Consider the following 115,343-nt stretch of genomic DNA (forward strand, 5'->3'; position numbering starts at 1 on the left):
AATTTGCTTAATTAAGTGTTCTATCTTGAGGCGAGAAAATAGGGTCGATAACCAAGCAAAATTTGCGGGCCACTGTCTAAGGTATAGGGTCTAAATGAGAAATTTTTAACGCCGTTAGCGCCATATTTGCTCCGTCAAATTGAACAGGTATTAAGTGAAATTGGTATATATCGTCTACACTAAAACCAAACTAGCCTGACGTGTTTGCTGTTATGCTCAATATCGATGAAAAAACATTAGCGGAGCTGCGCTCCGGGTTTAACCTGCCCGCCAAGCCTGAAATTCTGGAACACATACAGAACGAACTCAACAGTGATGAGCCCGAGCTTAATCGCGTTGCCAATATTATTTCGCAGGACGTCGCCACGTCTGCCGCCGTCTTAAAAGTCATTAACTCACCGGCCTATGGGATGTCCAGAACCGTGTCGGACATTAAACAGGCGGTGATGTTTCTGGGGCTCAATAGTATCACTCAGATAGTGACAGGCTATTTGCTTAAGGAAGCATTTGATCAAAGCTTGTGCTGTATTTCGTTGGAGCGGTTTTGGGACAATGCCATTGATATCTCTCAAATAGCTATGCTGATCGGAAAGCGAGTGCGCGCCAATGTGCCGGTTGAAAACTTGCAGCTGCTCGGTTTGTTTCATGATGCGGGTATACCCGCCATGGCGATGCGCTACGACAACTACAAAGAAGTGATGACCCGCGCCATTCAACGTCCTGAATACACACTGGCATGTTACGAGGAGCAGCTATATCCGACTAACCACGCGGTGGTCGGGTACTATCTGGCCAGCTCCTGGAATATTCCCAAGCCCATGTGTCAGATCATACTGCGTCACCACGACCCGCTGTATCTGGACGAAGCGCATGACGAGAGTGAGCAACAGGCGTTTGCTATTCTCAAGTTGGCCGAAAATCTGGCTTTTGAGGGCAAGTACTTTCGAAATTGTGCAGACTGGCATGCTTTTAAGGATAAAATAATGATTGTTTTGAATATTCACGATGACGAATATGTGGATATCAAAGAGGATATTGAAGAGTTTCTGATTTCCGGTAACTAATTATTCTGGTTTTAACAAAAAAAGGCGCCGTAAGGCGCCTTTTCTGTAAATCTACCTATACAATTACAGGCCAGCAGCAGCTTTAAGCGCTTCTGCTTTGTCCGTTGCTTCCCACGGGAAATCGTTACGACCAAAGTGACCGTATGCCGCAGTAGGCTGATAGATAGGACGTTCAAGATCAAGCATAGTGATCAGGCCGTAAGGACGCAGGTCGAAGTGCTCACGGATCAAGTCAATCAGACGCGCTTCTTCCAGTTTACCGGTGCCGAAGGTTTCAACACTGATAGACGTCGGTTCAGCAACACCAATCGCGTAAGATACCTGGATCTCACATTTGTCAGCCAGACCTGCAGCGACGATGTTCTTAGCAACATAACGCGCAGCATAAGCCGCTGAACGGTCAACTTTTGATGGATCTTTACCAGAGAATGCACCACCACCGTGACGTGCCATACCACCGTAGGTATCTACGATGATTTTACGACCTGTCAGACCACAGTCACCCATTGGACCACCGATAACGAAACGACCAGTTGGGTTGATGAAGAATTTAGTGGCTTCAGTAATAAGCTCAGCAGGTAGTACCGGCTTGATGATGGTTTCCATCACAGCTTCAACCAGGTCATCCTGAGAAACAGAGTCACAGTGCTGAGTTGACAGAACAACGGCATCGATACCAACCGCTTTGCCATTCTCATATGCAAAAGTTACCTGAGATTTTGCATCCGGACGTAACCAAGGCAAAGTACCGTCTTTACGTACTTGTGCCTGACGTTGAACCAGACGGTGTGAATAAGTAATTGGTGCAGGCATTAACACGTCAGTTTCGTTACAGGCGTAACCAAACATCAGACCCTGGTCACCCGCACCTTGTTCTTCAGGACGAGTACGGTCAACACCCTGATTGATATCAGGAGACTGCTTACCTATGGTGTTCAGGATTGCACACGAGTCAGCGTCAAAGCCCATGTCTGAATGGGTGTAGCCGATTTCACGTACGGTTTTACGCGTTAATTCTTCGATATCAACCCATGCGCTGGTGGTGATTTCACCGCCGACCATGACCATACCGGTTTTTACGTAAGTTTCACACGCAACACGTGCTTTTGGATCTTGCTCAAGGATAGCATCTAGTACCGCATCAGAGATCTGATCGGCGATTTTATCCGGATGACCCTCAGAAACAGATTCAGAAGTAAATAAATGTTTTGCCATTGTATTTATGCTCACAAATATTGCGCTTCACAAACTACAGGAATAGCGCGAAAAAAACAGAACGGTATAGTATCGAAAACACACCCGGCTGCATAGCTTTTTTACGCCTAGACGTCCAAATTTCAACCTTTGCGAAAAACGCAGTAAAAAAGTCCCCAACGACACCAAGATTTCATTGATTTTTAATTGCAGTGGTTACCCTAATAGGTAAGAATGGGGACCAATTTTCTAATCGAGTTACCTGCATTTCGGCGTGTCATGCATTGAATTGCCACCAACTAAGGCAAACGTGACCGCGTCGCCACACGGGTATATTAGGTACAGATTTGCCACTCAAATGACAAAAAAAGTAGGAGACTTCATGCCATCTCGCAAAGAACTTGCAAATGCCATACGCGTTCTGTCCATGGACGCAGTTCAAAAGGCCAAATCCGGTCACCCGGGTGCCCCTATGGGTATGGCCGATATCGCAGAGGTATTGTGGCGCGATTATTTAAAGCATAACCCAAATAATCCAGATTGGGCCGATCGTGACCGCTTTGTACTATCTAATGGTCATGGTTCCATGCTCATTTATTCTCTGTTGCATTTGTCTGGCTATGATCTGTCTATTGATGAACTGAAAAACTTCCGCCAAATGCACTCTAAAACACCTGGTCACCCAGAATATGGCTATGCACCGGGTATCGAAACAACCACAGGTCCACTGGGGCAGGGGATCACCAATGCCGTAGGCATGGCGATTGCCGAAAAAGCACTGGCAGCACAGTTTAACCGTGACGAGTACGACATTGTTAACCACTACACCTATGCGTTCCTGGGCGATGGCTGTTTGATGGAAGGTATTTCTCACGAAGCCTGTTCACTGGCTGGCACACTGGGCCTGGGCAAGCTGATCGCGTTTTGGGATGACAACGGCATTTCTATCGACGGTGAAGTTGAAGGCTGGTTCAGTGACGACACACCTAAGCGTTTTGAAGCCTATGGCTGGCACGTGATTGCAGATGTGGATGGCCATGACAGCGAGGCTATCAAAGCGGCTATCGAAGCGGCTCGCGCAGAATCAGACAAGCCAACGCTTATTTGTTGTAAAACGGTAATTGGTTACGGCTCACCAAATAAGTCGGGCAGCCACGATTGTCACGGTGCACCACTGGGTGATGATGAGATCAAAGCAGCACGCGAATTCCTGGGCTGGGAGCATGGCGCGTTTGAAATCCCTGAGTCTGTTTACGCAAAATGGGATGCCTCTGCACATGGTCAGCAAATTCAGAGCGAATGGCTGGTTAAATTTACTGAGTACCAGATGCATTACCCTGAGCTGGCAGCAGAATTTGAGCGTCGTACTAAAGGCGAGCTGCCTGCTGACTGGGCGCAAAAAAGCGCTGAGTACATTGCCCAGCTACAGGCCAACCCGGCTAACCCGGCAACCCGTAAAGCGTCACAAAATGCACTGAATGCATTCGGTCCTCTGTTACCAGAATTCATGGGTGGCTCTGCGGACTTGGCGGGTTCTAACCTGACACTGTGGGATGGTTCTAAAGGCCTGACAGCAGATGATGCCTCAGGCAACTACATCTTCTACGGTGTACGTGAGTTTGGTATGTCGGCCATTATGAATGGTATTGCTTTGCATAAAGGCTTTATTCCTTACGGCGCAACCTTCCTGATGTTTATGGAATACGCTCGTAACGCAGTACGTATGGCAGCACTGATGAAGCAGCCTAGCATCTTTGTTTACACCCACGATTCAATTGGTCTGGGTGAAGATGGCCCAACGCACCAGCCGGTAGAGCAGCTGGCAAGTATGCGTATGACCCCAAATCTGGTTAACTGGCGCCCGTGCGACCAGGTTGAATCAGCGGTTGCGTGGCAGCAGGCTATTGAGCGTAAAGACGGCCCTACGTCACTGGTATTTACCCGTCAGGGACTTGAGCAACAGGCGCGCAGCGACGAGCAGCTAGCAGCCATTAAGCAAGGTGGTTACGTACTGAGCTGTGACGGTGAGCCGGAGCTTATCCTGATTGCAACCGGTTCAGAAGTGCAACTGGCAGTGGAAGCTGCGGCGCAGCTGCGTGACAGCGGCAAGCGCGTGCGTGTTGTGTCTATGCCATCTACCGATGTCTTCGATGCACAATCTGCTGAGTACAAAGAGTCAGTATTACCAGCTGCGGTAACACGTCGTGTTGCAATTGAAGCAGGTATCGAAGACTACTGGTACAAGTACGTTGGCCTGAATGGCGCGGTTGTTGGCATGAGCACCTTTGGTGAGTCAGCGCCTGCTGCTGAGCTGTTCAAGCACTTCGGCTTTACGGTTGAGAATGTGGTCGCCAAGGCGAGCGCTCTGTTCAACTAAGCTAGAACACGAGTATTGAAAAAGCCGTTCAGGGAAGCCTGAACGGCTTTTTTGTGTCCTGGATAAAAGCGGTTTAAAAAGTACGGTGACTGTTTACCCAGCCACTCCAACCGGGAGTTACCCAGAATACAATACAGAAGCATCTATATAGAAACATTGTGTTAATATAGGTACAATTAAAATTACTAACCAGACTCACCTTTAGTCACATGCACCAAAAGCAGTGGTAGCTTGCTATATATATGGCATCACGGCTGCGGCGCGTTTTGGACTAGAGCTGCTGGTGGTATTTTAAGCAATTAAATACTGCAACAGAGTTATTTAGGCTCTGACTCACCATTAGGTTTTTATATTTTTATAAGGATAATTTAGTGAAGATCATAAAACAACTATCAACTTGTACGCTCTTTTTCTCATGTTTCGCGCTGGGAAGCGTCTCTTTTGAAGCACCTAGAGTCTCAAGATATCAACTTGTTGAACAAATTAGTACCGGAACTGGTGCGACTTATGTGACCTTTAAAAAAGCAACTTTAACCGGTTGTGCTGAAGACAAAGGTGGGTATTTACAACCGACTTGGGCAGAGGCCATGGGCGGTGAGCCAAAGCACCATGAAGGGGATCGAATGCTGTCGCTTTTGCTCACAGCGAAGGCCACTAACAGTGAAGTATTCGAGGTTGTGTACCATGTAAATAAAAATGGTACAGGCCGAAATAAATGTGCTATTTCAAGCATCACAATAAAGTAAAATCGTAACTGTTCGATTGGGCAAGCTGGCAAGAATCCAGGGTAAATCCGCTTAGCATGATAGTACTTTTGGTTAGAAAAATTAGGGTCACCTCACTTTTATCCTGATTGTGCTAGCCCCCATGGAGGTAGGTGCCTTCGTGGGTGGCAAAGACGTACTGAAATGGCTGGGTCTTTTGGGGGCACCTACCCAAACCGGGCGAATGAATTTTTGTTAGCTGGAAACGAAACCCTGGTTATGAAGGACTATCGGGAACGAGCTCAATATGACACTTGTTGTTAAAGAGCAAAAGCTCGTTACAAAAAATATGGATGAGTGTATTTAAAAAAACCAGGTGTTAATAAGACCGAAGGTTTAGAAAGGGTAACTTATCAATTTAAATCAGGGTATAAGTTATCTTTGCTCGCACCCATCGAAGTCACAGATGCTATTATAAATGATTCTATTTATAAAAAATCAGTTTCTTGGAGTTCGTGGTGAAGTTCGTAATTAGGTTGAGCCACACTCTGGTGGGAATGGTAAATACGACTAGGGTAAATTAAGAGTATAGATAATGAAGCACTTGGAAAATATTATGTATCTGGCATTAATAGATTTCATGAGCTTCTTTTTTCTTGCTTTAGCTAGGTGGCCGATAACTGATTTTTTTAATGGTATTTTTCATGTGCTAGGGGCTGCTGTTTTTTGGTTTGCTTTTAATCTACTCGTTTTTGGCACTTATATCTTTAAGTATGGGTTAGCTTTTTGGCTATTTAGGCTCAAGGTAAACCGCATTATCACATCTACCTTTTTGATGCTTATGATGGTTTTCTTATTTGACTCTTTTAGTGGCCAAGTTATGTTATTTGACTTTATTGACGGTGCTTATAGTGACCAAAGATATCAGCTCCCCTTTCAAATAGCGGGGTTTATTTCTGTTTATTTTGTCATGAGGCGGATCGAGTTACAGCATACTAAGTCATAAAAGTTCTAAGACCTATATGAACGTTCCGGCTATGTTCAGCCGATTAAGTCTGCGGGGTGGCGAATTTTCGCTAACGTACTCTCTGTATTACGAAATTTGGCAAGTCACTCTTATGGGGTCCTCGGTACTCGAACGCATGCATTGAAAAAGCCGTTCAGGGAAGCCTGAACGGCTTTTTTGTGTCCTTAAAAAATGCCTCTTAATACTTCTTCCGGCGTAAACTGTACGGTAAGGGCGGCGTTAAGTGCCAGCTCGCTTTTATCCCGGTTATACCAGTCTGCATGCAGGTAGGTGCCTTCTAGGGTGACAAAAACGTATTGAAATGGCTGATATTCTGTACTCAGGCTTAGTCCGTAATTGCTGCTGGTTTGTTCATATAAGGTACCGGTGAGGCAGGTTGGCTGGCAGCGACTGTGATGGTGTTCCGGGTTATAGCTAATATCCAGGTTACCATGTTGGTAAAACAGGCTGCCATATACCAGCCACTGTGGTGTTAGTCGGTATCCGCTGATCCAGGCAATATCGTACAGGGCCAGGCTCTGTGCGTACTGGTTGCCCCGACCGTCGTTGCCTTCGCCATTCGCTGATGCATGATATGCCACCGTGATAGCATGGGAGACGTTACCTGGCCTTGCATTTTCGCGCGAGTCTCCTGACAGCTGATACTTAAGGCCATAGCCAAGGGTGGGCGCTTGCGGGCTGACCTCGAAATTGAATTCAAATCCATGGCTTAGTGAAATATCTGCCCCCAGGTACAAGTCTTCTTCGTCGTGGATTGGTGCACTGGTATCCTTGGGAATGACGTTGGTTTTGTTGGTGCCCAGCTTGTAGTTGATGACCAGCGGTGTATCCGCGACTTCCGGCGCATCAAAGCGCGCCAGGTGGGAGTGCACCGCTGGAGGGGTGGAACAGGCACTCAGCAATAGGGTGGTAATGAGCGCCAACGGTGTTGTTTTTTTCATTCTTTTTTACTCCATTAAAAGCGGCGTTAGTGTGCAGGATTGTCCCTTAAAATACAACTTTATAGGCAGCGTTGAGCACACTGGCAGGAGCGCCTTCTCTATGAGAAAAGAATTGTTCATCTTAAGCATCAAAATTGATCGTTTGCTATGAGTTAGCTTTTTACATACAAATAGCGTCATACCGGTTGCAAAACCATGATAAGAAGTGGCCTGGCGTACTAAGCTTAAAAGCATAACAGGCCGGGTCATACTAAGGACTAAAATGTTGTCTACGCTATTTGTTGTTGATCAAAATGCAGATATCTTGCCACTGAATGACAATGTGGTGACTTTCGAAACCTACCTGCAAGAGTATCCCAAACTCGGTGAATCTAAGCTCAGAGTCATTAACCTGTGTGACTGCCGTCGATACCTCAGCCAGGGCTACTATTGCTCCTTGCTGGCAGAGGCGCGTAATCATCAGGCGCTGCCGAGTGTTAAAGTGATCAATGAGCTGGGTGATGAGGGCTGCACTGTGTATTTGTCTCAGGCCTGGTGCACGCAGCAGGGTATTGCGGTGTCAGAGTCCTTGTCATTGCTGATCTGCATGGGTGAAACACAACAGACGGAATATACCAAGCTGGCTGCGCACTTGTTTGCGCAGTTTCAGGCGCCGTTACTCACTGTGCATGTTCAGCCTCAGGGCAACGGGTTACAGGTGCAGGTATTGCGCAGCGATTTCTCAGCAATTGAACAGGACGAACTGGCATTTTGTACGCAGGTGCTCAGCCGGGTCCATGCAATGCAGTGGAAAAAGCGCAAAAGCAGCAAAAAGCATCGCTGGGATCTGGCTATGCTGGTTGATCATCAGGAACAGTTGCCGCCGAGTAACAAAAACGCTGTGAGTCGGTTTGTGAAAGCCGGGGCCAAGCTGGGTATTAAAGTCCATCTGGTTGAGGCGGCTGAGCTGTATAACTTAAGCCAGTTTGACGGCTTGTTTATCCGTGAGACCACAGCCATTGACCATCATACTTATCGCCTAGCCCAGGAAGCAGAGCAAAAAGACTTAGTGGTGATTGACGACCCCAGCTCTATTTTACGCTGCTGCAATAAAGTATTTTTGCACGATGCGTTTAACTATAAAAAAGTGCCTTCACTGGAAACCCGCTTTGTCAGCCAGTGCTCGGAAGCGGTAATAGACGAGTTGGTTGAACAGTTATCACTGCCTATGGTGTTAAAAATGCCGGAAAGTGCGTTTTCTAAGGGCGTGTACAAGGTAAAAACCAAAGAAGAGCTGCAATTTCGGTTGAATCTCTTATTGGGCGAGTCGGCCATTGTGCTGGCCCAGGCGTATTTGTACACCGATTATGACTGGCGCATTGGGGTACTGAACGGACGCGCCATTTACGCGTGCCGCTATCATATGGCACGTAATCACTGGCAGATCTATAACCACAGCTCAAAACGTAACTTTTCGGGTGGGTTTGATACGTTACCGACCTTTGAAGTCCCTAAGGCTGTGCTGGGCGCCGCACTGAAAGCGGCGGCCGTGGTAGGTAATGGCTTGTATGGCATCGACATTAAAGAGCATGAAGGCAAGGCCTATGTGCTGGAAGTGAACGATAACCCCAGCATTGATCAGGGTGTCGAAGACAAGTACCTGGGCGATGAGTTGTATATGCAGATCATGTCTGAATTTTTGCGCCGTCTTGAAGCGAGAGGTAAAAAGTAATGTTGCAGGCCTGTATGGTGGTTGAAAAAGCCCAGCCAGCGGATTTAGCCGAACTGGTTGAGCTGGAAGCACGCTGCTTTAACAGCGACAGGCTTAGTCGCCGCCAGTTTAAGCATCATATCGGGTTTGAGCACAGTCTGTTGCTGACGGCCCGGCTGGCAGGTGAGCTGGTGGGCTATGGGCTGCTGTGGTTGCATCAGGGAACACGACTGGCACGTTTGTACTCACTGGCGGTATCGCAGGAGCACCAGGGCAAGGGCATTGCCAGGCAGCTAATGGCTGAACTTGAGTCCCAGGCGGCCCAATTGGGTTGGCTGTATATGCGGCTGGAAGTGGCCAGGCGCAACACGGCAGCGATCGCCCTGTACAAGAAACTGGGTTACAGGGTGTTTGGCGAATATCATAACTACTACGAAGATCACGATGATGCACTGAGAATGCAAAAGTGCATTCGCAAGCGCACTGAACAGGTGACTTTGCAGGTTGCGCCCTGGTATCAACAGACGACAGAGTTCACCTGCGGGCCGGCGTCTTTGATGATGGCGATGGCCAGCATAGATCCGGGTTGCATGGGCGATCAAAGCCTGGAGCTGGAGATCTGGCGTGAAGCTACGACCATTTTTATGACCTCGGGGCATGGGGGGTGTCACCCCTTTGGCCTGGCACTGGCCGCAGAAAGGCGCGGCTTTGCCACAGAAGTGGTGGTCAACACGGCCCAGCCTTTGTTTATTGATGGGGTGCGCAACGAGCAGAAAAAACAGGTGATGACGCTGGTACACGAGCAGTTTAAGCAAGAGTGCGAATATCGGGATATCCCAATTCAGTGCACCAGCCTTAAACTTGAACAGGTAGAGCAGTGGTTGTCTGAGGGCAGTTCGGTGTTGGCCTTGATCAGTACATACCGGTTAAACGGCAAAAAGGCACCACACTGGGTGTTAATCACCGGCATTGATGCTCTGTGCTTATATGTCAATGATCCGGATGTGGAAGAGGATCAGGAAGCAATCGATTGCCAGCAGGTGCCGATTGCCCGCGAGGACTTTGAAAAAATGGCCACCTTTGGCGCGAGCAAACTGAGTGCCCTGGTGGTGGTGCATGAGTCTTTCTGACCAGATACAGCGTAATGAAAAGGGCCGCTTATTGAGCGGCCCTTTTACATTCAGTATCGACTGAGATCAGACTCGGAACTGATCAACCGACTGCCTTAGCTCTTCGGCCAGCTTGGCCACTTCAGAGCTTGAGATAGACGTCTGGTTTGCGCCCTCAGCCGTTTGTTCGGCGATGGTCACGATGGACTCCAGGCGTTCACTGATCTCCTGAGAAACCTGCTGCTGCTCGTTGGCGGCATTGGCAATTTCCTCACTGACGTCGTGTGCACGCGACACCGCATCTGTGATTGAGTTGAGCGCTTCATTCGCAACATCACTTTGGTGAACACATGATTCAGCCTGCTGCTGGCCTTTCGACATCGCGCTGACGGCTTCTTCGGCGCCGCTTTGCAGCGACTCGATCATGGCCTGGATCTCCTGAGTTGACTCTTGCGTCTTGCTGGCAAGCGAGCGAACTTCATCAGCAACCACCGCAAAGCCACGGCCTTGCTCACCAGCACGGGCCGCCTCAATGGCTGCGTTCAGTGCCAGCAGGTTAGTTTGCTCTGCAATGCCGCGAATAACATCCAGGATCCCGCCAATGGCTGAGCTGTCCTGATGCAGTTTGTTGATCACCTGAGACACAGCCTCCACCTCGTGAGCCAGTTGCTCAATGGTGTGCTTGTTGTCCTGAGAAATGCCTTTGACTCGCTCGGCTTCTTTATCGGCGTTTTTGATCTCTTGCAATGCCTGGTGCGCACTGTTGCTAACGCCATGCGCTGTGCTGCTCATTTCTGTGGTAGCCGTCGCTGCTTGTTCAACCTGAGACTGCTGGCTCTTAATCGCCTGGCTCGACTCTATAGTGATGGCCGAAGTCTCTTCAGAGGCTGCTGCCAGCTGAGTGGAGCGTGACACGATACCTGTAATGAGTTCACGCAGGCTGGCGATGAGGCTATTACAGCTGCGTGCCAGTTCGCCAAATTCATCTTTTGCCGAGTCATCCAGGGTTTGCGTCATGTCGCCGCGCGCTACGATATTTAGTACCCGGTTTACTTCAGCCAGAGGTTTAGTAATGCGGCTGACGGTCAAATACGCAATCACAATGGCTAACAGGGCTGCCATGATCATGCCGACCCAGGTCCACATATTAGCTGAGGTTACATCTGCTCGTACTTCGTCCTGAATATCAAACGCCAGTTGCTTAGATTGCGCAACCAGCTCGCCAAGTTGTTTGAGTGCCGCATTGGTGGTGGTCTCCGCAGCGTCCAGCTCGGTGCGGGTTTTTTGTCTTGCCGCGATCAGCTGACCGACATTGCCGGCAATACCATCTGCGCCTTTTAATTGGGTAAGCAGGTCGTCATAATATTGCTGCAAGTCGTCTGCCAGGGTGCTGTCGAGCTGCGTGACCGTGGTTGTCATTAGCGCCATATTGCGTTCCAGCTCTTCGAGCACATAGGCCTGTTCTTTTGTGACAATATCCAGCGTATTACGCTCTTTGATGGTCATCATATCTGTGCTGGTGGTCACCGCAGAGCTGAACAGGTTTTCCAGCTTGGTGGCGGCCTGATAAGCGCGGCCATCCGTGTCCTGCAAGCCATCTAAGTCGAGAATATCGAGCACCACAGTGGTGGCATCTTCGGCCGCCATTTCGGTATCTTCAAGTTGCTGTTTAAGGGTTTTTACCAGCATCAGTTCGCGGGCTTTGTTGCTGAGCAAGTCCTGCACTGAAGTAGAAAATTGCTTAAAGCTGGCCTCGACCTGGCGTTTACTTTGTGCCAGCCCGGGGTCCTGGTCAACCACAGCACCTAACTCAGAAAAGGTTTTATTAAACGCTTGCTGGCGTTCGTTAAATTTAGCCTTGAGTGAATTAAGTTCATCAGGTGACTGGGTAAAGTAACTGCCCTGAGCCAGTTTACTCATTTGAGTAAATTCAATCTGTAAGGCAGCACTGCTGTCCAGAGCGGGCAATGAGAGCGAATTAACCAGTCTTGTGGAATTATCAATATTGGCGATCCTCAGCAGCGAGTTTCCTCCGATCATCAACAGGAGCAGAGTGATTATAATAAAACCACCCCAGATACGTTGGCTTACAGTCAAATTCATACGGGTACCATCAAATTAAAGCTGAATGAATGCTTATCGGATTTATTGCGCGATAGTTAAGTATTTTATAGCAGATGTGAATTCAAAATTCAGTAAAATCGGCCGAGAAACAGTTAATTGCTCGAAATTTGCTCGTTTGAGTCTAAATCAAGCAGGGTCATGGGTCCGCCCCATACACAACCTGTATCTAAAGCAGTGACATTGGGTATATTGGTGATGCCCTGCAAAGCAGCCCAGTGCCCAAAAAGGTAACGGTTTGGGTCGTCCTGAAAGCGCGGGTGGGTAAACCAGGGTCGCAATTCGCCTGCATCATCCAGCGTGCCCTTATTGTCAAAATCCAGATGCCATTGAGGCGTCAGAAAGCGCATTCGGGTAAACACATTGACGATGGTGTTGAAGCGGCTTTGCTCATCTTCGTCGAGCAGCAATCGGGGCTCTTTGCCATACATGGCACTCAAAAACGGCTTGGCTTCTTCGCCCATATATTTTTGCTGGGCCCAGCGGCCCAAGGTCAGCGCTTGGTCAATCTGCCAGTGCGGGTGAATGCCAGCATGAGAAATAAAGGTGTGATATTTTTCAAGATATACGCACAGTGGCTGAGCGCGTAAAAAGCGCAGGTAATCTGGCAGTTTACTGTGTTGATACAGGGCGTCGAGTTTATCTTTGGGATTGGGAGTTTTGCCTTGCAACACGTTGCAGATCAGGTGCAAATCGTGATTACCCAGTGTAATGGTGACGCAGTCCTGATGGCGAAACACAAACTCAAGGCAGCCGAGCGAATCGGGACCCCGGGCAACAATATCGCCAACCAGATAAAGGTGATCTCGGGCTGGGTTAAAAGCAACTTCCTGCAATAGCTGCTTTAACGGGGCAAAGCAGCCTTGCAGATCGCCCACCACATAATTGGCCATTAGTGCAGGATATCCGGACGACTCAGTCTGAATACCTGAATGGGGGCGCGAAACTCAGTGCCAAACTCGTTGCGCATTACGTAGTAGCCTTCCATGGTACCGACAGGCGTATCTAATACGGCACCGCTGGTGTACTGGTAACTTTCACCCGGGCGAATAGTCGGTTGTTCGCCCACTACGCCGTCGCCTTCAACCTCGGTTTCTTTGCCGTTGGCGTCGGTGATAAGCCAATAACGGCTTTCCAGTTTGGCATTGCACAAGCTGTGATTTTTAATGGTAATGGTGTAGGCAAAGACGTATTTGTCTTTGTCTGGCTGAGATTGACCTTCAACATAGAAGGTCTCTACAGATACTTTGATCGGTGAGCCGATCTCACTCTTTGTTGTCATAGATCCAGTTTGCTATCTCAATAAATTGCGAAAGGGAAATATTCTCGGCACGTAAACTCGGGTCAATTCCGAGGTCGCTCAACTGCTCAGCTGTCATCAGGTTCGACAAACTGTTGCGCAGTGTCTTACGTCTTTGATTGAAGGCTTCAAGACACACGGTATTGAGTACTTTGGTGCTCTTTGCACTACGTTGTTGTGCATCTTTGGGGATCAGTCTGACCACCGCTGAATCAACTTTTGGCGCTGGCTTAAAGCACGTTGGTGGTACCTGGATCACTGGAATGGCGTGACAGTAGTATTGTGTCATCACACTCAACCGCCCATATGCCTTAGTGCCTGGCCCTGCGACCATGCGATTGACCACTTCTTTTTGCAGCATGAAATGCATGTGCTCGACCTGATCTGCAAATTCAAACAAATGAAACAGCAGTGGGGTAGAAACGTTATAAGGCAGGTTACCAAAAATCTTCAGCTTTGCGTCGCCTTTAAGCAGCGAAGAAAAATCAAACTTCATGGCATCGCCCTGATGCACCGTCAGTTTAGGCCCTAAAAAGGGGTGGTGGATCAGGCGCTCGGCCAGGTCACGGTCCAGTTCTACAACAGTTAGCCGGTCACTGAGTTCTACCACGGGCTCTGTGATGGCACCTAAACCTGGGCCAATCTCTACCAGGTTGTCTGTGGGCTTAGGATCGATGGCCGTGACAATCTTATCGATGATATTGCTGTCGTTAAGGAAGTTTTGGCCGAAGCGTTTACGGGCTCGGTGGCCCAAGTGTACTTTATCTGTCATGAACTCTGTGTTTTCTCGGTGGCGAGCTTAATTGCTTCGCGGATCGCTAATTCGAAACTACCGACTTCGGCGTTGCCACTGGCGGCGAGATCAAGTGCCGTGCCATGGTCAACAGAAGTGCGGATAAAGGGCAATCCGAGGGTAATATTAACCGAATTGCCAAATCCTTTGTATTTTAACACAGGTAAGCCCTGATCGTGATACATTGCCAATACGGCATCGGTATTTTCCAGATATTTTGCCTGAAACAGGGTATCTGCGGGCAGTGGCCCGACAAAATGCATACCCTGTGCATTGAGCTCGGCTAACACCGGCTCTATGGTGTCGATTTCTTCATTGCCCAGATGGCCACCTTCGCCCGCATGGGGGTTCAGGCCACATACCAGCACATTGGGCTGTTCAATACCAAACTTGGTTTGCAAGTCCTGGTAAAGAATATGCGCAACCTTAGTCAGGCGCTCATGGGTAATGGCTTTTGACACATAAGCCAGCGGAATATGCGTGGTGACAAGCGCCACGCGCAGCCCTTCGGTGGCCAGCATCATCACCACATCGGGCGTGTTGGACTGTTGAGCAAAATACTCCGTATGACCACTGAACGAAATACCGGCGCGGTTGATAATGCCTTTGTGAACAGGCCCGGTCACCACCGCATCAAATGTACCGTCCATATTCTTTTCTGAGGCAATACGTAAAGTATCCAGTACATACTGGCCATTGCGCTCGTCCAGCTCTCCGGCGATAACGTCACAGCCTCTGTCTACCTGGAGGTAATAAATGCTGCCTGGTGGCGCAGCCTCAGCAGGCGCTGAGGGGTCGAACGGGATGAGCTCAATTTTCGTATCAAGCTCCCTGGCACGCTGTAGCATGATGTCTTTATCAACAACGGCGACCAACTGTGCTGGCCAGTCGTGTTGCGCCAGCTTGATGACCAAATCAGGCCCTATCCCTGCCGGTTCTCCGGGGGTGATTGCGATTCTTAAACTCATCTTAGTTCTTCTATTAGTCGATTACTTCTACGTGTGCTTGCTCGCGTATTTCACGCATCCACTTAAAGCTCTCTTCCTTAAATTTACGGCGAAACAGAAGTTGGTGGGCACGGTTTGCTTTTGCTTGTTCTGTTTTATCAGCAACGCGTTTATCGAGCAACTGCACGATGTGCCAGCCAAAAGTACTTCTGAACGGCTCACTGATCTCATTTTGCTCGAGCGACATTAACGTATCGCGAAACGCAGGCACATAGGTGGTTGGATCTGTCCAGTCGTACTCACCGCCTTTAAGCGCCGAGCCGGGATCTTCCGAGTGCTCTTTAGCCAATTCTGCAAAGTCGGCTTTACCGGCACGCAGGTCTTCTACAAAGCCCGCTAACATATCCCGCGCTTTCTCTTCACTGAGGATGATAGACGGTTTGATCAGAATATGGCGAGAGCGCATTTCAACTCGCTCGACAACCTGACGACCACGAATATCCTGCACTTTTAGAATGTGGAAACCGGCACCTGAGCGCAATGGACCTATAATATCGTCCTTCTTTTTGCCTTTGACGGCCTCAGCAAACAAAGTAGGCATTTCATTGATACTCATCCAGCCAAGCTGACCACCGTCCAGCGCTTTTGCACCACTGGAAGAGGCGATAGCGATACGCTTAAACTCTTTGCCTTCATTGAGGAACTCAATGACTTTTTCCGCACGCTCACGGGCATTCTGAACATCTTCCGGGTTCGCTTTACTTTCTACTTTGACCAGGATGTGGCCGATGTCATATTCTTCTGACTGGCCTGTTTGTTGTTCTAAAATTTGTTGTAAGTTAGCAATTTCCTGCGGGCTGATATAGATACGGCGATCAACAGCGCCGCGTTGCACCTGAGATATCATGATCTCAGTACGAATTTCTTCCCGATAAGCCTGGAAACTCTCACCTGAGGCTTCAATAGACTGACGTAAGTCAGCAATGGTGCCGCCCTGATCTTTAGCCATGTTGGCCAGTGTCTGATCAAGCTGCGCGTCGGAAATTTCCATGCCCATCCGTGCAGCCAGCTGCTCCATTAGCACCTGATCAACGAGCTTTTCGATGGCCTGAATACGCAGTACTTTGTCTGACGGCAGCTCAGTGTTTTGTTGCTCCGCTTGCTTTTTAACGCGGTTCAGGATCTTATCCACTTCACTTTTGAGTACCACACCGTCGTTAACCGTTGCGACTACTTTATCCAGCTGGACACGCTCAGCCCAAACGGGGTGTGCCAGCGTCATACTTAAAATTGGAACTAATAACAGCTTTTTTAAATTCATAAGAGTCTTTGTTGTTAATTATTTAAAAAGAACGGTCTGCGGTAACCAAAGATACCCGAACGTAGTAACTGGCTAGCATCATATCTTGATTTGCTGCCTAACCCTTTTAACACAAAATTGATACCAAAGCTTGTGTCAAAAATGGCGTCATCACGTGAGATCGTTTGGTTGAGATCCGTTTGTATTTGACGTTTACCAGTTATGCGTACTGCCCAACAGCACGATTCGTACTGCAAACCGGCAAACACTTCAACGCTGCGGCTTGCCGTCAGGTCGCGATGATAGCTGGCAACCAGCTGCCAGTTTTCATCTATGGGTAAACTACTGAACAGACCGATTTGATCAATTTCGTATCCTGAGACATCACTGGCGTAGTGATGGTTCAATTGAACGAGTTTTTTATTGCTGCCCCGGTAGTCGAGCGTCATATGGGACTGGATCAGCTCTTTCTCATCGGCATCATACTGCAAACCGGCAGAGAAGTACCAGCGGCGATGCCAGTGCAGCATACTTTCGGCTGCAAACAGGGCGTTGTAATTTTTACTACCAAACTCTTGGGTGGTCTGGTCGAGCGGGTTACTTTCCAGAGATTGCGCTGTGGGCTTGGCGGAGTCACTTAAATATAGGATCTGTCCCATGCTGAAGTTAAAGCGCTCGATATTACTGTTGTCGAACAAACGGGTGGTTGCACCCAAAGTGAATTGGTTAGCCTGTGCAATAAAGTCGACGCCCGAGAAACGCTGCTCGCGAAACAGGCCAAAAAAGTCATCCTGCATTTTAATGGTGTCATACAAGGCAATACCAGATTGGTCCTTTTTCGGGGTGTATAAGTATTGGATCTGTGGCTCCAATGTTTGCGTGCCTTGCTCTAAAATAAAATTGGTCGGGCGTTCGAGATTTAGCTGACCGTGTAAACGTAATTTAGGGAGCGTGCGCGACACAGATTTTTTATACTGGGATTGCGCGAATGCCTCGTCTCCGTCCTGCTCATAATAGGTATGCATCAGGCTCAGGTTGGAAGCAAAAGACCAGGCATGGGCATTGTGATCATAAGACACACTGGGCTCAAAGTGCACTCGGGTTGCGTCTGTCACCGTTAGCTCATCATTGGTAAAGCGACTTATCTGTCCTGTCAGCCCCCAGTTAAAGCCTTGGTAATTATGGGTAACATGGTTAACGGTCAGCTGAGGCAAAACGGCATAGGATTCCGTGTGGTTACCCAGGACTTCAAAGTTCTGTACTTTCAAATCAACAGCCCAGTCGTCGCCAAGGTAACTGAGTTGTCCGGTACGATAAAGCTGGGTGTCTGTTTCATTGGCGTACTGGGAGTCCAGATCTGAGATATAGGCGTCGTCACTGACATTGGTGACATCGACGCTGGCACGCCAGTTTTCATCAAAATAGCTGTTTTGTGTCCAGTTGACCAGGTAGCGCTCATCCAGCTGTTTGGCTGAGTCGTCTTGTTCTAAAAACTCAATGGCAAGCTGACCTTGATGTTGTTGGGTCAGATAACGGAACTCAGAAATCAGCTGAGTGCCTTTTTTAGACATATAGCGTGGTGTGATGGTCGCGTCATAGTTGGGAGCCAGGTTTAAGTAGTAAGGCACCGCAATCCCTAAACCACGGCGGCTGGAACTGCTGATAGTCGGCGTCAGTACACCCGATTTACGGCGATCATCAATGGGGAATGTAAAATAGGGCACATAAACAACGGGCGTATCGAGTATTCTCAGGACCGTGTTGTGGGTTTCTCCCCAGCCACTATCCCGGTTCATAACGATATTGCTGGCCTCTATTGACCAAAATGGGGTTTCCCCCGGACAGGTGGTAAAGCTGGAGTTGAGCAGGTCTACCTGGTTGCTGGTCGCATGTAACTTTTCTGCGCTGCCATGGCCGTTTTGCTGAGTCAGCCAGTAATCGGCACCCAGCAGGCTGAACTCGTAATCTTTAAGATTGGCAAACATGCCGGTGCTGTTGACCAAAGTATAGGCATCCTGAAACACCAGCGGACCGGTGGCATTGAGCAACCCCTGTTGTTTGTCAATCAGCGCAGCCTCGGCTGACAAGCTCATCACACTGGAACTGATCACCACATTTCCGCTGAATTCTGCGCTGTCAACGCCTTGTAATTCTACGTTATCAGACTGAATGTCGATGGCGCCTTTGGGCAAGTCAGCGATGGGTTGCCAGTTTTTAGGCTGAAAGTAGTCTTTACACTGAAGGCCATCAATGTTCGAATTAGCAAAAGTCGCTGTACTGATTAGGGGAAGCACGAAAAGGCCCCAAGCTTTGCTCATTTATCAACCTTGTTTGCCGAAATTCATTTTCAAGCCAGACATAATAAATGAAAAGCGTGTTAATTACAGTAGTTAAGAATAGGAAATAGTAAGAAAAATGACCCCAAGCTTGTCACCTGAGGTTGCGTCCCGAGCAAAGGCCAGAGCGGCCTTTTTACACAACCATTTTCATGCTGATCCACAGCAGGTCACGGCCCTTGACGGAGACGCGAGTTTTCGTCGCTACTTTCGCATTGCACACCGCGAAAACACCTTTATTTTGCTCGATGTCGCCCCTGAGGCAGGTAGCGTCAGTGCCTTTGTTGAGCTGAACAAAGTATTCAGTGCAGGTCAGGTCAGGGTCCCCCAGATCCTTGCTGCGGATTGTGCGCTGGGATTTGTATTACTGGAAGACCTTGGTACGCAGCACCTGGCCGACAGACTCAGTGCACAGCACCTGGCACAGGAAGACTATGAGTCCCTGATTAACATGCTGCCTGACATTGCCCGAATACCCGCCAGCCCCGACATGAAGCCCTATGATGCGGCTTTCATTGAGATGGAACTGGATATCTTTGGTGAGTGGTTACTTACTCATTGGTTAGGGTTTGAAATAACTGAGCATTGGCAGCAGCAATGGGCTAACCTGAAGCAGGCTCTGGTGGCAAATATGCAGACACAAATGCAGGTCACAATGCACCGGGATTTCCACAGTCGCAATATTATGTGGCACAACCAGCAGTGGGTAGTTATTGATTATCAGGATGCAGTGCAGGGGCCGGTCACCTACGACGTTGTTTCGTTACTTAAAGACTGTTATCACAGGCTGCCTGAAGTGCAATTTAGCCACCTGCAGCGCTACAGTTTCGAGGTCCTAAATGAGGCCGGACTATTGGGCTTATGTGATTACGATGAGTACCAACAGCAGCTGGCTTTGACTGGATTACAGCGCCACCTTAAGGCCGCGGGGATCTTCGCGCGCTTATATTTGCGTGATGGAAAACCGGGTTACTTAAAGAACATTTTGCCAACTTTGCAATACATTCAGGACACTGCAGAGTGTTTTGATGCATTTCAATGGCTTGCAACCAGTTTACAATCCGAGATAATACCCTTAGTGAAGGCTAAACTGGAACAGCAACAATGAAAGCGATGATCTTGGCCGCGGGTCGGGGCAAGCGTATGATGCCACTGACAGCCACCATGCCAAAGCCCATGCTGGAGGTGGCAGAAAAACCCCTGCTGGCATACCACGTGAGCCGGCTGGCGGATGCTGGCGTGACGGATATTGTTATTAACCTGGCCTGGCAGGGAGACAAGATACGTGACTATTTTGCCGACGGCAGTGCGTTTGGGGTGTCCATCCAGTATAGCGATGAGCCCGAAGGGGGGCTGGAAACCGCGGGCGGCATAGTCAGGGCATTGCCATTGTTATGTGACGAAGGCGACACCTTCATCGTGATCAATGGTGACATTTTTACCGATTATGCAGTCCATGATCTGTGCCGCTTGCATCTGCTTCCCGGTGAGGCACATCTGGTACTCGTGGAAAACCCGCCACATAATCCGCACGGAGATTTTCCGCTGGCCCATCAGAGCAATAACGAACAGGCTTATACTTTTGCCGGTATTGGTTTGTATCACAAAGACTTCTTTAATCAGGTCAGTGAGCAGTTTGTGGCGCTGGGGCCGATGCTTAAAGCGGGGCTGGCCCAGGGCTGTGTGTCGACAGAACTCTTTTTAGGGCAATGGCAGGATATTGGTACGCCTGAGCGTTTAGCTCAGATCAACAAGACAATGGAGCAGGCAGATGTGGGGTAAGTTGCTGGGCACCGCCTTTGGCTTTTTGTTTGGCAAATGGCTGGGGGCAATTCTTGGGTTTTATCTGGGTCACTTGTTCGACAAAAGCCTGAAACAGGATTTTGATAAGGTTGGTGGGTTTCAGGGCTTTTTGAATGGCGATGGCCTTAGCGAGCGTCAGGCTCTGTTTTTCTCCAGCTGCTTTTCCGTGATGGGACATATTGCTAAGTCCAATGGCCGAGTGAGTGAAGTGCATATCCGCGCAGCAACGGCGTTTATGGATGAGATGGCACTGGCAGGAGACGACCGGCGCGAAGCGCAACATGCATTCAGAGCAGGTAAAGAGGCTGATTTTTCGATTAAGGAGGCGGTACGTGAAGTCAGAGAGGCGTTTGCCAGGCGCTACGATCTGCTGCAACTGTTCCTTGAAATTCAAATTCAGATGGCCTTCTCCGATGGCCACGTTTCCGAGCAGGAGCAAGCCTTACTGCGCGAAGTGAGCAAGCATCTGGGCATTTCTCAGGCCCAGTTTGGCTTTTTACTTAAGCGCTACCAGGCGGAGTTTCGTTTTCGTCAGCAGCGTGCTCAGTGGCAGTCGCAGCAATCTCAGCAGCGCCACAATCAGCAAAGACAGCAACGCAGCTCTGCGTGTGAGCCCGAGCACAACGCGATATCACGCAGCGAGGCACTGGCCGTACTGGGATTAAGCGATGGAGCATCCGACAAGGACATCAAACGTGCCTATCGTAAGCTGATGTCACAGCACCACCCGGACAAGTTGGTTTCTCAGGGCCTGCCCGAGCATATGATGGAAATTGCCAAACGAAAAAGTCAAAGCATTCAATCTGCCTATGAACTCTTAAAGCAAAAACGACCAAGCTAAGTGTACTGTTGAGCGAACTAAGCCAAAGCAGTATTTCTAGTCAGCCCCTGGGAGCGTCTCAAGCAAAAAGATAAAACCCTGTGCATCATCAAAGGCGTCTTAAAAACCCCGTTAACTCTTTACGCAGCCGCTGATGCTGCATCGGTTGGTGTTGCTGACCGAAGAGTTCTCTTTGGCGATAATCGAGTTTACTGTTGCGCCTGGCCCAGCGTCGGCGCTCGTCTATGGTATCCAGTACCAGAGGGCTGTCGAAGGTGTAGAAGACATCCAGCAGCGCCGGGGTCACCAGCGATAAGCTGGCGGGCAGATGGCTGTTACGCTGTGCATTAGCCAGCTGAGCACTGACAGTAACCAGTGCATCGACACGCACGTTGGGTAAAGTGGCCAGGTACTCGGCAAACAGGCCGGCACTGTTACCAAATGCCACAATGGCAATGTGCTCGTTCTGACGTAAGGCCAGTGTTTTATACAGAGCCTCAAAGCGCGCGACCAGCGCGGCTTTGTAATTGTCCAGCGCCAGTTCACTCAGCACCGGGATGGCGGTACTTTTTACCTCGTTTGGTGCCTCTTCGATTATGCCCGTTGCAATATCGCCACTGTCAATCAGGTCGGGCATCGGCAGGGTATAGGTGTCGTAACCATCATCTGTCAGCGTTTGGTGTAAGTAACTCAGGCCATTGTTGTAGAGCTGACTTTGTTCAAGTCCGGGGAGTAATACTATGATACCGCGCTTGGGGGCCGCCATATACTCAGAGAATAACACGGCTATCTCTTGCTCTTCATCTTTGATAGTCAGTAGCTTTTCGCTGCTCAGCCAGTAGCGCAAGTCGCTGTCAAATTGTGATGATTTACTCGGCGGCGGCTGATGCTCTGCGGTATTGGCTTCGCCTGTGACAGCCAGACTGAACAATAAGCTGAAGATCAGAAGTAACCGGGAGTTTGTAAACATATTGCGCGCACCTTACCTTTCTTTGCCCTGTTATCGGCAATTTCCCGCAAAGCTTGAGCCCATTGTGAGCGCTGCTATGTGCAGCGTCACAAAATTTCGGTAAACTCGTGCCGAAAAAAATCGATGGAGAGTGCTTTGAGCAATAAAACTGACAGCAAACGTGATTTTATCTGGTTGTTTTTTAAAGGGGCTGGTATGGGCGCCGCCGATGTTGTTCCGGGTGTTTCCGGTGGTACGATTGCCTTTATTACCGGCATTTATGCCCGCCTGCTCGGGGCAATCAAAAGTGTCAACCTGGATGCCATCAAAACCCTTAAAACGGACGGGTTTAAGGCGGCGTGGCGACATATAGACGGCACCTTCTTGTTGGTTTTGTTTAGTGGCTTGCTCACCAGTGCTGCATCTCTGGCTAAGCTCATCACCTATTTGCTTGAGCATCACCAGTTGTATGTCTGGTCTTTCTTTTTTGGTCTGATCATCGCCTCGTTTGTTCATGTTGGTAAGCAGGTGACTCGCTGGCATATGCCGACTGTCGCTGCGTGCCTGGCAGGGGCGGCTATCGCCTATACCATTACTTCTTTGGCGCCTGCCGAAGCTGTACCGCAAACCTGGTACTATTTTGCCGCCGGCGCAATCGCAATTTGTGCCATGATCCTGCCCGGCATTTCTGGCAGTTTTATCCTGTTACTGCTGGGTATGTACGGGCATGTATTGAGTGCGGTCAATGAGATGCAAATCATGCTAATTGCTTTGTTTCTGGGCGGGTGTGTTGTCGGCCTGATGGCGTTTTCGCGGTTGTTGTCGTGGCTGCTGAGTCGCTTTGAGCAGGTCACGTTTGCATTGCTGTGTGGCTTTTTGCTCGGCTCGTTGAACTTGCTGTGGCCCTGGAAGCAGGTATTAACCAGCTATACCAATTCTAAGGGGATCGAAAAGCCCCTGATGCAGGCGAACGTACTGCCAGCAGAGTTTGCCCGGTTAACCTCTCAGGACCCTCAGGTTTTGGCTTGTGTGTCTCTGGCGGTAGCGGGGCTGGCACTGATCCTGCTGATCGAATGGATAAGTGGGAAAGACGCGTAATCGCGCCAACCTAGTGGTCAACTGATAAAATTTCATGCTCTTTTCATACGGGCGTGTGACACTGTTCACACGCCCGTTTTTGTTGGCTATCAGAGGCGTGCACGACTGGGTGTGAGAGGGGTTTAGACTTGTGTCGAATGCAGATAAGACAAAAAATATGCTATCAAATAGCCGCGCTCAAATTAACCAAGTTTTAATTCTGTTTCGGATCTGATAACTCATGAAAAACTCGCTTTACGCTCTGCTCGCCATACTCTGTGTGCTCTGGCACCCGGTGGCCTTATCGGCTGCTGCAAATCATGTTGCAACCCCCATAGATCTCACCTCGGCCACCCTTGGCTGGATCTGTATCGCCATCTTTGTATTGGCCTATATTCTGGTCATGCTGGAAGAAAAGCTGCATATGCGTAAATCTAAGCCAGTGCTGGTGGCGGCAGGTTTGATCTGGATGTTGATCGGTGGCTATTACGTCATGAATGAGATCCCTGAGCTGACCGAGCATGCTTTTCGCCATAATCTGCTTGAGTTTTCGGAGTTGATGCTGTTTTTGCTGGTCGCGATGACCTATATCAATGCCATGGAGGAGCGCCGTTTGTTCGATGCGCTGCGGGTGTGGATGGTGCGTCGTGGCTTTAACTTTCGTACCTTGTTCTGGCTCAGCGGGCTGCTGGCCTTTGTGATTTCACCGATTGCCGATAACCTGACCACCGCTTTGCTGATGTGTGCGGTTGCGATGAAGGTGGGGCAGGGTGATAAGCAGTTTATTAACCTCAGCTGCATTAATATCGTTGTGGCTGCCAATGCCGGTGGCGCATTTAGCCCCTTTGGCGATATCACCACGCTGATGGTGTGGCAGGCCGGTATCGTTCATTTTGCTGAATTCTTTTCGTTGTTTTTCCCGGCGCTGGCGAATTACCTGGTGCCAGCTTTGATCATGAGCCTGTTTGTCAAGAATAAGAAGCCAGCGGCAAGTGATGAACAAATTGAGCTAAAACGCGGCGCAAGGCGCATTATGGTGCTCTTTTTGGTCACCATTGCCACGGCGGTTTCCTGCCATAGCCTGCTACATCTGCCTCCTGTGCTGGGGATGATGATGGGCCTGGGCTACCTGCAATTCTTTGGCTACTTCTTGCGTACCACCTTGCCCAATTCTCTGGATAAAAAGCGTGCTGCGGCGCAGCAGGCAGGCGATCAGGAGCGTTTACAGGCGCTTGGTAACGTGGTGCCCTTTGATGTTTTTGCCAAAGTGTCGCGGGCCGAGTGGGATACCTTGTTATTTTTCTACGGCATTGTTATGTGTGTGGGCGGGTTAGGGTTTTTGGGTTATCTGAGCCTGATGTCTGAAGTGCTTTATGGCGGCTGGTCCGCAACCGCCGCTAACGTGTTCCTGGGGGTGGTATCCGCCGTGGTGGATAATATTCCGGTGATGTTTGCGGTGCTCTCAATGCAACCCGAGATGTCACATGGTCAGTGGTTACTGATCACTTTGACCGCTGGTGTGGGCGGCAGCTTACTGTCCATCGGCTCAGCAGCGGGGGTGGCGTTAATGGGTCAGGCCAGAGGCTATTATACATTCTTTGGCCACCTCAAATGGACGCCGGTCATTGCATTGGGCTATGCCGCCAGCATCCTGGTTCACTTGTGGTTAAACGCCGAGCTATTCACTGTGTTTGATTAGATACTCGGTGAGCACGTCTTCGTGTGCCGCCACCCAGCGGCCATTGACCGGCTTGCCATCATTGATAGCCCCGCTCAGGGGCACAGCTTGTAAGGTGCTGCCCTGTTTACCAATCATAATTCTGTCCTGGTTGCGGCTGACAGCATTTACCGCCTCCAGCCCTAACTCTGTGGCCAGCAGGCGATCTTCCGGCGCAGGGCTGCCTCCGCGCTGAATATGCCCCAGTACACACACGGCACTGTCAATGCCAGCTTGTTCGGCCAGTTGTGCTTTAAGTGCCTGAGGTCCACCCGGCCAGAGGTTTTCAGCAAGCACAATCACAAAGCTGTCGTGGTTATGTTGCTGCTGCACCTGGATCTGTGAGATCAGTCGTGCCAGCTGAGGCGCGGTATCGGCGGGATCACAGTTTTCAAATGACAGGATGGCCTCCGCGCCCGTTGCCAGCCCAACGTTAAAGGCAATATGACCACTGTGCCGCCCCATGACCTCGACAATAAACACCCGCTCGAAGGCGTTGGCGGTATCACGTATTTTATCTATCGCATGGGTGGCGGTCGTCACCGCAGTGGCAAAGCCAATGGTGTTGTCGCTCCCCGCCAGGTCATTATCAATCGTGCCGGGCAGACCGATGATCTGACCCTCCCAGTGCGCCTTGAGCGCCTCCAGGCCTCTGAATGAGCCGTCCCCGCCAATCACGATAAGGGCATCAATCTGGTGTTTTCTGAGCGTGTTAGCAGCTTGCTTAGGGCCCTTTGGCAAGCACATAGCCGGGCAGCGGGCACTTTTTAAAATCGTACCGCCAAATTGCAGGATGTTACCGACATCAGCATGTGTCAGCGCTTGCCATTCATCGTTGAGCAGGCCGTTGTAGCCATGGAAAAAGCCGATGCACTCATACTGATGGTGCTGGCAGCTGTGTACTATCGCGCGGATGGCGGCGTTCATGCCGGGGGCATCGCCCCCGCTGGTGAGTAGTGCAATTTTGGTCATTCAGAACCCTGTACTGTGGCTGAGCTATACACTGGGTAATGTACAGCACGGAACAGCCACAGCACAAGACGAGCGGTTTTACTTCTGAGTCAGCGACCAGATAGCAATACTGCCCGAAATTTCATTGCCAACAATCAACAAAGGTGTGCCGGTGGGGCTTTCCTCGGCACTGACAAAGGTCATGCCTTCTGGTGCCAGATCACCTGAAATATCCGCGCCTTCCTCAAGACCCCGGTTGATGAGGTAAGTCGTGAAGGTGACATTAAATGGATTGGTGACATCATAGACCAGGATGCTGCCCATGCGCTCAAGCCCGACAAAGGCATAAGTGCGCTCACCAATCTGTCCCAGTGTCAGCGCTTCTGGCTCTGCACCTTTGGCGTCTGAGCGGGTGTCTCCTTCGTTGGTATCTTCATCGTTATTGAACTGTGCGCCATGCAGCGCCGAGGTGATCCGCACCACTTCATCGCCGGAGTCGAATACCCGGGCACCATTTTGATCCCAGATAGAGAACGAGCGTGCGCCATAGGTGTAGAGTTTTTCGTATTGACCATCATTGTCCTGATCGCCCATCACTGTAGTGACTTTTAGGCGACCCAGGTCGTCGTTGTCATTGTTGATATATGAAAAGTTATCCGCCAGGGTAAGGTCTTTGGCTCGGATCTCGTCGGTATAGGCCAGACAGCCATCATCCTCGTCGTAATCCAGCCCGCCATTGGCCGTACACTCGGCTTCATCGGCTGCGGGGAAGAAATACTCGCGCCCGTCGCCCTCGTTAGCCGTGACAATAAAGTTGGCACCCTGCCACTGGTAGGTGGCAATAGAATCCGGCTGGTACATGCCGTATAACCCCGGGTAGCGACGCAGGTTAATGCCGTCATCTTTGTCGGACGCATCCAGCGTCCATTTACCCCAGTCTTTATAACCCAGGCCTTTTATTGTTAGTGAGTTATCACTTAAATCAACAATGGCCAGGGCGTTGTTTTCTTGCAGTGACACATAGGCATAGCGGTTGTCTTTGCTGACCGTGACGTATTCAGGCTCAAGGTCCATCGCAACGCTGGTATTGATTGCCTGTCCTTTGATGGTGCGCCCGGTTGGGTTAGCGAAGACCACACCTTGCGCCTGTAACTGGGCTTGCTGTTCATTAAAGGCTTCGAAGCCTAACAATGTGGCCTGACTGGCAACCTGTCCGTTGTTGATGTCGATAATCGCGATACTGCCTTGTGGATCAACACTGTAATCACCTGCCGGTTCACCTTCATTGGCGACCAGGATTTTGCTGCCGTCCTGGTTAAAAGTGACCATATCAGGCAGGTATCCGACTTCGACGGATTTCAGTAGCTGAGGCGTTTGTTCGGCAATATTGTAGACCAATACAAACCCGGTTTCGCCGGTCGCACGTGCCATCGCAACGGCAAGCATATCGCCATGAATGGCCAGGCTGTTTGCATCGGCTGCCACCACTTCACTGACTGCAATGGTTTGGGTGACCGTTAAATTGGTGTTTGTGACCACTCCCTGGTTGTCTTTGCTGAGTTTATCCGCATCGATCTGCGCAGCGGCAATGATGGCAATTTGCGGTGTGTCGCCTGAGCTATCAAGCGCAAAGATACGTTGACTGGCTCCATGGTAAGCGACGATTTCGGCAGCCCCTTCCGGACTTGCCACGTTCAACACGGCCCGGCCAACGAGTTGTGCCGACAAGTCGCCACTCATGCGTGCGCCATTTTCTCCCTGCGGGCCTTGTATACCCGGCTCACCCTGTGCGCCAGCGTCTCCCTTATCGCCTTTATCGCCGGGTTGTCCTGCCTGGCCGGTTTCACCTTGCAGGCCTTGCTCGCCTTGTTTACCTGTTTGTCCGTCGTCGCCATCCAGGGCACAGCCACTGAGTAAGCCCAATAGCGTTAGTGAGATCAGTGTTTTTTTCATTGTCTTTATTCTGCGTTGTGGAAATCACTGTCATTAAAACAGGGATAATTGACATCAGAATGACAAAGGCGGTTTAAAGAAAAGGAGAGAGAAAATGGCCCTCGCACCGGGTGCGAGGGAAACCAATAATGACGGCCACTCTAAGATTGAGTAAGACGGTCAAGCTCTGCGCGTTGCGCGCTGGGTAAGTTATCAACCACTATCTGATAGGAGTCATCTATCATGCGTTTGATCTCTTCTTCCGGGATGCTGCCATCTAGTACGATGGTGTTCCAAAGTCGTTTATTCATGTGATAACCCGGCACAATTGCAGCGTACTTGTCACGTAACAATAGCGCTTCATCCGGATCACATTTTAGGTTAAGCCACCACACTGGCTCACCATTCTCACCCATTTGACCCTCTTTCCCTTCATATAAGGTAGCAAACATCTTGTGCTGTACCTTGTAAACGTCCACGTCCTGTGCAAACGGTTTTGTGATAAAGGTCCCAGGCTTAGCCTGTAAATACTCATGTACGAATTTCTGATCCATAGCCCGTGTCCTTGAAATAACAAATTAAATTAACAAAACATGGGGCTGATTTTAGCAGCTTTTGTGAGATTTCTGTAATTGGGAATAAGTAAAAACTATCAGTCAGTTAAGACCAAATAGGAATATACCTGAATAACCTTATCTAAGCTGCGCAACAATATCAGTATATTTCACTCAGACGAGAAAAATACGTCTTAAACCGCACAGAGGTTAACCAGTCCATTTATCTTTACAGTTCCAATTTCAAATCTGCTCAAGGAGGAGTTTACTCCCACTCTTTGACTGCTAACCACACCATGACCAAATGACAAATGCCCACTTCATTAAACATTCATCCGACTGTGGGTATGTTCCACATACGGTGAAAGTGCAATCAAATTGGCACGCATAAGCTTACAATCCCGTTCGGCTTATCCTAAGTGTAGGAAAATCAAACCGGATCGCCAGCAAAAGTAGCGGGTGTTCGGATCTGCCCAAGATCCAATGCACTATTTTGCTTCGCTTATATCAGCGTCAAAACAAATAATGCTTATTTAAAATAATAAGTTAGCGATTATTTGTTCACTCAGGAGAGCGTTCTTCCAGCTGCCTGAATGAGAAACCAAGCGTTTCTGGGGACGTATTAAATTAAATAATGCAATATTTTGCAACAATTTAAGTGTTTTTGCGTGCTTTTTAGACTTATTGTACACTATGCGAGAAAAAAATTACCCATTTACTTAACGTGTCTCAGTGCATGGCTTAACGGGTACATCTAAAACGAGATTACGGAGGCTGAGTGCTGGTATTGTACGTTGTATTAATGTGCCTGGGTGGGCTGCTGATGCTCAATGAATTACGCTGTACCGGGGTTACAAGGCGTTCCTGGGTGCTTTTAGCTGCGTTAGCTGGGCCTATGGTATGGATCTTGTTTCGGGCGCACTATCGGCTGGCCTGGCTCAGGCGAGTCGGACAAAGTTATTCAGTGCTGCGCGCCTGAATGAGGAAGGATAATCGTTTGGTGCTTGTTAATTAACCAACTGCAAAGCGGGCTTTTCGCTGTGCTGAGAGCGGAGAAACTGTTCAAACTCCTGGGCTGAAAGTGGTTTGGCGTAGTAGTAACCCTGGATCGTCTGACAGTTCAGGCGCTGTAATTGATGCAGCTGCTCTTCATGCTCAACCCCCTCCGCCACCACGTGAAGGCCCAGGTTATGTGCAATCGTGACTATCGAGTCTACCATGTTACAGCCGCGCTCTGTGTTCATATCATCCACAAATGCTTTGTCTACTTTGAGGGTATTCAGCGGAAACTGCTTGAGATAGGCGAGCGAGGAGTAGCCGGTGCCAAAATCATCCATGGCCAGGTGGATCCCGCGTGAGCTTAAAGAGCGCATAATTGAAATTGCTTCTTGTGGATCATCCATAACCGTCCCTTCCGTAATTTCCAGCTCGAGAAAATAAGAAGGAAGTTGATTCTTTTGCAAGATCAGGTCTATCCGCGCGGTGAGGTCGGGCAAACTAAACTGTCTGGCTGACAGGTTTACCGCAACCCGGCCGTTGAACAGGCCCTGATCTATCCAGCGTTTGACATCTTTACACGCTTTATCGAGTACTACTTCACCTATTTCGACAATCTGACCGGTTTCCTCTGCAATGGGAATAAACAGCCCCGGACTGATCACGCCTTTTTTGGGGGTAATGAAACGCACCAGCGCTTCCATGCCAACCAGAGCACCTGTGGCAATGTCCATTTTGGGTTGGTAATACACCACAAAGTGGTCTTCTTTTAATCCAAAGCGCATGAGGTTTTCAATTTGCAGGCGTTTAACTGCTTGCTCATTCATAGAGTCATTGAAAAACAGGTAGTGGTTACCTTTTTGTTTGGCATGATACATGGCGGTATCGGCATTTTTGAGCAAGATCTCTGGTGTACTGCCATCTTCCGGGAATAACACTATGCCTACCGAGGAGGTGATCACCAGCTCATGATTGGCCATTTTAAACGGGGTCGCGATAACGGCCAGAAACTGTTTAGCGGCCTTGGTAATGGTATGAATGTCATTGGTGCCCGACATCACCAGGGCGAACTCGTCGCCCCCCAGGCGGTAAAAGGTATCCTGCTGGCGACACAATTTATTAAGTCGCATGGCCAGTTTTGCCAGCAAGCTGTCACCCAGCTGGTGGCCAAGGGAGTCGTTAATTTTTTTAAAGTTATCTAAGTCAAAAACCAGCAACGCGTGATCGCGCTTCTGGTCAACCAGCTTTTTCAAGTTTGTGAAGAACAGGTTGCGGTTTGGCAGGCCCGTGGTGCGGTCACGGTTCGACAAGTTATGGAGTTGCGATTCGGCTTTTTTGCGTTCGGTCAGATCAGAAAAGACCACAACATAATTGGTGATGTGGCCGTGATTGTTCTTAATCTCGTCAATGGAGATCTCGATTGGCAGCATAGTGCCTGTCTGATCGTATAGCTTCAGCTCTTCTTGCCAGTGTTCGCTCTTTTTTAATGCCGCCTTAATTTGGCGGATAAACTGAGCATCATATCCGGGAAGCTTAAATTCGGTATTAATATACTGCTCTCGCACGCCGCCGAAGATACGAATATAACTTGGATTCAAATCAACCAGCCTGAAAGTGTGGTCGTAGATGGCAATGGCGTCGGTCAGAGATTCTACGCACTTAGCGAACAGGTTCAGGCGTTCTTCTGTGCTTTTAAGGTGGTTAATATCACGAATAGTGCCCGTCATGCGCAGTGGGTTAAGGTTTTCATCTTTTGCGATGATTTTGCCCTTATCCAGGACCCAGTGATATTGGTCCAGGCTGTTCCTAACCCGGTAGGTGGCCTCGAAGAAGGCGGTTTTTTCTGCAAAATGTAACTTTAACTGTTTTTCTACCAGTGGCAGGTCCTGAGGGTGGATCAAGCTGGCGTTGGGGATGAGGTGAGTGCCTGGGGTGGTGTCCATCATAAACTTGTCGTTTATACGATTGATTTCGCCACTGCGAATGTTCCAGTCCCAGAGGGTATCGCCGCTGCCTTCGACCGTGCTTTTAAGACGTTGCTCTGAATGGCGAAGTGCCCTCAGTGCGCGTTTTGTATTGTGATTCGAGACTGCCAGATAGAGCAAAGTTGCAGCTGTGACGACGCCCACCAAAATAATCAGTGTCAAATGTTGATTTTGCATAATACCTGTGGGCAAGGGCGCACTCATGGTCGGCCAGGCCAGAAGCAACAAAATAGATGTAATTGTTTTTATAGTTGTTGTTTTCGTCATAAGGCTTAAAGAGTCAATTACAATTGCTAATCTAATCTAAGCCCCAGGCAGAGTCAAAAAGAAAGTCAGAAAAAATCCCTATTTTCGGGCCCAGCTGGCATGTCTGAGTGAATTTCACGCATTAAGCCCGCGTAGTAGCTGGCTGTTGACGGCGTGTTAGACAGGTCCGAAAGCAGAGCCCGACACAGCGGCGCCTGTTGGCAAAGGCGCCGAACTGTTGCGGGCAGGGGTTAATTACACCTGAGCGTGATCCTGGCGCGCTCGATTGAGAGCAGTTTGACTATATCCTGTTTCAGGGTGTCAAAGGTGAGCGCATCGAGCGCTGCTATCAGCTTCTCTTGCATTGCAAAGGTGTGATCATCGGTGCCAATGGCTATCCACAAACGCTGTGAGCGCAGCCGCAGGTTTTTGTCCTTTTCTGCAATTTGCGCGTGCAATGCCGCTTTCACCTGTGCCCATTGAGTGGCTTCATAGCTATCCAGCTGGGCAATTAAATCCGCCATGTATTGATGGTGACGTTGCAGTAAAGTCTCACTGTCATAACTGGATGACTGCACATAAAAAGCAATGCCGGCTCGGGTATTAAAGGGGGCGTAGCCCGCACCAACCAGATACCCCAGCTGCTGCTGTGTACGCAGAGACTCAAAATAATCCTGACTGACCAGCTGATTAAACGCCATCACTTTGACTTTATCTTCGACACTGGCAGTGGGGGCCTGAATATACTCAACGAACGCGTGCTCCGCTCCGGGTTTTTCAATGTGTACTTGCTGGTGCGAAGTGATTGGGTTGAGCGGCTTTTTCAGGTCGTCGAGAATTTCACTGTAGGCAAACAGGGCATGAAGCTGCTTTTGCATGTCGAGGGCATGATCCAGCTGCCAGTTGCCGTGCATAAAGGCCTTAATATGGATGGCCTTAAAAAAGTCTTCGCGAAACAGGCAAAACTCATTGAAGCTGATATTTTTTAGCGCCTTGGCCAGTTGTTCCGGGGTTGGGTTCCACGGCATCAGGTGTGCGCCCAATAAGCTGAACAGCTCGCTGACGGGTTTACTCTTATTGTGGTTTTTCCAGTGCCGGATCAACTGCTTCTTGTATTCAGCAAAGCGGGTTGCACTAATGGGTTGTTTTAGCAAGGCTTCGACCAGTTGCAGCACCAGTTTGAGCTGACTGGCAGACAAACCGGCGGTTTGCAGTGTTAAGCCGCCCTGATGAGAGCTGAGGTGGTAGCTCAAACCAGCCAGTTCTGCGGCATAAAATTGCTCTGCAACACTGTCCATAAACAAGTCGGCAAACAGCCGGGTCATCGCCATACTCTTGTGGCTTTCGACTGAACGTTGAGAATCTATCTCTAAGTAGAAATGGCCTTTGGTGACACGAAAGCGGGTGTCTTGTTTAAACCAGAAGGCAAACCCGGGTCTGTCGGTGAGCAGAGTCGGCGTTTTGCGGCCCGGTTCTATGTCGTACAGGCGGTTCTCGAACGCCAGGTATGGGTTGGCTGCGGGCAAGCGCATCTCGGGCAGCGGCGTGGTAATGTTTGCCAGGGTTTGCAGCCACTCGGCATTGATCTGCTCGACCTGGTACGGCGTGTTATACCACTGTGCGACCTCACGGGTGGCATCGTTCTCACAAGTGATGTCTGGGTGGATCAGGATCAGACGCATATTGTGCGGTGACAACAGGCCCATGAGCTCCTCATGCAGGGCATGATTGAAGGCGGTCATACAGTAATCACCGTACAGGATGTCGTCGTCATCATAATGGTGCATATTGATGCTCAGGGCACTGACCCAGTCGAGCAGTTTACTTTGCTCCTGGTTTTCAAACGCCAGTTCCAGCAGCCGCTTTTTATCTTCATACAGCGCCGGTAAAGACGCGAGTTGCTCGGTTATCAGACTGATGTACTCAAACAGCATCTCGACTATGTCTTCATAGTATTCAATGCCATCGTCGGTCAGTGCGAAACTGATATTAAAGTCTTTAAAGTTACTGCCATCGACACCGCCCCCTGCGGACAGGGCATTGATCCAGCCATTTTTCTTTAAAATAGCGTACAGCGAGCCGTCGCCTTCATAACCCAGCAAGTGAGCCAAAAAGCTCAGGCTTTTAAACTTATAAAGGCGCTCAACATCGGGCATGGCAAAGCTGACAATCAGCTTTTGCATGTGCTTGCGCGGCTCTATATGTAGCAGCAACCCCAAGTCCTGCTGGCGATATAAAGGGACCTGAATGGGTGGCTTTGGTGTGTTACTCCCGTTAATGGCACTAAAGTAACGATTTGCCAGCCTGGCCAGCTCATCCAGACTATGAGGCCCGGCTAACACGAGCGTCATCCACTGCGCCTGATAATGGGCGTCAAAGAAGGCTTCTATCTCTTGTTTAAAGTTGCCGCTGTGGTCGGCCAGCGTGTTATGGTTACCCACAGAGAACTTGGCAAACGGGTGGGCCGGGTTGACGGTCTCTTTGTGGACCTGAATGATCCGGCGGTTATCGTCTTTAACTTTAAGATTAAACTCAGAGTCAATGGCATTGCGCTCATCCTGCAGCGCGTCCTCAGTAAACAGGGGCGCGTAAAAAAATTCACTGAACCGCTCCAGGGCCTGCTCAAACAGCGGGGCGCGGCAATCAAAAAAATAGCAGCTGTGTTCGGTGCCCGTCCAGGCATTACTTTGCCCACCGGCCTGGCTGACAAATTGCGAAAACTCTCCCCGAACAGGAAAACTTTGGGTACCAAGAAACAACATGTGCTCAACAAAGTGCGCCATGCCCTGACGGCTCTGCGGATCGTCGAAATGGCCAACATTGATGGCCAGTGAGGCGGCGGATTTATTGCTTGATGTATCTTCTACAAGGAGAATTTTAAGACCATTGTCCAGTGTCAGGTGACGATAATTTCTTTTATCATTATTACTCAGTTTCAATTGTGTGCCGCCGATATAATAGTTAGAGACGTGGCTGCTGTTTCCGTGCTACTACTGGCAACCGACACTCTGGGTCGTTGCGATAGCCGGTCACCTCTGAATTAGCCTGTATTTAAACTTAAGGTTTAGGTGCTTTTGTTTTAATATAGCGGACAATTTGGGGCAATAGCTACAGCTTGCTTTTAATTTTCTTGCCAACTTTCGGAGTGCTATGAAAACAATTCTGATCATGCGCCATGGCGAAGCGGGTCCTATGCAGGCCAACGATGCGGCCAGAACACTGACATCCCGCGGTCATACTCAGGCTGTTGAGATGGGTCAGTGGCTAGCTCAACATTATCCACCACAGGCTGTTCTTGTGAGCCCCTATATCAGGGCGCAGCAGACGGCACGGGCAGTACTGCAAAATAACCCGGTATCGTTTGAGCAGACCTGCCAGGATATTGTGCCCAGTGGCAATGCTGCTGTGGCTGTCGACTACCTGGAAACTTTGATAAGCATGCACGACACCCTGGATACCTGGTTGGTTGTGGCGCATATGCCGATAGTCAGCTATTTGGTTGACCAATTGGTACCGGGCGAAATGCCTATCTTTGCAACGGCCTCTGTTGCAGTCATCCAGTATGACCCAGCAACACTTAAAAGTGACTTAGTAAAGCTAGTAAATCCAACAAGCTAATAATTTGACCCGGTGCGGTCTAATGTCCTCCTTTTCGTAACGGCGCTTTTATACAATGGCGTCGCTTTCATGACACCGGTTACCACCATTGGGCGGATGGTATCCGGTTGCATTATCTATAGTGACTAAACAAAGTATCTTGCTATGAGTCTGTCTGGCTCGCTTTGCTCTGCAAACGGGTAAGCTGTGCTTTATCAGACAACATTGTAGCGGGTGTTTGTTTTCTAGGGACGTCACTAACGGGTTGTTGATGAGAACGAGACAATGACACCTGTATTTCAATTCGGTAAATCCTTTTCCTGCCATCATATAGGCAAGAGTTTGGTAAGGACAAATGTCCTTATTTTGAGGCTTTTTGTTGCGAAAAGTTGTTAACTCTTAGCTAACTTTCACGATATTTACAAAAATGTGGAAAATTTATATGCATAATTGCAGCAATTTGAAAATTTGCTGCTATAATTACGGCCGTCTCGTTCAGCCTCACATAGTCGCTTTGCACTCTCGCTAGTGAGGTCCGCGCTGCTCGTCATTTGCGCGTAAAATTGAGCGAACCAGCCATTGTGATACGGCGCCCAAATCAAAACCGTTGAACTCAAGAGTGCATATAAAAGGTTAAATCCCAACATGAAAGCAATGAAAAGATCTACGTTAGCAACTTTAATCAATGCGACGTTGTTCTCTGCTGTAGCAGGTACTTCATTCTCTACGCTTGCAGAAGAAGCGCAAGCTAAAAGCAATCAACTGGAAGTGATCCAAATCACCGCGCGTAAGCGTGTTGAGAACGCACAAGAAGTGCCAGTTTCTGTGTCTGCTTTACAAGGCGACAACCTGGATGCATACAGCTCAGCTGGTATGGATATCCGCTTTATGAATGCCAAGATCCCGAGTCTGTCGGTTGAATCTTCATTCGGACGTACATTCCCACGCTTTTATGTTCGTGGTCTGGGTAACACCGACTTCGATTTGAACGCCTCTCAGCCAGTTTCTTTGGTGGTTGACGAAGTGGTTCAGGAAAACCCTATTCTAAAAGGCTTCCCGGTATTTGATATTGCCCGCATCGAAGTATTGCGTGGCCCTCAGGGAACGCTGTTTGGTCGTAACACACCAGCAGGTCTGGTTAAGTTCGACAGCGTTAAACCAAGTCAGGAATTCGATGGTTATGCCGCGGTTTCTTACGGCAGCAACAGCTCAATTGATTTTGAGGGTGCCGCCGGTACTGGTTTGACTGATAAAATCTCTACTCGTGTGTCTGTATTGGTTCAGGACAAGCCTGACTATATCGATGTGAAAGCGCCTGGCTTTGAAAAAGAAGATTCACTGGGTGGCTACAACGAAATGGCTGCACGTGTACAATTTTTGTATGAAGGCGACGACTTCACTGGCCTGTTGAATTATCACGTGCGTGACCTGGACGGCCGTCCTATCGCGTTCCGTGCTAACCTGATTGAGAAAGGCTCGAACAACATTAACCCATTGTACGATAACGATGTGGTATACCATGACGCGGCATCCCGCTCTACGCAAGAAGTCGACACGCAAGGCCTGAGCCTGAAGCTTGAATGGGATCTGAAAGAGCACACCATTACTTCTATTAGTGGCTGGGAAAGTGCTGAAATTTACTCACGTGCAGACGTTGATGGTGGTTACGGTAATGACTTTGCCCCAACAATGGGCCCAGGTTTTATTCCGTTTTCTTCTGAAACAGCGGATGCCATTCCTGAGCATGACCAGTACACGCAGGAACTTCGCCTTTCAAGTAACTTTACGGGTGACTTCAATTATCAGGTTGGTTTATTCCTGTTTGAAGAAGACCTGACTATTGAGAGCTATAGCTTTGACACTGGCACATACGATGAAGCCGCTGGCAACTATGGCCTGCAAAACGGCTATGCGGTCCAGGAGCAAGAGACGTCGGCATGGGCACTGTTTGGTTCATTTGATTACTCTGTATCTGAGCAGCTAGACGTGACACTGGGTCTGCGCTACTCAGACGATGAAAAAGATTTCTACGCAAAAAGAACGGATAACCCGACGCCTTGGAACGGTTCTCCAGACTTCCTGGAAGGTCGTGCAAATCCAAGTGACAGCCATGTAAGCTGGGATCTAAGTGCAACTTACAAGTTGACGGATGATGTGAACCTGTTCGGTCGCCTGGCAAACGGTTTCCGTGCACCAAGTGTTCAGGGACGTATCCTGTTCGGTGACGTCGTCACTGTGGCTGAGTCAGAAACCACTAACTCAATCGAGTTTGGTGTGAAGTCTGATGTGTTGGACGGTCAGGGCCGTGTGAACGCAACCGTGTTCTATTTCCAGATGGATGACCAACAGCTGACAGCCGTAGGTGGTGGTTCTAACTTCAACCGTCTGATTAACGCTGATAAAACGACTGGCTATGGTTTTGAGCTAGACACGGAGTGGGTGTTAACGGATGAGCTAAACGCGACCTTTAACCTGAGCTATAACAAAACCGAGCTGGAAGATGACACGCTGGCAGTTGCGGTATGTGCTCAGTGTACAGTCACTGATCCGACATACACAATCCAAGGTCCAAACGGTCCTGAAGCGCGTGCTATTTTAGACGGCAACAGCCTGCCACATGCGCCAGAGTGGATCTCAAACGCCACTTTGCGTTACACCAAAGAGCTGGAAGGCGGTGAATTCTTTGTATACACCGACCTGTCTTATCGCAGTGAAATCGACTTCTTCTTGTACGAGTCGATTGAATTTAAAGGCGAAGCGCTATTTGAAGCCGGTGTACGTGCGGGCTACGCGTGGAACTCTGGCGACAACGACTACGAAGTATCGGCATTCGTTCGTAACCTGTTCGATGAGCAGGTGGTTATCGGTGGTGTAGACTTTAACAACAACACAGGTATGCTGAACGAAGAGCGCTTTGTTGGTGCTGAGTTCAAAGTGAAATTCTTTTAATTTCACCCTAAATTAAACTGAAAACCCGTGAATGGTCGCCATTCACGGGTTTTTTATTAATACTGTCATGCAACTAATTCCCGGGGCTGGTAAAGTATGGGATACACAGAATTAAGAGGAAGAAAATATGTCCGCATTTTGGAATTACCGCGTTATCTATTGTGAAGCCAACAAAGATGCGCCAGAGCAGTATCAGGTACATGCGGTTGAGTACAATGAAAATGGTAAGGCGGTCAACTGGTCAGAGACCGGTGAATCACCCTATGGTCAGAGTATTGATGACCTGAAAGCCGACTTCACCCGATTACAAACGGCATTCGATAAACCGGTGCTTAAAGTAATACGAAAGCCACGCGGTTATGAGTTGGTAGAAAAGGACAGCGGTGAAGTTGCACACGAAACGCCACCTGCGAAGGCAGAATAATATAAAATGGAGCACTGATGAGTTTAAAGGCAATCTTATTCGACTTTGATGGAACGCTGGCGGATTCGGAAGCGCTCCATTATCACAGCTGGCTGCGCGTGCTGGCGCCTTTTGGCATAGAGTACAGCGAGCAGGCATTTTGTGATGAGTTTTCTGGCGTGCCCACGCTGAAAACTGCTCAGGTGCTGCGTGAGCGCCACCAATTGTCCTCAGATGCATCGACATTGTGTGAAGAAAAAAACCGCCTGTTTGTTGATACTGCGGCCACCATGCAACCCAGGCTGATGCCTTATGCACGAGAGATCCTTGAGTTTGCTGCACAGCAGGGCAAGCTGGCACTGGTGACTGGCAGTACCCGCGCAGAGGCCATTCCCGTATTAGAGCACTACAAGCTGCTGCACTTCTTTGACTGTATTGTTACTAAAGATGATGTGACTCAACCAAAACCCCATCCTGAACCTTATCAGCAGGCTTTGCGTTTATTGCAATTAGAGCCAGAGCAGGCCATTGCCATTGAAGACACCACAACCGGGCTGACTTCAGGGTGTGAAGCCGGATTACGGGTTATGGCTATTCCCAATCTGCATTCAGCAAAGCAGGACTTTTCCCGGGCGACCTGGCAAGTGTCGTCTCTGCAAGCGGCACAAGGGGTGCTGGCATCCTTATTCAGTCAAGATTGATCCGCACAAGCATGGTGCGCTAATTTGCTGCTGGCGATTTTATCAGTCCGCGCTATGCTCATAGGGATGGAATAAATTAACCCCTGTCTACAAGGAGTGTAGCGATGAACACCAAACTAATTGGGTGGCTTCTGCTGGCGTGCCTGTGCCAGCTGCAATACACCTATGCAAACCCCACCCCTGCCGTGCAACTGGCCAAAGTATACCAGGCACAGCGGCCGGTCACGCATTACCTCAGTAGCGAAAAATTCGATGGCGTCAGAGCTATCTGGAATGGCAGGCAGCTGCTAACCCGTAGTGGCCAGCCTATTAATGCCCCGCAGTGGTTTACCTCAGCTTTACCGGATATCGCGCTCGATGGAGAGCTATGGGCCGGGTATGCGCGCTTTGAGTTTGTCAGTGCGGTGGTGCGTCGTCATCGGGCATCGGAGCAGGACTGGCGCAAGGTGCAGTATCTGATCTTTGATGCACCGGATATTGCAGGCCCCTTTGTGCAGCGCTATCAGGCTTATAGCCGGCTGATCAAGACGCTTGGGCAGCCACATATTCGTGCGGTCAAACAACATCATTTTGCCACCAAGGCTGAGCTGGATGACTTTTTTGCGCAGGTTTTGGCACGCGGTGGCGAAGGGGTGATGCTGCATGAGCGCCAGGCGGTCCACCAAAGCGGCCGAAGCTCGGCAATCCTGAAATATAAACCCTACTTTGACGCCGAGGCGCAAGTGATTGCGCATCTGCCAGGCAAAGGCAAATACCAGGGCATGATGGGAGCCATCCGGGTTAAAACTCCTGAGGGGATTGAATTTAAGATTGGCACCGGCTTTAGTGACGCGCAGCGCCGCGAGCCGCCTCCGATTGGCAGTCAGGTGACTTACCGTTATCAGGGAGTCACGAAATTTGGCAAGCCCAGGTTTGCGCGCTTTTTGCGTGTCAGGCAGCCTTTGTAAAAGGTGGGTGGCAATTCAGTTGCCCCAAGCTTTTACTTACCACCGCGCTGTGATACAGTGCGCGACCTTTTTTATGGTCGTGAGGTGACAAATGATAGCTGGATTTGATTACGGTAGCTCTAATTGCGCAATCGGTGTGATGGATAACGATAACGTGACGCTGGTACCGCTGGATCAGGGCAAGCCCTACCTGCCGTCTACGCTGTACGCACTTCACAACAGCCTGGTGAGCGAGTATGTGGCGCATAATCTGGCGGGTTCTGCCCTGGCTGCGGATTATCAGAGCGCACGTAAACCCTTATTAAACAGTGCTGCGATGGCACGACGAGAGCTGGATTTAGCACCCGGTGAGCAAGGCGTATTTGTTGGTCAGCAGGCCATAGAAGAATATATTGCCTTTCCGGAAGAAGGGTATTTCGTCAAATCGCCCAAGTCTTTCTTTGGTGCCGTGGGTCTCAAGCCGGCGCAGCTGGCATTTTTTGAAGACATTGCTACGGCCATGATCATGGAATTGAAGCGTCGTGCTGAGCACCACTTGCAGCAACCGCTTAGCCACACAGTGATTGGTCGTCCGGTCAACTTTCAGGCCATTGGTGGGGAGCAAAGCAACCGCCAGGCGATAGATATCCTCACGACGGCCGCAAAGCGCGCGGGATTTAAAGAGGTGGCGTTTTTGTATGAGCCGCTGGCTGCGGGGATCGATTACGAGTCGCGGCTGGACCAGGATCAGCAGGTACTGGTAGTGGACATTGGCGGTGGTACCAGTGATTGCTCGTTTGTGCAGATGGGACCGGGTTTTCGCGATAAAGCTGATCGTAGCGCCGATTTTCTGGCTCACACCGGCAAGCGCATAGGCGGGAACGACCTGGATATCGCGTTGGCTTTTCATACCCTGATGCCGGTTTGCGGTCTTGGCAGCCAGTTTACATCCGGCCTGCCGTTGCCAAACCCGCTGTTCTGGCAGGCATGCAAAATCAACGACATTCAGATGCAAAGTGATTTTTACAGCGCACAAATGCAGCGAGAGTTGAGCGGTATGCTCCGAGATGTTTGCGAGCCCGAAAAGCTTGAGCGATTACTGAAAATTCAGCGCAGTAAGATGACCCATCAATTTGTCCGTCAGGGCGAGCTGGCCAAAATCGCGTTATCCGATCAGGATTCACATAGCGCGCAGCTGGACTTCCTGGATAAGGCCCTGAGTGTCGACATCAGTGCACGGGAAATGGCTGAGTCGGTGGCCAGCTGTCTTGAGCAGGCAGCCGTGCTGGCTGAGCAGGCCATTGCGGATGCAGGCAGGCGTCCTGATGTGATTTATCTGACAGGCGGTAGCGCTCAGTCTCCGTTGTTAAAGCTCGCGCTGCAGCAACGTCTGGGCGACATTCCTATGGTCAATGGCGATAACTTCGGTAGTGTGACCGCTGGCCTGACCAAATGGGCCAGCCGTTTATATCAATAAAAAACCGTTCTTATAGCGCCAGGCGATCTGTCAGATATTGCTCGTAATCGGGCAGCTGGCGCTCAATGGGGGTGGTCATCATCATAGAAGACAACAACATATCTGCGGTCGTTTCATTACAGGCAACGGGGATGTTCCACACCGCGGCCAGCCTCAGTAGTGCCTTAACGTCCGGGTCGTGCGGCTGTGAAGCGAGCGGATCCCAGAAGAAAATCAGCATATGGATTTCATTTTCAGCGATTTTGGCGCCGATCTGCTGATCGCCGCCCATCGGACCACTGAGCAGCTTAGTGACCGCTAACCCCGAGGTTTTTTCTATGAGGTTACCGGTTGTCCCCGTGGCGTACAGTTGATGCACAGCAAGCTTGTCCAGGTGTGACTGACACCAGCTTACCATGGCCTGCTTTTTGCCATCGTGCGCAACCAGCGCGATGCGTTTTTTAGCCGGAATGACCTGCGACTTGGTATCCATACTTACCTCATAATAATAAATTAATAGCCAGTGCGATAAAGATAAAGGCAGAGATCCTGTCTATCCAAATGGGTGCACTGGGGTGAGCGCGAAAATAACCGGCGATTTTATCGCCGCTGTAAACATACACACAATCAATGGGAAAGGCCAGAATTGGGTAGAGTAAACCGAACATGGCAAGTTGTACTGTGGTTGATGTGCTCAGGCTCTGATCGACAAATTGGGGAATAAACGCAATAAAGAACAAAGCAACCTTAGGGTTTAGTACTTCGGTCATCATCGCCTGAAACATCACATTTTGCTGCTTTTTATTACTGACGTGGGGTTTTTCATCATCGCACTCATTCGACTTGGACAGGGTATCTTTAAAAGTACGTATACCCAAATAGGCAAGATAAGCGGCACCTAAGTATTGTACTGTGGTATACGCCGTCTCAGATGCTTTGAGAATGGCCGACAAGCCAATCACGGCAAATAGCGTGTGTATAACGCCTCCCAGGGCAAAGCCAAATGCGCTCTGCATACCGGCTGCGCGACCATTGGTAAAGGTCTGAGCCATTAAAAACGCATTTGAAGGACCTGGAGCAACGGCAATAATAAAGCTGGCAAATAGAAAGGAGGCGAGTAATTCGGGGTTCAGCATGACGTGCTCTGTTTGGTATTGTTGCGCTTAGTGTAACCAGCTTAAAGAAAAAAGCCCATAAAAAATGCGGACATATGCCCGCATAAAAAAGTAAATCTTGGTTGGGAGATACCAACTTTGTCAGGTGTTCAGGCGCATATTAATCTTGCACCATCACACAGACATTTTGGTATCAGAACACAACAGTCTGAGTCTCAGAGCAAGCCGATGTGCTGCCTTGCTCACAAACCTGGTAAGTGTAGCTACCGCCACCTTTGCCACTGATGCTATCTGTGTAGCTATTATCATTGCTGGTTGTGACAATCTTGCTACCGTTACGGAAAATATCTACCTGAGATGTAGAGGCACCTTGCCAGTTCAGGTCAACATATTTGCTGCCTTTTGATTTGTACCCGTTGGCTGTTAGTTGCAGGTCGCCACCATTACCGCCACCGGCACAGCCATTGGCAGTCAGATACGCATCTGCGTCTGCTGCTTTAACAATGCCGTAGCCAAAGTACACATCTTTACCTGCCGCTCCGCTATCTTGCGCCGTTGCTTTGAGTGCCGCACGGATTTCCTGACCAGTACACTCTGGGTGGTTTGACCAAACCAGGGCTGCAATACCCGATACAGCCGGTGTTGCCATTGATGTGCCGCTCATCAGGCCATAATCCGATGTGCCAATCACAATGCTTGCGCTGGAAGATGCCAGCAGGGCGGTGCGGTCTTCAAATGCGGCGCCAATTGCCGGGATGCTGGTGGTATTGGTATCACCCAGTGTGCCGTACAGCATGCCTGCTTCATTATTGATAATAATAGCGCCGATGCCGCCTGAGTTTTCACAGTTAGCGACTTTGTCGTGGAAAGAAATATTGCCCCGGTCAATCAGACAAACTTTGCCACTGGCACCGGCGTCGGTCGCTTCCGCTGTGCCCATAAAGTATACGGATGCAGTAACGCTACCACTGTTTTCCATCGCGGATGAAGCGAATGCTGTGCCGTCAACGCTCAGGCTGGATGAGGTTGCCAGGCCTGCCGGGTAAGTAGATAGGGTATCCACGCCACCAGCCGTGACTTCAACACATGTAGTCTCATCTTCACCGGCATTTTTCCCTTTGCCACTTTGACAGCTTGGGAACTGAGAAAAGTCAGCAATGTTATTGTCGGCATCATTTGCACCCACCATCATGACTGACGGGTAGCCCGCCGGGTAAGAGCGTACATTGTTACCATCGTTACCTGCTGCCGCAACCACCAGGCCGCCCGCATTATTAAAGCTGACGAAGGCATTTTCTTCGGTGCTGTTTGCGCCGCCGCCACCCAGACTCATGCTGATGATGTTGGCACCTGCCTGGCTACACAAGTTGGCTGCGTGAGCCAAGTCTGAAGAGTAACCCCAGCCCTCAGCGTTGAATACTTTAATGATGTGCATGTCTACACCGGGTGCCATACCAATCACACCGATGTTATTATCCGCAGCACCCACAGTACCGGCTACGTGTGTGCCATGTGGGCCACCATGCTCATACCAGTTACCCGTACCAGAGTCATTGTCTCCCGTGATGTTACCCCAGATAAAGTCCGGGTTTGACATGTCCAGACCTGAGTCGATAACGCAGACTTTCATGCCGGCATTGGCGTCAAAGGTCACCTGGTTGGCCTGTGACTGATAATACGCATAAGGAGCAACCTGTTGCTGCATCGGGTCACCGGCATCATCGTTGTATAAACCCATTAGCTGACGTTTTTGATCTACTTCAATCAGTTTGATGTGCGGGTTGTTCAGCAGCCCCTTCACTTCACTGAGTTCTTTGCCGCTAAAAGTGGCAGCCAGGAAGCCATCACCATCAATGTGCAGCTCTGCTCCCATCTTTTTAGCCAGGGCTTTGACTACGCCCTTCTTGCTGTTATCTACCTGGATGATGTATCTGTCGTCGCTGGCTTGTGCGGTGGCGGCTGCGCACAGGCCGGCCAGTAGGAGTGAGGTTGTAAACTTGTTGAATTTCATTCTTGTTATCTCTTGGTTTTAATTATTTTAACTTGGTTACATTGCTAACTCTTGGTTAACTGCAATTAAGATAAACGTAATATTGCGCTAACGTAAAGAAGTATTTTCCCTACAAGATGGAACTTTTAGGAATTAATTATTCTCTATTTAGAATGAAATAGTATGAGTGGAAGTCCGGAAGGGTAGATTAATTATTCTTTTTTATAAATGAAAATTGGTATCATTATCTATTTAGTGCCTAAATTGAGAATAATGATACCGTTTTTATTGTGCTCGATATCAGGCTGGACTATGCAAGTTATCTTTGCAGCGACTAAACAGCAGGCATAAAAAAGGCAACCCGAGCAGCAGGTGCACAGCTAACTGTTGCGGGGCTGGCAACGCCAGTGGCTGGCTGAGCATAGCCAGTAACCCGGCGCCACTCATTTGCATCACCCCTATCAGCGCCGATGCCGTGCCAGCCTGGTTGGCAAAGGGCGCCAGTGCATTGCCTGCCGCGGCACCCAGTGTAAAAGCAAACCCGACAGATGCCAGATACATGGGCAGCAGATATGCCAGAGGGTGGCTGTGTGGCGCGAGCAGCAGTAACACGCCGCCAAGAGTAAACAAGCTCAGGCCAAACCGCAGCGCCTGTTGTGAATTACGTTTAATGAAATGCGGCGCGATAAAGCTGGCAGCAATGCTGATGGCGGCATTGATGGTAAACCACATGGTAAATTCCTCAACCGGGCGCCCCAGTTGTGTCATGAGCCAGCCGGGGGCACCAACCACGAACACCAGCATAGCGGCCATACCAACCATAGTAATACAGGCGTTGAACATAAACTGGGGGCTGCTCAGCATAGGCCTGAAGCGACGTAAATCAAGCAGGTGGCCTGAGTATACTGTGCTTTCGGGTTTGGTTTCCCGATACAGCGCCAGCACCAGAATCAGGCCGATGGCAGCAAAGCCACTCAAAAAGGTAAAGTTACTGCGCCAGCCAAATTCCAGGGTCAGCCAGGCGCCCAGGATCGGTGCCAGCGCCGGAATAAAGCACACTATGCCGTTAAGATACGTGATCATCTGGCCACTGCCTTTATGGCCAAAGCTGTCCCGGACAATGGCAAATGCACTGACAAAGGTGGCGCAAGCGCCTAAGCCCTGTAACACGCGCGCGACCATGATCCAGTGCCACTCATCCAGCAAAGTGGCCAGCAGCGCGCCACTGCCAAAGAGTAAAATCCCGGACAGAGCAACCGGGCGTCGGCCATACTTATCGGCCAGAGGTCCTGCAAGTAACTGGCCCAGACCCACAGCCAGCATATAGATACCGACGGTTTGCTGGATCTGTGCTTCACTCACAGCCAGGTCTTGTTGCATATTAACGAAGGCGGGTAAATACAAATCGATCCCCAGTGGACAAAACACCACCAGTAGAGCGAGTATAAAAATCAATAGTTTGCTGGTTTTTTGCTGCATGCTGTCTCCTTAGTGGCGGGTATTGTAGGGAAGCTAAGAAAAAAAGACAGGACAAAGCGCCGGGATCAGACAAATTTCTGTGTAGTGGACACAAAAAAGCCGACCTATGCGTCGGCTTGATTACTGACTGAACTTCAGTATTTGTATCTAGCTATGGAGATTCAGGCAGTACAAATACTTTCAGCTGAGTTTTTGATTGCGCCCGCGCCAGCGATGGCATTGGCAGTACAGATACTCTCTTCTGTATTATCGATTTCTTTGCCTCGGGTGCGTCGACCACCTGCGATATTAGCGGTCATCAGTACCGGTAAGCGCGTGGTGTCTTTAGACAGCATTTTGATGTGTTTTTTAGTGAGCTTCATTCTATTTTCCTTATTTAGCTGTTTTTCTTTTTGTGCCTGTTTGTTTTATCTCAAAATTTTAAATTAGGCAAATGTTTGTTTTTTGTTCTGGTTTTGTTGTGCTCATCGCCCAGTGGTCCTGGGCTGGACCTGGCCATGGGTATCTGAGACCAGAATGCTCTGCCAGTGCCGCCTCGGAGCCGGGCTGCCAGACTCATTTGGCTCGCCAAATCGGGCAAAGAAAACCGGCAGCTCTGCCTGGCTCAGGCTCTTGGCCAAAGCTTGCCTGGCGTTGTCGTGTTGCACCAGCACGCTGATCGGGTGCATGGCCCAGCCCCATTGTTGTAGCCTGAGCCACATAGCGCCCAACCCTAACCCGGCGCGAAACAAGGCCTCATCGCCTTCCTTCGTGGTGCTCAGTGCCAGATACTGTGGCCCCGCTTCAACCAGCTCCGCCAGACCCTGCGCCATCTTGCCTGGTAACCCCAGTAACTTGTTTAAGCCACTCAGTCGCGGATGAAATGCCACTTTAAAAAAGGTTTTAAAACCGCCAGAGACAGGTCCAAATAGGTTGTGCAGATAGAACCCGTCTTCATACTGGCGACGTTCATCAAAGCGAATATAGCTGTAGGTTTCACGCCAGGCGGCCCGGTTGGCAAAATCCAGTCCTGCATAGGTCTGCGTCAGCTTTGCCAGTGCCTTGCCATGGGTGTGCTGATAATAAATGCCCAGCGTAATGGGGTAGGGTTTCAGTAATGTGTTCAGCTCGCTGTGTTGCTGCGCACTGAGCGCTGTATTGCGATAGGCAGAGCGCACGGTGTGGCGTTGTTGCAGCTGTTCAGACAGGCTGGCAAAGGCGCTTTGCTGTTGGGGTTGCTCTGGGCCAGGCATAAAGCGAATGAGGGCCCTGTCTTCGCCAGCTAAAGCCTGTTGTTCTTGTGCATCGCACCAGCGCCAGTGTAGCGGGTAGCCACGCAGACGCACCAGTTGCTCAAGAAAATGGAAAAAAATCCCACAGCTGAGCAGCATTTCACGTTCCAAAGAGGGCAGTCCGGTCAGTTTGCGGCGCTGATCAATGGCCAGATAGCCACAGTGGATCACGGGATCAAAGTGCACCGTCCAGGGCTGACAGTTATGCGAAGAAGGTGCCAGACGTGCCAGTTGAATGGCCTCTGCCAGCGCGTGTTCAAAGGTACAATGGGTCATGTTGCGCTTCCATGTCGGTTAAAAAAAGTGTCGGGGTGATTTTTGCGTTGCCAGCGATACACACTGCACAGCAAAAGTAGAGCGTCTGCCACAGCCAGAAGCAGGCCATCGTGAGCGCACCACTTTGGCTGGTGACACGGCCACAGCTGATGGCGCCAAATTTGGTATCTGGTTGGACTTGGATGTCGCGAAAATCAAAGGGCAGACCCCGGCCATGTAACTTAAGATATGCCTCGCGAACTGACCACAGTGCGCTTTGAGTGAGTATGTCGGCTGATAACTCTCCATGATTAAACACACGCTGCTGGCAGGTTTCTGAAAAGCCACGATAAATCTGAATATCGATACCCAGAGACACCGGGGCGGTAGCAACCGCGTACCAGTTTTGACTATGGCTGGCAGACACGCTCAGCAGGGGCCGGTTTTCGCCCGCAAAGCCAAAAGGTTGTCCGCTGGGCGTATGGCAAAGGCGGACATGGCCGGTGCTGCTAGCGTGTTGCAAAGCTTCGGTGGCCAGTATCCGGCACAGCTGTTTTACGCGACTCCCCTGGCTTAAGCGGGGTGTGCGCGCAGAGGGGTCGATATATTGTCTGATGTAGAGCCTGGGCGAGACGGGGGCCTCACCCACAGGCGCAACCAGCTGCGGTGCTATCACTGCTGATAACCCTGCGCTATCCGCTCACCTTTGAACTCCTCGACCACCTCGGCCATTTCATCAAAGCGGCTGACCAGACTTTGGAACAAAGGCGTGGTCATATCCTGCTCAAACGCCTGCTCGGATTCCAGGTATATGGTTTCAACAAAGTGAAAGGGGGCATTGGCTTCGCTGGACGCTTCAAATACGGCAAAGGCTTTGACTGAGTCCAGTTGTTCGCAGGCTTTATAGTCGGTGGTTTCTACCCAGTCGCGAAACGCGCCCAGGTGGGCAATGTTTTTTAAACGAATTTTGTGAACGATAAGTTTCATTATGATTCCTTTGAATGAGTTTGAATTAAGGTCAGGTGATAATTAATGCCCCCGGTACCAAAGGCATTGATGGCACCAATGCGGTGCTTATCAGCCAGCCACGGCCAGGGTTTGGTCTGTTGTGGCACGACTGCCGGAATGCTGTCAAAAGGCAATGCATCATTCAGTTCGCCCACAACCGGGGTGGGTGGAATGCTGCCGTGCTCCAGTGCAGCCAGCATTTTTGCCAGACTGATGGCACCGGCACCAGCAAAGCAGTGACCAAAGTTGTATTTGCCCGAGCCCAGATAGAGTGGCTGCTGATGTTCCCGGCGATAGGCGGCGCACAGCGATTCCAGCTCGGCCTGATCGCCCAGCGTGGTGCCTGTACCATGGGTTTCCAGATACTGCACCTGCTCGGGATTAACCGACGCCAGCTGCAGGGTTTTATACATGGCCAGCGCCTGGCCCTGGGGATCTGGCGCTGTCATGGAGCGACTGTCGCAGGAGCCGGAAATGGCATCTATGTGGGCAATGGTATGAGATGCATCAAAGTTTGCCTGAAGCACAAACAGGCCGCCACCATCACCCGGGGTAAAGCCATCGGCCCCTTTGGCAAAAGGCCGGATGCGCTGCGCAGAGAGCATCATTTGTGCGCCACACAGAACCAGATCGCGCTCCAGTGTCGCGGTTTCAATGCCCGCAACCACAATGCCGTCATAGCGACCCGATTGCAGCCCTCTGACCGCGTTGTGCAGTGCCGCCATCGAACTGGCACAGGCGGCTTCAATGGCGATACAGTCGGCATCGGGCATCCCCAAGTGCTCCGCCAGTAATCGCGCGCCACCCAGGCCGGTTGCCCCGTACCAGCTCCAGCGATTGATGGCGGGCGGGGTGGGCTGCGGCAACTGAGTAGGCGCAGCGGGCAGCTGATCCCACAGTGCGCTTGCCCCCGCCTGACGATCGGCATCCAGCGACAAATTACAGGCCAAAATCACGGCAGGGCGCTTAAATGCGCCTATCTCTATTGACTGTGCCGCTTGTAACAGTCGCAGCTGCGACACATCCAGACGCGCTTTTTTAGCCGGCATCATAGGTTTGTTCAGCGTCACATCAAGCGGATTATGGCTGTCAAAGCTCATCGCTGTATTGATATAGGTGCTGAGCTTTTGCGGTGTATCCCTGACGAAGGCCTGTGCATTGAGCTGCTGCGCTGACTGGGTGCGCAACAGGTCATCGCCATCAGCCAGGGTTTGCCAGAAACGATTTGTATCATGGCCCAGCGCGGTAATGGGCCGGTACTGTGTGATGGCGACTTGCGTGTCGTGGCCAGCAGGATTGTCGCAGTTCAGGTCTGTGTGGATCTGCCAGCCTGGCCCCAGGCAGGCAGCACCTGCGCAGCTTGATGCACCACTGAGATACATGCCAAGTAACTGATAAAACACCTGACTGGCACCGGCGAAGTAGCCCGCTGGTGCCTGCTCTGTGTCTGAGGTCGTGATGGTGCCAAGCTGCATCAGAATTGGCCACTCCTGCTGCTGCGCAACGGCAACGGGGCAGACCACCAGGCTGATGGCACCTTCCAGCCAGGGTTGCTGAATTGAGACCCCTTGCTGGTATAGCATTTCGCTCTGATGTGAGTGATGAAAACACTGAATGCTGGTCAATACCGCAAGCTGACTGTCCTGATAGCGAAAGTTATCCTGCGCCGCCTGTAGCAGGCGTAAGCCGCCAAGGTCGCCGCCATCCAGGGTCTGACATTTACCCCGGGTGTGAGCAAAATGGGCAATGCGGGCGGGAATGGTCGAGGCCATTTCGCCAACCCGGTCGTGCGATGTGGCACCTAAGGTACCAGCAAGCGCTTGTTTGTAGGCATCAATCTGTGACCGTGCGCTTTCATCGCGCTCCAGTTGTTCAGCGAGCGTACGCAGCGCAGTCACTTTGGTGGCGTTACGATAGGCGGCATCGCTGCCCATATGGGTGGCACACAGCTGATCGCAATGATCGCGCAGGGCATCGCTCAGGGTCAGCTTGCTCAGTGCTTCTTCGGCACTGAGCAACGCCATCCGGGTTTCACGACTGACGGCTTTGCGAAATAAAGGCGGAATAGAAAACTTCTTGTAGTCAAAGTGGTCGGTGTCTACCTGGCCTCCTTGCAGTGGCTCACCGGCAACCGTCCAGCCAAAGTGGCTGACAAACTGGCTCGCCCGCCAGGCATGCTGTTGCATTAAAGTCGCAAAGTCAGTACCGCCGGGCAGGGCGCAGCCAATTCCGACAATGGCCAAAGGAGAAGGTGCGTGTCTGCTCATAGTTTGCCTCCCATACTCATACCCACTCCGCCAGGCGTTTACGGTCCACTTTGCCATTGGCGTTGAGCGGCAGCTGCTCAGTGACCACCACTTTGTGTGGCAGCATATAGGCGGGCAGCTGTTGTTTTAAATGCTGCTTTAACGCCAGCAACGAGGGTTTCTCGGTGCCGTCTTTAAGTGTGATCAGCGCAATCAGCTTATGCTGTAACTCGTCCTGTGCCAGATGCAATGCGGCCTGTTCAATGGCCGGGTGCTGATGCAGCAAAGACTCAATTTCGCCCAGCTCAACCCGGTAGCCGTTGAGCTTGACCATATCGTCGATACGACCGCGATACACCAGTCCATCCTCGTTCAGCTCGACCAGATCGCCGGTTGCATGGCATTGCTGTTGGTGAAACGCCGCAGCGCGGGGTAATGCCACATTGGCATAGCCTGGGGTTACGCAGCGTCCGCCGATCAGCAGCTCGCCACTTTTGCCCAGGCTTTCAGACAAGGGCGTTTGTGCGCCAGACTCGTCTATCAGCCAGCCCTCCAGTCCGGGCAGCAAAGCACCAATGGGCAAATGACGCAGCTCGCTCAGTTGCGCTCTGTCAACCTCCCAGGCAACACAAACATTGGTTTCGGTTGGCCCGTACCAGTTGTGTAATCGGGTGCTTGCAGGCAAGCAAGTGAGCAAGCGTTGCAGCGCCGCCACCACAAACGGCTCTCCGGCAAAAATGACCTGTTTCAGGGTGGCAGTATGGCTCTTGTTCAGCTCGCCACTGCGGGCCATCATGGACAAAATGGAGGGCACGCTGTACCAGATACTCACCTGGTGCTTTTTAATCCCCCGGATCAGGGCCAGCGTGTCCTTTTGCTCCTGCTCAGTGATCAGCCAAACACAGGCACCTGTGCGCGCAGCTGCAAACAAGTCAAAGGTGCTTAAATCGAACGCAAAGCTGGCGTGATTGGCCAGGGTGTCTTCGCTGTCTACCCGGATGGCGTCGACTGCCCAGTCGATGAAAAAGTCCAGCATATCGTGACTTATCTGCACGCCCTTGGGTGTGCCGGTTGAGCCAGAGGTATAAAGTATTGCAGCAATGTCGGTTTCCCGGTGCTGGCGTAAGCGCGACATATAAGCGGCCAGGTCGTGTTCGTAGTCGTTGCTGTGGCCCAGGCTGTCGAGTGTATTCAGCCAGTCCTGATCCAACACCAGGGCTGGCTTGGCTGCGGCTATAATACGTTCAACCCGGGCTTCGGGCTGGCTGTAGTCGATGGGAATATAATGATTGCCACTGAGCCAGCAGGCATAAATGGCGGCGACGGTATCCGGCTGTTTGGGTAAATTTAGCAGCACCGGCGCCTGGTCCAGACCCAGCGCGCACAGTGCATTGGCGATTTGGCAGGCACGCTCAGCCAGTTGCGCATAATCCCACTGCTGCTGGGCACAGATCAGCGCCGTTTTATGCGGTGTCTGCTGAGCATGGCTCAGCAGATTCAGCGCAAAACGGGCCGATGACGGAATTGTCGTCATACTCAGGCCTCCGCAAGTCCCGCTTTCACGTCCTGACTGAGTGGCACGCCGACTTCCAGTGCGCCTTCAACCAAAATACGATAGGCCTCATCCAAATCCGCTTTGGTGTGCTCACTGGTGATGCTCAGGCGCAGGCGCGCATCGCCAACGGCCACGCCCGGGAAGACCACGGTCTGACAATACAAGCCACGGGCACGTACGGCGCGTCCCAGAGCCAGGGTTTTGGCATCATCACCGACCACCACAGGAACGATGGCCGAGTCGGAGTTTTCCAGATCAAAGCCCGCCTGTAGCATCAGGTTACGGAAGTAGTAGATATTGTCCCAGAGCTTGGTCAGGCGCTCTGGCTCGCGCAGCATCACATCAATCGATGCAATCACACCGGCTGCAACGTGGGCCGGAATGGTTGCGGCAAACACGTAAGAGTTGGAGTAGAAACGCAGGAACTCCACCACATCGCCATCACCACAGACAAACCCGCCCAGGCCAGACAGGGCTTTACTCATGGTGCCCAGCTCCAGGTCGACTTCGCCTTTCATATTGAAGTGTTCGGTAGTCCCTGAACCGGTTTTACCCAATACGCCGGTAGAGTGTGCATCATCAACCAGCACGCGAGCGCCATAGCGCTTGGCCAGCTTCATCAGGCGCGGCAGGTCCACGATATCGCCGTGCATGCTGAACACGCCGTCGGTCACAATCAGTTTGCCACCCGGGTGGTCGGCGTATTTGGCCAGCGATTTTTCCAGGCTGTTCAGCGAGTGATTGTAGATCTTACGCTGTGCACCGGCCAGCTTACAGCCATCTGTAATGCTCATATGGTTAATGGCATCGGTAAAGATCAGGTCGTGTTTCGAGGTCAGGGCGGAAATACAGCCTAAATTTGCCGAGTAGCCAGATGGGTAAACAATACAGGCTTCGCGGCCTTTTAGTTTGGCCAGTTTGCGCTCCAGCTCCAGGTGCAAGACGTTACTGCCGGCAATGATCCGACACCCTGTGTTGGTGGCACCATACTGGCCAGCGGCATCCTGAATGGCCTGGATCACTTCGGGGTGGTTCGACAGGCCAAGATAGCTGTTGGAACCAAACATCAGAAACTCACGACTGGTACCGGTGACTTCATCAAACATGACTGCACGGTTTTTACACGGCGTTTCCAGTGGCATACCGTACCAGTAAAGTTGCTGCGCCTTTTTCTTGTCGTAGAAAGCTTTGAACTCACTGGCTTTGTGGAATAAATCCGGGTGCTGGATCCCGACAAAATCGCGCATGGTGCGGGTGTCGCCATCATCACTGTCTATCTGGTGCTGTACTTCGTCATTTTTTGCGGTTGGATTGAGCAGTTCATCAATCAGCGGGTTTTTGCTCACCAGCTCAGCGGCCCATTGCGCGCCTTTTTCTTCTACCAGTAAGCTGGCAAACGCCTGCTCCAGCTCAGCCAGGGTTTTACAGCCAGGAATTTTTAAATTGTCTCTCAGTCCCAGGGCTTTGAGCAGCTCGCCCTGAGCTGAGACCACAGTGACTGAATCTATACCTAAGTCGCTCTCAATCTCGGCATCCATGCTCAGTTCACTGGTGTTATAGCCGCTGAAGCTGGCAAACACCGAACGTACCTGCTCACGCAGCCAGCTGTGTGGATCTTGTGGGCTATCGGCACTGACCGTCGCCTTGACCTCGCTGAGGTGGAATTCCTGTGCAGCGATTTGCTCAACTGCATCGCCAATACAGTGAATAGTCTGAATCGACAGCGGATTTTTAAGCTGTAGCTGCTTAGTCAATGCTGCGGTCACTTCGGCCAGGGCAATGGAGTCGATACCAAAGTCATTTTCCAAATGACTGGTCAGGTCCAGGGTATTGGCAGGGTATTCTGTCAGTTCAGCAAATGTCTTCAGGACTTCCTGTTGCAGGGTTTCCATAATATCCGGATTTACTTTTGGATTCGTGGCACTCATTTCAAGCCTCCTTATGCTTGCTCTGTCTGAAGGCGTTCAACCAGGCTGACCATGGCATCGACTGATGCAAAGTTGCCCGGGTGGATCTCCTGCATACCTATGTTTAACTGGGTTTCTTGTTTGAGGTAATCGACCAGGTCAAAAATGGCCGCCGAATCAACGATATTTAATTCAAACAAGGGGGTTTGCGACTCAAGGCCGTCTGTTTCGCCGTCGAGAAATTGCTCGGCGATATGGTCTAGTAATTTAGTGGCTAACATCCTGCTACTCCTTCTGTTATTGCCTGATCAGGCTTTTTCGCCGACGATCAGGGTCCGTGGCCCGGGGATCTCAAGGATACGGGCGTTGCTGAATCCGGCTTCATGGAACCGTGCCAGATATTCTTCACTGCTACTTTCAATCCCACCGTCTGTGGATACCAACATATTCAGTGACAGCAGGGCGGTAAACTCAGGACCCGACTTGTCATCATTCAGCGGCGTTTCTGAGGCAATAAAGCGGCCACCGGCAGGCATGGCGTTGTAGATATTTTTTAAGATGGTGATCTGAGTTTCAGGTGCATAGTCGTGCAGCATCCAGCCCAGGTGAATGAGGTCGTAATTGCCAATCGGCAGGTTACCAGCAATGACATCGCCTTCCACGACTTCGATGCGATCGCCATAGCCTTGCTCACCCAGCTTGTCGCGTAAAAATGCCGACGCCTGAGGTAATTCACAGATAGCCAGCGACACGCCCGGATGGGCATTCGCCACGGCAATTGGCAAGGTGCCAATGCCACTGCCGATATCCAAAAAGGCGTGGTGCTGAGAGAAATCGTAATCTTTGACGAAGCCTTCGATGAAGGGAGCGGCAAATTTGCCCAGGAATTCCTGAAAGTCTGCTACGTCATCCGGGTTTTGATAGAGAATGTCGAACCAGCTGCGATTATCACCAAATACCGCTTCACGCTGGTTGGTATCGCTTTTTACTGCGCTGCTCAACTCTCCCCACAAAGGGTATAAGAAAGTATCAATGTGGCGGCCCAGCCAGCCCAGCCACATAGGCTCATCGCTTAATAAAAACGCGTGATGCTCTGTGGGTAGCTGATACTGGTTATCTTGCTTGGTCAGATAGCCCATGGCATTTAGCGCGATCAGCATTTGCTCAGTAGAGCGCAGTGGGGCGTCGATTTTGTCGGCCAGTTGCTGGGCGCTCAGGTCCGTGTCGCGAAAATGATCAAACAGTTTTAACGATAATGCAGCGGTCACGGCTTTGGCCTGGAAAAAGCCCATCATGTGGTTGACGACGTCTTGTTTGTTGAGAGTCATAAGTAATCCTTATCAATCATGTATTACGTTGTGGGTCGGGCCTGGTTGGCTGCGCGACCCGAGTTCCTTAATCTAAAAAGGTCGAAAGTTCTTCACAGACCGTAGAGAAAGCGCTGACAAAGCGGTCAATCTCAGGTCTTGTGATCACCAAAGGTGGCTGGATCCGGATCACCGTTGAACTGTTGGCGGTGACAAACGTGAGGATCTGATGGTCCAGACAGAATTTGGTGACAAACTTGAGGCAGAACATTTCGCCCAGGGTTTGTTCCATGCGTTCCATGGCCGCCTGCAGGTGCTCGCGGACCGGATCGGGCAGGAACTTCCAGGTGCTGTGCCAGTCTCCCGGCAGGCGGGTGGCAAACTCTCTGGCTGAGGCGGCCACGGCCCCATCAAAGGTCTGCTCAAACTGGATCCCCAGCATCAGGCCTTTACCGCGAATTTCGGCCACAAAGGGGTATTTATCGGCAATGGCTTGTAACTCAGCTTTGAAATAGCTGCCCAGTTCGTCAGAGCGTGCCGCCAGATCCTGCGCAACGATCTCTCGCAGGGCGGTCAGTGCGGCCACTGAGGCGAGGTTGCCGCCACCAAAGGTGGAGGTGTGTACTAAGAAGCGATCTGAGGTGCCGTAAGCACGCTGCCAGACATCGCTGCGACACAAGGTCGCGCCGATGGGCATAAGTCCGCCGGACAGGGACTTTGAGAGCATCAGCACATCGGGTTCAATGTCTTCCCATTCACAGGCAAACAGCTTACCGGTGCGGGCCAGGCCGGTCTGGATCTCATCGACCATCAGCAAGGTGCCAGTGTCGCGACAGATCTGCTGAACGGCACTCAGATATCCTGCTGGTGGCACATGCACGCCGCCTTCACCCTGGATGGGCTCTATCATCAGTGCGCCCACATCGTCGCGTTGCAGGGCTTCACGCAGTGCATCTAAGTCGGCAAAAGGCACCTCAACCATGGCCTGGATCAGCGGCTGGAAGTACTTACGGTGTTTTTCCCGCCCGGTAATAGACAGCGCTCCCAGGGTTTTTCCGTGATAGCTGTTTTTCAGATAGGCAATGCCTGGCTTACCGGTCGCGGCCTTGGCCAGTTTAATGGCCGCCTCAACGGCTTCGGTGCCTGAGTTACTGAAAAACACCCGGCCCATATCGCCCGGGGCCAGATGACACAGCACCTCAGCCAGCTTGGCGGTGTGCTCTGGGACAGAAATATACTGGATAAAATTAGGGCCTTGCTCATCCAGAAAGCTTTTTACAGCCTCGCTGACGGCGGTTGGGTTATGGCCCAGGTTCAGACAGCCGTAGCCCGCCACCATATCGAGATAGCCGGTGCCTTCATTGTCATACAAGATAGTGCCTTCGGCTTTACGGAACACATTGTCGCAGCGCTGCTGTTTTAAAAACTCCACCATCATGGGGTTAATAAACTGATGGTGACGGTCCAGGGTGTCTTCTTTGGCTGGATCCTGGGTCAGGATGTTATCGATAAAGGTCAGCCGCTGGCTGGTGTCGCCTTTGTCGATGGCATAAATGTCCTGATGGTAATAGCGCTTCAGGTTGGTGACATGCTGGCGGTCAATACGTTCACCAAAGGAGGCGAGCGGATAGGCATAAAAGCCATGTTTTTCGGCCAGCTCGCCTATTTCCAACACCTTGACCGGCTCCAGGTAACGACCCAGAGAGTAGTTCTCGCGGCGCTGCTCCAGCGCCAGCACTATGGTTTCGGCCATGCATCCATTGAGCTGTTGTTTGATGGTGACATTCAGTGACTCACCACCTAGTTTCACCGCGTCTGTGGCGGTCACACAGCCGCCATCAATGATTAAAATATCATCGCGGGCCGGACGGGTATCGACATTGACGTCCCGCGGCAGCGCCACATCAATAAAGATGGAACCGGGCTGGAGTTTCGCCACATCAATCACGTCACCGGCTGAGGTGGCTCCGGCAAACAGCTTGCACTCGCCATACAAGTCGTCCGGGTTGCCGGTCAGGCTCACCCTATGGTGATATTGCTCCGGCAGATGGCTGAGCATTTCTGCTTTGTCTTTATGACCGGCGCGGTGCAGCAGTTTCAGATTAAAGCCTTCGGCGAGCAATAAACGACTCAGTGCCAGGCAAATTGAGCCTGGATAGCCGACGATGGCCACGGTTTCTTTTTCCGGGTTGATGTCCAGCCATTCTTTAATCTGCATCAGCGCCTTGTAGCCGGCATAGGTAGTCAGCGAGTTGCCCGAGGTAATGGGGATCGGGGATTTGGCGGCGGTGGCTTCGCCGCGCCGACCAACAATTGAGGTAAAGCCACCCAGGCCAACCAGCTCTGCGCCGTCAGCCACAAACTCTTCCACACCGGCGACCACGCGCTCGGCAATGCCTCTGGGATCGGCAATCATCTCTTCAGCTATCAGTGGCATATATTTGATCATGCCTTCACAGGTCGCGCCGCTGGCTGAGGTGATCTTGGCAAAGTTCATAAACGGAACCAGGTTGGCTTTGCCCCACAGTTCACGGTTGTAGCCGGTATGCTGATCCTGGGTGTTGCGTTGCAGCAGATCGAGCATTTTAACGTAGCGTTTCAGGCCGACTGAGGTCGGGTGGGCGATAAATCCAAACTTCATGAGTTAACTTCCTGTGCTGGTGGCGTATCTAAATCGGTGTCGGGGGTAACAGGCTCGGCGCTGTCGCGTTGCCAGCCTTTGGCGGTGGCCAGTGAAATGCCATCCCCTTCGTTGTTGTGGCCCAGTACTACGGAGAACAGCGTCAGGCGTTTTTGTGCCGTCAGTGCTGAGCGTACCGCCGTTTCATCGAACTGGGTCAGGGTCTGGGCGGAAATGTCAAAGTCCCCGATCTGCTGCTCAAACTGGGGCTGATCTATGTTGACCAGGCGCATCTGACGTGAGGTGCGGTTGAATAAGATCCGTTCCTGATAAGTGTTGATCACCGACAAACCGCCATTGCAGAAATAGAACACGCTGATGCTCTTATCGAGCAGCTGAGGGTGAGTCAGAATATTGTCGATAAACGCCGGTAAAATATCGGGCACTATGCCTTTGGCCCCGTCGCCAATAAAGGCGATAACATTGGTGGGGCTGGTATAGGCCAGATAGCCACTGGCCAGCAGGGCGTCGCCCATCAGCGCGCGACCATACCAGCCAGAAAAGCCGCGGCGTGTTTTGGCCACGTTGCGCACGGCGGAAATACCACAGCGACCAACGTCATAAACACCGGTGTAGTCAAAGTTTTCGTGTTCAATTAAATCTTCTATCACGCGATTGAGCTGACAGAAAAAGTAGTTCGGCGACATTGGCAAGCTGGGCAGTTTGCTGAGTACATCAGACTGGGTATCCGGGTAAGCCATGATCCGCGCCATACGTCTGGCACGCAGCGATTCGCTGACATTCAGGTGCTTTTTCACCGCCTGCAGGAAATCACGACAGCGCATATGTAAATGCAGATCGGCAAATGGCGACAGGTGGGTTGCTTCTTTGGTCAGTTGCACCAGGTGGACCTTGCGCTCCAGGCGGCCATCGGAAAATGGCGTGGCAATCTGAGCAACCCGGCTTTTAATCATAAACAGGCACTGCTCATCGGTGCTGTTGAGCTTGTCTTTGGTATGAAAGTAGTTGTAAACCCGCGGCGTATAACCGTAAATGGCCAGCGTACCCAGATAGTTTTCGTTGCGTTTACCCTGGTAATATTTAGGTGCCGTGCCAGGGTGAGCCAGGCTGTCTACCAGCGCAATGCCTGCTTGCTGGGCGATATCATGGATCAGGGCATATTCGTCCTCACTGACCGGACCGAGCTGCCAGATAAGTTTTTCAGGCCCGTTATTGATAAGCTCGATGGCCTGACGGAGTTCGTCAGTCATGACTTCAACGGGTTCATCGCTTGGGCTCGCAGGCAGGGCTTCGAGTGCCGGTAAATCCAATTCCAAAGAAGACTCGAGCACATTCTGAGTGGCCAATACCACAACCGGTCCCTGGCCCTGATGATAGAGTCGGTAAACTTCTGCCAGGCTTTCACCTATCTGTTCAATTTCATCCATATATACATAGGGGATGCGTCTTGCGGCCAGTACATCACGCATGTCTTCACTGGCCGTAATGGTGCCCTGGAAGCTGTACCACTGACTCAGGCGGTTTTCGGCGACTACGATGATCCCCTGAGCTGCCGTTTCTTTCAGGTTAGCTAAAGTGCCTTTGAATTCATCCATCATGCCGGAGGTAACCACGGCCAAAAACGGCATGCGGTAGAGCTGCCAGTTGGCAATCGCACCGCAGGCAATGGCATGCTCATTCGGGCCTCTTAGCACCAGGGCGCCTTGCTTTTCAGCGTGACGGTCGAGATGGCCGATGAGGTTGGAAACCACTGAGCCGGTATAATAAGACACCAGCCAGTGCTCGGGCGCAGTTCGGGCAAAGAAGTTGATTAGCTGGTCGCCCAGAGTATTGTGCAGCTCTAAAGAGCCAACAGGTTTGACCCGGCGGTTGGCATAATTCATTTCGAAAAAATCCATCCACAGTCGCAACAGCTCGGTCTGGAAAGTGGCCGGATCGGTGCTGCGCACGATTTCACGATATTGCTGTGGCAGGTAGCTGTAGGGCGTGCGCAGTGCGCGGATAAAGGTTACGGTCGAGAAGCTGGTGTAGAAGGCCGGAATGCCGATTTTCTGCATGGCACGGTAAAAGGCATCCAGATCGCGGTCAATCTGATCTATGCTGTCGTCCTGAAAACCCATCGAGGTTTGGTCGTAAAACAGCATGCCGACCTGAAAATCAGGTTGCTCATTGAGCGCATTGCTGTGGATGATTTTACCGGTCGCCTCGGCCAGACTGGCGCACTGAATGACCTGGATATTAATGGCCTTCTTTTGCCCTTTTAAAAAGTGGATCGCTTTGTCTCTCACTTCGTCGTAAAGCGGGCAGGGCACCAAAGAGGGGTTTTTCAATGCCAGCTCTGACTGAATATGCACCCGGTTAAAGACGTACTCGCGAATGTCGCTTAGCACGCTCAATCCGGTGTGGAAAAACTGCTCATCCCGGGTGACTACGATTACCCCAACGGTGATGGTGTCTTGCTTTGCACCACTGCGCTGCGTTTCGGCTTGCCATATATGCTCAAAGCCGGATGCGCTCGACTGAGTGCCTAATCCTGTAATGCTTGTCATAATTTATTCCTTCTGCTGCCTGCTAAAAACTCGGTTCGCTGGGAAAATTGCACGCAACGACCCGCAACGGCGGCAGCATGCCACTTGCCGTTGTACTTTTAAGTTGATTGTTGGGTGTGCTGCGGGTCACTGACCCGCATAGGATTTCGCTATTCTCTTTGGATGATCACTGTGCCCTGGTCCCCATCAAGGATCAGTGTGTCGCCACTTTTAATTGCCGCAGTGGCGCTGTGTAAATTCACCACCGCTGGAATGCCAAACTCTCGCGCCACGATACAGCTGTGTGACAAAGTTGAGCCGATGTCCGTGACAACGCCACTGGCCAGTGCAAACAGCGGAGTCCAGCTGGCATCGGTAAAGCGTGCGACCAGGATCTCTCCCGGCTCCAGCTCACCAGCCTGGGTCTGCAAGTCTGTGATAACGCGGGCCTTAGCAACTATCTTGCCGGGGCTGGCAGCCAGGCCACTCATCGAATCGCTGTGCTCCTGCGAGGTGGTTTTCATTTTGGGCGTATAAGGCCCAATAATGGCCATTGGAGGCTCTTCGGCATGGAGGTTAAACAGGTGACTATGACGATTGGCATTGAGCAGCGACTCGCTGAATGCCTCAGCGGCGCCCATGCGCCCGGCGACATAGTCACGCAGTCGATTGAAGTCGATGTACGGCAAGTCTTCAACCTTGGCCAGGTTGTCTCGCTCCAGACGTGACAGCACTTCCAAAATAATGCAGCGGTAGAACCAGGTTTCGGTGATAAACGTCGGACGTGTTGCTTCGCGGCGCTCTGCCATCACACCATACAATTTTATGATGGTTTTGAGTTTAAATCGTGCCCCGGCTGGCAAGGCTTTAAACAGCTGCTCGCTGTCGGCTTCGCGCAGGCTCTCGGTTTCTTTGAGCTTTTTCTCCAGATCAACCGGGTGTTTAAGGTACATTTTCATGACCTGCAGCAGGTAACTTGGGTCATCACGCCAGCGCGCAATACTCAGCTCAAACTCCTGACGGCCACGGGCGCCAAACTCCAGTAAAAAGGCTTCAAACGGACCCTGCCAGAACGGCTGTCCAAGCGGGTGAGCGGGCAGTATTTTAACCAGCTCTTCGGCTTCAAAACGCTCAAATACGGCTTTTAGTTCATTGTTTTTCTGCACATGTTCAACCAGATCCAGGATCCCACGTGTGACCTCAATGGTACGCAGGTTGTTCATCGAGGCCTTGATGCGATTTTGCAGTCCTTCGCCGTGCTCTTTAAAGTGTTCCTCACAGGTTTCCGCCAGGGCATCGTACAAAGCAAATGACTGCAGGAAAAACGGCATATAGGCCGCACAGGATTCAAGGAAGTACTGGTCGATGCGAGTCAGCTCTTTATCCAGCTCACTGAGTGACATACTGGGCAAGTCGAGTGCCAGAAAACGTTTGGTCTCGTTTTCTCGCAGCGCTATCATATCGTCGACAATCTGTGCTGCATTGCGCATATTGTGCACTTGCTGTTTTAGCCAGTGCCAGGCACTTTTAGCGTAGTCCCAGCCCTCAACGCCACGACCATAAGGGTTGCGATAATTGCTGAAATCTATGTCTGACGTCGCGTAGCGGGTGGTGAATTTCATCTCGTCCCGGGTTGGCGGACACTGGCGTAACATGTGTGCCGAGCCGGAGATATTCAGATACACATGGCCCTGAATATAGCCCATGTAAACCTGCCAGTTGCTAATATCGGCCAAGCCCATGGTTTTGGTTGCCGGGCCATGGATATGCTTTTGATAGAATTCACAAAATGACAAACCAAGCGGCGTCATCAGTCCGGTGACAATCTCGCCGGTGTCCATGCGCGAGAAGAAGGCGCCGTCCTTGATGCTTTGATCTTGCTCCCAGGGGTTAGCGTAAATGGGTTCAGCTTTACTGGCCTGAGTGGTAACCGGGCGTGCCTGGAGCAACCAGATCTTGCCATCTTTCAGGGCCCACTCGATATCCAGCTCAGTCTGATACAAGGCCTGTGCCTGTTTAGCCAGCGATAACAATTGCGCCAGTTGTGCTTCATTCAGGCTGGCGGCCTGCTGCTTTTCGGATGGGGTATTCAGTAAAGTGACCTGGCCCTGAACATTGCGCTGGCAATATTGGGGCTTAGTGCGGATCTCCTGTTGCAGAAGTTCCCCGTTGTCTTTATCGAGGATAAAGCTGTCGGTACTCACCTGACCCGATACGACGCCTTCGCCCAAACCCCAGCAGCTGTCAATAACCACCTTGTTGGTATCGCCACTGAGTGGGTCCTGCGTGAACATCACCCCGGCTGCATCAGCATCGACCATAGTTTGCAACACCACGGCAATGGCGGTATCCGCAGCGCTGCTGTTGCGATAGCCGGCGGCACGTTCAGCCCATAATGAGGCCCAGCATGCGCGTACTTTTTCCATCACGCTGTCGCTGCCCTGAACATGCAGATAGGTTTCGTACTGACCGGCAAAACTCTGGCTTTGACCGTCTTCGTCCAAGGCGGAGGAGCGCACGGCAATTTGTGCGTTGTCGCCCAAGCCCTGATAGGCAGACGCAATAGCGGCGCGCAAAGGTTCAGGAATATCGGCACTGAGAATGGTATTCCGGACCTTGTCCAGCTCAGGGGTACTGAGCAATTCATCTGGCAGTGCTGTATTGACGAACGTCTGATATGCCTCGGCGGTGATACAAAAGGCGGGTGGTACAGGCAAGCCCGCACGGATCAGATGATTCAGTGAGTGGCCTTTGCCGCCCAGGTGTCCTAATTCCAGTTGTTCGTTGCCACTGAGGGCGACGACGAGTGATTGACTCATTATACCGTCTCCTTATTGCGCGGTATGGCGCTTGTACCCGTGTGTTGTAATGTCTGTTTGACTTGTGTAGCAGCCTGCTTACCGGCGAAAATGGCACTCTCCAGATTACCTATTCCCACGCTGTCCTGATTGGCAAAATGCACACTCCCGTGCGGCTGTGAAGCACGCTGAAATACCCCACTGGCCTGTTGACCTATGACAGAGGTGATAAGCGCGTTGGGCCAGTGCCAGATCTGAATGTCTTCGACAATGCGTGGGTCGACGCCGATGTTGTTCAGCATCAGTGATATTTCCCGATAGGTTTGCTGCTGTAATCCGGCAAAGTTGTTTTCTGCCGTGCGGCCTTGTCGCTCCGGGCGGGTAGTGGGCTTGAGTAAGGTCAGCACGCCACCTTCACTGCGGCTATCGTTGTCCATCCAGTTCGCAACCAGGCAGGTGCCCGCCTTGCACCAGGCATAAGGCTGCTCGGGGCGGTCCGGTTCAATCAGGTAACCGCCAAAGGAGTGGCTGAGTACCGGGCGTGATAACAGCGCGTTGGCCAGATAATAGTCTTCATGGCGGATAGCTTTGATGGCATTGACCTGATCTTCGGGCAGTGTCGGGAGCCAGTCGCTAACGTTATGCTTGGGGGCGGCCCAAATAAGTTTCTTCGCCTTTACCGATATATTGTGATGCTGCACCTTCGCGGTCAGCTGCACGCCTGCCTCAGTATTGTTGAGGTTTACCAGTGCGACATCGCTTAGCAAAGTGAGATTAGATTGCTGACGCAGGTGGCTAACCAAGGCTTCACTGATATGGCCGTTACCACCAGGTAAAGTCACCAAGTTACCGCGCAGATAGCCAACCAGAAAATGTAAGCCCACGTAGGCCGATACTTCATGAATATCTAGGCATTCCACTCTGAGCGTGGTTGTGACTGCATTTTCAACCAACTTGCCGAGCTTGCGAGGTGGTTTTAGCTCATCCGGGAATGCGGCGGTTTTTTCCGGTTCAAACAGGTAACTGTACAAAGACAGGTTGTCCAGTTGCACCATGGCTTCTTTGCTCAGGCCAGCATTCTCCTGCCAGGGTACTTGAGGGTAGCGCTCAGTACCTGGGGCAAAGCCATCCAAAAACGCATACAGGTCGGCAAAGATAGGGTCGCCCAGTTGCTTTGCGGCAACAACGTACGGTTTGCCTATCACGGCATTGAGCAGCAATTGCCCCGTTAACCCCCAGACAGCTGGCTTTAGCAGATAGCGGGGAAATTTTATGAAGCCTAAAGTGATCTCACTGATACACTTGAGCAGTAGAATAGTATCGAAGAAAACCAATGTATCTTCGGCATTACTTTTAAATTTTTTCTCCAGCCCCAGCTTGGTCAGTAACTGGTCCATATCAGAGCCAGCAACAGGTTGCTGAAAACACACGCCGGCAATGGGATGAGACAGCGCGCGGTGGGTATTGCAGCGGGCATTACCACCAAAGGTCGGGCTTTTTTCCAGTATCAGGACCCGCTCTGTGGAGAATTCACTGGCTGCGCTCAGGCCCGATACTCCGCCGCCAACAATGATCACATCATAATCTTCGGCCAGTTTAGGTTTGTCAGGAGACTTAGCCTGGGCTTTGGGTTTGGCAAAATCCTGACTGGTAAACACACGTTTAGTGTCAGTACGGCGAAATTGCTGACGCAAAATATAAAGTGCTGCGATGATAAAGATGGCATCCAGCGGGATCACTTGTGGCTGAGCGCGGTGCAAAATGGTTATAAACACCGCCATCATGGCCAGCTGGGCATAGATGACAAAACGGGTCCAGCGAGGGTTGAGCCACAACACCAGGCCTGAGCCAAATAACGCGACGGCCACGACGACATTGGCAAGATCGCCATGTTGCGCGAGCAGATTGCTCAGCCCTTGATACCAGGTGCCCTGATTGGCGATGGCGGCCTGGCGCAGAATGTCGGGGACATTTTCTAACTGTGGAAATGCTTTGGCCAATCCGGCCAGCATGTAGAGTACAGCAAAAATCCGTTGAACTAGCATGTTCAGGCTCCTCTTAAGCCAAGTTTTCGGGCGATGATCTCGCGTTGAATATCGTTAGTACCGGAAAAAATACGACTCGGCAGGGTATCCAGCAGCACCTGTACAATGCCCATGTCGGCATCGATTGCGGCACCACCGAAGGTGGCAATGGCATCCAGTGCGGACTGTACGGCGTAATCCGAAATCAAGAGTTTGCTCATGGCAATGTCTATTTCGGCATCCTGTCCCTGATCGTACTTCCAGCCTGCGCGATACAGCATCAGGCGGCACTGCTCAAGACGCAGCTTGATATCAATGATGCGATTTGAAACCGACTGAAAGTGACCGATTTTCTTACCAAACTGTTTACGTTCCCGAGCGTAGCTGAGAGTGGTGTCGAGTAACCTGTCCAGCGCGCCGACAAACAGCGCGAACAGGCAGCCTTTTTCCCAGATCATTGAGTCGTGGAAAATCGCGCCTCCGGCGCCTTCAAAGCCGATGCGCTGAGATTCCGGGACAAAGACATTGTCAAAAAATACATCCCCCATCGGACAGCTGGCCAGGCAGTCTTTGGATTGACCGGCACCGGTTGATAATCCGGGTGTGTCTCTGGCAATAATGAAAGCTGATACCCCCATAAAGCCGTGATCAGGGTTGGTTTGCGCATAGGCGACAAAGACATCGGCCACCGGGGCATTGGTAATATAGGTTTTTTGACCGTTGAGTCGGTAACCACCCGGTTCTTTGACGGCGGTGGTTTTCATACTGTAAATATCTGAGCCTGCACCAGGTTCTGTGGCGGCATTGGCTGCCATCAATTTACCCGCGACCAGGGGCTCGAGAAAGTCGCGTTTTAACTCATCACTGGCGAAGCGCGCGATGGGCATCACACAGGCAAACAAATGGGCGCACAGAGAAAACGATAAGCCCAGGTCCCGGCTGCCTTTACCCAGCGCTTCCACCATTAACATGGTGTTCAGGGCACCCAGGTTGGCACCACCGTAGGTTTCTTCCACTGCCAGCCCGGTGAAGCCAAACTGGGCAGCCTGTTGCCAAAGTTCCGGTGCGAAGTGGTGATCACGCTGACGCTGATGTGCATCCTTGTCTAACACTTCGCCAGCAAAGCGAAGCGTAGAGTCGTATAACTCGGTCTGATAGTCGGAAAGCTTAAAATCCATAATATTGCACTTTGAGTTGGTTGAAATACGGCTTTTGCATTAAATGCTATTATGGAGATATGTTAATGTACCTGTCAATATTGTTAACTTGTGTTTTTTAAATGTTTTATTGAAGTTTTAAATTTGTGATTCACATTTTCTGCATAGTTTTATGGTAATTGATTCAACAATATGTTTTTAAAGAGTTTTTGTTTCTTTATTCGGGTGTTTTTATAATTGGTACAGAGTGTGGTTGTGACTTTTTATTGTTAAGTTGTTATTAACTTTGTATTTTTTAATCACGCCAAATCAAGCTGTTTGTCTGAAATTTACTCAAAACAGAGTTTTAGGTATTACGTTTGCCAACAGGCAGGCATGCCTGATTTTTCTAACCTCGGTGCTAAATAGCATGTCAGATATACACTTTTGACTATCCGTTATTGACATTGCACTAAGGCATGGTACAAAGAATGTTCACTTTACTAAGAAGAATAAATTCATGGCGCTGATGACTGCACATACACTGCTTAATACCTGGCTGAATAATTCAGTCTGGGTATGGCTGAGTGTCCGCGGTTTGTAGGCGACTATTACTAACCGCGGCAGTATCAGCGGTTAGTCATCATTGTGTATCTCCAACCTCTTATACTGCCCCGATTTAGGGGAGTTCATTATGCCAGTTCAGGCATCTTACATTATGGTTATTATCATCTGGTCGACGACCCCGCTTGGGATTGTGATCAGCAGCACTGGCATGTCACCGACCTTGAGCGTCTTTTTGCGTATGGCGCTGGCGTTGGTGCTGTGCTGTGTCATCGTATTAATTGGCCGCTATCGGGTGCCAATGTCGCCCAGAGCCTGGGCCTTATATGGCTATTCCAGTTTAGGTATTTTTGGTGGCATGTTGCTCAGTTATCTGGCGGCACAAACCGTGCCCTCGGGTGTGATTTCTTTGATATTTGGCCTGGCTCCTGTGTTGTCGGGTCTGCTTGCTCAGCGGCTATTAAACGAAGCCCGCTTTAGTCTTATTAAATGGCTGGGGCTGGCTTTGTCTATGGTGGGTTTATATCTGGTTTGTATGTCACAACTGAGTGAGCTGGCGCTGGCGCCGCTGGGCTTGTTATATGTATTCGGGGCGGTGAGTTGCTTTAGTCTCAGTGGGGTGATGATAAAACGTGTGCAACTGGCAATCCATCCGCTGGCTTCAACCTTTGGCGCCCTGTTGCTGGTGACCCCTATGTTTGGTTTAGTGTGGTGGCTTACAGATGGGCAGCTGAGTATAGACAACTGGCAGATGAGCGCTGTATTGGCCACAGTTTATCTGAGTGTCTTTGGATCTTTAGTCGGGTTTATTGCTTATTTTCATGTGCTACAGAAGCTTAAAGCCAGTACGGTTGCACTGACAACCTTGATCACGCCAGGGTTTGCGATGCTGCTGGGGGCATGGTTAAACAACGAGCAAATCACACCGACCTTGCTGACTGGCGCGGCTGTGATTATGGTGAGTCTGGCGGTATTCCAGTTCGGTGACAGTGGCTGGACTGGCGTGGCCAACAGGCTACGAAGGCGATTGTTATAAATCGTTACATTGGAGTACTGATCCGAGGTTGGGAACATGTTAAGCTTGTTGAACTAACAAAAGGGACATGTCGTTGACCACTTGGTCACATGCGCCCTGTGATGTGACAATTATTATAATTATAAAGCTGAAGGACGATGAAGTTAACATTTCAAGATTTCGAGTTTGACTGCCAAAATTTGGCCTTGTCAAAACAAGGTCGAAAAATAAGCATAAAAGAAAAGCCTGCTATGTTGCTGGGCTTGTTCTTGTCTGATCCACAGAAGATCTACAGCAAGGCTGAGATCCTCGAACATGTTTGGCCTGGCAGAACCGTGACTGAGCAAGTGGTATTTCAGAATATTGGCCACCTGCGCGCGCTATTCGGCGATGATGCAATTAAAACCTTTTCTAAGAAGGGCTATCAATGGCAGCTGCCAGTGCAATCATCCGAGCCTGTTGTGGTAGAGCCAGAGGCCAGGCAGCCGGATCCTTTACCCGCTTCAGCACCCGCTTCAGCACCTGTTACAGCAGGTTCTGAGCAAGCTGGGGAAAAAGTGCAAGGTCTGCCCTGGAAGTGGTTGGCACCTGCGGCCGCTTTGATTATCGGGGCTACTGTCGTCGCGTTTATGGTTTAACGTGCTCGAGCGTCGCGCCCAGCCCATAAATGAGAGCGCCGGGTGCAGCGCCAGGCAGTCGCTGCTGAGTCAGTCCAGTTACTTAAATCGGCCTGCGATCTGCGCCGTTTCAGCGTGGATGGCGTCTGCTATGGATTGCTCTTACGCCAAAGTGAGCGGTTGACAGGGTTGTTAACTTTGTATTAATTTTTTACTCCTTATATTGATGTTCAAACCCCATGTTTAGCGATTTATTGTGAATATCAGGTCAAAATGAGCCGGTACGATCGATAAGTTTAAGTTATTTTGGATTGCAAAGATCATCACCAAGGAGCGCTTTTGACAACCATTGCCTACCACCACGACTCGAAAACCATTTGTACAGACAGCCTGACCTCGACCAGCCAGACTATTGTGTCCTGGTCAACACGCAAGTGCCAGCGGGTGGAAGATGGCTACGTGTTTGCCTCAGGCAACTGCGCTGAAATAGAGCATTTGATCACACACTGGCACGATAATCAGTTTGATGATATTGCCTGTACTTTCTTTTTTGTTGCCGATAGTGGCGCTGTTTTTTTTGGTGAAATTCGCCATGGTCGCCGCTTTTTGGAGCCTTTGTCGTTAAACTGGGCCATTGGCAGTGGTGCCAACTGGGCCATTGCCGCCATGGACTTTGGGCGATCTGCATTTGAAGCCGTTGAATACGCCTGTTTACGGGATAAGTCCAGCGGCGGCACGGTGATGACTTATCGACACAATGAAAGGGCGCTCTGGTTACGCACGTCGATAAAGGCTAACTCACAGGTAAGAGTGAACTGACCGAAACCTGATAATAACTGGCAATGAGTGTGAGTCGATGTGTCGACTCTGCGCGTCCACGCACATGGGCCATCACCTTAGCCAGGTTATCACTGTCCACACCGTTGAGTTTTCGCTGCGCCTCACACAATGCCAGCCAGGCTGTCAGCTCATGCTGAGGCAGCTCATGGTGGTGCGGATTAAAACTCAAATAGGTTTCCAGCGCATTTAACTTCTGGTGATTACGGACTATCAGTGCCTCGCCCAGCGATTCATTGCGTTCAAACAACAACAGTGAACGGATATAATTGAAAGGAGGTAGCGAGTTGGCAGGATTCACAAACAGACAATGCAAAAACGTATTGCCCTGATGGTTGGTTACATTAAAGGCATTCGCCGCCTGTAATGCGGGCATAAAAAAATCTAATCGCTCTGTGGTATTGATCCCGGCAATGACGCCTGCTGGCAGGCCATGCTGACTGACACAGTGGGCCACAATATTCTGGTAATGTTCGTAATTTGCCGGGTGATTGTCGGCGGCTTCATAGCAATGTCTGAGCTGCGCCGTTCTTTCGCTGCCTGTAGCTTGTTCATAGCAGTGTTTTATGCGCGCCAAATCGTGGCTGTGTATTGCCTGGATCATGCTGGTCACCGCCGCTGTGGAGTCCGCTGATGTGTGTGCTGTGTTATTGTGGGTTGCCATAGATATTACCTTTACCATCAGAATATTCAGTATGCCATATCCGCATCGTCTGTATAGATATGCCAGTAACAATGTTGATGATTGTGCTGTTTTCCCAGCCACAGCGGCGTAAAAAATAGTCGAACACGGATTAAAGATAACCGGTACAATGGTGCCATCAGATAATCAGGAGTGATGTGAATGAAGGACCTGACTCAGGGGAAAATTGTTACCCATCTTATCGCGATGGCCGTGCCTATGGCGGCTGGTATGCTCATCCAGACCTTGTACTTTCTGGTCGACCTATACTTTGTTGGTGCCCTCGGCGCCGCCGCGCTGGCAGGAGTAAGCAGTGCGGGCAGTGTGTTCTTTTTTATTATGGCGCTGACTCAGGTGCTTAATATTGGCTGCGGCACTTTGGTGGCACATGCGGTTGGCAGAAAAGATAAAGCTGAAGCCAACGCGTTATTTCATCAGAGTATGCTGATAGCCGGGGGCTGCTCTGTGGTATTTGCGCTGCTCGGTTACGGGTTTGCGCATTTGTTCTTTGATTTCATGACCCCGGATGCGGCGACCCGCCAGGCCGCTGTTAGTTACTTTTACTGGTTTTTACCGGCTCTGTTATTACAGTTTGGGCTCACTGTGATGGCTGCCGCGTTGCGCGGCGCCGGTGTGGTTAAGCCCGTGATGTTAGTTTCAATGCTGGCTATTCTCCTCAACATCGTGTTGTCACCCGTGTTAATTTCTGGCTGGGGCACCGGTAACGCTTTGGGTGTTGCAGGTGCCGGCTTGGCCAGCTCTATCTCTGCGCTTTGCGCTATGGTGATGACGCTATGGTACTTTGCCCGTAAAGTGGATTATCTGACCATGCCGCGCAAGGGACTCGCGCCTGATCGCAAACGTATGCTACAGGTGATTAATCTGGGACTCCCATCAGGGGGAGAATTTTTACTCACATTTATGTATATGTCAGTCATTTATTGGGCGCTCAGTCAGTTTGCTGCAAGCGCTCAGGCAGGCTTTGGGCTGGGCGTCAGGATCATGCAGGTGCTTTTTTTACCTGTGATGGCGGTCGCCTTTGCGGCCCCCGCAATAGCGGCTCAGAACTATGCGGCGGGTAAGTACGAGCGGGTACAGCAAACCTATCGCTATACCAATATACTTACCTGTGTGCTGATGGCGATGTTAACGCTGGCTTGTTTGGTCAATGCCAGCTGGTTCTTTGCCCCTTTCAGTGATGAACCTCAGGTCATACTCGTTGCAGCGACATTTTTGGGATATGTCAGCCTGAATTTTGTCCCGGCCGGTTACACCTTTGCCGCTTCGGGTATGTTTCAGGCGCTGGGAAATACCTGGCCGGCACTTTACAGTACGGCCAGCCGGTTTGTGTTGTTCGCGGTGCCAGTGGTTTGGCTGGCGGGGCAGGCGGATTTTGAAATTGAGCAGATCTGGGTGTTTTCTGTTGCCACCGTGTATTGTCAGGCGGCGATCAGCTATTTGCTGTTACGTCGTGAAATGAATAAAAAATTGGTATACAGCGATGAAGCCATGATGCCACCCCCCGTGCGCAGTTAAGTGAGCTGGCAGCATTGCTGTGAATCTAATAATGTGGCATTGGCACAAAAATCCACGCTTGAGCTATCCTTAAGGTGCAGTCAATGAATTGATGGTCACCGGGGCTCAGGAGACAGGTATGCATAAAGGTGAAGTGGATTACGGAGAGCGACATCCAAAGGTGTTGATGATTTGCGACGATGCCCACGAAATGGTGGGCGTGTGCAAGGTTATCAGCTCTCAGGTTACTGCATTCAGAACGCTGGAGGGTACACGAGAGGCGCATAAAGTCATCCGGGAGGGCAAGCCGCCAGTACTCATCTTTGCCATGTTGCATGTTAAAGCAAGCATAGAAACCTATAGCTCGCTCGCGCGGCGGGAGGTGCTGGGTTATCCGCACAAAAGCATCTTGTTGTGCGAAAACAAAGAATCCGGGGTTGCCTTTCGCTGCTGTATCAAAGGCATCTTTAGCGATTACTTTGTTTTCAAACCTATGTATGAAAATTACCGGCTCAGAATGATATTACACAATATTCTGCAACAGGCCGAAGACACCCAGCAGATCACGGAACTCAAAGAGGAGCATTTTGGCCGAATAGACAGCGGCCTGAAGCAATTGATCGATCAGGCTGCCAGCTACCGGGTAAACACTGAGCAGTCCTTCGCGCAGGTCAGGGAATCGCTGGACGAAGCGCAGGAAGAAGACGAAGTAAAGGCGCAAATGTTGCAACAGCTGAAAGAAAAACATGTGTTGCCTTTACTGGACAAGCTACAGCACCAGCTGGTCAAAGATATTCAACAAATTACGCAACAACTAAATGACAGCCACTTTACCCTGAATGAACTGGTCGACATGTTCAGTAGCTCGCATACCGCTGTGTTTAACTCTGCACTGGAGAGCGACAGCGCCCATAAAGACGCTTTAGAGCACGCAGAGCAAGAGCATGCCACGCACGAGCATGAAGATGGGCCTCATGCATATGCTCACCATGATGACGCACATCAGGAACCTGTGCATGATGAGGAAGCCGGACATGCCTTTGATGACACGCATATATCAGAGCCTGCGACGCCCAGAGACAAGCGGATCATGATAGTCGAAGACAATGAAATTTATCGCGAAATGATCTCCGGGATATTACGCGAACAGGGCTTTTCGGTCGATGGCATGGAAAATGGCCTGGCGGCGATAAAAGAGCTCAGAAAACATCGCTATGATATGATTTTTATGGATTTATTTATGCCTGGTCTGGATGGCTATAATACCACAAAAAATGTCCGGGCCATTGAACATTGCCGGTCAATACCGATTGTGGCGCTGACCAGCAATCGTAATAAAGATTTGATCCGCAAATGGGCTTCACTGGGTCTTGGCGGTTATATTGTGAAGCCATCGACAAAGCGCAGTATTCTGGATGCGGTCAATAAGCTGTTGGGCACAGAGTGTGCCTGAGTAAAAGCAGGGTTGGCTAACTTAGGACCATGGTTTCAGGCGTGATTTATTAATGCGTTAAGGGCTTTGACCTCCTGAGCAATACTGATAAGCAGCCTACGGCAATGCGGGCGGTCTGCCGACAGCGCGGCCTCTTCTAATTGCGCCAGGTATTCACTGCAACGCTCCGCGCCTATGGCCCGAGCGGAAGTCTTTAGAAAGTGGGCATGTTCTTTGAGTTCAGGGTAAGCTGCGTCACTGTAAGCACTTAAAAACAGCTTGCAACTGGACTCTGCCTGGGTAACAAAATCGCGCTGAAAGCGCGCTATGGTTGGCATATCTTCCCCAATCAGGTCAACCAGGGTTTGCTGATTGAGTCTGGCTAAGTGTACGTTATTACTTTCCATACCATTTCTCTATCACAGATTTAAACCGTTCGAGCTGAACGGGTTTGCCAATACAATCGTTAATGCCGTACAGGTGACAGTTCTCCAGCTCATTTTTCACCGCCGCCCCCGTGACCGCGACAATTGGTATAGCCTTGAGCGCCATTTGCTTTTCGGCCTGGCGGATGCGCTTGGCCATTTCATAGCCATCCACCACTGGCATATGGCAATCAGTCAGGATCAGTTTGTATTTGTCCTTGCGCCAGCTTTCAAAACCCTGCTCGCCATTTTCGGCGAGCGTACAGGTGTAGCCAAGCTTTGCCAGTTGTTTGACCATCAGGTTTTGGTTAAAGGTGTTGTCTTCTACCAGTAAAATCCCCGGACGGAGATCTTGCGTGCTAGCAGGGGGAGTCTTGCTATCGGGCTCGACTGCAGAAGCGCTCGGCGCAGCATGGCTGGCGGTATGAGTCAGTAAGTGCATTACCTGACGGGTGATGCCATAGCGTGTCGCCAGGTCGATATGTAGTGGTGCAGCATCCGGCAACAATTGCCTCAGTTGCTCGGTATGCCCGGTCTTATGACAGGCTAATACCCGGTGCTCTTTTAATATACTTTGATATTTACTTAATTGTACCAGATCCTGTTCTGACTGAACAAAGCAACAGACTAAGGAGTTTGCCTGACTGGCACAAGGGAGTGCATCCAGCGTCACCTGATGTAGTTGATCGGCAAGGTCTTTGAGGACCGACAGTGGGTATGAGTCTGGCTGCTGTTGTTGCGCGGATGCGACGTATATATTTTCGAATAAGGTGGTGGCATTGTGGTAGGAGAATCTGTGTATCGGAATACACACTCTGAAAATGCTGCCGCGATCCAGTTTACTCTTTAGCCCTATGCGTCCTCCCATCAGGTCGATTATTTTCCTTGAAATAGCGAGGCCCAGGCCAGTACCGCCATAGACTCGGGTGGTTGATTTATCGGCCTGGGTAAAAGGGTGAAAGAGCTTTTTCTGGGTTTTTTCGTCGATGCCGATACCATTATCTTTCACTAAGATGCTCAGTTCCCCCTGGCTGTGACTTTGCAATTGCCAGTCTACCTCAATGATTACATTGCCACTGTCTTTGGCCGGGGGGCCACTGAATTTGATGGCATTACTGAGTAAATTAAACAATACCTGGCGGATCCGATTCTCGTCACTGTAGAGCATAGTCGGGAGTTGCTGAGACTCAATGGCCTTGAGACTGACGCGGCGTTTCTCTGCGTTTGAGGCAAAGGTCAATAGCACGTTGTGCAGCGTTTTTGAAATATCAAACTCTCTGAACTCCAGTTCCAGTTTACCGGCTTCAATCTTATTGATGTCCAGAATGTCGTTCAGTATGTCGACCAGGTTTTTGGCTGAAACAGACGCGGTTTCGAGCAATTCCATTTCTTCGGGATCATGTTTTTGCAGCGACAGCAGCTCCAGTGAGCCGATGATGGCATTCATCGGGGTTCTCAGTTCATGGCTGATCATTGCCAGAAAGTCAGACTTGGCCCGGCTGGCTCGCTCTGCTTTAGTGACTGCGCACTTAAGATCCGACGTGCGCGCTTTAACACGGGATTCAAGTTCGGCATTGAGTTTGGATAACTCCATGTTGGCACGATAAACCTCGGATTGGTCGACACAAACACCGTCGAGGCGATAGTTGTTACCATAGCCGTCCTGCGCCACCACACCTTTGGCAAATATGTGCAATTCACTGTTGTTAGGCAGCACGGCGCGAAATACATGCTCAAAGTCTTCACCGCTCTCCAGTGCTTCTTTGAGCCCCTTAGAGACTCGCGAACGGTCTTCAGGGTGGATGCGTTCAAGCCATTTCTCATAGCGTCCTGTGTCCTGCGCTGCCAGATCAAATATGGCGCTGGTTTGCGGATCCCAGTCCCAGTACCACTGGCCGTTTTGCCGGCTAACACACCAGGTGCCCACTTTACCAGCTTCCAGGGCAATACGACGGCTCTCATGGGCGCTGTTAAGATGAATAAGCATCTGCTTTTCCTGGGTGCATTCACGCAGGGTGCCAAACAGGCTCAAGTGGGTCTCGCTGTCACGGCGCTGATCGCCACTGAGTTCAAACCAGTGCGGTACAGAGTCGATGAGTACCCTAAATTCAAACTTGAGCCGCACGTTAGACTGAATGTGTTCCTCAATGAAGCTCAGTGCCAGGGGACGATCGTCTTCATAGATCAGGTTCGTAAAATCCTCCCAGTTAGTTAATGCCTGACAATGTAGCAGCGCACAAAAAGTATGAGAAAAGTAAGGATTTTCAAAGGTAGTATCAACCTGCCAAACTCCAATGTCACCGCATTGCAGCGCCAGCTCGGCCAGCTCACCGAGGTGCGGCAGGTGTTGATGGTTGAGCGGATTGAGGATCAGGCTGGTGTCAGAGGTTAGTTGGCGACTGATGATAATGTTTAGCCGTGTACCTGAAGGCAAGATAACCAGCGCGGAACTCCCTGATGTCTGGCTAAAAAACGGACTGTCTTTTTGCTCGCCAGGGTCAGCAAGCTGGCACAAGTCAAAAAAGCACTGGGGGGAGTCTTGTTTAGCCTCCAGGCCCAACAGTGCAGCCGCAGCCCGATTGAATGTCAGTATTTGCCATTGCTGATTAACACTGAGTAGTGCGAGATCCAAACTATGGATATCCATTTCTTTTCCCTGCCTGACGGTGTCTAGCTTTATTATTGTTCAAATTGTGGTTGTTGGGGAGAAATCCACTCAGATAATTGTTTGAAATCCGACCTGAGTGCAAATGTTGGTGTTTTAGGGGCGTTTATTTTTTAATCTGACTAGGCTGAGCTAACCGGGTTTGTTAGAATAGCCGCCATTTTACCGGGTATCGGCACATCGATGTACAGATACTCTTGTTTTTTAGCTAGGAAGATTGGATGAAACTCAGTACTTTATATAGCTTGGTGTGCGTAGCTGGATGTCTAAGTACGCAGAGCATTGCGGCAACATCGTTGCGAGCAACACAGCAAAACCAAGGAGAAGTGTTAAAGTTTTTGGAGCAAAAAAGGGGAATTCAATCCTCAGATGCTTTGCATTTTGCACCACTGACTCTGTCACATCAACGCAATATTAACAACAATAAATCGAAGCGTTATCAGCAATATTTTGGGGAAGTGCCTGTTTGGGGTCATCAGCTCAGTTACCGCGAACAATATCGCCATGTAAGCGGCTTTTTTGCCAGTGATTTGGATCCGAAACAAGTCGCTGCGAGTGCCAATACACAGTTTGATGTTGCTAAAGCTGCAAAGCAGTTGATGGCAGCAAATAAGCTTGCGGATAGCGAGTATGCTGTACAGGAAAATACACGCTATGTGTATATCGATAATGGCCAGGCATTTTATGTGCGACTGATTTCACTGTCTGCAGAGCCTCACTCACACGCAATGCCAGTTGCGTTGTTCAGAGAGTCTGATTATCAAATAGTGAAACAGTGGGATAACGTTAAACACGCAACCGCTACCGGGCCGGGTGGTAATGTTAAAGTCGGTCAATATGAATATGGTGTAGATTATCCGGCACTGGACATCACACAGTCCGGTGATACCTGCTATCTGGAAAATGACAAAGTCAAAACGGTATCATTGGAATCAGGTTATGACTCGCAAACTGCCTTCTCTTTTGCGTGTAGCCGTAATACGCATAAAGAGATCAACGGCGCCTACTCACCGCTGAACGATGCACATGCGTTTGGTACCGCCGTTTTTGATATGTATGAGCAGTGGTTTGATATGCCACCACTGACATTCAAGCTATTGATGCGTGTACATGCGGATTATGTCGGGGATAATGCAACCTGGAATGGTTCAGCTATGACCTTTGGTGATGGTATAGACAGGTTTCACCCTTTGGTATCGCTGGATATTGTTTCTCATGAGGTGAGCCATGGCTTTACTGAGCAAAACTCAGACCTGATTTATCAAGGCCAATCCGGGGGTATCAATGAGGCTTTCTCCGATATTGCAGGTGAAGCTGCCGAGTACTTCTTACGGGGAACGAATGACTGGCTGGTTGGTGCGGATATCACTAAGCAAACAACGGCACTCAGGTACTTCGAAACCCCTTCACGAGACGGAGTTTCTATCGATCATGCGGATGATTTCACGACTTGGATGGATGTGCACTATAGCAGCGGTGTGTTCAACCGGGCATTTTACCTGCTTGCAACCAGCGAAGGGTGGGATGTAAGACAGGCATTCTCTGTAATGGTCCATGCAAATCGGCACTACTGGGTTAATTCCAGTGATTTCATCGATGGAGCTTGCGGCGTTATTAATGCTGCAATCGAGCTTAATTATCCCTCTTATCCAGTCATAGAGGCGTTTTCTCAGGTTGGCCTGAGCTGCGATAACATCCTATTTAGAGATATGGATGGCGACGGGATGGACGACAACTGGGAGGTTTCATTTGGCCTCAACCCGGATGATCGTGAAGATGCCTTGACCGACCTGGACGGCGATGGGTTAAACAATTTGCAGGAATATAAGTTGTTAACCCGACCTGATCTTATCGATACGGATGAAGACACTCTGTCTGACTATGCCGAAGTCTTTGAGTTGCGCCTTGATCCGCTTTCAGCAGACACCGATAAGGATGCAATGCCTGACTCCTGGGAGAATCAATATGGGCTTGATCCTACCAGTAAACGTGATGCGTTTTATGATGCCGATGGTGATGGGCAACCTAATCTCGCAGAGTTTCAAAATGGCACAGATCCGACAGACGCCAGCTCTGCAGGCGAAGCCGAAGTCACACTGGTGACGCTGGAGCTTGGTCAAACGCCACCTGAAATTAGCTTTCCAGATGGGCAAGCAGCATGGTTAGTGACAGATAGCGTTGGTTTTACAGCCCTGACCAATCCGGATATTACAGATAGCCAAATTACACGCTTTTCACTTGAGCTCGACAGTGCACAGCACCAGGGCATCCTGTCGTTCGATTATAAAGTCTCGTCGGAAGCTAGCTTTGATTTCTTTAACGTTTATCTCAACGATCAACAAATTTTAAGTAAGTCGGGCAATCTAGGCTGGCAGACGCATGAGGTTGTGCTGCCTTCGTCGGGTCAACATACCATTATCTTTGAGTACCAAAAAGATGGTAGCGTCAGTATGGGAGACGATGCTGTCTTCATTACGAATATTCTCCTAAACACGGGCTTTAAAGATACCGATCAGGACGGATTATATGATCTGTGGGAAATAGATAATCGACACGACCCTTTCGTGGCGGACGCTCATTTAGACCTGGACGGTGACGGGTTGACAGGTCTCGCGGAATTTGATGCCGGCACTTATACTTGGATTGCCGACTCCGACGGTGATGGTGTTCAGGATGGTACAGAATTGGCGCTTGGCTGGGATCCTATGAACTCACTTGAGCGTTACCGTGACAGTGATGGAGACGGTTACACGGATGCTGATGAGGTGCAACACGGCGCAGATCCTAATGATGCGGCATCTGTGCCAAAGAGCAAAGATCCGCTGTTAACCAGCTCCTTTGAAGGCGCTGAGTTACCATCCTGGTTTAATAATGCGGAACATAGCGCAATAGCGTGGACGCGCGTGTCGACTGAAGCGTCGGACGGTGAATATGCGCTGCAATCGGGCGACATTGATGACAGCCAGGAGAGTTCATTTACTTTCACCGGCGAGTTCGATCCTGGGGTATTGAATTTTGACCTCAAGATGGATACTGAAAGTTGCTGTGACCACTTTGCCATTGATATTGACGGCGCAACGGTCCTGGCAGCCTCAGATGTGTCGCAGTGGCAAACTCATTCGGTGCGGGTTGATTCCGGCAATCACACCATTACCTTCAGATATCGTAAAGATGGCTCGGTCTCAGACGGCCAGGATGCCGTATGGCTGGACAATTTCGTTTGGGTGTCTAACAGAGAGGCTGATTCAGATCAGGATGGCATGACAGATGCTTGGGAAACCTATCATGGCTTTGATATCAATGATGCAAGTGATGCGCAGCGGGACGAGGACGGCGATGGGTTATCCAACTTACAGGAAATAGAACTGGGCACCAATCCTTTGTCCCGAGATACGGACGGTGATGGTGTGCCTGACTCTGAAGATGCAGCGCCATTTGATCCTGCGACAGGTGATTTCACTGCGCCTGCCATTGAGCACAGCGCAGCTGTTGTTGTGGAAGCAACAGGGTCATTAACGGATATTGCAGAGCTCGTTGAGGTTAGTGCCACAGATAACGGGCCCGTTGCACCGCTTGTTTATCTTGTTGATTCGACTCCTTTGCCACTAGGTGAACATGTTGTGACCTGGCGGGCAATCGATACTATGGGTATCGTTGCCGAGTCTGTCCAGCAAATAACTGTAGTCGACACCACGGCACCTGCCTATCAGGAACAGCAACTATTAGTGAAGTCAGCCACTGCGACGGGTATCTTAGCAGCGGTATCTGATGCTGAGCTGTTTGTGGATTTGGTCAGCGAAGTCAATATTGAATATGCACACGACTATACCTTTGTAACCGGACAACAAAACATCGAGTTTGTGGCCACCGACAGTAACGGGAATAGTATTACGCAAAGTGTTCCGGTGTCTGTACTGCCTCGCCTGACAGTGCAATCCAGCTTTACTCAGGATCCATACGGTGATGCTGCAGTCTTAGTGCAACTTGATGGTAAATCACCACAGCAGACTATAACGCTGTCAGGTATGGTCGACGACACACCGTTTTCGTTTACCTCAGAGTCATATCCTAGCTTTGTTATGCCACTGCGAAGTTTAGCAGCAACAGCGGGCGCGCAACTCCAAGTCACAGACGTGGATGGGGCCTGGCTCGATGGTGAAGTTGTGAGCACGCTGGCAGTACAGACCGAGTCCAACGCACCGACGGTAAGATTATTTGCTACTCAAGCGGGTAAAACGGTTGCGGCACTTCAGCCTGAAGCAGAACGTCCGGCCTTTTACGTCAACATTGCTGAGCCTATGAGTACCCAGAACTATAATGTGGAAGTCAGAGATCAAGATGGCAGATTCTGGCCGCTGTCTGACAAAGATACCTCTCAGTGGGTATTTGGTGCGCCATCGCTCAGTGATCTTGAACAGATCCAGCTCAGTGTGACGGTGACCAACAGACGTGATCAATCACAATACGACTATCAGCAGACCTATCCGGTCGTTGAAACGGTGCTCAGCAAAGACAGTGACAGTGATGGTGATGGGGTTAATGATGCTGTAGAAGGACTGACTGACAGTGACGGCGACGGTATTGTCGACTACTTGGATAATCACAATCAGGCTGATTTGGCGCACCTTAATTCAGGACAGACGTTGCAGTTTGACACTCAAGGTGCCAAGTTCACGGTCGGTCATATTGCCCAGTCACGGACCAGTCAGCCAAGATCTGACATGAGCTTGTCATTTAGTGAGCTTGATGGTTACCTGGCGGCTCAGTCACTTACCTTCAGTGCAGACGATCCGCATTTTAAGCCTTACAGTGAGCTGTTTAACACTCAGGTCTACCTGGCTCAGGGAACGTCTTCTGCGACGGTGGTTTGGTCTCATCCGCAAGCGTTCAAATCCGAGCAAAGCACGCAAATTCGCCAGCTGACTTTACAAGGCTGGGAGACCATCGCAAGTGAAAGTGCAACCAGTGATACCTGCGCACAATGCACGGCTTACACTCTGGTCGATGGTGGACCATTTGACCTGGATGGGAGTGTCAATGGTGTGATTGAATCTGTATCTGTTTTGGCTACTGAAAATCCAAACAGAGAACCCACTTTGGTGCTAAACGTGCCTCAGACGATGGAAGAGTTGACCTCCGTGACACTCGATGCATCTGCATCAAGTGATCTGGACGGTGATGAGCTTAGGTTTGAGTGGCGAGTTTCAGAGCCAGTTATCGAGCTTGCTCATGAACAGGGAGCGGCAGAGGCCACTCTGACTATTCCTGAGCTTGCGGGTTCTATGAAAGGTTACATTGAGGTTGTGATTGACGATGGCTATGAGCGCTTTGCCCATAGTTTTGAAGTGACATTCATGCATGTCAACAAGGCGCCTACTGTGACGGTTAACGAGCGCGCAACTGCGAATTCGGGATCAAAGGTTACATTGACGGCGAGCGCCAGTGACCCAGATGGCACGTCGCTGAGTTATGCATGGCAGCAGATCAGCGGCACAAAAGTGACGCTGGCAGATGCGCAAAGCCCGACCTTGTCTTTTACTGCACCACAAGTTGATAGTACTACTGAGCTGGTATTTAAGCTGAATGTGTCGGATGGTGAAACCAGCACAGAGCAAGTGGTAACTGTTGTAGTAAATAAAGTCGAAGAGCAGGGCTCCGGCGGAACCTTGCTGTATATGCTGGCAGGGTTGCTGTTACTGGGTGCACGACGGATGCAAAAACGTGTGAAGTAGCACTTAGATTGAGTAAAAAACCACCCTTTATGGGTGGTTTTTTATTGCCTGTTGCTAAAATTTATTGGCCGGTGGCCAGTCTGGGTTGGCGATTTCATCCTCGCCCACAGCGCTATTGGCTTCCAGTGTAATCGCATGTGGCGTGTTTTCTTTGGGGATAGAGACTTCGACAACATAGTTGTTGTGCGGATCGGTTCTGATCTCCTCCATCACCGCCATTAACTCACTCAAGTCGGTGACCCGGCGGCCTTCACCGCCGAAGGCCTGGGTAATGTTAGCAATTTTCCAGCTGGGCAAATCGTTGTAGCTGTAGACTTTGTCAAGCAGTTTGTCCTGATAATCAACTGGCGGCGTTCTGAATGGGTTGGGGTTGACCAGGTACTGTTCAATCCCGTAGATGCCATTGGCCAGAACAAACACCACCGTATTCTGCCCGTAGGCATGTTGATCGGCAACCGCCTGACATGTTTCGTGGAAGGCGCCGTCACCCACTACCACCACGGCACGTTTGTCAGGAAACGCACATTTGATGCCGGTGCCTGCGGGGACCGAGTAGCCAATCGACAGCCAGGCGGCCTGAGCGACAAAGCCATCCTGCGAAGGTATTTTTACACTCTGCGCGCCAATCAAGGGGAAACCGGCATCCACCGCCAGAATATCATCCTCGCCAAGCCATTGGCTGAGGGTGGCAAAGAAGCTGTCATAGCCAAGCTGCGAATCCGCTGACTGGCCCTTTAACACTGGTTGCTGCATGCGCAACCCTTTCAGACTGGCGGGCTGTTGCTGCGCCAGCGCACTGAATTCGTCGATCAGGCATTGCAGATAGTCTTTGAGCGTTGCCGAAGCATAGTAGCTTGCACCCACGTAAACGCCGCCCTGGGCAGCCAGTACGGTACGGCTACTGCGAATGTCCTGGTTGCCGGTATCTTTACCGGTTGTCCAGGCACCCACACCCACTAATATCCCGTCGTCTCCAACCAGAGACTCCACTTCTGAGGGGCTCATGGTGACACAGCCTTCAAACCAGGGATGTGTTTCTGCGATCACTGATTTGCTCAATGCGGAGGTGACAAAATGAATATGTCCTTCAGGCACAGTATGGTTGCGATTGATGACTTCCAGCAACTCTAAAAAAGTATCCTGCAGGCCGAAGCGTTGCAGCTCTATGCCCGCCCAGAAGATACTTTTTGGCTGGCTAAGCATGAGTTCAACCGTGGCCTTAGCTGCCTGCTGTGCTTCGCTTACCGTGACACTGGCAGGGTTATTTAGTGCCAGCGGTTGCGCAGGTGCAATACAGTCTGCCCGCCAGACGTCCTCACTGACTTCAAAATACACCGGGCGGCGCTCGGTCAGCAAAGCGGCCAGGGCGGAATCTATTTGGAAAGGCGCCTGGTTGGCATTGACTATTCGCTCTGCTGCGACGGTAACAGGACGAAACATGTGAATATCAACAAATTCATAGCCCGTCGTATGCGAGTAAAGTAAACCGGCATTTTTTGAAATCTGATCTTCTTTGTTGGTAGGCGCGCCATTGATTAGGATCACCGGCACTTGTTCAACAAAGGACCCGGCAATGGTATTGAGCAGGCTGAATGCGCCGACACTGTAGGTAACGTACAAAGCGCTGGGACCTTTCAGTCGGGCATAGGCATCTGCGGCAAAACCGGCACAAATCTCATTGGCGTTACCGTTAATCTTGATAGGCGAGTGGGAGTCGGCCAATATGGTATCGAGCAAAGCCGCTGTATAATTACCTGCGACGCCAAACATTTGGTCGACGCCTATTTCTTCCAGTCGTGCTTTAAAATAGTCGGCGACAGTAAAATTGGGGATTGGTTGAGTCATTTATTCTCTCCTGAGCAAGCTGGGCGGTGTGTTTGGTATAGTTGGATAGGGGCACCCTGGCAGGTGCCCGATGCCGGATCACTTAATATCGAAGTAACTGAGGTTAACACCCAGTACATTTTCAACTTCTGAGGGCTTCTCAACCGGGGCACTGCCAGCCGAGAAATTCGGCTCAATGTATTGATTGATAAGCTTGCTGGCATTTTCCTCATAGGCCACCTTGATGGCTTCAGAAGAACTGATGTGGGTCGTTTGTTCGTAGACTTCGCTCAGTGGCTGCAGTCCAAACCCTTGCTTGAGCGCCAGATCGGTAGAGCGCAGTGCGCCTTCCACCCAGCCTTGGTAATCAGAGAAGGCTTCCCCGCAGGTAAACAGGTTTGGCAGGGGCTCAGTCAGCTCGGCCATGACCTTTTTATCATCTGCTCCAACGGCCCACTGGTGTACGCCAAAACCAAACTGCTGGCTGGGTGGTACATCAAAATGGACACTGCCTTGCCAGATCCGGGCGCTGGTCAGAATGGGCTCCGGCACATAGTGCGTGTTGAAAATATCCTTAAAGAAGCGCGTCGCCTGCTCCACTACAGCCGTTGAAGCCGGGTAGATATCACCCGGAATGTCTGTGACATACTCATCCTGATGCGGGTGATGATAGGTTTCGCCAATATTTTGCAAAGCACTCCAGAAATTGATGTTCAGGTAGTCACAATAGATGGTCAGTGCGGCGGGGCGTTCGTATTTTTCGTTGCCGATATGCTCCAGCTTGGCCTGTGTGCTTTCAGATGGGTCAGTTTTACGTTCCTGATACATCAAAGCGGCAACCAGCTCCTCATTAACTGCATAAAACGGATAAACGGAGCCGGTGGGCAAATCGGCAAAGTTGGGCCCAAATTCAACGGCCGGGCGTCCGGTCGTGCCGCGTCCCCACCAGGCATTATCGTAATACAGGTTTATTTTCAACAATGGCTGATTAGATGTCGACTGCAGCGTATTCCATAAGTGCTCGGAGCGTTCTTTGTCTAGGGTATTAAATGCATTTGAACGGACAAACAGTTTCTCCAACGCCAGGCGAGGCAGGGCGAGGATAACTTTGTCAGCGGTTACCTTGCCTTTGTGGTTGCGTCCGTTGTCATCGGTGTGCAAATAGTGCAGTTCATAATGCTTGTGCTCTTCAATATAAGAGATTTCTTCAATACTGGTTTGCAGGTGAATATTATCCGTGCCTATTTTATCTACCAGCGCATTAGGCAGCGTACTGAATCCGTCTTTGAAGGTTTTAAATTGCACACCTGCCGGGAAGTCTTCCAGCAGCTGATAAGCAACCCCGGCGTTCATCTGAGATAAAAAGGTGCCATTGAAGCCCAGCACACGATACAGCATGTTGATACATTCCTGAGAATACCCCATCGACGTGTACAGATCCCACAAGGTCCACTCATTGAGCGTTTTGCCCTGCCATTGACACTCTAGTCGGAAAGCTTGCCAGAATTCAGGACCTCTCACCTCGGGGCGGGCCTTAAACTGAGGGTTGGCTTGCAAGATGCGGTTGAACACCACATTCACTATGTCTTTTGGATTCACGCCCTGCTCTGAGGGGGCCAGGTTGTACAGTTCAGACCAAATTTTGTAGTTGTCTTGCGCTGCGGTGTTGACACTAAAGCTTTTACCACGGAAAAACAGCCGGTTATCGCCGCCGCTATTCATTGGGAAGGGGACAATCTGGTCTTGCAGATCCAGATTAAGAAACAGCGCCATTAAATCGTCCATGCCATCAAACAGAAAGCGCATGCCGCCTTGTTCTTCTTTTACCGTAATAGTGGGCGGCGTATCACTGCGTTGGTTCTTGAATTGAATAAGATCTGAGTCAAGGCGGCCACCTGTGCGGTTAGAGCGCTCAAAAATGGCCAGACTGTCGCAACCTGATTCGTTTTGCAGGCGCCATGCGCTGTATAATCCGGCCATACCAGCCCCAACAATGGCAACTTTGAGATGCTTAGGGAGGCTTTTGTCGCTGATCTCATTGCCAAAAGAATAATGCGTCATAGTAGTTCCTTAATTCGTTATTTACCGTTTTTGTCACAAACGACGGCAACAATCTTTACGACGACTTCTGTTCAGTTGTGTGGGCCTGTGTGCGTTGTCTTGAGGTGAGGGCTGGCAAGCATGAGTGTGGCAAAAAGACACTAGCTTGATTACAGTGTTGACACCAAAAAGACATAATCCACATAAAATGTAGCACAAGGGTTAATTTTTATGCGGTGTGTGGGCAAAAAAATACAGCAAGTAGACCAGTAACCTGATTATTAGGCAGTTTAACTGTTTTGCTTATCTCTTTTTATCGCAGCTGTCTTAATTTTGGAGACTTGAGCCGCTTGCAGAAATATTGCACACTCTTAACCGGGGACACCTGCTGGTTAGGTGCCCGTTTTTTATGCGAGAGATGGAACGATGCGTTATTTGCTCAACCAAGTCGAAGTAGACTTGCTTAAAGGCACCGCAGCGACGGACGAGGGCGCAAAGGCCATTCGGGCCAAGACTCTGGCGGTGTTGCAGGTATTGCTCCAACACGCCGATCGGGTAGTGACCAAAGCCCAGTTGCTGGATACTGTCTGGCAGGGAGTCGTTGTACAGGAGCAGGTGCTGGTGCAGTCTATTCGTGAACTGCGCGAGCTGCTGGGTGCAGACAGTATTAAAACTCACCCGCGTATTGGCTATCAGCTGACGGTTGAAGTTACTCCCATTCAGAGTGTCAAAGTAGCGCGCTACTGGCATGCTGCCGCTGTGTTTGGTGCGCTGTTGGTTGCCATTGTCTGGTTATGGATGAGTGGGCTGGGAGCTACAAAAAGTCATGCAGTGCAGCCTCCCACAGTGGCATTTTTACCGGTTGAGAATGCCATACTGGATGATGTGCATGCGACAGTGCCGTTACATGGGCTTGCTTATTTAAGTGAGCATACCCAGACGGAGGCGGCGCTGCGCGTTGTCGGCGCAGAACATGTGTTAACTACTTTATCTCACAGTCCCTGGTACTCGAATGAGACCGCTCAGGTCAGACTGTCGCGGCGTCAGGATGTGCGGCAATTACAGGAACGACTCGGCGCCGAACTACTCATAGAAACTCGCCTCAGTGGCTTTCCACAGGATATGCAGTTGCAGTATACGCTGCACTTTAGTTTTGGTGCCGAACAAGGTGTTGTTTTCGGCGCTGGCCCTGAACAGGCTTATCAGGCACTGATAGTGAAACTGACTGAGCGATTTGGTGAGCATGAGCAGACGCTCGACGTGCAGCGCAATCTGGACTTCAGCAATGACGCGTTTGCCCGGGGAGTGCAGTTTTACCTGTCGCGTGATTATCAGCAGGCGATAGCGTTTTTGCGCTTGGCACTGAGTCATTCTGACGATCCCTTAACGGTCAGACGCTATCTTGCGGCGAGCCTGGCGAATCAGGGGGAGGTTGATGCAGCACTGCTGTTGTTGCGGCAAAATATTGAGGCGACGGGGCATGATGCCGTGACCCAGCGTGAGCGCATGCGCGCCAACCTGATGATGGGTTATTTACTCATCAACTGGCCACAGCAGGCAGAGCGTGAGCAACAGCTGGCGGAGGCAGAAACTTACATCACGACCGCTCATGAGCTGGCCAGTAGCGGCTCAGATCAGTTGTTTATTGCCTACGCACTGGAAGAGCTGGGCAAGATAAAACGTATTCAGGGCCGCTACAGCGAGGCTTCGCGGCTCTTGCATTCGGCACTGCGCTATCATCAGCGTTTTGATGCCATTTATGGCCAGACCAATGCCTTGATTGAGCTGGCCCGAATTGCAACCGAACAGGGAGAAGACCAGGAAGCGACACGCCTGTTTGACCAGGCACATAGTGTGGCAAAGGCCAGTAACGCCATTCCCAATCAGATTTGGATATGGCTGGCACAGGCTGACTTGCTGCGTCAGTCGCGCCAGGTTGAGCGGGCAAACCAAATGGCATCCCATGCCAGGGAGCTTGCCAAAGACGCAGATGATCCGGTTCTGATTGAGCGGGTTGAAGCCTGGTTTGCCAGCGCCCCTATTTATACCGTCAACTGATCCCGCTACAAGCTACAGTAGTCTTCATAGCGCGACGATACCACGGTATCTTTTTGGCTAATTTGTTGGTTGCGCAATTGCTCAACCTGCCTGGAGACCTCATTCACGGCAACAATCTGATCTTTGACAAAGTAGACCCAGTCGACATCCTGATAGTATTGTCGCATCTCGCTGGAGTTGACGATTTTGTTTGGGTCAAACCACTGGTTAAAGTTAATCGACATCGCCACTTCCGGATAAACATCGCTGCCATGCTGTGCGTATAGTTTGCCGTTGATGTAGTATTTCAGGGTGTTATCACCCACCTGCAACACTAGCGTGTTCCAGCCTTCCAGCGGGTTTATGTCGTAATCATAGGCATTGACCTTAGTCCAGGGGGTGAGCTGAAAGGTTTCCCATGAGGTAGCGAACAAGGCATGGCGGTCGGTACCCCAGCCACCATTAGGCAGGTATTCAAAGTCCATTTCGCTGTAATTTTCGTCCATCGGGGCAGCCAGCGGGCTGATAGCATAAAACGTCTGGATCACCCCGTCACCATCCGGTCCGTACTGGGGCTTATCAGTAAAATAGACCCGAGCGGCATACGTTCCTTCGAGGTATTTTCGATGATGGCAGACCTGTACATGACGGGTATTTTCGGCGCTGCCATCGGTTTTTGAGGTTAACCGCATAACCCGGTTTTGCGGGTTGTGGGGATCTGTATGAAAGCTTACCCCTTCATGCCACCAGATGGCATTTTTAATTCCCGGGTGGCCGACATCAGAGCGCAGTTGCCAGCCATTTTTTTGTGCCTGTTCGAATCGGGTATAACTAAAGTCGTCAAACATCATTTGCACCGGCTGTGCGCCAAGAGGTTGGCTGGTACAGGCAATCAACAGGGTGGTGCCTAAAACGGTAGAAGAATAAAAGAGAGGGTTTTTCATCGCGTATTCCTTGTTGTTATTGGACGGGAACAGCGTTGACTGAAACACCCGGATAAGCCAGTTAAAAACGCTTAAATCGCAGGTATTCGTTTATTAAAAAATATTAAATCTTTGATTTGATTAGATTGAAATTAAAAATGAGCCTTAGCTCTTCCTTAAGCAGGCTCATTGGGCTAGTAAGCTGTGTTAATTCTGAACCTCGACCTCCTGGCCATCGGTCAGCCGCTCTGCACCTCGCACCGCGACTCTGTCCCCGGCAATCAGCTGGTGGCTGGGCTTGGGTGTGATGGCAACCAGCTGGCCCTGACCTTTACCGACAGTCACCGGGATCTGTGTGGCGGTATTACTGGCATCGATTTTAACCACATGGATCCCTTGTTTGCGCAGGATCAAGGCATCGCGGTTGACCAGTAAAGCTTGTTCACTGGCCGCCAGTGGCACGGAGACATCCACCAGTTGTCCTACAGCCCAGTGTTGCTTGTGAGCGGGGTCATCCGCTTGCTCGAGCATCGCACGTACTTCAAAGGTTTGGGAGCGCGGATCGGTGGCCGGGATCACGGCGCTGACACGTGCTATGGTTGTTTGTGGGGCGTCCAGGTTACCGGCACTGATCGGCAGCTGCTGGCCTGAGCGCACATAACTGAGGTATTTAACCGGCACATACAGGCGCGCTTCAAGCTGGTGGATATCCACCAGGTTCAGTAACTCATCGGCCCGACTGACGTCCCGCCCTGCGCGGTGGTAGCGCTTGCTGACGATGCCTGAGAACGGCGCCGTTACGGTTGCCCGGTCGAGCTTATCTTCAATCACTCTGAGTTCGACTTCAGCCAGCGCTATATCGGACAGCACCAGGTCGTGGGCGTTCTGCACTTTATCGACCTGGCTGGCTGCCGCGCTGCTGGTTTTGGCCAGCGCCATCAAGCGCGTGAGCTCTTGTTTTTGAAACCGTAAATTGACGCGGGCGCGTTTGAGCATTTCTTGCTGGCGAGCTTTTTCCAGCTCCAGCGGCAAGGTATCCATGCGCACCAGCACATCGCCTTTGGTTACTTCTAACCCCGGCTCTGCGACATAGTGCAAGCGACCCGACACGCCGGCTGTGATAACCATGTCACGCTTACCATGCAAGGTACCATTGACGGCCAGCTGACTGGTGAGCTGGCCCTGCGAAACGGGTTCAACGGCCACGGGTTGTGCTGCGTATACCTGCTGGCTTAAGGTGACGGCGCAGGTCACCAGCACGGTGACCAAAGCACGTTTATATTGACTGACTAACATTGTGCGCTCCTACTGATTCGCGACCAGGTTTAACTGAGGTTTATCGTTATTGTTATTGGCCTTAGGGGTTGGCTGTTTATCCGAGCCAAGTTGCAACAGACTGGGCATCAGGACCAGGGTAAACAGGGCGCTGATGGCCATGCCGCCGACGATCACTGTGGCCAGGCCACGATAGATTTCTGCTCCAACGCCCGGCATCAGCATCAGTGGCAACATACCGAACAGGCTGGTCAGGGTACTGAGATACACAGGGCGGGCGCGCATCAGCACGGCCTGCTCAACGGCGTCGCGACGGTTCATGCCCTGCGCCTGCGCATGACGGGTTTGATCGACCAGCAAAATGGCGTTGTTGACCACCAGGCCAAGCAGGATAATAAAGCCGATCATGGTCAGCAAATCCAGCGACTGGAAGGTAAACAGGTTTAACACATAAAGCGCCACAACGCCCCCGGCAATGGCCAGCGGCATCACCAGCAGCACCAGTGCACTGTCGCGGACTGACTTAAATAATGCCGTCATTAATAAGAACAAAATAAACAGCGCAAGGAAAAAATTGAGTGTCATTTCTTCTATGGCGCTATTCATTTTCTGAGCATTGCCACCGAGGATCACGCCGGCCGTTTCGGGTAATTGCGCTTTGATCTTGGGCATCACTTGCTCTGCCAGTATCGCCTGCGCTTGTTGCAGACTCATTGCTGCGGGTGGGGTGACTATGATGCTGACCGTGCGCCGACCATTAATTCTTTGCAGCTGGCTGGGTCCGACTGTACGCGTTACTTGCGCCAGCTCTCCGAGCGTCTGGATCCCGGCATCCGGTGTATACAGCGGCAGTGCTTTGAGTTCTTCCGGTGAGTGCCAAGGCTGTGCCCGCAAAATCACGTTCATTCGCTCATTGCCGTTAAAGTATTCGTTGATAAACAGACCGCCGGTGAAAGCCTGTACTGCCTGCGAAACATCCTGACGGCTCAGCCCGGCCTGAGTTATGCGTCGGTCATTGGGATACAGCCTGAGCTCTGGCTCTGACATATCGAGGCGCGGTTGCGGCCGGGCGGTTGCATCAGGCATCGCCGTTTTTACGGCTTGCAGTGCTACTTCGGCGCCGGCTATCAGGTCGTCCATATTGGGCCCGGTCAGCTCAATATTGATATTGCGGCCGTCACCGCCGTTGGCAATGTTGATCATTGAGCCCCGGAAAAAGAACACCTGGGTGTCGGGCAGGTCGACAAAGATTTCTTCCCGGGCTACCTGCATCAGCTCCTCAACGCGCTGCGGGTCGGCAGAATAAATAAAACCACCCGCATTGGCACCAAATATATAAAAGTTAAAGTCTTTGATCCCCGGTTGCTTGTCACCGTGATAGTATGGCATCAGCCGCGCTCTGACGCGTTTTAACAGCTCTTCCTCCATGTATGCCATATTGCCGCCAGGTGGCGTCACCAGGTTAAAGAAAAAGCCGTCGGTTGGGGCGCGAGGCATAAAATCGGTTTTTGGCAACATAGTCAATGTAACCAGCGCAGAGCCGCCAAGTAATGCACATACCCAGCTGAGCTGTTTGACCCGACTATTGGTCAGGCGCATGATCAGGGCGGTCAGCTTTTTCCAGTAATGCTGGTAGGGGTCGGTTTGTGTTTTGCTGTCAGGCAGGTAACGGTTGGCAACCGGAATTATCGTCAGGGCACATAACATAGAGGCAACGACGGCGATGGAGAGGGTCAACGCCAAGTCTGAAAACAATTGGCCCTCAATACCAGCCATAAACAAAATAGGCAAAAAGATGGCGACGCTGGTAGCCGTAGACGCAAAGAGGGCTCCAGCAACTTGACCTGCACCGCGCAGCGCCGCTTTATAGTCATCAAACCCATTGGATTTCAGGCGAGTGATATTTTCCTGCACTATGATGGCGGCATCCAGTACGAGTCCCACGGCAAAGGCCAGCCCCGCTAGAGAAATCACATTCAGGCTGCGGTCGAACACGTTAAGCGCCAAAAACGCGACCATCAAAGACACCGGGATAGTGGCGGCAATGATAAGCGTGGTTTTCAGTCCCCGGAAGAACAGCCAAAGAATGGCCAGAGACAATAATACGCCTAACCCCAGATTACTCTTCACCAGTAGTAATGCATTACGTATATGGATAGACGCATCGTAGCTGAGCTCGATAGCAATGCCCGCTTCGGGTAGTGGACCGGCATTGAGCTCGGCTATTGCCTGGTTGATGCCATCAAGCAGAGCAACCGTATTGGCCCCATTGGCCCTGGACACGGTAATGTAATAGGCAGGTTTGCCATTACGGCCACTCATCGCCCGGCGGTCGGAGTAAGTTTCGGCAACGCTTGCAACATCACCCAGATAGATGGGGCGCTCCCCCGAGTAGCCAATGCGCATTTGCAGCATATCCTGCAGATCGTATTGACCGGTAAAGCGCACGGTGTATTGACGCCGGCCAACATCGGCCATGCCACCTGAGGTATCTCGGGAACTGGCCAGGGTCTGTCTGATCTGACCTAAGGAGATCCCAAGCGCCGCAGCTTTGTGAGGGTCAAAGGTGATACGTAGCTCTTTTGGCCGTTCACTGGCCAAGTTGACGCGGGCAACGCCGGGAATACTGGCCAGACGCGGTTCAATGAGTTCTTCAATGGTTTTTTGGAACTGTGCCATATCCAGATCCAGGCCATCGCCTTGGTAATTAAGTGGGGTCACCAGCAGGGAAGCCGCATTGGGGCCCGCCGGGCCGCCATTGCCGCCTGCGCTGACCACCGGATCTATGGCATCAAGGGGCAGTGGCGGTGCCTGGTTTAAATTGGTCAGTACATCCAGCATGGCCTGCTGCATGTCGGTACCAACGGCAAAGGTCAGGGAGATAAAGCCATTGCCGCGGTTGATGGTGGTATTAACCTCCAGTGCGCCGGGGGTATTTTTAACGGCGCTTTCCAGCGGTTCTATGATCACTGATTCTATCTCTTCGGGCGCCGCTTCCCGCCAGCCAGAAAATATAGTTATTTGTGGTTGTTCTATATCCGGCGTCAGTTGGATCGGTAACTTAAAAATACTGAGTATGCCAAACAGTATTAGCAGCACCAGGATCACCACGACAGCGGCGGGGTTTTTCAGTGAATTGCGTGTCAGGTTCATAACAACGTCCAAGTGTTGAGCTTCACTGTGCAGTTTAATGAAATGACAAAAAACTGCTAGCGGCAGGTAAGTTAGTGTTTTTGAAATTCACGACAAATCGCAACATATTAGCGGTGATTGACCATATCGTAATACCTTGTAACGATTTTGAGGATTTAGACATACTTATCATCGCTAAAACCAGCTAAAAGTTGCGTGTTTTTTCAACGCATTTGGCCCTGCTCGCGTTGCATACTGATAACGCCTGCTAAGTCTGTGGATCATTTATTTGCTAATCCAGATCAGGAAATGTCATGAAAAAATCCATAAATTGGCTACTTTTTGACAATAATTTCGGGTAAGCTTCGCGCGCATTCGTCTGGGCGCCTAGTTTTTAGTGAGTAAGGGGTGTGCCGGACGAGCAAAAATGAATTGAGCTTAGAAGGAGAGTTGAGATGTTTGTTGCGTTAAAGTGGGATCATCAGATAGGTGCCCATTTTGTTTCCTGGATTGTGGTTGAGTGTTCGGCCGTAAGAGAAAAGTTTGGCTTACCTCAGGCCTTACCACCGCGTCGTGACGTTGCCTATTTTGTCGACCCCGCCACCGCTGAGGAAGACGCAAAAGCGTTTGCAGACTACAAAAACGGCGTGAGCAGCATTGACTCCTGTGGTGACTATGCTCCTTATTTGTCTGACCATCATGGTTACTGCCACTACAGCTGGGATCACACTTATCTGGAAGAGCTGGTAAAACATGCCGTGCTGTATTGGGAAGATGGTAAACACCGCCGCCCGGAACCGGTTCGTGACGATGTGGCCTATTTCGCCTGTCCCAGAGACTCAGAAGAAGATAGTCGTTTTTTTGCCCAATATAAACTGCATACCTCGACGCAAACACTGGCACGTTCTGCATAATGATATTGCCCGCCGTTAAAGCGGGCAGCATACTCTGCTACTGAGCCGCGAGGACGTCAGCGTTGGTAAAAGTAGGGTAGCCAGAAGGTTTAAAACGATTCAGGTTAGTCAAAAAGCGACTGTCTTTGACCGGTAAGGTTGCAGAGCCGTAATCATACTGGTTTAACTTATCGCGCAACCCCTGATTGTCTATGCCATCTCCGGACATTTCGTACCAGCTGATGATCGCAGGGGTTACAAAGCGGTTGTATCCGTTTTCTGCCACTTCATTCGACTTGGCGAAGCGAAACGCGTGGGTGAGGATCCCGTCTTTGTGATAGACAATTTTCAGATGACCATTTTCAAACGGCAACTCATTTGCCGCTTTGGTGTACAGGTCGCCATGAGCGCTGTAACTGCCATGGGTCACTACGCCATCTTTGGTCCAAACCGCAGCATATTCCCAGTCATGGCGGTGACCGCCACCAAAGTAGGGGAAAACCTGATCTTTTTTAAAGTACATTGCATAAAAATGGCCACAAAAACGACCCTGATCCGTTTCTGAACAGGCATAGCGGTGAACGGTATTAGAGGTATTCAAAAACTGACTGTCACGGCAACTGCCGCCAAGGCTGCCTGAGGTTTTAAGGCCCGCATTTTGCTGGCCAGTGCGGCTGATCCCTGCGCTGGGCAGACAGCCATCACCATCAAAATCGAATACCGGCTCGGTGGCGTTGATCACATACCCTGCAGGTACTGCTTCATCGAGTGCGGCAAAATCATTTGCCAGGGTGCTGCCATGGAACAGACCGAAAGCCGTCAGGCCAAGGGTGAGTGCACGAGGACTGATTGTTGTCATAATTATTCCTTACATCATAAGTCGTTGTCATTGTGAGGCGACAATATGACATAAGGGTAAATGCAATGTGAAGTATTTTGTTCTTTTAAAGTTAACTTACTTCTGTGTCTAACTTTTTAGCAAAATCGGCATGGACAATTTCCAGTGCAGCCAGTACTTGCTCTGCTGGTACCTCATTTTGCTCAAGTAACATGATTAAGTCGACAGCCAACTTAATGTGTTCGGGTGCCTGATCTAAGGTATTTTTCGTCATGGTTGAAACTGTTTCTTTTTAGCAATTTGTGCCAGCGCATAGTCAACGGCTTCTTTTACCCGCGCTTCCATGTCGGTTCTTTCATCGGTTGGCAGATAAAACTCCATGTCTACGTCGTAGCGGATGTAGCGCGCAGGCAAACGGTTTAATGCGGTACAGCACAGATCAGCCATGACATCTTCATCATACTTGTGGTCCAGGCCGCGTTCCTCAATATTTTCGAGCACAATCTTTTCGTAATAATTGTGCAGATCATCATGAAGTTTCATTGTCGTGCTCCATTTTGAAGTTATTGTAATTGTACAACATAAACCACCTCTGTGGTTAATGCTACTGGCAATTTTAAAATGGCTGTTGTGACTATGTGGAGCGGTTATTTTCCGGGACGCGGCAGATTGAAATGTTCCGGCCAGACCTGCTGCAAGGCGACAAACAGTTGCAGGTGCACATCGACCAAACGGTTGACATTGCGCTGATAGCCGCCTCCGAGTGCAGCCATCAATGGAATATGGTGTTGTCTGGCATGATGCAATACCTGACGGTCTCTGGCCTGAACCCCTTCTAAGCTGATAGCCAGATGTCCCAGTTCATCGTGGTGGTAGATGTCGGCGCCTGCGTTATAGAGTATGATGTCAGGCTGGTGGAGCCGGGTACACAAGCCCAAAGCCTCATTCAGCGTTGCGAGGTAGGTTTCGTCTGAGCAGCCAACAGGTAAAGCAAAGTCATAATCGGACCGACGTTTTAGCTTAGGAAAGTTCTGCTCACAATGCAGCGAGCAGGTTACTACCTGAGGGTCCTTTGCAAGAATTTCAGCACTGCCATCACCCTGATGTACATCGCAGTCTAATAGCAAGACCGTATCGGCCTGTCCGGTGCGAATGAGGTGCCTGGCGGCAATGGCTAAATCGTTAAAAATACAAAAACCCGCGGCCGCGTCACTAAAAGCATGGTGATAGCCACCGCTCAGGTTAGCGGCAAAGCCATGCTCCAGCGCCAGTTGACAGGCTTCCAGTGCGGCCCCGACTGAGCGCAAAGTACGCTTAACCAGTTGCTCCGACCAGGGAAACCCCATGCGCTTGATAGCGCTGCCCGAGAGTGTGCCATCAACAAATGCGGCCACGTAGTCAGGGTCATGGCACAGAGTAAGATCTTCCGTTGAGGCGACCACACTGGGCTCTGTGAGCCTGCTTGCACAGGGGGTCTGGGCGAGCCTTTGATAAAGCAAACGATATTTCTCAATAGGAAATCTGTGTTTTGGGGGTAAGCACAGGTCGCTGTAGCTGGGGTGGTAAAACAACATAATCTGGTGCTTATCCTGTTCAGGAGCGGGATTGCTTTTCTTGTTGCTGAATCTTATCTTCGGTTGCGCTGATGGCTTTACGACAGCGTCCCAGTCGACCATGCAGGGCGAGTATTTCTTTGTTCAGCTGAGCGGCTTGCTCGGGGGACGCTTTGATCAGCTGATCCTGGCGTAGTGAGATCATTTCCTGTAAGCGGCGCTCGAACTCATGGTTTTGCGACAGCTCCTGGTAGAGCTCATGAGACGGCTGCATGATTTTTTTGACGGCCTGACGATACACTTTGGCCTTTTTGTGGGGCTGAAAACGGTTTTCTTTGGCCCAGACAGGGGTGGATTTTAGCACTTTAATGATGGCTTCTATCTGCTCACCAATGTGTTCTACCGCATATTGCAGCGCATGCCGCTGCGACGGCGGCGGCAAGTGTGCCAGCGCTTCTTGCACTTCGTCGACATAGTCGCTGAGCTTCAGACTTTTGCTGCGAAACACATGGCTGTCAAACAGACTCGGCTGCGACTGAATGTAGCGGTTTTTATCAAACCACTTCGCCTTATCAAACTGCTCGGCGTGATGCTGCAGCTCAGCTACCCGTTGTCTGAGTTTATCCAGTGGCAGACTCATACCATATACGCCTCAAAAATCAGTTTTGCAGTTAACATGATGACCACGGCATTAAACAGGGGTTTGATCAGCCGACTGCCAAACTTGATCGCTGAATGCGCGCCAAGCCAGGCACCCAGCATTAAAAATGCGCCCATCGTTAGGCCCAGCATGAAATTAACATGCCCCAGTGCAACGAAAGTGATCAGCGAGATAAAATTCGAGACAAAATTCATCGAACGGGCCAGACCACAGTTCAGTAGCAGGCTCATTTTATACAGCATGTCATTGGACGCCGTCCAGAATGTACCTGTACCGGGGCCTGCCAGCCCGTCGAAAAAGCCCAGAGACAGACCCTGCAGCCACTGCTTTACTTTAAGTAAGCCAGTTTTTTTGGGCAAGTCAATGGAGTCGCTGTGGCTCATTTTGCCAAACAAGCTGTACAGTGCAACCAGTAAAATGATGACCGGGATCAGTTTATTGAGAAACTCAATACTCAGCGAGTCAACCAGTAAAGTGCCCAGCACGGCACCTATGGCGGTGGCCAGTACAGAGGCCGCCCAAAATCTGGGGTTGAACAGGTTTTGTTTGTAATAGGTGAAGCTGGCGGTTAACGAGCCAAAGCTGGCTGCCAGCTTGTTGGTGCCCAGTGCCATATGAGGCGGCAAGCCTGCGGTGAGCAGTGCGGGTACCGTAAGCATACCGCCGCCGCCGGCGATAGCATCAATAAAACCTGCGGCCAGTGCAACCGTACATAGTAACGCCCAGGTAGCTGGGTCTAAAGCAAATTCGAGCATGGATCAGTCTATTTGTTTGGCAAAGGGTGGCAGCGTGTCCAGCATCGCCTTGCCGTATCGTTTGGTAACCAGGCGTCTGTCAAGAATCGTGATGCGGCCAGAATCCGTTTCTTTGCGCAGCAGTCTACCACAGCTTTGCACTAATTTCTTGGCGGCGTCCGGTACTGTAATAGATAAAAACGGATTACCGCCTTTTGATTGGATAAATTCGGCCTGGGCTTCTTCTACCGGTGACGTTGGTACCGCAAAGGGGATTTTGGTGATCACCAGGTTTTCAAGATATTTGCCCGGCAGGTCGAGCCCCTCAGACAAACTTTGCGTGCCAAACAAAATGCTGCCCGCACCCAGGTCGATGGCGGCGCGATGACGTTTTAGCAGCTCGTCACGTGACAGCTCGCCCTGTACCAGGATCTGCCAGTTTTGTTTGCGTAGTTTGGCAACCACATGATCCATTTGCCAATAAGAGGCAAACAACACCAGGTTGGCCTTTTTCTTATCCAGATAATCGGGCAGTGCCTCAGCCAGATAGTCGCTGAATGCCTTATCTGTGGGCTCCGTTTTGGTGTGCGGGATATGTAACTGCGCTTGCTTGGCATAATCAAACGGCGAGTCGGCCTTGATGTATTTTACACCCGGCTCATTACTCAGTCCGCTCTCTCTAGCGAAGTGGTCAAAGTTGCCCATAGCGCTCAGGGTGGCTGAGCACAAAACGGCGCCGGCACATTCGCGCCAGAGGTTATCTTTGAGATAAAAGCCCACTTCAATAGGGCAGTCACATAACAGATAATCGTGGTGATGCTTGTAATCCAGGCGTTTTATCCAGCGAGCATGTGGCGTGCCTTCGCCTTTTGTGGCATAGCTGAACCATAACTTGTTAAGCTGCTCCAGGCGGTTAATGTACTGACCACTTTCTGCCAAAATGGGGTCAGCCAGAAAGCCCTGCACATCGCCATCGTTGACATCCAGAGTCAGCGCATCATGCATTTTACTCAGGGCACGCAGTGCATCCTGCGTGGCATCCGCGATGTCTTTGGCACGCGCTTTGAGTTGCTCCGGTACTTCACCGTGTAAAAAGCGGTGGGTGTCATCGTCATTATAACTGTAATCAGATTGGTCGAGCATGTCTCTGACTTGACGTAATACTTTGCCCGCATCATTGGCGGCGTCGTTGAGTTTAAAGTTCTGCCCTATAGCCTTTTGTGAAACCACAACGTTGGCCATTTTACCGCTGAACTTCAGCAGTTTGTCGAGCCATTCTATGGTGCCTTTGATGGTTGCCGCCGCGGACGAAAAGTCGCGGGTGATATGAGGTAAATGATGCGCTTCGTCGATAACATAAAAGGTGTCTTCGGGGTCACTCAAAATCGTACCGCCGCCGAGCTCCAGATCGGCCAGTAACAAGGCGTGGTTGATCACCAGTACATCCATTTGCGCAATTTTTTGTCTGGCCAGATGAAAAGGACACAAGTTATGAGACTTCATTTGCCGCTGGCAGGCATGCTTATCGCAGGCGATGAGGTTCCACACCTTATCGGGAATGGTATCTGCCCAGCTGTCTCTGTCACCCTGCCAGCGCTTTTCCTGATAGGCTTTTGCCAGCGCTTGTAAGCAGCGCTGTTCCATTGCCGATAGAGGCGAGCTGGTTGTCGGCATCAGAGACAGTTGGGTTTCTTCGCCACTGACGGCTGCCAGCAGCTTTTGCACGCAGATATAGCGCTGGCGCCCTTTTACCAGATCAAATTTAAAGTCGAGCCCGGAATGCTCTTTAAAAAAGGGCAGCTCTTTGTTGAGTAACTGCTCCTGCAGCGCAACGGTTGCGGTTGAGATGATCAGCTTTTTCTTTTTTGCCAGTGCCATGGGCAAGGCACCCAGGCAGTAAGCCAGCGATTTACCCGTACCTGTACCGGCTTCAATCACGCAAATACGCTGTGATTTGTGGTAGTCGCCTCCCAGAGTTTTAGCGATTTCTGCCACCAGATAGTTTTGTCCGGCGCGCGGGCGAAAGCCTTCGAGTTGTTCAGCTATGTTGGTGTGCGCCTGACGGATGGTTTTTTTTAGAGAATCTGACAGCATGTAGGATCGCTTAAGCAAAAAAGTATGGATATAATTACAGGTATTCTATTTTAGGCGGGGATCCCCTTTGGCACAAGCGGTATATCAGGGCTTTATCCTGTCACGACAACAAATCCACCTCAACAACAGGCTGCACCTGTGCTACTGGCTGAAATCGAGTGAAGGCTTGCTGAAGGTGATCACGCAGCCGCAACAGGCAGTTTTATTCATCCGCACGGAAGACACTGCCAGGGCGCAACAGCGACTCTCTGCACATCTTAAGGGCGTTGAGTTCAGGCCGCTTGCGCTCAAACATTTTGATCAGTCGCCGGTCACCGGGCTTTATTGCCGTACATTGAGTGACTATTATCAATGTAAAGAGCAGTTGTCTGACTATATCACCTTATATGAGGCGGATATTCGTCATGCGGACCGTTACCTGATGGAGCGTTTTATACGTGGTGGTGCCTGGGTCACGGGCCAGGTTGAAAAAAAAGCAGGTTTCACTGAGATCCAACACGCGCGCCTGAAACCAGCACCGCAGTTTGTGCCTGAGCTGTCCATGCTGTCGCTGGATATTGAGTGCAGCGGGGAAGGGGTGTTGTTTTCCGTCGGTTTGGTCTGCCAAGCTCAGCGGCGCGTTATTATGATAGGCGAACCACAGGCAAGTGATGTCGATGTGCGCTGGGTCAACGATGAGTTGTCGTTATTGCAGGCGCTGGTAGAGGAGCTTAATCGCCTGGATCCGGATGTGATCATTGGCTGGAATGTGATTGAGTTTGACTGCGCCGTGCTTAATGAACGGGCTGAAGCCTTGGGGGTGACACTGAGTGTGGGCCGCGATGGTAGCCCAATGCAGGTATCAAAGGGCAACTTTACGCGGGTCCTGATCCCGGGGCGTGTGGTACTCGATGGCATAGATACCATGAAAAATGCCACGTATCATTTTGAAACCTTCAAACTCAGTTACGTTGCCCAGCAGGTGCTTGGGAAAAGTAAACTGCTCACCCAGGATGACCGGCTGGAGGAGATCATCCGCCTGTTTCATCACGATAAGCCGGCACTGGCCAGTTATAACCTGCAAGACTGTGTGCTGGTCTGGGACATCTTTATTAAGCTGTCTTTACTCGAGTTTGCCATTGCCCGAACTCAGCTTACGGGTCTGGAGCTGGAGCGCATGGGTGGATCGGTGGCAGCATTCACGAACTTATACCTGCCTTTATTACATCGCAGTGGTTATATTGCGCCTAACCTGGGGGAACATGGTCTGACATTCGACAGTCCCGGAGGTTATGTAATGGACTCCCGGCCCGGGTTGTATCAAAATGTGCTGGTACTCGACTTTAAGAGCCTGTATCCCTCAATTATCCGTACTTTCCATATTGATCCTATGGGCCTCATCGAAGGGCTCAGTGCACCCGAGGAAGCCATCCCCGGCTTCAACAAAGGCGCCTTTTCCAGAGTGCATCACCACCTGCCTGAGCTGGTCGCACAGTTAGCACAGGCTCGGCAGGAGGCCAAGGACCGGGGTGATAAGATGTTGCAGCAGGCGATTAAAATCATCATGAATAGCCTTTACGGGGTGCTGGGATCCCGGGGGTGTCGGTTTTATGACCCGCGTTTGTCCAGCTCAATCACCCTGCGCGGCCATGAAATTATGCAAACCACACGCAGCTGGATTGAAGACATGGGCTTTGAGGTTATCTATGGTGATACCGACTCGACCTTTGTTTGTGTGCCTGAGTCTCTCAGTAGCGATCAGTGCCAGCAACTCGGTGAGCGCCTGATGAAGGAGATTAACCAGCGCTGGGCGCAACATATTAACAGCCAGTTCAGTCTGCCCAGTTATCTGGAGATTGAGTTTGAAACCCACTACAGCCCATTCTTTATGCCGACCATTCGTGGGCAGGAAACGGGATCTAAAAAACGTTATGTTGGTCAAATACAGACAGAGCAGGGCACTGAGCTGGTATTCAAAGGACTTGAAACGGTGCGAAGTGACTGGACTGAGATTGCCAAAGCGTATCAGCAGGCGGTGATCCGAGCCCTATTTGACAAGGAAGATGTCGTAGCGGTGACCGAACAGTATATTGCCTTGATCAACAGTGGTGAGGTTGATGATAAGCTGATCTACAAAAAACGCCTAGGCAAACCCCTGAATGCCTACGTTAAAAACATACCGCCTCATGTCAGGGCGGCGAAAGAAGCCCACAGCACAGGGGTCAACAGAGCGCTCGGTAAGGGCAGTCAGGTGGCTTATTATATCAGTCAAACTGGCCCTAAGCTGGTACAGGGGGCGTTGTCTAATCCTGATTACAGCCACTATATAGAAAAACAGATCTTACCTATTTACCAGATGCTGCCGGAGGTTGATCTTGACGCCATCACTTTACATGGTCAGCGCACGTTGGATCTGTCTGGTGATTTGTAATTGCGTGCAAGCGGTTTTTTAGCCGCTTGTAAGCAAATTTTATTTTCCGCTTATTTCCCACCCATTAAAACAAAATGAAGTGAAGCAGCGCTTTATTTGAATGTAAATACACACTAACAAATTTGGAAATGATTTGTTTTTCTGTCTTTTTACGCATAAAAAAACAGCAAACGGACTTAATTTAAAAATATTTTTTTTAACTAAAATGCGACTTGCATTTTTTACCCCACATTGGTCCTTGTGTTTTTTGTATACAGCTTGCTTGTGAATTGAATTAAAAATTACCTTTGTTTTGAAGTGAGTGGTAATTAACTTTAAGGGCCTGTTAAATCCTTGGGTTTGGGTTGTGTTTTTGCTGTGCCTGGCTGTTAAGTGTGGGTGGTTTGACGCTTAACACAAGTCGCGATTAGTATCCGTCGCGAAAATTCAGAGCGTGCTGAAATTAGCTCGGCAAGCTCATTATAAATACCAACAATACTCATGCTTACCGCCAAGTGTAAGCCCAGGGAGAAAACACATGTTGAACACTAAAGTAACTAAGGCCGTGCGTTTAGCACTGGCATTTGGTGCTGCGTCTACGGCTGTGATAGCACAGTCTGCAACTGCTCAGGAAGGTGCTGAAAAAGTAGAACGCATTGAAATCACAGGCTCGCGTATCAAGCGTGTCGACATGGAAGGTGCAAGCCCGGTTGAAGTGATCTCGACTGCGGAATTCGAAGGTCAGGGCCGTGTCTCTGTTGCCGAAGCACTACAAAGCGTGACTTCTAACAGCTTTGGTTCAGTTATCCCAAGCTCTGGTAACAGCGGTCAGTCGCAGTCAACTGTAAGCTTGCTGGGTGCCGGCGCGGGTCGTACTTTGGTACTGATCGACGGTAAGCGCATGGGCAGCTCCCCTTCACTGAATGGTGGTGGTGCTAACCTGAGCTCAATCCCAATGGCGGCGGTAGAGCGTATCGAAATTCTTAAAGACGGCGCTTCAGCTATCTATGGTTCTGATGCCATTGCCGGTGTTATCAACGTCATCCTGAAAAAAGATTTCGAAGGCGTATCTTTCGATATCCAGGTTGGTCGTCCTGAAGCAGAAGGTGCAGATACTAAGCAAATGTCAATGGCATTTGGCGTAAGCTCTGACAAAGGCAATATTACGTTTGTATACGATCACCAGCAGCGTAACCCAATTTTTGACCGTGACCGTAGCTACACAGCGGCGTCTATGGAAGATAAAAATAAAGATGGCCTAATCTCTATCTACGATGAAACTGTGGGTATCAGTTACTCTGGCGCGACTATTAAAGGTCCTAATGGCATGCTTGCATCGCCCAAGTGTGATGAGCTGACCAAAAATGTCGATGGTTTCGTTGGCGTACTTGACCAAGGTAGTGCATTAGGTGGTGTTGGCGGCGGCCAGGTTTGTGGTTATGCATTTGCTAACGTTTCTGCCAACATGGCGTCGACTAAACGTGACTCGGCGATGGCGAGCATCACGTATGAACTAACCGATGACCTGGAGCTTTTCGGTCGTGCTATGTTTAGTCGTAATGACTCCTTTGGCCGTTATGCGCCAGCTGCAGCAAACTGGAATAACATGGCTGCTGACAATGAGCACAATCCAACTGGTGAAGTTACAAAAGGTTACTTCCGCTGGTATCAGCTGGGCAACCGTGACGGTGAAGTAACGGATTATCAGCAAGACTATACCTTAGGTCTGAAAGGTGCCTTCGGTGACACAGCTGAGTGGGAAGTGTCTTATCACAAGGCTAAGCTTGATTATCGTGAAGCTGGTCGTTTTTATCTGAGCAGAGCTGGCCTGTCTCACAATACGTTAAACAATATTGCTCTTGATTCTGAGCAAGGCATCGCAAATATGCGTGCGACAACTTATGCTGAAAATCAGAGCGAGTTGGACCACCTGTTTGCCGGTATCGGTTTCGAGTTCGGTGAATTGGAAGGCGGTGCAATTGCACACTACGTGGGTGGCGAATACTTCGACATGACGTTGGATTCTCGTTACGATGCACAGAATGAAGCTGGCCTGATTGGTGGTAATGCTGGTAGCTCTGGCGGTGGTGAGCGTGATGTAACAGCTGTTTTTTATGAAGTGGCATTTCCAATCTTGGATAACTTAACTCTGAGCGCGGCATATCGATACGATGATTACAGCGATTTTGGCGGCGAAGGTAACCCAAGTGTGAAACTTGACTACCGTCCTGTTGATGACTTGCTACTTCGTGCTTCATATTCCGAGGGCTTCCGTGCACCATCTCTTAAACAGCTGAATGCGTCTGACTCAATTGGATATCCGAGAGCGACAGACTATGTCTTGTGTGCTCAGCAAGGCAAGTCTGCATCTGATTGTACAGAAGCCAGCTACGAAGAGTTGCGTCAGGGTAATAAAGAGCTTGGCCCGGAAGAGTCAAGCTATATCAACCTTGGTGTTGTATACTCCGGCTTTGAAGATGTTTCGATCAAAGTTGATTACTTCGAGCTTGAAGTTGAAGAGGTTATTGACCTGATTACAGTTCAAGACCTTGTTGACGCGCAGACTGCGGGTGCTTATGACGCACTGATTGCAGACAGACCTGAAGTGAAACTGGTCCGCAATGCTGACGGTTCTATCGAAAAAGGCTACACCCAGTACGATAATGGCGCCTTTATGTCGCGCAAAGGCTTCGATGTAGACGTTTCTTATAAGCTAGAAACAGCTTTCGGTGACTTTAAATTCAGAAATGTGACAACAATTTTGACTGAAGTGGGTCAAGATATCTTTTTTGCAGGTCCAACAAGCGACGCTAAGAATGCTCCGGAGCAGCCTGCATTCCGTTCTCAGTTCACGGTAAATTATGCAGTTGACAACTATACAATCAACTGGACAACCGATGTGATCGATAGCACGTATGAGACTGAAATTAAACAACCTACTGGTAATGGCCAACATATCGTTGAATATTCGGGGACACTTCCTACTTACGTGACGCACAACCTGAACATGAAGTACTACAGCGATGGCTATGGCACATTCACTTTGGGTGCACGTAACCTGTTTGATAAAGGTGTCGTATATGATAGTAAAGATAAGTACGTTGATTACTCAATCTACAATACAGGCCACATTGGTCGCGAAATCTTCGCCGGTTACAACATCAGCTTCTAATACGCAGATGAACTAACCACTAGCATGAAAAGCCCCGACAGGGGCTTTTTTTATGGCAAAAATTTCTGGCAAGTCATAACACCTCCCCCTTGTGCTTCCTCATGCCATCAATGGTATGTAAACCATCGTAAGCCGATAGATAAGCAACCTCTGTCGGTTCTTTTCAATCGCAAGTCCATCTACTTCTTTAGGATTGGAAAATGGCTTGCTTGAAAACATTTTGTTCACAACCATATGTTTAGTCTAAGGTTATTTGTACTTTTTTGATCGCCAAAGTGTTTCTTGTATGTAAAATGGGTAGGTTCCTCCTATCGGTAATTGCAAAAAACACATCAAGTGATGTTGACCTGGCGTCTATTTGTTGTTTAAGATGCGTCACTAAGTTACCGTTTTGGTAAAAATACAAAGCGTTTGTTAACGCAAAAATAAATATAACCATCTTGTATGGTCCAGGGAGAATCCAATGTTAAATAATAAAGTAACAAAAGCGGTTCGCTTAGCGATCGCGTTTGGTGCTGTTTCAGCAACTTCGTTTGCAGCTAATGCTGAGCAAGGCGAAGAGAAAATGGAAAAGATTGAGATCACCGGTTCTGCTATCAAGCGTACAGATCTGGAAGGTGCTCTGCCTATCGATGTAATCGACGCGTCTGATATCGCAAAATCTGGTGTTACAAGCGTGCCAGACCTAGTTGCAAACCTGCCTGCGATGCAGGGCTTTACTGCTGCTGGTGAGTCAGTAGGTGGTGGCGGTGGTGGTATTCAAACTGCTTCACTTCGTAACTTAGGTGCTGAATATACGCTGGTTCTTGTTAACGGTCGTCGTATGGCGTCATCAGACTCTGGTTCAAGCATCGACATCAACTCAATTCCTCTATCTGCGATTAAGCGCGTTGAAATCCTGAAAGACGGTGCTTCAGCGCTGTATGGTTCAGACGCTATCGCGGGTGTTGTTAACTTCATTCTTAAAGATGACGTGCAAAGCACGACTGTAAGCGCGCGTTACGACAAGCCTTCTGATACATCTAGCTCAAACTTCTCAATCACGACAGGTTTCGGTGATTTAGACAGCGATGGCTTTAACATCATGGCAAGCTATAGCCGTGATGACCAGGATAACCTACGCTCAGTTGACCGTGACTTTGCGAAAACAGGTTTTGTAGAGTTTGAGCATGCTGGTCAAAACTTAGTTGCAATCGCAGGTTCTTCAAACGCGATTCCTGGTAACGCGTATGTTAGATACTATGAGCGTGATGAAGCGGGCGCGTATGTACTGGACGATGAGGGTGAGCGTAAGACTAAAACTTATTCACTGAACCCATATAAAGAAGCGAACGGTTCATGTCACACAACCAGTGCACCATCTGGTAACGCATGTCAGTTTGACTACACCAGCACACTGGAAATTCAGCCTGAAAGCACTCGTGATAACTTGTTCCTACAAGCTGTTGCTACTGTGACTGAAGACATGGAAGCTTATGTTACAGCTTCTGCCTCTAAGTTTGAGATGACAACACGCATCGCGCCATACCCAACTGGTGGTTTCTCACTTGATGAAAACAGTGCGCTGGTACAAGACAATGTAATCAAATACCTGCCAGACAACGTTAAGGCTGACATGGTAGAAGGCGGTGTATCTGCTCGCTGGCGTGTGCTGCCAGGTGGCAACCGTACTGATGAGTACAGCACAACAACGAACCATATCGTTGCTGGTCTGCGCGGTGAATTTAACGAATGGTCTTACGACTTTGCTGTTACAAGCTCAGGTGCTGAGCGTGAGCAGGTCCGTATAACTGGCTACCCTCTGGAAAAAGAGTTCATGGAGCTGGTAACGTCAGGTACAGTCAATATTTTCGAAGCGCCTGAAAATCTGTCTGACGAGCAAAACAAAATGGTTGCTGACACTATGTTCGGTGGGCTGTGGGAAACAACAGACACTGATTTGTTAGCGATTGAAGGTAAAACATCAGGCGCTATCGCAGAGCTAGATGCAGGTACTGTTTACCTGGGTGTTGGTTTTGACTACCGTCAGTCAAGCTACTCACTGACCAACGGTGAAGGCCAGAACGCTGAAATCGTGCTGTTCGAATCTGCGGGTACTGAGTTCGACCTGGAGCGTGACAGCTACGGTGCATTTGCCGAAGTGATTGTGCCAGTAATGGAGAATCTGGAAGTGACTGGTTCACTGCGTTACGACGAAATCGGTGAAATCACTGACTCAAAACGTACTGGTAACCAGACTGTAAACGACAGTGCTGATGATACAACTTACAAAGTAAGTATCTCTTACCGTCCAACTGACGAGCTATTGCTACGTGCAAGCTATGGTACAGGCTTTAAAGCTGCAACCATGCGTCAAATCGCGGCTCCTCGTCTTGAGTTCGGTGTAACAGCATCTCCATACGATTGTCCAGCTGGTCTTGCCCCTGAAAAGGCTCGTTACTGCCACCAGGACAAGCTGCAGTATGATGTTTACCGTGAAGGTGAGAAAGATCTTCAGCCAGAAACGTCTAAGCAATACACTTTCGGTTTCGTATGGGCGGGTGACACAGGCACAAGCTTCGGCCTTGACTACTGGAACATCGAGATGGAGAACGAAGTTCGCCGTCTGACTCAGAACCAAATCTTCGGTGACCCGGTCACTTATGATGAGCTGTTCACAACTAAAGTTGACCGTGGTACAGGTAACACAGTACTTGCTATCATTCAGCCTGCACGTAACGTTGGTCAATCTCGTACTTCTGGTATCGACTGGCACGTAGATTTCACTACTAACTTCTCGTTTGGTGAGCTGAAGTCTAGCCTGATGGGTACATACATGATTGAAGACGAAAGTCTGCGTGTAGGTACAACTGACGTATGGGATACCAGCCTGGGTAAAGTGGGTACTGATGAAGAAGTTGCATTCCGCAACATCATCAACTTCAACAATACCTTAACTCACGGTGACTTCACGCACAGCCTGAACCTTAAGGCGCGCAGCGGTTACACTGATGCATCTGCAGACGTAAGCTTCTACGTTGCTAAAGCAGACGACTGGGATTCTGCGGTAGACGGTAGTGTTATCCAGAAGCACGTTCCGGTATACATGACGTTCGACTACCGCCTGGCATATGCTTTCGGTGACAACGCAAATGTTGCATTCGGTATTAAGAACCTATTTGACAAAGAGCCTCCGTTCACTCTGAACGCGGCAGCTGGTCACCAGGTTGGTTACGACCCACGTTACGCTGACGCATACGGTCGTACCTTCTACCTACAAGCAGATTACACTTTCTAATTCTGCCTGATAAAGTAGATTTCTAACGAGCCCCTGCATTATGCAGGGGCTTTTTTGTTGCATAAAAAGGTATTTTTAATTGTTTTGTTTAAAGCAATAATCAGTAACCCCTTGTTCTTCACTTCATCAACTCAACGTCGATTTTTCTAAACACCTTCAAAACGCCTTCAAAAATTTGAACAACAAAAACTTGAACAGCAGATATTGGGTGTGGCTATTCTGGAGCCGAAAAATGAGTGATCTCTCCTCTAAATCGCTTAAAAATCAACCTGTTTATGAGAGAGATAATTTAATGTGTGTAAACCATTGTTTTTAAAGTGATTTTTTGTTTCCTTTTTGGGTTTTTTGTTTCTATTTTAAAAAAGCTTGTTGACCTTTTGTTTTTCATGCGATTAGTATGTTTCACCAATATGGCTAAAAGTGTACTCACTTGTTACCCATATGAAGTTAAGAAAATACATAAAAACAATGCTTTAAAAGAAAAATTTAAAGCCAGGGAGAAAACAAATGTTAAATAGCAAGATCTCGAAGGCAGTGCGTTTAGCACTTGCATTTGGTTCTGCTTCTACAGTTGCATTTGCTACGCAAGTACAAGCTGAAGAAGAAGGCGCAAAAGAAGTTGAACGTATTCAGGTTACTGGTTCTCGTATCAGCCGTACTGATATGGAAACAGCTACACCGGTAACTGTATTCACAGCCGTTGAAATCGAAAAAACGGGTGTATCAACTGTTGCTGAATTCCTGCGTAACAGCGCAGCATCAGGTGGTTTTAACGAATCTCAAACACTAAACCAGTCTGCTGGTGCGTCTTCGATTGGTCTACGCGGTTTTGATTCTAGCTATACTCTGGTACTATTAAACGGCCGTCGTATTGCTAAAAACTCAGCTGGCGGCGTATTCACCGATGTTAACCAAATTCCAATGGCGGCGGTTGAGCGTATCGACGTACTACCTGACGGTGCATCTGCCGTATACGGTTCAGATGCGGTAGCGGGTGTTGTTAACGTTATCACTAAAAAAGATTATCAGGGCGTAGAAGCAAAAGCGAAATACGGTCTGGCAACTGAGCACAGAGATGGTGAAGAACTTCAGTTCTCACTGACTGCTGGTGCTTCTAGCGACAAAACTAACATTTTGTTTGCACTAGATTATTTCGAACGTCGTCCTATCATGGCAAAAGACCGTGAGATGGGTGGTACAGCCTTTATCGAAGGACAAGAAGGTGGTGAAGGCCGCTCTAACTACGGTGTGCCTGGTTTCCTAGGTCTAAATGCTGGTTCTGCTCCGGATTCAGGTGATGATAAAGTATGGGCTGACTGTCCAGAAAGCAACATCAGATCGAACGGTAAGTGTGCTTATGACTTTGCACCTTTATACACTTTCCAGCCACAAAGTGACCGCCAGTCAATTATGACTACGATTACACACCAGTGGAGCGATAACCTGACTCTGGACTCGCAGTTCCGTTATTCTCGTGCTTATACGCTGAGCTCGAACGCCCCTGCGCCAGGTGAGGCTGATGTATCTCAGAGCCCGTATCTTAAAGACTTCCTAATGAATGATCGTTACAAAGACAATCCTGAATTGGGCGCTAAGATTGCTGATGAGATTGCAAATGGTACGAAATATATCGACGAAAATGGTAATGAGCAAACTGCTAGTGCCTATGTTGGTCGTCGTTACCTGGACTTCCCAAATCGTGAAAAAGACAATACAAACGAAACATTTGAAGCAGTCGTTGGTTTTGAATATCTGATTAACGATGATTGGGTTGTAGATTATGATCTTGGTTTTGCTCGCCTGACTAACCGTCAGATTGGTAAACGAGGCCAGTTGCTGCGCAGCGAGTTAGCTGCTGCATTTAACGACGGTACGTTGAACCCGTTCAAGATCAATGACTGTAACTCTGCAGAGCTAAAAGACTTCTGTGAAGGTCTTCAAACGTCTATCCACAGAACATCTGAATATGAAGTGTCGTTCAGTAGTGCGACTTTATCTGGCCTGACAAACTGGGAATTACCAGGTGGCGTAGTAGGTGTTGCTGCTGGTATCGATTATCGTCGTGAAAGCTATCTTGACCGTTCTGATCCGGCTTCTGTTGCTAGTCAGGTAATCGGTGGCGCTGGTTCTAATGGTGGCGGTTTCATGAAAAATGAAGCTGTATTCGTGGAGCTTTCTCTTCCGGTTATTGAGGACCTAGAGCTGAGTCTGGCGGCACGTCAGGATAAAGCTGACTGGGGTGTTGACGATGCTTCGGAGTCTACTTACTCAGTGAAAGCATCTTATCGCGTACTTGACTCTCTGATGTTACGTGCCTCTTGGGGTACTGGCTTTAAAGCACCAGGTCTTGATGATCTGTACACTGCTACTTCAGAAGGTGTACGAAATGGTGTGGTTGATACAACGCTGTGTAATGCTGCAAGAGCTGCCGGTAATCCAGATAGCTCGGATTGTAACGGTACAGAAATCAACTCTAAGTCTGGTGGTAACATTAACTTACAGCCAGAAACATCAGATTCTTACAACATTGGTGTAGTTTGGGATGTGACTGACGAGTTGGCACTAACTGTTGACTACTGGTCACTGGAAATCGAGAACATCATTGATGAACTGTCTGTTCAGGACATCCTCGCTGCCGAAGCGGTAGGTGACCCTGCGGTTGCTGGCCTGGTTATTCGTAACTCTTCAGGCCGTCTGGATGATGGTTTACGCCAAGGTTATGTACAGTCAAACTATCAAAACTTATCAAGTGCAGATGCTAAAGGTATTAACTATAACCTGACTTATGCAACTGAGCTTAGTTTTGGTGCGCTGTCTACTAACCTGCGTTTTGAGCAATACTTAGAGCAAAACCGTCAGTCAAACGCGGTTCAACCGCTGTGTGACCAAACGGGTAAGCGTACAGTGGATGCTGAGTACGAGTTCCGCCTGAACCTTGGCGCAACGCTTGAGACGGGTGATTTCACAACATCAGTGAATGTTCGCTACTTGCCTGGTTACGACCAGTACGACCGTTTCGATACAGAAAACAAAACGTGTAATGCAATCGGTCACTACGATGTTGAGACAGAAATTGACCCAGAAACTAATGCAACAACATACCTGAATTATGGTCGACCGCAGAAGATTGATGATTACATCGAATTTGACGTAACAACGGCTTATCATATCAACGATAAGAACAAGGTAACTGTGGGTATTCGTAACTTGTTTGACGAACAACCTCCGTTCAGCCAAGTTGATGACTGGCCTTTCTATGACCAGGATGTATACAACAACATTGGTCGTTTCTTATACGTACAGTATGACATCAAGTTCTAATTTAAAAATTAGTTAAACTGAGGAAAGAGCGCATTATATGCGCTCTTTTTATTTATTATGAAGATAAATGCAAAACCCAGAATTTGCTTTGCAACCCCCGTTTTAGAGGGGGAATTAACGGGCGTAGAAGAGTTAAATAAAGGGCTGACACAGCTATTTTTCTCATTGGAGAAGGAAGGCTATAGAAACCTGACTCGGATCAATACCACGCAGGGGGATATTTACGATAGCCCAGGCGATTTATTCTCTCTCACGCACTACCCAGAAATAGCTGAAATTAAGCAGCACATGAACGGTGTGCTGACTTCCTGGATACTTGAGACAGGCAAGATGACTCGTGCTGAATTAAGTCAGCTTCATTTTGAGATTGAATCCTGGTTTCATATTACCCGCTACGGAGGCACCAAAACATTGCATGATCATGGTCAATGTTCCTGGTCAATGATCTATTATGTGGATGCTGGTGATCCACCACCACCGGAATTTCCAAGAAGTGGCTTTTTACAAATATACGACCCAAGGCGGATCCAAATGAACCCCTATGATAAGGGATTTTCGAACTTTAAACCCACCTTCGACTATGGTGGTTTTTCAGTTGCACCTTATTCTGGCAAGTTCGTTGTTTTTCCGGGTTACTTACAACATGAAGTCTTGACATATTTTGGAAATAAGCCCAGGATAATGATAGCAATCAATTGCTTAATTAGAGAAAGGACTTAATAATGAAAATAAATAAGATTATATTGGGATTATCTATACTATTTAGTTTAACTGCCTGCCAGATGTCAGAAGGGGCAAAGCAGTCAAAGCAAGACGAGCGGGCGGAGCTGGCTAAGGTAGAAAAAGATAAAAATTATATCTGCCGAACCGTGAAGAAAACAGGCTCGAATATGTATACTCGTCGTTGTATTACCAAAGAAGCACATCAAAGAGAAAAAGAAAGCGCACATAATGCTATGTCCGAGCTCAACCGGAGCTGGAATAAGAACGGTGGGTAATAATTATTTAGCGTAATTAGTATTTTATATTTCTGAGCCAAAGACGTATATGGTAAAGGGTGGTTTCTATTAAGGAATTACTGAATTTATAAAATAGCTTGCTTTTTAAAAGGGCCGGATCAGGCCCTTTTATAATTTAGTCGTTTTAATACAGTTAATTCTTATAGCAGGCTGTAGCTGCATCCGTTCTCCTCCAGGCACAATCCACATATAATATTAAATGCCGAGAAGGATACCCTGGAAAGTGTGCAGGGCAACTTCGATTGAGGGCCTTACGGATTCTCGTCAGTATTCTCGGTCAGTCAATGCTCGTGTATGAACGCACGCCTTCGCTTTTGCTCAATACAACTCGCCTAAGCCCCTCCAATTGTTCTTTGTTAAACTGGCCATTATCTTGCCTGATAAATGCATACCACTCACAGGCTACCTGTGCGGGCTATTGAAATACTGGTAAACGTCATTTTTATAAATCCAAGTAAAAGGCCTCACGGATAGGCGAACTTCAAAGGCTGATTGGTGTCATGTTGCCCTAAAAAGCTTTAATAAAGCACTCAGGGTATTGGCCACTAATCTTCCCACAGATTTGCTAAAGAGGTAGACGACGAAGCGATTATGTTTTGGCAGAGGAGTAATTACGATGGGCGATACGTGAATACATGGGCTTGGAAGACCTCAATTATTAAGGGTCCCTTAGAGCCGAAATTAGCGTTTTTCTATGAAAAAAATCATAAATCTGTTCTGTCAGATTGACGCTTTAGTGTTTTTTTGTTAATTTTAACCCGCCTTATTTGCAAAAAGGTTTTTATTTTGAGGTTCATTGCGTCTCATTTGTTATTAAATTAACACTTGAGTAGTGGAGGTGGTGGGCTCAGTTTAGAGAAGTTTTAACTAAAGGAATTAACTATGAAAATCAATCTTAAGAAAAAGACGATTAAGTCTTTGTCATACCCAGAACAGTCATTAGATAAAGACCAAACCAAGAAAATCGGCGGTGCTGCATCAGGCATGAGCTGGTGTACTTTAATATGCACTATACCATAGGCTGCAGGTTTTAAATTTATTATATGGCGCATTCAATATTAAGATGAAATGCGCCTTTTATATTTTAAACCTCTTTTTATGTGTTTCTATTTTTGTCTTATCACTTCACATCCACCACTTTACTGGCCTTTTTATAGCGTATTTTAAACCCTGACCAGGCGGGTAATTCCCAGCGTTTGGGGGCGTCTTTGCGGTTTCCTTTGCGGTATTCAAGGATAATACGTTTGGCGGTAAAGCTATAAGTCACTGACATGGTTAGTTCAGGTAGCACAACCTCAAGTGGAAACTGGTCGATAAAGGGCGTGATGAGCCAGTCTTCAATGGGTTGGTAGAACAAATCTTCGGCTTCAATTAATGCAAGGTCTTGCTGAGTTTCTAGACCCAGGTCCGTTAAGGTCTGAGACAGCCACTGTACAGCGTCAGGCATCGGAG

Annotated in this window: 82 protein-coding genes (1 of these 82 running past the window's edge); 33 read left to right on the top strand and 49 right to left on the bottom strand. The window is 50.0% G+C overall.

Features of this window, described 5'->3' with window-relative positions:
* The first annotated feature begins 212 nt into the window (after positions 1-212).
* On the top strand, positions 213-1,064 hold the full coding sequence (locus tag TW77_RS14320; protein WP_046005749.1) for an HDOD domain-containing protein: 852 nt from the start codon (positions 213-215) through the stop codon (positions 1,062-1,064).
* Between the two features lie 63 nt (positions 1,065-1,127).
* On the opposite strand, the gene metK is transcribed toward TW77_RS14320, so the two are convergent.
* Positions 1,128-2,279: a methionine adenosyltransferase gene (gene metK, locus TW77_RS14325; RefSeq protein ID WP_046005671.1), complete on the bottom strand. Its 1,152-nt coding sequence runs from the start codon at positions 2,277-2,279 to the stop codon at positions 1,128-1,130.
* 361 nt (positions 2,280-2,640) lie between these two features.
* Between metK and tkt the strand changes: the two genes are divergently transcribed.
* The 3 genes from tkt (at position 2,641) to TW77_RS14340 (ending at position 6,345) form a co-directional block, all read left to right on the top strand.
* The gene (gene tkt, locus TW77_RS14330; protein WP_046005672.1) at positions 2,641-4,635 is read left to right on the top strand and encodes a transketolase; all 1,995 of its coding nucleotides are present in this window, start codon (positions 2,641-2,643) and stop codon (positions 4,633-4,635) included.
* A gap of 371 nt (positions 4,636-5,006) precedes the next feature.
* Positions 5,007-5,381, top strand: a complete 375-nt coding sequence (locus TW77_RS14335) for a hypothetical protein (RefSeq protein ID WP_046005673.1) — start codon at positions 5,007-5,009, stop codon at positions 5,379-5,381.
* A gap of 553 nt (positions 5,382-5,934) precedes the next feature.
* Positions 5,935-6,345, top strand: coding sequence for a hypothetical protein (locus TW77_RS14340; RefSeq protein WP_046005674.1), 411 nt, complete (start codon positions 5,935-5,937; stop codon positions 6,343-6,345).
* Between the two features lie 185 nt (positions 6,346-6,530).
* On the opposite strand, the gene TW77_RS14345 is transcribed toward TW77_RS14340, so the two are convergent.
* Positions 6,531-7,307 carry a hypothetical protein gene (locus tag TW77_RS14345; RefSeq protein ID WP_046005675.1) on the bottom strand — a complete coding sequence of 259 codons (777 nt, stop codon included), beginning with the start codon at positions 7,305-7,307 and terminating at the stop codon, positions 6,531-6,533.
* Positions 7,308-7,569: 262 nt separating this feature from the next.
* Between TW77_RS14345 and TW77_RS14350 the strand changes: the two genes are divergently transcribed.
* The gene (locus tag TW77_RS14350) at positions 7,570-9,018 is read left to right on the top strand and encodes a RimK family protein (RefSeq protein WP_046005676.1); all 1,449 of its coding nucleotides are present in this window, start codon (positions 7,570-7,572) and stop codon (positions 9,016-9,018) included.
* Entirely contained in the window at positions 9,018-10,127 is a 1,110-nt protein-coding gene (locus tag TW77_RS14355) for a GNAT family N-acetyltransferase/peptidase C39 family protein (RefSeq protein ID WP_046005677.1), read from the top strand. Before TW77_RS14350 ends, TW77_RS14355 begins: the two co-directional genes overlap by 1 nt.
* A gap of 66 nt (positions 10,128-10,193) precedes the next feature.
* On the opposite strand, the gene TW77_RS14360 is transcribed toward TW77_RS14355, so the two are convergent.
* The 7 genes from TW77_RS14360 to lptD all read right to left on the bottom strand — a co-directional run bounded on the left by TW77_RS14360 (position 10,194) and on the right by lptD (position 18,885).
* Positions 10,194-12,209 (bottom strand): methyl-accepting chemotaxis protein, encoded by a 2,016-nt coding sequence (locus tag TW77_RS14360; RefSeq protein WP_046005678.1) that lies wholly within the window; start codon positions 12,207-12,209, stop codon positions 10,194-10,196.
* 113 nt (positions 12,210-12,322) lie between these two features.
* Positions 12,323-13,120 carry a symmetrical bis(5'-nucleosyl)-tetraphosphatase gene (locus TW77_RS14365; RefSeq protein ID WP_046005679.1) on the bottom strand — a complete coding sequence of 266 codons (798 nt, stop codon included), beginning with the start codon at positions 13,118-13,120 and terminating at the stop codon, positions 12,323-12,325.
* Positions 13,120-13,509, bottom strand: a complete 390-nt coding sequence (gene apaG, locus TW77_RS14370) for a Co2+/Mg2+ efflux protein ApaG (protein ID WP_046005680.1) — start codon at positions 13,507-13,509, stop codon at positions 13,120-13,122. Before apaG ends, TW77_RS14365 begins: the two co-directional genes overlap by 1 nt.
* Positions 13,493-14,299 carry a 16S rRNA (adenine(1518)-N(6)/adenine(1519)-N(6))-dimethyltransferase RsmA gene (gene rsmA / locus TW77_RS14375; RefSeq protein ID WP_046005681.1) on the bottom strand — a complete coding sequence of 269 codons (807 nt, stop codon included), beginning with the start codon at positions 14,297-14,299 and terminating at the stop codon, positions 13,493-13,495. Before rsmA ends, apaG begins: the two co-directional genes overlap by 17 nt.
* Positions 14,296-15,288 carry a 4-hydroxythreonine-4-phosphate dehydrogenase PdxA gene (gene pdxA, locus TW77_RS14380; protein ID WP_046005682.1) on the bottom strand — a complete coding sequence of 331 codons (993 nt, stop codon included), beginning with the start codon at positions 15,286-15,288 and terminating at the stop codon, positions 14,296-14,298. Before pdxA ends, rsmA begins: the two co-directional genes overlap by 4 nt.
* Positions 15,289-15,301: 13 nt before the next feature.
* Positions 15,302-16,588, bottom strand: a complete 1,287-nt coding sequence (gene surA / locus TW77_RS14385; protein WP_046005683.1) for a peptidylprolyl isomerase SurA — start codon at positions 16,586-16,588, stop codon at positions 15,302-15,304.
* A gap of 14 nt (positions 16,589-16,602) precedes the next feature.
* Entirely contained in the window at positions 16,603-18,885 is a 2,283-nt protein-coding gene (gene lptD / locus TW77_RS14390) for an LPS assembly protein LptD (RefSeq protein ID WP_046005684.1), read from the bottom strand.
* Positions 18,886-18,982: 97 nt separating this feature from the next.
* Between lptD and TW77_RS14395 the strand changes: the two genes are divergently transcribed.
* Genes TW77_RS14395 through djlA form a run of 3 tightly spaced genes read left to right on the top strand, consistent with a single transcriptional unit; the run spans position 18,983 to position 21,547 of the window.
* A complete protein-coding gene (locus TW77_RS14395; RefSeq protein WP_046005685.1) occupies positions 18,983-20,011 on the top strand; it encodes an aminoglycoside phosphotransferase family protein in 1,029 nt (342 codons plus the stop codon).
* Positions 20,008-20,685 carry an N-acetylmuramate alpha-1-phosphate uridylyltransferase MurU gene (gene murU, locus TW77_RS14400; protein ID WP_046005686.1) on the top strand — a complete coding sequence of 226 codons (678 nt, stop codon included), beginning with the start codon at positions 20,008-20,010 and terminating at the stop codon, positions 20,683-20,685. The genes TW77_RS14395 and murU overlap by 4 nt, the downstream gene beginning before the upstream one ends.
* Positions 20,675-21,547, top strand: a complete 873-nt coding sequence (gene djlA / locus TW77_RS14405; RefSeq protein WP_046005687.1) for a co-chaperone DjlA — start codon at positions 20,675-20,677, stop codon at positions 21,545-21,547. The genes murU and djlA overlap by 11 nt, the downstream gene beginning before the upstream one ends.
* An 88-nt stretch (positions 21,548-21,635) precedes the next feature.
* On the opposite strand, the gene TW77_RS14410 is transcribed toward djlA, so the two are convergent.
* On the bottom strand, positions 21,636-22,496 hold the full coding sequence (locus tag TW77_RS14410; RefSeq protein WP_052713203.1) for a DUF3530 family protein: 861 nt from the start codon (positions 22,494-22,496) through the stop codon (positions 21,636-21,638).
* A gap of 135 nt (positions 22,497-22,631) precedes the next feature.
* Between TW77_RS14410 and TW77_RS14415 the strand changes: the two genes are divergently transcribed.
* Positions 22,632-23,573 (top strand): DUF368 domain-containing protein, encoded by a 942-nt coding sequence (locus tag TW77_RS14415; RefSeq protein ID WP_428838748.1) that lies wholly within the window; start codon positions 22,632-22,634, stop codon positions 23,571-23,573.
* 220 nt (positions 23,574-23,793) lie between these two features.
* Positions 23,794-25,251, top strand: a complete 1,458-nt coding sequence (gene nhaD / locus TW77_RS14420; RefSeq protein ID WP_205623875.1) for a sodium:proton antiporter NhaD — start codon at positions 23,794-23,796, stop codon at positions 25,249-25,251.
* On the opposite strand, the gene TW77_RS14425 is transcribed toward nhaD, so the two are convergent.
* The 3 genes from TW77_RS14425 to TW77_RS14435 form a co-directional block, all read right to left on the bottom strand.
* The gene (locus TW77_RS14425; protein ID WP_046005689.1) at positions 25,231-26,241 is read right to left on the bottom strand and encodes an ATP-dependent 6-phosphofructokinase; all 1,011 of its coding nucleotides are present in this window, start codon (positions 26,239-26,241) and stop codon (positions 25,231-25,233) included. The two genes, nhaD and TW77_RS14425, sit on opposite strands and share 21 nt — an antisense overlap.
* Positions 26,242-26,319: 78 nt before the next feature.
* Positions 26,320-28,173, bottom strand: a complete 1,854-nt coding sequence (locus tag TW77_RS14430) for a choice-of-anchor I family protein (protein WP_046005690.1) — start codon at positions 28,171-28,173, stop codon at positions 26,320-26,322.
* 140 nt (positions 28,174-28,313) lie between these two features.
* Complete coding sequence (locus TW77_RS14435; RefSeq protein WP_046005691.1) at positions 28,314-28,706, bottom strand: MmcQ/YjbR family DNA-binding protein; 393 nt, start codon at positions 28,704-28,706, stop codon at positions 28,314-28,316.
* Positions 28,707-29,484: 778 nt separating this feature from the next.
* Here TW77_RS14435 and TW77_RS25205 point away from each other — a divergent pair.
* Entirely contained in the window at positions 29,485-29,685 is a 201-nt protein-coding gene (locus TW77_RS25205; RefSeq protein WP_156158681.1) for a hypothetical protein, read from the top strand.
* A 28-nt stretch (positions 29,686-29,713) separates the two neighbouring features.
* Here the strand turns inward: TW77_RS25205 and TW77_RS14440 are convergent, their stop codons facing one another.
* Together TW77_RS14440 and TW77_RS14445 are read right to left on the bottom strand one after the other, a co-directional pair.
* Positions 29,714-31,891, bottom strand: coding sequence for a putative bifunctional diguanylate cyclase/phosphodiesterase (locus TW77_RS14440; protein WP_046005692.1), 2,178 nt, complete (start codon positions 31,889-31,891; stop codon positions 29,714-29,716).
* 293 nt (positions 31,892-32,184) lie between these two features.
* Positions 32,185-34,872, bottom strand: a complete 2,688-nt coding sequence (locus TW77_RS14445; RefSeq protein ID WP_046005693.1) for an insulinase family protein — start codon at positions 34,870-34,872, stop codon at positions 32,185-32,187.
* Positions 34,873-35,083: 211 nt separating this feature from the next.
* On the opposite strand from TW77_RS14445, the gene sixA reads away from it, so the two are divergent.
* From sixA to yegD, 6 genes are all read left to right on the top strand, one after another.
* Positions 35,084-35,551 (top strand): phosphohistidine phosphatase SixA, encoded by a 468-nt coding sequence (sixA, locus tag TW77_RS14450; protein ID WP_046005694.1) that lies wholly within the window; start codon positions 35,084-35,086, stop codon positions 35,549-35,551.
* A 624-nt stretch (positions 35,552-36,175) separates the two neighbouring features.
* Complete coding sequence (locus TW77_RS14455) at positions 36,176-38,479, top strand: TonB-dependent receptor (protein ID WP_046005695.1); 2,304 nt, start codon at positions 36,176-36,178, stop codon at positions 38,477-38,479.
* Positions 38,480-38,606: 127 nt separating this feature from the next.
* The gene (locus tag TW77_RS14460) at positions 38,607-38,903 is read left to right on the top strand and encodes a hypothetical protein (RefSeq protein WP_046005696.1); all 297 of its coding nucleotides are present in this window, start codon (positions 38,607-38,609) and stop codon (positions 38,901-38,903) included.
* Between the two features lie 17 nt (positions 38,904-38,920).
* Entirely contained in the window at positions 38,921-39,583 is a 663-nt protein-coding gene (locus tag TW77_RS14465; protein ID WP_046005697.1) for an HAD family hydrolase, read from the top strand.
* A 104-nt stretch (positions 39,584-39,687) separates the two neighbouring features.
* Positions 39,688-40,530 carry a DNA ligase gene (locus tag TW77_RS14470; protein WP_052713204.1) on the top strand — a complete coding sequence of 281 codons (843 nt, stop codon included), beginning with the start codon at positions 39,688-39,690 and terminating at the stop codon, positions 40,528-40,530.
* 91 nt (positions 40,531-40,621) lie between these two features.
* Positions 40,622-41,986, top strand: coding sequence for a molecular chaperone (gene yegD, locus TW77_RS14475; RefSeq protein ID WP_046005698.1), 1,365 nt, complete (start codon positions 40,622-40,624; stop codon positions 41,984-41,986).
* 10 nt (positions 41,987-41,996) lie between these two features.
* On the opposite strand, the gene TW77_RS14480 is transcribed toward yegD, so the two are convergent.
* The 18 genes from TW77_RS14480 to TW77_RS14565 form a co-directional block, all read right to left on the bottom strand.
* Complete coding sequence (locus TW77_RS14480) at positions 41,997-42,458, bottom strand: methylglyoxal synthase (RefSeq protein ID WP_046005699.1); 462 nt, start codon at positions 42,456-42,458, stop codon at positions 41,997-41,999.
* A 7-nt stretch (positions 42,459-42,465) separates the two neighbouring features.
* On the bottom strand, positions 42,466-43,101 hold the full coding sequence (locus tag TW77_RS14485; RefSeq protein ID WP_046005700.1) for a LysE family translocator: 636 nt from the start codon (positions 43,099-43,101) through the stop codon (positions 42,466-42,468).
* A gap of 172 nt (positions 43,102-43,273) precedes the next feature.
* Positions 43,274-45,091 carry a S8 family serine peptidase gene (locus tag TW77_RS14490; RefSeq protein ID WP_046005701.1) on the bottom strand — a complete coding sequence of 606 codons (1,818 nt, stop codon included), beginning with the start codon at positions 45,089-45,091 and terminating at the stop codon, positions 43,274-43,276.
* 279 nt (positions 45,092-45,370) lie between these two features.
* Positions 45,371-46,549 carry a multidrug effflux MFS transporter gene (locus TW77_RS14495; protein ID WP_046005702.1) on the bottom strand — a complete coding sequence of 393 codons (1,179 nt, stop codon included), beginning with the start codon at positions 46,547-46,549 and terminating at the stop codon, positions 45,371-45,373.
* Positions 46,550-46,710: 161 nt separating this feature from the next.
* Positions 46,711-46,911 (bottom strand): hypothetical protein, encoded by a 201-nt coding sequence (locus TW77_RS14500; protein ID WP_046005703.1) that lies wholly within the window; start codon positions 46,909-46,911, stop codon positions 46,711-46,713.
* Between the two features lie 102 nt (positions 46,912-47,013).
* Positions 47,014-48,096, bottom strand: a complete 1,083-nt coding sequence (locus TW77_RS14505) for a hypothetical protein (RefSeq protein WP_046005704.1) — start codon at positions 48,094-48,096, stop codon at positions 47,014-47,016.
* Positions 48,077-48,751, bottom strand: coding sequence for a 4'-phosphopantetheinyl transferase family protein (locus TW77_RS14510; protein ID WP_052713205.1), 675 nt, complete (start codon positions 48,749-48,751; stop codon positions 48,077-48,079). Before TW77_RS14510 ends, TW77_RS14505 begins: the two co-directional genes overlap by 20 nt.
* The gene (locus TW77_RS14515; RefSeq protein WP_046005705.1) at positions 48,748-49,062 is read right to left on the bottom strand and encodes a RedY; all 315 of its coding nucleotides are present in this window, start codon (positions 49,060-49,062) and stop codon (positions 48,748-48,750) included. The genes TW77_RS14510 and TW77_RS14515 overlap by 4 nt, the downstream gene beginning before the upstream one ends.
* Positions 49,062-51,350 (bottom strand): polyketide synthase, encoded by a 2,289-nt coding sequence (locus TW77_RS14520; protein ID WP_046005706.1) that lies wholly within the window; start codon positions 51,348-51,350, stop codon positions 49,062-49,064. The genes TW77_RS14515 and TW77_RS14520 overlap by 1 nt, the downstream gene beginning before the upstream one ends.
* Before the next feature lie 16 nt (positions 51,351-51,366).
* Complete coding sequence (locus tag TW77_RS14525; RefSeq protein ID WP_046005707.1) at positions 51,367-52,863, bottom strand: D-alanine--poly(phosphoribitol) ligase; 1,497 nt, start codon at positions 52,861-52,863, stop codon at positions 51,367-51,369.
* A 2-nt stretch (positions 52,864-52,865) separates the two neighbouring features.
* On the bottom strand, positions 52,866-54,812 hold the full coding sequence (locus tag TW77_RS14530; protein ID WP_046005708.1) for an aminotransferase class I/II-fold pyridoxal phosphate-dependent enzyme: 1,947 nt from the start codon (positions 54,810-54,812) through the stop codon (positions 52,866-52,868).
* A gap of 11 nt (positions 54,813-54,823) precedes the next feature.
* The gene (locus tag TW77_RS14535; RefSeq protein ID WP_046005709.1) at positions 54,824-55,072 is read right to left on the bottom strand and encodes a hypothetical protein; all 249 of its coding nucleotides are present in this window, start codon (positions 55,070-55,072) and stop codon (positions 54,824-54,826) included.
* A 27-nt stretch (positions 55,073-55,099) separates the two neighbouring features.
* Positions 55,100-56,119 (bottom strand): methyltransferase, encoded by a 1,020-nt coding sequence (locus tag TW77_RS14540; RefSeq protein WP_046005710.1) that lies wholly within the window; start codon positions 56,117-56,119, stop codon positions 55,100-55,102.
* Between the two features lie 67 nt (positions 56,120-56,186).
* Positions 56,187-58,739 (bottom strand): aminotransferase class III-fold pyridoxal phosphate-dependent enzyme, encoded by a 2,553-nt coding sequence (locus TW77_RS14545; protein ID WP_046005711.1) that lies wholly within the window; start codon positions 58,737-58,739, stop codon positions 56,187-56,189.
* The gene (locus tag TW77_RS14550) at positions 58,736-61,288 is read right to left on the bottom strand and encodes a biosynthesis protein PigD (protein WP_046005712.1); all 2,553 of its coding nucleotides are present in this window, start codon (positions 61,286-61,288) and stop codon (positions 58,736-58,738) included. Before TW77_RS14550 ends, TW77_RS14545 begins: the two co-directional genes overlap by 4 nt.
* A 149-nt stretch (positions 61,289-61,437) precedes the next feature.
* Entirely contained in the window at positions 61,438-64,086 is a 2,649-nt protein-coding gene (locus tag TW77_RS14555; RefSeq protein WP_046005713.1) for a PEP/pyruvate-binding domain-containing protein, read from the bottom strand.
* Positions 64,086-66,110, bottom strand: coding sequence for a DUF6041 domain-containing protein (locus tag TW77_RS14560; RefSeq protein WP_046005714.1), 2,025 nt, complete (start codon positions 66,108-66,110; stop codon positions 64,086-64,088). The genes TW77_RS14555 and TW77_RS14560 overlap by 1 nt, the downstream gene beginning before the upstream one ends.
* A gap of 2 nt (positions 66,111-66,112) precedes the next feature.
* On the bottom strand, positions 66,113-67,267 hold the full coding sequence (locus TW77_RS14565) for an acyl-CoA dehydrogenase family protein (protein WP_046005715.1): 1,155 nt from the start codon (positions 67,265-67,267) through the stop codon (positions 66,113-66,115).
* A 652-nt stretch (positions 67,268-67,919) separates the two neighbouring features.
* Here TW77_RS14565 and TW77_RS14570 point away from each other — a divergent pair.
* The 3 genes from TW77_RS14570 to TW77_RS14580 all read left to right on the top strand — a co-directional run bounded on the left by TW77_RS14570 (position 67,920) and on the right by TW77_RS14580 (position 70,240).
* Positions 67,920-68,825, top strand: coding sequence for a DMT family transporter (locus TW77_RS14570; protein WP_046005716.1), 906 nt, complete (start codon positions 67,920-67,922; stop codon positions 68,823-68,825).
* A 137-nt stretch (positions 68,826-68,962) separates the two neighbouring features.
* The gene (locus TW77_RS14575; protein WP_046005717.1) at positions 68,963-69,442 is read left to right on the top strand and encodes a winged helix-turn-helix domain-containing protein; all 480 of its coding nucleotides are present in this window, start codon (positions 68,963-68,965) and stop codon (positions 69,440-69,442) included.
* 318 nt (positions 69,443-69,760) lie between these two features.
* A complete protein-coding gene (locus tag TW77_RS14580) occupies positions 69,761-70,240 on the top strand; it encodes a hypothetical protein (protein WP_046005718.1) in 480 nt (159 codons plus the stop codon).
* Here the strand turns inward: TW77_RS14580 and TW77_RS14585 are convergent.
* Positions 70,215-70,922, bottom strand: a complete 708-nt coding sequence (locus TW77_RS14585; RefSeq protein WP_046005719.1) for a hypothetical protein — start codon at positions 70,920-70,922, stop codon at positions 70,215-70,217. The two genes, TW77_RS14580 and TW77_RS14585, sit on opposite strands and share 26 nt — an antisense overlap.
* A gap of 180 nt (positions 70,923-71,102) precedes the next feature.
* On the opposite strand from TW77_RS14585, the gene TW77_RS14590 reads away from it, so the two are divergent.
* Together TW77_RS14590 and TW77_RS14595 are read left to right on the top strand one after the other, a co-directional pair.
* Positions 71,103-72,476, top strand: coding sequence for an MATE family efflux transporter (locus tag TW77_RS14590; RefSeq protein ID WP_046005720.1), 1,374 nt, complete (start codon positions 71,103-71,105; stop codon positions 72,474-72,476).
* A 118-nt stretch (positions 72,477-72,594) separates the two neighbouring features.
* Positions 72,595-73,908, top strand: a complete 1,314-nt coding sequence (locus tag TW77_RS14595; RefSeq protein ID WP_046005721.1) for a response regulator — start codon at positions 72,595-72,597, stop codon at positions 73,906-73,908.
* 35 nt (positions 73,909-73,943) lie between these two features.
* Here the strand turns inward: TW77_RS14595 and TW77_RS14600 are convergent, their stop codons facing one another.
* Together TW77_RS14600 and TW77_RS14605 are read right to left on the bottom strand one after the other, a co-directional pair.
* The gene (locus tag TW77_RS14600; protein ID WP_052713206.1) at positions 73,944-74,294 is read right to left on the bottom strand and encodes an Hpt domain-containing protein; all 351 of its coding nucleotides are present in this window, start codon (positions 74,292-74,294) and stop codon (positions 73,944-73,946) included.
* Positions 74,284-76,959 carry a PAS domain-containing hybrid sensor histidine kinase/response regulator gene (locus tag TW77_RS14605; RefSeq protein WP_052713207.1) on the bottom strand — a complete coding sequence of 892 codons (2,676 nt, stop codon included), beginning with the start codon at positions 76,957-76,959 and terminating at the stop codon, positions 74,284-74,286. The genes TW77_RS14600 and TW77_RS14605 overlap by 11 nt, the downstream gene beginning before the upstream one ends.
* Positions 76,960-77,198: 239 nt before the next feature.
* Here TW77_RS14605 and TW77_RS24340 point away from each other — a divergent pair, with 239 nt between their 5' ends.
* A complete protein-coding gene (locus TW77_RS24340) occupies positions 77,199-82,709 on the top strand; it encodes a M4 family metallopeptidase (RefSeq protein WP_052713208.1) in 5,511 nt (1,836 codons plus the stop codon).
* A gap of 54 nt (positions 82,710-82,763) precedes the next feature.
* On the opposite strand, the gene TW77_RS14615 is transcribed toward TW77_RS24340, so the two are convergent.
* Together TW77_RS14615 and TW77_RS14620 are read right to left on the bottom strand one after the other, a co-directional pair.
* Positions 82,764-84,554: an alpha-keto acid decarboxylase family protein gene (locus TW77_RS14615; protein WP_046005722.1), complete on the bottom strand. Its 1,791-nt coding sequence runs from the start codon at positions 84,552-84,554 to the stop codon at positions 82,764-82,766.
* A 78-nt stretch (positions 84,555-84,632) separates the two neighbouring features.
* Complete coding sequence (locus TW77_RS14620) at positions 84,633-86,594, bottom strand: FAD-dependent L-amino acid oxidase (RefSeq protein ID WP_046005723.1); 1,962 nt, start codon at positions 86,592-86,594, stop codon at positions 84,633-84,635.
* A gap of 405 nt (positions 86,595-86,999) precedes the next feature.
* Between TW77_RS14620 and TW77_RS14625 the strand changes: the two genes are divergently transcribed.
* The gene (locus TW77_RS14625; protein WP_046005724.1) at positions 87,000-88,631 is read left to right on the top strand and encodes a winged helix-turn-helix domain-containing protein; all 1,632 of its coding nucleotides are present in this window, start codon (positions 87,000-87,002) and stop codon (positions 88,629-88,631) included.
* 5 nt (positions 88,632-88,636) lie between these two features.
* Here the strand turns inward: TW77_RS14625 and TW77_RS14630 are convergent, their stop codons facing one another.
* From TW77_RS14630 to TW77_RS14640, 3 genes are all read right to left on the bottom strand, one after another.
* Entirely contained in the window at positions 88,637-89,554 is a 918-nt protein-coding gene (locus tag TW77_RS14630) for a glycoside hydrolase family 16 protein (RefSeq protein WP_046005725.1), read from the bottom strand.
* 186 nt (positions 89,555-89,740) lie between these two features.
* Complete coding sequence (locus TW77_RS14635; protein ID WP_046005726.1) at positions 89,741-90,829, bottom strand: efflux RND transporter periplasmic adaptor subunit; 1,089 nt, start codon at positions 90,827-90,829, stop codon at positions 89,741-89,743.
* A 9-nt stretch (positions 90,830-90,838) separates the two neighbouring features.
* Positions 90,839-93,961 carry an efflux RND transporter permease subunit gene (locus TW77_RS14640; protein WP_046005727.1) on the bottom strand — a complete coding sequence of 1,041 codons (3,123 nt, stop codon included), beginning with the start codon at positions 93,959-93,961 and terminating at the stop codon, positions 90,839-90,841.
* A 434-nt stretch (positions 93,962-94,395) separates the two neighbouring features.
* On the opposite strand from TW77_RS14640, the gene TW77_RS14645 reads away from it, so the two are divergent.
* Positions 94,396-94,854 (top strand): hypothetical protein, encoded by a 459-nt coding sequence (locus TW77_RS14645; RefSeq protein WP_046005728.1) that lies wholly within the window; start codon positions 94,396-94,398, stop codon positions 94,852-94,854.
* A 37-nt stretch (positions 94,855-94,891) separates the two neighbouring features.
* On the opposite strand, the gene TW77_RS14650 is transcribed toward TW77_RS14645, so the two are convergent.
* From TW77_RS14650 to dinG, 7 genes are all read right to left on the bottom strand, one after another.
* Positions 94,892-95,692 carry an NPP1 family protein gene (locus TW77_RS14650; RefSeq protein WP_046005729.1) on the bottom strand — a complete coding sequence of 267 codons (801 nt, stop codon included), beginning with the start codon at positions 95,690-95,692 and terminating at the stop codon, positions 94,892-94,894.
* 91 nt (positions 95,693-95,783) lie between these two features.
* On the bottom strand, positions 95,784-95,945 hold the full coding sequence (locus tag TW77_RS24605; protein WP_071211950.1) for a YbaM family protein: 162 nt from the start codon (positions 95,943-95,945) through the stop codon (positions 95,784-95,786).
* Complete coding sequence (locus tag TW77_RS14655; protein WP_046005730.1) at positions 95,942-96,214, bottom strand: late competence development ComFB family protein; 273 nt, start codon at positions 96,212-96,214, stop codon at positions 95,942-95,944. Before TW77_RS14655 ends, TW77_RS24605 begins: the two co-directional genes overlap by 4 nt.
* 104 nt (positions 96,215-96,318) lie before the next feature.
* Positions 96,319-97,245 (bottom strand): histone deacetylase family protein, encoded by a 927-nt coding sequence (locus TW77_RS14660; protein WP_046005731.1) that lies wholly within the window; start codon positions 97,243-97,245, stop codon positions 96,319-96,321.
* A 19-nt stretch (positions 97,246-97,264) separates the two neighbouring features.
* Positions 97,265-97,864, bottom strand: a complete 600-nt coding sequence (locus TW77_RS14665; RefSeq protein WP_046005732.1) for a primosomal replication protein — start codon at positions 97,862-97,864, stop codon at positions 97,265-97,267.
* Positions 97,861-98,640 carry a TSUP family transporter gene (locus TW77_RS14670; RefSeq protein ID WP_046005733.1) on the bottom strand — a complete coding sequence of 260 codons (780 nt, stop codon included), beginning with the start codon at positions 98,638-98,640 and terminating at the stop codon, positions 97,861-97,863. Before TW77_RS14670 ends, TW77_RS14665 begins: the two co-directional genes overlap by 4 nt.
* Before the next feature lie 3 nt (positions 98,641-98,643).
* Positions 98,644-100,713, bottom strand: coding sequence for an ATP-dependent DNA helicase DinG (gene dinG, locus TW77_RS14675; RefSeq protein WP_046005734.1), 2,070 nt, complete (start codon positions 100,711-100,713; stop codon positions 98,644-98,646).
* A gap of 67 nt (positions 100,714-100,780) precedes the next feature.
* Between dinG and TW77_RS14680 the strand changes: the two genes are divergently transcribed.
* From TW77_RS14680 to TW77_RS25210, 7 genes are all read left to right on the top strand, one after another.
* Complete coding sequence (locus tag TW77_RS14680) at positions 100,781-103,123, top strand: DNA polymerase II (RefSeq protein ID WP_046005735.1); 2,343 nt, start codon at positions 100,781-100,783, stop codon at positions 103,121-103,123.
* A 517-nt stretch (positions 103,124-103,640) separates the two neighbouring features.
* Positions 103,641-106,274 (top strand): TonB-dependent receptor plug domain-containing protein, encoded by a 2,634-nt coding sequence (locus tag TW77_RS14685; RefSeq protein WP_046005736.1) that lies wholly within the window; start codon positions 103,641-103,643, stop codon positions 106,272-106,274.
* A gap of 463 nt (positions 106,275-106,737) precedes the next feature.
* Entirely contained in the window at positions 106,738-109,551 is a 2,814-nt protein-coding gene (locus TW77_RS14690) for a TonB-dependent receptor (protein WP_046005737.1), read from the top strand.
* A 507-nt stretch (positions 109,552-110,058) separates the two neighbouring features.
* A complete protein-coding gene (locus TW77_RS14695; protein ID WP_046005738.1) occupies positions 110,059-112,872 on the top strand; it encodes a TonB-dependent receptor plug domain-containing protein in 2,814 nt (937 codons plus the stop codon).
* A 57-nt stretch (positions 112,873-112,929) separates the two neighbouring features.
* Positions 112,930-113,592: a putative 2OG-Fe(II) oxygenase gene (locus TW77_RS24345; RefSeq protein ID WP_052713209.1), complete on the top strand. Its 663-nt coding sequence runs from the start codon at positions 112,930-112,932 to the stop codon at positions 113,590-113,592.
* A gap of 2 nt (positions 113,593-113,594) precedes the next feature.
* Complete coding sequence (locus tag TW77_RS14705; RefSeq protein ID WP_046005739.1) at positions 113,595-113,870, top strand: hypothetical protein; 276 nt, start codon at positions 113,595-113,597, stop codon at positions 113,868-113,870.
* Between the two features lie 903 nt (positions 113,871-114,773).
* Positions 114,774-114,911 (top strand): hypothetical protein, encoded by a 138-nt coding sequence (locus TW77_RS25210; protein WP_156158682.1) that lies wholly within the window; start codon positions 114,774-114,776, stop codon positions 114,909-114,911.
* Between the two features lie 100 nt (positions 114,912-115,011).
* Here TW77_RS25210 and TW77_RS14710 read toward each other — a convergent pair whose 3' ends face one another.
* Positions 115,012-115,343, bottom strand: the end of a protein-coding gene (locus tag TW77_RS14710) for a helicase-related protein (protein ID WP_046005740.1). The gene runs 1,999 nt beyond the window's last position; only the last 332 of its 2,331 coding nucleotides appear in the window; its start codon lies beyond the right edge, outside the window — the gene reads right to left on this strand; its stop codon occupies positions 115,012-115,014.

The sequence above is a fragment of the Pseudoalteromonas rubra genome (assembly GCF_000967655.1).
In the GTDB taxonomy this organism is placed as follows: domain Bacteria; phylum Pseudomonadota; class Gammaproteobacteria; order Enterobacterales; family Alteromonadaceae; genus Pseudoalteromonas; species Pseudoalteromonas rubra_A.

Bases quoted from the DNA above. Each gene is read 5' to 3' on its own strand.
- TW77_RS14320 (WP_046005749.1), top strand. From the start codon at position 213: ATGCTCAATATCGATGAAAAAACATTAGCGGAGCTGCGCTCCGGGTTT.
- metK (WP_046005671.1), bottom strand. From the start codon at position 2,279: ATGGCAAAACATTTATTTACTTCTGAATCTGTTTCTGAGGGTCATCCG.
- tkt (WP_046005672.1), top strand. From the start codon at position 2,641: ATGCCATCTCGCAAAGAACTTGCAAATGCCATACGCGTTCTGTCCATG.
- TW77_RS14340 (WP_046005674.1), top strand. From the start codon at position 5,935: ATGAAGCACTTGGAAAATATTATGTATCTGGCATTAATAGATTTCATG.
- TW77_RS14345 (WP_046005675.1), bottom strand. From the start codon at position 7,307: ATGAAAAAAACAACACCGTTGGCGCTCATTACCACCCTATTGCTGAGT.
- TW77_RS14350 (WP_046005676.1), top strand. From the start codon at position 7,570: ATGTTGTCTACGCTATTTGTTGTTGATCAAAATGCAGATATCTTGCCA.
- TW77_RS14355 (WP_046005677.1), top strand. From the start codon at position 9,018: ATGTTGCAGGCCTGTATGGTGGTTGAAAAAGCCCAGCCAGCGGATTTA.
- TW77_RS14360 (WP_046005678.1), bottom strand. From the start codon at position 12,209: ATGAATTTGACTGTAAGCCAACGTATCTGGGGTGGTTTTATTATAATC.
- TW77_RS14365 (WP_046005679.1), bottom strand. From the start codon at position 13,120: ATGGCCAATTATGTGGTGGGCGATCTGCAAGGCTGCTTTGCCCCGTTA.
- apaG (WP_046005680.1), bottom strand. From the start codon at position 13,509: ATGACAACAAAGAGTGAGATCGGCTCACCGATCAAAGTATCTGTAGAG.
- rsmA (WP_046005681.1), bottom strand. From the start codon at position 14,299: ATGACAGATAAAGTACACTTGGGCCACCGAGCCCGTAAACGCTTCGGC.
- pdxA (WP_046005682.1), bottom strand. From the start codon at position 15,288: ATGAGTTTAAGAATCGCAATCACCCCCGGAGAACCGGCAGGGATAGGG.
- surA (WP_046005683.1), bottom strand. From the start codon at position 16,588: ATGAATTTAAAAAAGCTGTTATTAGTTCCAATTTTAAGTATGACGCTG.
- lptD (WP_046005684.1), bottom strand. From the start codon at position 18,885: ATGAGCAAAGCTTGGGGCCTTTTCGTGCTTCCCCTAATCAGTACAGCG.
- TW77_RS14395 (WP_046005685.1), top strand. From the start codon at position 18,983: ATGACCCCAAGCTTGTCACCTGAGGTTGCGTCCCGAGCAAAGGCCAGA.
- murU (WP_046005686.1), top strand. From the start codon at position 20,008: ATGAAAGCGATGATCTTGGCCGCGGGTCGGGGCAAGCGTATGATGCCA.
- djlA (WP_046005687.1), top strand. From the start codon at position 20,675: ATGTGGGGTAAGTTGCTGGGCACCGCCTTTGGCTTTTTGTTTGGCAAA.
- TW77_RS14410 (WP_052713203.1), bottom strand. From the start codon at position 22,496: ATGTTTACAAACTCCCGGTTACTTCTGATCTTCAGCTTATTGTTCAGT.
- nhaD (WP_205623875.1), top strand. From the start codon at position 23,794: ATGAAAAACTCGCTTTACGCTCTGCTCGCCATACTCTGTGTGCTCTGG.
- TW77_RS14425 (WP_046005689.1), bottom strand. From the start codon at position 26,241: ATGACCAAAATTGCACTACTCACCAGCGGGGGCGATGCCCCCGGCATG.
- TW77_RS14430 (WP_046005690.1), bottom strand. From the start codon at position 28,173: ATGAAAAAAACACTGATCTCACTAACGCTATTGGGCTTACTCAGTGGC.
- TW77_RS14435 (WP_046005691.1), bottom strand. From the start codon at position 28,706: ATGGATCAGAAATTCGTACATGAGTATTTACAGGCTAAGCCTGGGACC.
- TW77_RS14440 (WP_046005692.1), bottom strand. From the start codon at position 31,891: ATGAGTGCGCCCTTGCCCACAGGTATTATGCAAAATCAACATTTGACA.
- sixA (WP_046005694.1), top strand. From the start codon at position 35,084: ATGAAAACAATTCTGATCATGCGCCATGGCGAAGCGGGTCCTATGCAG.
- TW77_RS14455 (WP_046005695.1), top strand. From the start codon at position 36,176: ATGAAAGCAATGAAAAGATCTACGTTAGCAACTTTAATCAATGCGACG.
- TW77_RS14460 (WP_046005696.1), top strand. From the start codon at position 38,607: ATGTCCGCATTTTGGAATTACCGCGTTATCTATTGTGAAGCCAACAAA.
- TW77_RS14465 (WP_046005697.1), top strand. From the start codon at position 38,921: ATGAGTTTAAAGGCAATCTTATTCGACTTTGATGGAACGCTGGCGGAT.
- TW77_RS14470 (WP_052713204.1), top strand. From the start codon at position 39,688: ATGAACACCAAACTAATTGGGTGGCTTCTGCTGGCGTGCCTGTGCCAG.
- yegD (WP_046005698.1), top strand. From the start codon at position 40,622: ATGATAGCTGGATTTGATTACGGTAGCTCTAATTGCGCAATCGGTGTG.
- TW77_RS14480 (WP_046005699.1), bottom strand. From the start codon at position 42,458: ATGGATACCAAGTCGCAGGTCATTCCGGCTAAAAAACGCATCGCGCTG.
- TW77_RS14485 (WP_046005700.1), bottom strand. From the start codon at position 43,101: ATGCTGAACCCCGAATTACTCGCCTCCTTTCTATTTGCCAGCTTTATT.
- TW77_RS14490 (WP_046005701.1), bottom strand. From the start codon at position 45,091: ATGAAATTCAACAAGTTTACAACCTCACTCCTACTGGCCGGCCTGTGC.
- TW77_RS14495 (WP_046005702.1), bottom strand. From the start codon at position 46,549: ATGCAGCAAAAAACCAGCAAACTATTGATTTTTATACTCGCTCTACTG.
- TW77_RS14500 (WP_046005703.1), bottom strand. From the start codon at position 46,911: ATGAAGCTCACTAAAAAACACATCAAAATGCTGTCTAAAGACACCACG.
- TW77_RS14505 (WP_046005704.1), bottom strand. From the start codon at position 48,096: ATGACCCATTGTACCTTTGAACACGCGCTGGCAGAGGCCATTCAACTG.
- TW77_RS14515 (WP_046005705.1), bottom strand. From the start codon at position 49,062: ATGAAACTTATCGTTCACAAAATTCGTTTAAAAAACATTGCCCACCTG.
- TW77_RS14520 (WP_046005706.1), bottom strand. From the start codon at position 51,350: ATGAGCAGACACGCACCTTCTCCTTTGGCCATTGTCGGAATTGGCTGC.
- TW77_RS14525 (WP_046005707.1), bottom strand. From the start codon at position 52,863: ATGACGACAATTCCGTCATCGGCCCGTTTTGCGCTGAATCTGCTGAGC.
- TW77_RS14530 (WP_046005708.1), bottom strand. From the start codon at position 54,812: ATGAGTGCCACGAATCCAAAAGTAAATCCGGATATTATGGAAACCCTG.
- TW77_RS14535 (WP_046005709.1), bottom strand. From the start codon at position 55,072: ATGTTAGCCACTAAATTACTAGACCATATCGCCGAGCAATTTCTCGAC.
- TW77_RS14540 (WP_046005710.1), bottom strand. From the start codon at position 56,119: ATGACTCTCAACAAACAAGACGTCGTCAACCACATGATGGGCTTTTTC.
- TW77_RS14545 (WP_046005711.1), bottom strand. From the start codon at position 58,739: ATGAAGTTTGGATTTATCGCCCACCCGACCTCAGTCGGCCTGAAACGC.
- TW77_RS14550 (WP_046005712.1), bottom strand. From the start codon at position 61,288: ATGACAAGCATTACAGGATTAGGCACTCAGTCGAGCGCATCCGGCTTT.
- TW77_RS14555 (WP_046005713.1), bottom strand. From the start codon at position 64,086: ATGAGTCAATCACTCGTCGTCGCCCTCAGTGGCAACGAACAACTGGAA.
- TW77_RS14560 (WP_046005714.1), bottom strand. From the start codon at position 66,110: ATGCTAGTTCAACGGATTTTTGCTGTACTCTACATGCTGGCCGGATTG.
- TW77_RS14565 (WP_046005715.1), bottom strand. From the start codon at position 67,267: ATGGATTTTAAGCTTTCCGACTATCAGACCGAGTTATACGACTCTACG.
- TW77_RS14570 (WP_046005716.1), top strand. From the start codon at position 67,920: ATGCCAGTTCAGGCATCTTACATTATGGTTATTATCATCTGGTCGACG.
- TW77_RS14575 (WP_046005717.1), top strand. From the start codon at position 68,963: ATGAAGTTAACATTTCAAGATTTCGAGTTTGACTGCCAAAATTTGGCC.
- TW77_RS14585 (WP_046005719.1), bottom strand. From the start codon at position 70,922: ATGGCAACCCACAATAACACAGCACACACATCAGCGGACTCCACAGCG.
- TW77_RS14590 (WP_046005720.1), top strand. From the start codon at position 71,103: ATGAAGGACCTGACTCAGGGGAAAATTGTTACCCATCTTATCGCGATG.
- TW77_RS14595 (WP_046005721.1), top strand. From the start codon at position 72,595: ATGCATAAAGGTGAAGTGGATTACGGAGAGCGACATCCAAAGGTGTTG.
- TW77_RS14600 (WP_052713206.1), bottom strand. From the start codon at position 74,294: ATGGAAAGTAATAACGTACACTTAGCCAGACTCAATCAGCAAACCCTG.
- TW77_RS14605 (WP_052713207.1), bottom strand. From the start codon at position 76,959: ATGGATATCCATAGTTTGGATCTCGCACTACTCAGTGTTAATCAGCAA.
- TW77_RS24340 (WP_052713208.1), top strand. From the start codon at position 77,199: ATGAAACTCAGTACTTTATATAGCTTGGTGTGCGTAGCTGGATGTCTA.
- TW77_RS14615 (WP_046005722.1), bottom strand. From the start codon at position 84,554: ATGACTCAACCAATCCCCAATTTTACTGTCGCCGACTATTTTAAAGCA.
- TW77_RS14620 (WP_046005723.1), bottom strand. From the start codon at position 86,594: ATGACGCATTATTCTTTTGGCAATGAGATCAGCGACAAAAGCCTCCCT.
- TW77_RS14625 (WP_046005724.1), top strand. From the start codon at position 87,000: ATGCGTTATTTGCTCAACCAAGTCGAAGTAGACTTGCTTAAAGGCACC.
- TW77_RS14630 (WP_046005725.1), bottom strand. From the start codon at position 89,554: ATGAAAAACCCTCTCTTTTATTCTTCTACCGTTTTAGGCACCACCCTG.
- TW77_RS14635 (WP_046005726.1), bottom strand. From the start codon at position 90,829: ATGTTAGTCAGTCAATATAAACGTGCTTTGGTCACCGTGCTGGTGACC.
- TW77_RS14640 (WP_046005727.1), bottom strand. From the start codon at position 93,961: ATGAACCTGACACGCAATTCACTGAAAAACCCCGCCGCTGTCGTGGTG.
- TW77_RS14645 (WP_046005728.1), top strand. From the start codon at position 94,396: ATGTTTGTTGCGTTAAAGTGGGATCATCAGATAGGTGCCCATTTTGTT.
- TW77_RS14650 (WP_046005729.1), bottom strand. From the start codon at position 95,692: ATGACAACAATCAGTCCTCGTGCACTCACCCTTGGCCTGACGGCTTTC.
- TW77_RS24605 (WP_071211950.1), bottom strand. From the start codon at position 95,945: ATGACGAAAAATACCTTAGATCAGGCACCCGAACACATTAAGTTGGCT.
- TW77_RS14655 (WP_046005730.1), bottom strand. From the start codon at position 96,214: ATGAAACTTCATGATGATCTGCACAATTATTACGAAAAGATTGTGCTC.
- TW77_RS14660 (WP_046005731.1), bottom strand. From the start codon at position 97,245: ATGTTGTTTTACCACCCCAGCTACAGCGACCTGTGCTTACCCCCAAAA.
- TW77_RS14665 (WP_046005732.1), bottom strand. From the start codon at position 97,864: ATGAGTCTGCCACTGGATAAACTCAGACAACGGGTAGCTGAGCTGCAG.
- TW77_RS14670 (WP_046005733.1), bottom strand. From the start codon at position 98,640: ATGCTCGAATTTGCTTTAGACCCAGCTACCTGGGCGTTACTATGTACG.
- dinG (WP_046005734.1), bottom strand. From the start codon at position 100,713: ATGCTGTCAGATTCTCTAAAAAAAACCATCCGTCAGGCGCACACCAAC.
- TW77_RS14685 (WP_046005736.1), top strand. From the start codon at position 103,641: ATGTTGAACACTAAAGTAACTAAGGCCGTGCGTTTAGCACTGGCATTT.
- TW77_RS14690 (WP_046005737.1), top strand. From the start codon at position 106,738: ATGTTAAATAATAAAGTAACAAAAGCGGTTCGCTTAGCGATCGCGTTT.
- TW77_RS14695 (WP_046005738.1), top strand. From the start codon at position 110,059: ATGTTAAATAGCAAGATCTCGAAGGCAGTGCGTTTAGCACTTGCATTT.
- TW77_RS24345 (WP_052713209.1), top strand. From the start codon at position 112,930: ATGAAGATAAATGCAAAACCCAGAATTTGCTTTGCAACCCCCGTTTTA.
- TW77_RS14705 (WP_046005739.1), top strand. From the start codon at position 113,595: ATGAAAATAAATAAGATTATATTGGGATTATCTATACTATTTAGTTTA.
- TW77_RS25210 (WP_156158682.1), top strand. From the start codon at position 114,774: ATGAAAATCAATCTTAAGAAAAAGACGATTAAGTCTTTGTCATACCCA.